The sequence below is a fragment of the Ancylobacter sp. VNQ12 genome (assembly GCF_049445835.1).
Classification (GTDB): domain Bacteria; phylum Pseudomonadota; class Alphaproteobacteria; order Rhizobiales; family Xanthobacteraceae; genus Ancylobacter.
This window is the reverse complement of sequence record NZ_JBMSDU010000017.1, coordinates 1-109,503: the sequence shown is the minus strand read 5'-3', so window position 1 is coordinate 109,503 and position 109,503 is coordinate 1. Positions and strand designations below refer to the sequence as shown.

The 109,503-nt window shown below is 67.4% G+C and carries 113 protein-coding genes, 1 tRNA gene and 1 pseudogene (1 of these 115 only partly in view); 36 read left to right on the top strand and 79 right to left on the bottom strand.

What is annotated here, in order from left to right; genetic code table 11:
• Nucleotides 1–447 carry the 3' end of an ABC transporter ATP-binding protein gene (locus tag ACO2RV_RS19655; protein ID WP_423295935.1) on the top strand. Its footprint begins 1,422 nt before the window's first position, so the window shows 447 of its 1,869 coding nt (coding positions 1,423–1,869); the start codon falls outside the window, past its left edge; its stop codon occupies nt 445–447.
• A 6-nt stretch (nt 448–453) separates the two neighbouring features.
• Here ACO2RV_RS19655 and ACO2RV_RS19650 read toward each other — a convergent pair whose 3' ends face one another.
• Nucleotides 454–918 carry a tRNA (cytidine(34)-2'-O)-methyltransferase gene (locus tag ACO2RV_RS19650; protein ID WP_423295955.1) on the bottom strand — a complete coding sequence of 155 codons (465 nt, stop codon included), beginning with the start codon at nt 916–918 and terminating at the stop codon, nt 454–456.
• A gap of 293 nt (nt 919–1,211) precedes the next feature.
• Here ACO2RV_RS19650 and petA point away from each other — a divergent pair, with 293 nt between their 5' ends.
• The 3 genes and pseudogenes from petA to ACO2RV_RS19635 all read left to right on the top strand — a co-directional run.
• Complete coding sequence (gene petA, locus ACO2RV_RS19645) at nt 1,212–1,778, top strand: ubiquinol-cytochrome c reductase iron-sulfur subunit (RefSeq protein ID WP_423295934.1); 567 nt, start codon at nt 1,212–1,214, stop codon at nt 1,776–1,778.
• A 23-nt stretch (nt 1,779–1,801) separates the two neighbouring features.
• Nucleotides 1,802–3,076 carry a cytochrome b gene (locus ACO2RV_RS19640; RefSeq protein ID WP_423295933.1) on the top strand — a complete coding sequence of 425 codons (1,275 nt, stop codon included), beginning with the start codon at nt 1,802–1,804 and terminating at the stop codon, nt 3,074–3,076.
• Nucleotides 3,077–3,131: 55 nt separating this feature from the next.
• Nucleotides 3,132–3,941: pseudogene (locus ACO2RV_RS19635) on the top strand (cytochrome c1); the annotation flags it as partial.
• Between the two features lie 106 nt (nt 3,942–4,047).
• Here ACO2RV_RS19635 and ACO2RV_RS19630 read toward each other — a convergent pair.
• The 12 genes from ACO2RV_RS19630 to lgt form a co-directional block, all read right to left on the bottom strand.
• Nucleotides 4,048–4,524 carry a MaoC/PaaZ C-terminal domain-containing protein gene (locus ACO2RV_RS19630; RefSeq protein WP_423295932.1) on the bottom strand — a complete coding sequence of 159 codons (477 nt, stop codon included), beginning with the start codon at nt 4,522–4,524 and terminating at the stop codon, nt 4,048–4,050.
• Between the two features lie 12 nt (nt 4,525–4,536).
• Nucleotides 4,537–4,995 (bottom strand): MaoC family dehydratase, encoded by a 459-nt coding sequence (locus ACO2RV_RS19625; protein ID WP_423295931.1) that lies wholly within the window; start codon nt 4,993–4,995, stop codon nt 4,537–4,539.
• 122 nt (nt 4,996–5,117) lie between these two features.
• Nucleotides 5,118–6,215 carry a redox-regulated ATPase YchF gene (gene ychF, locus ACO2RV_RS19620; RefSeq protein WP_423295930.1) on the bottom strand — a complete coding sequence of 366 codons (1,098 nt, stop codon included), beginning with the start codon at nt 6,213–6,215 and terminating at the stop codon, nt 5,118–5,120.
• A gap of 93 nt (nt 6,216–6,308) precedes the next feature.
• A complete protein-coding gene (pth, locus tag ACO2RV_RS19615; protein WP_423295929.1) occupies nt 6,309–6,920 on the bottom strand; it encodes an aminoacyl-tRNA hydrolase in 612 nt (203 codons plus the stop codon).
• A gap of 178 nt (nt 6,921–7,098) precedes the next feature.
• Nucleotides 7,099–7,722, bottom strand: a complete 624-nt coding sequence (locus ACO2RV_RS19610; RefSeq protein WP_423295928.1) for a 50S ribosomal protein L25/general stress protein Ctc — start codon at nt 7,720–7,722, stop codon at nt 7,099–7,101.
• A 189-nt stretch (nt 7,723–7,911) separates the two neighbouring features.
• Nucleotides 7,912–8,778 carry a hypothetical protein gene (locus ACO2RV_RS19605; protein WP_423295927.1) on the bottom strand — a complete coding sequence of 289 codons (867 nt, stop codon included), beginning with the start codon at nt 8,776–8,778 and terminating at the stop codon, nt 7,912–7,914.
• A 148-nt stretch (nt 8,779–8,926) separates the two neighbouring features.
• Complete coding sequence (locus ACO2RV_RS19600) at nt 8,927–9,880, bottom strand: ribose-phosphate pyrophosphokinase (protein ID WP_423295926.1); 954 nt, start codon at nt 9,878–9,880, stop codon at nt 8,927–8,929.
• A gap of 144 nt (nt 9,881–10,024) precedes the next feature.
• A complete protein-coding gene (locus tag ACO2RV_RS19595; RefSeq protein WP_423295925.1) occupies nt 10,025–10,693 on the bottom strand; it encodes a hypothetical protein in 669 nt (222 codons plus the stop codon).
• 89 nt (nt 10,694–10,782) lie between these two features.
• Entirely contained in the window at nt 10,783–11,934 is a 1,152-nt protein-coding gene (locus tag ACO2RV_RS19590; protein ID WP_423295924.1) for a M24 family metallopeptidase, read from the bottom strand.
• 10 nt (nt 11,935–11,944) lie between these two features.
• Nucleotides 11,945–12,706 (bottom strand): peptidoglycan editing factor PgeF, encoded by a 762-nt coding sequence (gene pgeF, locus ACO2RV_RS19585; RefSeq protein WP_423295923.1) that lies wholly within the window; start codon nt 12,704–12,706, stop codon nt 11,945–11,947.
• Nucleotides 12,703–13,812, bottom strand: coding sequence for a class I SAM-dependent methyltransferase (locus ACO2RV_RS19580; RefSeq protein ID WP_423295922.1), 1,110 nt, complete (start codon nt 13,810–13,812; stop codon nt 12,703–12,705). The genes pgeF and ACO2RV_RS19580 overlap by 4 nt, the downstream gene beginning before the upstream one ends.
• Nucleotides 13,809–14,660: a prolipoprotein diacylglyceryl transferase gene (gene lgt / locus ACO2RV_RS19575; protein ID WP_423295921.1), complete on the bottom strand. Its 852-nt coding sequence runs from the start codon at nt 14,658–14,660 to the stop codon at nt 13,809–13,811. The genes ACO2RV_RS19580 and lgt overlap by 4 nt, the downstream gene beginning before the upstream one ends.
• A gap of 291 nt (nt 14,661–14,951) precedes the next feature.
• Between lgt and ACO2RV_RS19570 the strand changes: the two genes are divergently transcribed.
• The 5 genes from ACO2RV_RS19570 to ACO2RV_RS19550 all read left to right on the top strand — a co-directional run bounded on the left by ACO2RV_RS19570 (nt 14,952) and on the right by ACO2RV_RS19550 (nt 18,182).
• Nucleotides 14,952–15,218: an accessory factor UbiK family protein gene (locus tag ACO2RV_RS19570; RefSeq protein ID WP_423295920.1), complete on the top strand. Its 267-nt coding sequence runs from the start codon at nt 14,952–14,954 to the stop codon at nt 15,216–15,218.
• 240 nt (nt 15,219–15,458) lie between these two features.
• Nucleotides 15,459–15,956 carry a YbjN domain-containing protein gene (locus ACO2RV_RS19565; RefSeq protein ID WP_423295919.1) on the top strand — a complete coding sequence of 166 codons (498 nt, stop codon included), beginning with the start codon at nt 15,459–15,461 and terminating at the stop codon, nt 15,954–15,956.
• Nucleotides 15,957–16,123: 167 nt separating this feature from the next.
• A complete protein-coding gene (proC, locus tag ACO2RV_RS19560) occupies nt 16,124–16,948 on the top strand; it encodes a pyrroline-5-carboxylate reductase (protein WP_423295918.1) in 825 nt (274 codons plus the stop codon).
• Between the two features lie 111 nt (nt 16,949–17,059).
• Nucleotides 17,060–17,800, top strand: a complete 741-nt coding sequence (locus ACO2RV_RS19555) for a TetR/AcrR family transcriptional regulator (RefSeq protein WP_423295917.1) — start codon at nt 17,060–17,062, stop codon at nt 17,798–17,800.
• A gap of 28 nt (nt 17,801–17,828) precedes the next feature.
• Nucleotides 17,829–18,182, top strand: coding sequence for a tRNA-binding protein (locus ACO2RV_RS19550; RefSeq protein WP_423295916.1), 354 nt, complete (start codon nt 17,829–17,831; stop codon nt 18,180–18,182).
• Nucleotides 18,183–18,189: 7 nt separating this feature from the next.
• Here the strand turns inward: ACO2RV_RS19550 and ACO2RV_RS19545 are convergent, their stop codons facing one another.
• Genes ACO2RV_RS19545 through ACO2RV_RS19535 form a run of 3 tightly spaced genes read right to left on the bottom strand, consistent with a single transcriptional unit; the run spans nt 18,190 to nt 21,004 of the window.
• The gene (locus tag ACO2RV_RS19545) at nt 18,190–19,596 is read right to left on the bottom strand and encodes an ATP-binding protein (protein ID WP_423295915.1); all 1,407 of its coding nucleotides are present in this window, start codon (nt 19,594–19,596) and stop codon (nt 18,190–18,192) included.
• The gene (locus tag ACO2RV_RS19540) at nt 19,593–20,318 is read right to left on the bottom strand and encodes a response regulator (RefSeq protein ID WP_423295914.1); all 726 of its coding nucleotides are present in this window, start codon (nt 20,316–20,318) and stop codon (nt 19,593–19,595) included. The genes ACO2RV_RS19545 and ACO2RV_RS19540 overlap by 4 nt, the downstream gene beginning before the upstream one ends.
• 11 nt (nt 20,319–20,329) lie before the next feature.
• The gene (locus ACO2RV_RS19535; protein ID WP_423295913.1) at nt 20,330–21,004 is read right to left on the bottom strand and encodes a MarR family winged helix-turn-helix transcriptional regulator; all 675 of its coding nucleotides are present in this window, start codon (nt 21,002–21,004) and stop codon (nt 20,330–20,332) included.
• Between the two features lie 249 nt (nt 21,005–21,253).
• Here ACO2RV_RS19535 and ACO2RV_RS19530 point away from each other — a divergent pair, with 249 nt between their 5' ends.
• Nucleotides 21,254–22,141 carry a branched-chain amino acid aminotransferase gene (locus tag ACO2RV_RS19530; protein ID WP_423295912.1) on the top strand — a complete coding sequence of 296 codons (888 nt, stop codon included), beginning with the start codon at nt 21,254–21,256 and terminating at the stop codon, nt 22,139–22,141.
• Between the two features lie 63 nt (nt 22,142–22,204).
• Here ACO2RV_RS19530 and ACO2RV_RS19525 read toward each other — a convergent pair whose 3' ends face one another.
• The 4 genes from ACO2RV_RS19525 to uvrC all read right to left on the bottom strand — a co-directional run bounded on the left by ACO2RV_RS19525 (nt 22,205) and on the right by uvrC (nt 25,923).
• The gene (locus tag ACO2RV_RS19525; protein WP_423295911.1) at nt 22,205–22,663 is read right to left on the bottom strand and encodes a molybdenum cofactor biosynthesis protein MoaE; all 459 of its coding nucleotides are present in this window, start codon (nt 22,661–22,663) and stop codon (nt 22,205–22,207) included.
• A 13-nt stretch (nt 22,664–22,676) separates the two neighbouring features.
• Nucleotides 22,677–22,928 carry a molybdopterin converting factor subunit 1 gene (moaD, locus tag ACO2RV_RS19520; protein ID WP_423295910.1) on the bottom strand — a complete coding sequence of 84 codons (252 nt, stop codon included), beginning with the start codon at nt 22,926–22,928 and terminating at the stop codon, nt 22,677–22,679.
• Nucleotides 22,925–23,518: a CDP-diacylglycerol--glycerol-3-phosphate 3-phosphatidyltransferase gene (gene pgsA / locus ACO2RV_RS19515; protein ID WP_423295909.1), complete on the bottom strand. Its 594-nt coding sequence runs from the start codon at nt 23,516–23,518 to the stop codon at nt 22,925–22,927. Before pgsA ends, moaD begins: the two co-directional genes overlap by 4 nt.
• A gap of 167 nt (nt 23,519–23,685) precedes the next feature.
• Entirely contained in the window at nt 23,686–25,923 is a 2,238-nt protein-coding gene (uvrC, locus tag ACO2RV_RS19510) for an excinuclease ABC subunit UvrC (protein WP_423295908.1), read from the bottom strand.
• 19 nt (nt 25,924–25,942) lie between these two features.
• Here uvrC and ACO2RV_RS19505 point away from each other — a divergent pair, with 19 nt between their 5' ends.
• Both ACO2RV_RS19505 and ACO2RV_RS19500 read left to right on the top strand, forming a co-directional pair.
• Nucleotides 25,943–26,770: an FkbM family methyltransferase gene (locus ACO2RV_RS19505; protein WP_423295907.1), complete on the top strand. Its 828-nt coding sequence runs from the start codon at nt 25,943–25,945 to the stop codon at nt 26,768–26,770.
• Between the two features lie 77 nt (nt 26,771–26,847).
• On the top strand, nt 26,848–27,801 hold the full coding sequence (locus tag ACO2RV_RS19500; RefSeq protein WP_423295906.1) for a DMT family transporter: 954 nt from the start codon (nt 26,848–26,850) through the stop codon (nt 27,799–27,801).
• Nucleotides 27,802–27,818: 17 nt separating this feature from the next.
• On the opposite strand, the gene ACO2RV_RS19495 is transcribed toward ACO2RV_RS19500, so the two are convergent.
• Nucleotides 27,819–28,619: an SDR family oxidoreductase gene (locus tag ACO2RV_RS19495; RefSeq protein ID WP_423295905.1), complete on the bottom strand. Its 801-nt coding sequence runs from the start codon at nt 28,617–28,619 to the stop codon at nt 27,819–27,821.
• Between the two features lie 340 nt (nt 28,620–28,959).
• Between ACO2RV_RS19495 and ACO2RV_RS19490 the strand changes: the two genes are divergently transcribed.
• Nucleotides 28,960–29,571 (top strand): outer membrane protein, encoded by a 612-nt coding sequence (locus ACO2RV_RS19490; RefSeq protein ID WP_423295904.1) that lies wholly within the window; start codon nt 28,960–28,962, stop codon nt 29,569–29,571.
• Between the two features lie 426 nt (nt 29,572–29,997).
• Complete coding sequence (locus ACO2RV_RS19485; protein ID WP_423295903.1) at nt 29,998–30,642, top strand: outer membrane protein; 645 nt, start codon at nt 29,998–30,000, stop codon at nt 30,640–30,642.
• Between the two features lie 114 nt (nt 30,643–30,756).
• On the opposite strand, the gene ACO2RV_RS19480 is transcribed toward ACO2RV_RS19485, so the two are convergent.
• From ACO2RV_RS19480 to ACO2RV_RS19440, 9 genes are all read right to left on the bottom strand, one after another.
• Nucleotides 30,757–31,368 carry a glutathione S-transferase family protein gene (locus ACO2RV_RS19480; RefSeq protein ID WP_423295902.1) on the bottom strand — a complete coding sequence of 204 codons (612 nt, stop codon included), beginning with the start codon at nt 31,366–31,368 and terminating at the stop codon, nt 30,757–30,759.
• Nucleotides 31,369–31,471: 103 nt separating this feature from the next.
• Nucleotides 31,472–31,687: a cold-shock protein gene (locus ACO2RV_RS19475; protein WP_423295901.1), complete on the bottom strand. Its 216-nt coding sequence runs from the start codon at nt 31,685–31,687 to the stop codon at nt 31,472–31,474.
• Nucleotides 31,688–31,783: 96 nt separating this feature from the next.
• Nucleotides 31,784–32,659 carry a 23S rRNA (adenine(2030)-N(6))-methyltransferase RlmJ gene (locus ACO2RV_RS19470; RefSeq protein WP_423295900.1) on the bottom strand — a complete coding sequence of 292 codons (876 nt, stop codon included), beginning with the start codon at nt 32,657–32,659 and terminating at the stop codon, nt 31,784–31,786.
• A gap of 30 nt (nt 32,660–32,689) precedes the next feature.
• On the bottom strand, nt 32,690–33,349 hold the full coding sequence (locus tag ACO2RV_RS19465) for a ribonuclease T2 family protein (protein ID WP_423295899.1): 660 nt from the start codon (nt 33,347–33,349) through the stop codon (nt 32,690–32,692).
• 38 nt (nt 33,350–33,387) lie between these two features.
• Nucleotides 33,388–33,945, bottom strand: coding sequence for a hypothetical protein (locus ACO2RV_RS19460; protein ID WP_423295898.1), 558 nt, complete (start codon nt 33,943–33,945; stop codon nt 33,388–33,390).
• Nucleotides 33,946–34,041: 96 nt separating this feature from the next.
• Nucleotides 34,042–34,368, bottom strand: a complete 327-nt coding sequence (locus tag ACO2RV_RS19455; protein ID WP_423295897.1) for a hypothetical protein — start codon at nt 34,366–34,368, stop codon at nt 34,042–34,044.
• A 39-nt stretch (nt 34,369–34,407) separates the two neighbouring features.
• Entirely contained in the window at nt 34,408–34,770 is a 363-nt protein-coding gene (locus ACO2RV_RS19450; protein WP_423295896.1) for a cupin domain-containing protein, read from the bottom strand.
• Between the two features lie 121 nt (nt 34,771–34,891).
• On the bottom strand, nt 34,892–36,502 hold the full coding sequence (locus ACO2RV_RS19445; protein WP_423295895.1) for a regulator: 1,611 nt from the start codon (nt 36,500–36,502) through the stop codon (nt 34,892–34,894).
• Between the two features lie 80 nt (nt 36,503–36,582).
• The gene (locus ACO2RV_RS19440) at nt 36,583–37,269 is read right to left on the bottom strand and encodes a cysteine hydrolase family protein (protein ID WP_423295894.1); all 687 of its coding nucleotides are present in this window, start codon (nt 37,267–37,269) and stop codon (nt 36,583–36,585) included.
• A gap of 355 nt (nt 37,270–37,624) precedes the next feature.
• On the opposite strand from ACO2RV_RS19440, the gene ACO2RV_RS19435 reads away from it, so the two are divergent.
• From ACO2RV_RS19435 to uvrB, 3 genes are all read left to right on the top strand, one after another.
• The gene (locus tag ACO2RV_RS19435) at nt 37,625–38,311 is read left to right on the top strand and encodes a hypothetical protein (protein WP_423295893.1); all 687 of its coding nucleotides are present in this window, start codon (nt 37,625–37,627) and stop codon (nt 38,309–38,311) included.
• Between the two features lie 98 nt (nt 38,312–38,409).
• A complete protein-coding gene (locus ACO2RV_RS19430; protein WP_423295892.1) occupies nt 38,410–39,207 on the top strand; it encodes a phosphodiesterase in 798 nt (265 codons plus the stop codon).
• Nucleotides 39,208–39,257: 50 nt separating this feature from the next.
• Entirely contained in the window at nt 39,258–41,837 is a 2,580-nt protein-coding gene (gene uvrB / locus ACO2RV_RS19425; protein ID WP_423295891.1) for an excinuclease ABC subunit UvrB, read from the top strand.
• A 34-nt stretch (nt 41,838–41,871) separates the two neighbouring features.
• On the opposite strand, the gene ACO2RV_RS19420 is transcribed toward uvrB, so the two are convergent.
• Nucleotides 41,872–42,309: a GNAT family N-acetyltransferase gene (locus ACO2RV_RS19420; protein ID WP_423295890.1), complete on the bottom strand. Its 438-nt coding sequence runs from the start codon at nt 42,307–42,309 to the stop codon at nt 41,872–41,874.
• Between the two features lie 185 nt (nt 42,310–42,494).
• On the opposite strand from ACO2RV_RS19420, the gene ACO2RV_RS19415 reads away from it, so the two are divergent.
• The gene (locus ACO2RV_RS19415) at nt 42,495–42,899 is read left to right on the top strand and encodes a DUF805 domain-containing protein (RefSeq protein ID WP_423295889.1); all 405 of its coding nucleotides are present in this window, start codon (nt 42,495–42,497) and stop codon (nt 42,897–42,899) included.
• A 45-nt stretch (nt 42,900–42,944) separates the two neighbouring features.
• Here the strand turns inward: ACO2RV_RS19415 and ACO2RV_RS19410 are convergent, their stop codons facing one another.
• From ACO2RV_RS19410 to ACO2RV_RS19400, 3 genes are all read right to left on the bottom strand, one after another.
• The gene (locus tag ACO2RV_RS19410; RefSeq protein WP_423295888.1) at nt 42,945–44,057 is read right to left on the bottom strand and encodes a linear amide C-N hydrolase; all 1,113 of its coding nucleotides are present in this window, start codon (nt 44,055–44,057) and stop codon (nt 42,945–42,947) included.
• A 101-nt stretch (nt 44,058–44,158) separates the two neighbouring features.
• Nucleotides 44,159–45,172 carry a Tim44 domain-containing protein gene (locus ACO2RV_RS19405; protein WP_423295887.1) on the bottom strand — a complete coding sequence of 338 codons (1,014 nt, stop codon included), beginning with the start codon at nt 45,170–45,172 and terminating at the stop codon, nt 44,159–44,161.
• 234 nt (nt 45,173–45,406) lie between these two features.
• Nucleotides 45,407–45,589: a hypothetical protein gene (locus ACO2RV_RS19400; RefSeq protein ID WP_423295886.1), complete on the bottom strand. Its 183-nt coding sequence runs from the start codon at nt 45,587–45,589 to the stop codon at nt 45,407–45,409.
• 370 nt (nt 45,590–45,959) lie between these two features.
• Here ACO2RV_RS19400 and ppc point away from each other — a divergent pair, with 370 nt between their 5' ends.
• Both ppc and ACO2RV_RS19390 read left to right on the top strand, forming a co-directional pair.
• Nucleotides 45,960–48,746, top strand: a complete 2,787-nt coding sequence (ppc, locus tag ACO2RV_RS19395; RefSeq protein ID WP_423295885.1) for a phosphoenolpyruvate carboxylase — start codon at nt 45,960–45,962, stop codon at nt 48,744–48,746.
• A gap of 95 nt (nt 48,747–48,841) precedes the next feature.
• Nucleotides 48,842–49,489 (top strand): FMN-binding negative transcriptional regulator, encoded by a 648-nt coding sequence (locus ACO2RV_RS19390; protein WP_423295884.1) that lies wholly within the window; start codon nt 48,842–48,844, stop codon nt 49,487–49,489.
• Between the two features lie 12 nt (nt 49,490–49,501).
• Here the strand turns inward: ACO2RV_RS19390 and ACO2RV_RS19385 are convergent, their stop codons facing one another.
• The gene (locus ACO2RV_RS19385; protein WP_423295883.1) at nt 49,502–50,245 is read right to left on the bottom strand and encodes a 3-keto-5-aminohexanoate cleavage protein; all 744 of its coding nucleotides are present in this window, start codon (nt 50,243–50,245) and stop codon (nt 49,502–49,504) included.
• 24 nt (nt 50,246–50,269) lie between these two features.
• Entirely contained in the window at nt 50,270–50,743 is a 474-nt protein-coding gene (locus tag ACO2RV_RS19380; RefSeq protein WP_423295882.1) for a YaiI/YqxD family protein, read from the bottom strand.
• A 336-nt stretch (nt 50,744–51,079) separates the two neighbouring features.
• On the opposite strand from ACO2RV_RS19380, the gene ggt reads away from it, so the two are divergent.
• Nucleotides 51,080–52,831: a gamma-glutamyltransferase gene (gene ggt, locus ACO2RV_RS19375; protein WP_423295881.1), complete on the top strand. Its 1,752-nt coding sequence runs from the start codon at nt 51,080–51,082 to the stop codon at nt 52,829–52,831.
• Nucleotides 52,832–52,849: 18 nt separating this feature from the next.
• Here the strand turns inward: ggt and ACO2RV_RS19370 are convergent, their stop codons facing one another.
• The 7 genes from ACO2RV_RS19370 to urtA all read right to left on the bottom strand — a co-directional run bounded on the left by ACO2RV_RS19370 (nt 52,850) and on the right by urtA (nt 59,619).
• Nucleotides 52,850–53,218, bottom strand: a complete 369-nt coding sequence (locus tag ACO2RV_RS19370) for an FmdB family zinc ribbon protein (protein ID WP_423295880.1) — start codon at nt 53,216–53,218, stop codon at nt 52,850–52,852.
• A 121-nt stretch (nt 53,219–53,339) separates the two neighbouring features.
• On the bottom strand, nt 53,340–54,578 hold the full coding sequence (gene fmdA, locus ACO2RV_RS19365; RefSeq protein WP_423295879.1) for a formamidase: 1,239 nt from the start codon (nt 54,576–54,578) through the stop codon (nt 53,340–53,342).
• 75 nt (nt 54,579–54,653) lie between these two features.
• A complete protein-coding gene (urtE, locus tag ACO2RV_RS19360; protein ID WP_423295878.1) occupies nt 54,654–55,343 on the bottom strand; it encodes an urea ABC transporter ATP-binding subunit UrtE in 690 nt (229 codons plus the stop codon).
• Nucleotides 55,344–55,355: 12 nt separating this feature from the next.
• Nucleotides 55,356–56,123 carry an urea ABC transporter ATP-binding protein UrtD gene (gene urtD / locus ACO2RV_RS19355; RefSeq protein WP_423295877.1) on the bottom strand — a complete coding sequence of 256 codons (768 nt, stop codon included), beginning with the start codon at nt 56,121–56,123 and terminating at the stop codon, nt 55,356–55,358.
• Between the two features lie 12 nt (nt 56,124–56,135).
• Nucleotides 56,136–57,245 (bottom strand): urea ABC transporter permease subunit UrtC, encoded by a 1,110-nt coding sequence (urtC, locus tag ACO2RV_RS19350; protein ID WP_423295954.1) that lies wholly within the window; start codon nt 57,243–57,245, stop codon nt 56,136–56,138.
• 67 nt (nt 57,246–57,312) lie between these two features.
• Nucleotides 57,313–58,239 carry an urea ABC transporter permease subunit UrtB gene (gene urtB / locus ACO2RV_RS19345; RefSeq protein ID WP_423295876.1) on the bottom strand — a complete coding sequence of 309 codons (927 nt, stop codon included), beginning with the start codon at nt 58,237–58,239 and terminating at the stop codon, nt 57,313–57,315.
• Between the two features lie 99 nt (nt 58,240–58,338).
• Complete coding sequence (gene urtA / locus ACO2RV_RS19340) at nt 58,339–59,619, bottom strand: urea ABC transporter substrate-binding protein (protein ID WP_423295875.1); 1,281 nt, start codon at nt 59,617–59,619, stop codon at nt 58,339–58,341.
• A gap of 472 nt (nt 59,620–60,091) precedes the next feature.
• On the opposite strand from urtA, the gene ACO2RV_RS19335 reads away from it, so the two are divergent.
• The 3 genes from ACO2RV_RS19335 (at nt 60,092) to ACO2RV_RS19325 (ending at nt 65,087) form a co-directional block, all read left to right on the top strand.
• Entirely contained in the window at nt 60,092–63,475 is a 3,384-nt protein-coding gene (locus ACO2RV_RS19335) for an ATP-binding protein (RefSeq protein WP_423295874.1), read from the top strand.
• Nucleotides 63,465–64,397, top strand: coding sequence for a response regulator (locus ACO2RV_RS19330; RefSeq protein ID WP_423295873.1), 933 nt, complete (start codon nt 63,465–63,467; stop codon nt 64,395–64,397). Before ACO2RV_RS19335 ends, ACO2RV_RS19330 begins: the two co-directional genes overlap by 11 nt.
• A 360-nt stretch (nt 64,398–64,757) precedes the next feature.
• Nucleotides 64,758–65,087 carry a hypothetical protein gene (locus tag ACO2RV_RS19325; protein ID WP_423295872.1) on the top strand — a complete coding sequence of 110 codons (330 nt, stop codon included), beginning with the start codon at nt 64,758–64,760 and terminating at the stop codon, nt 65,085–65,087.
• A gap of 112 nt (nt 65,088–65,199) precedes the next feature.
• Here the strand turns inward: ACO2RV_RS19325 and ACO2RV_RS19320 are convergent, their stop codons facing one another.
• From ACO2RV_RS19320 to adh, 3 genes are all read right to left on the bottom strand, one after another.
• Complete coding sequence (locus ACO2RV_RS19320; RefSeq protein ID WP_423295871.1) at nt 65,200–65,619, bottom strand: DUF779 domain-containing protein; 420 nt, start codon at nt 65,617–65,619, stop codon at nt 65,200–65,202.
• A gap of 113 nt (nt 65,620–65,732) precedes the next feature.
• Nucleotides 65,733–66,761 carry an alcohol dehydrogenase AdhP gene (gene adhP / locus ACO2RV_RS19315; RefSeq protein WP_423295870.1) on the bottom strand — a complete coding sequence of 343 codons (1,029 nt, stop codon included), beginning with the start codon at nt 66,759–66,761 and terminating at the stop codon, nt 65,733–65,735.
• 123 nt (nt 66,762–66,884) lie between these two features.
• Nucleotides 66,885–68,402, bottom strand: a complete 1,518-nt coding sequence (adh, locus tag ACO2RV_RS19310; RefSeq protein WP_423295869.1) for an aldehyde dehydrogenase — start codon at nt 68,400–68,402, stop codon at nt 66,885–66,887.
• A gap of 239 nt (nt 68,403–68,641) precedes the next feature.
• Between adh and ACO2RV_RS19305 the strand changes: the two genes are divergently transcribed.
• On the top strand, nt 68,642–70,495 hold the full coding sequence (locus ACO2RV_RS19305) for a sigma-54-dependent Fis family transcriptional regulator (RefSeq protein WP_423295868.1): 1,854 nt from the start codon (nt 68,642–68,644) through the stop codon (nt 70,493–70,495).
• 74 nt (nt 70,496–70,569) lie between these two features.
• Nucleotides 70,570–70,827 (top strand): hypothetical protein, encoded by a 258-nt coding sequence (locus tag ACO2RV_RS19300; RefSeq protein ID WP_423295867.1) that lies wholly within the window; start codon nt 70,570–70,572, stop codon nt 70,825–70,827.
• 6 nt (nt 70,828–70,833) lie between these two features.
• Here ACO2RV_RS19300 and mnhG read toward each other — a convergent pair whose 3' ends face one another.
• From mnhG to ACO2RV_RS19270, 6 genes are read right to left on the bottom strand one after another with little or no spacing between them, the layout of a single operon-like run.
• Nucleotides 70,834–71,196 (bottom strand): monovalent cation/H(+) antiporter subunit G, encoded by a 363-nt coding sequence (mnhG, locus tag ACO2RV_RS19295; protein WP_423295866.1) that lies wholly within the window; start codon nt 71,194–71,196, stop codon nt 70,834–70,836.
• A complete protein-coding gene (locus ACO2RV_RS19290) occupies nt 71,193–71,474 on the bottom strand; it encodes a K+/H+ antiporter subunit F (RefSeq protein WP_423295865.1) in 282 nt (93 codons plus the stop codon). The genes mnhG and ACO2RV_RS19290 overlap by 4 nt, the downstream gene beginning before the upstream one ends.
• Nucleotides 71,471–71,962: a Na+/H+ antiporter subunit E gene (locus ACO2RV_RS19285; protein WP_423295864.1), complete on the bottom strand. Its 492-nt coding sequence runs from the start codon at nt 71,960–71,962 to the stop codon at nt 71,471–71,473. The genes ACO2RV_RS19290 and ACO2RV_RS19285 overlap by 4 nt, the downstream gene beginning before the upstream one ends.
• On the bottom strand, nt 71,959–73,572 hold the full coding sequence (locus ACO2RV_RS19280) for a monovalent cation/H+ antiporter subunit D (protein ID WP_423295863.1): 1,614 nt from the start codon (nt 73,570–73,572) through the stop codon (nt 71,959–71,961). Before ACO2RV_RS19280 ends, ACO2RV_RS19285 begins: the two co-directional genes overlap by 4 nt.
• A complete protein-coding gene (locus ACO2RV_RS19275; protein WP_423295862.1) occupies nt 73,572–73,913 on the bottom strand; it encodes a Na+/H+ antiporter subunit C in 342 nt (113 codons plus the stop codon). The genes ACO2RV_RS19280 and ACO2RV_RS19275 overlap by 1 nt, the downstream gene beginning before the upstream one ends.
• A gap of 4 nt (nt 73,914–73,917) precedes the next feature.
• Nucleotides 73,918–76,836: a monovalent cation/H+ antiporter subunit A gene (locus ACO2RV_RS19270; RefSeq protein WP_423295861.1), complete on the bottom strand. Its 2,919-nt coding sequence runs from the start codon at nt 76,834–76,836 to the stop codon at nt 73,918–73,920.
• A gap of 95 nt (nt 76,837–76,931) precedes the next feature.
• Between ACO2RV_RS19270 and ACO2RV_RS19265 the strand changes: the two genes are divergently transcribed.
• The gene (locus ACO2RV_RS19265) at nt 76,932–77,159 is read left to right on the top strand and encodes a helix-turn-helix domain-containing protein (RefSeq protein ID WP_423295860.1); all 228 of its coding nucleotides are present in this window, start codon (nt 76,932–76,934) and stop codon (nt 77,157–77,159) included.
• A 16-nt stretch (nt 77,160–77,175) separates the two neighbouring features.
• On the opposite strand, the gene ACO2RV_RS19260 is transcribed toward ACO2RV_RS19265, so the two are convergent.
• The 22 genes from ACO2RV_RS19260 to ACO2RV_RS19155 form a co-directional block, all read right to left on the bottom strand.
• Nucleotides 77,176–79,248, bottom strand: coding sequence for an ATP-dependent helicase (locus ACO2RV_RS19260; RefSeq protein ID WP_423295859.1), 2,073 nt, complete (start codon nt 79,246–79,248; stop codon nt 77,176–77,178).
• Between the two features lie 90 nt (nt 79,249–79,338).
• On the bottom strand, nt 79,339–79,623 hold the full coding sequence (locus ACO2RV_RS19255) for an HdeA/HdeB family chaperone (protein ID WP_423295858.1): 285 nt from the start codon (nt 79,621–79,623) through the stop codon (nt 79,339–79,341).
• Between the two features lie 98 nt (nt 79,624–79,721).
• Nucleotides 79,722–80,027: an alkylphosphonate utilization protein gene (locus ACO2RV_RS19250; protein ID WP_423295857.1), complete on the bottom strand. Its 306-nt coding sequence runs from the start codon at nt 80,025–80,027 to the stop codon at nt 79,722–79,724.
• 75 nt (nt 80,028–80,102) lie between these two features.
• Entirely contained in the window at nt 80,103–81,935 is a 1,833-nt protein-coding gene (gene ilvD / locus ACO2RV_RS19245; RefSeq protein WP_423295856.1) for a dihydroxy-acid dehydratase, read from the bottom strand.
• A 76-nt stretch (nt 81,936–82,011) separates the two neighbouring features.
• Nucleotides 82,012–82,644 (bottom strand): TPM domain-containing protein, encoded by a 633-nt coding sequence (locus ACO2RV_RS19240; RefSeq protein ID WP_423295855.1) that lies wholly within the window; start codon nt 82,642–82,644, stop codon nt 82,012–82,014.
• Nucleotides 82,644–83,453 (bottom strand): TPM domain-containing protein, encoded by an 810-nt coding sequence (locus ACO2RV_RS19235; protein WP_423295854.1) that lies wholly within the window; start codon nt 83,451–83,453, stop codon nt 82,644–82,646. Before ACO2RV_RS19235 ends, ACO2RV_RS19240 begins: the two co-directional genes overlap by 1 nt.
• A gap of 27 nt (nt 83,454–83,480) precedes the next feature.
• The gene (locus tag ACO2RV_RS19230; RefSeq protein ID WP_423295853.1) at nt 83,481–84,101 is read right to left on the bottom strand and encodes a LemA family protein; all 621 of its coding nucleotides are present in this window, start codon (nt 84,099–84,101) and stop codon (nt 83,481–83,483) included.
• 97 nt (nt 84,102–84,198) lie between these two features.
• Nucleotides 84,199–84,762: a cytochrome b gene (locus ACO2RV_RS19225; protein WP_423295852.1), complete on the bottom strand. Its 564-nt coding sequence runs from the start codon at nt 84,760–84,762 to the stop codon at nt 84,199–84,201.
• Nucleotides 84,763–84,770: 8 nt separating this feature from the next.
• The gene (locus ACO2RV_RS19220; RefSeq protein ID WP_423295851.1) at nt 84,771–85,844 is read right to left on the bottom strand and encodes a catalase family peroxidase; all 1,074 of its coding nucleotides are present in this window, start codon (nt 85,842–85,844) and stop codon (nt 84,771–84,773) included.
• Between the two features lie 226 nt (nt 85,845–86,070).
• Complete coding sequence (locus ACO2RV_RS19215; protein ID WP_423295850.1) at nt 86,071–87,072, bottom strand: dihydroxyacetone kinase subunit DhaK; 1,002 nt, start codon at nt 87,070–87,072, stop codon at nt 86,071–86,073.
• Between the two features lie 63 nt (nt 87,073–87,135).
• Nucleotides 87,136–87,546, bottom strand: coding sequence for a hypothetical protein (locus ACO2RV_RS19210; protein WP_423295849.1), 411 nt, complete (start codon nt 87,544–87,546; stop codon nt 87,136–87,138).
• A gap of 3 nt (nt 87,547–87,549) precedes the next feature.
• Nucleotides 87,550–89,181 (bottom strand): putative PEP-binding protein, encoded by a 1,632-nt coding sequence (locus ACO2RV_RS19205; RefSeq protein ID WP_423295848.1) that lies wholly within the window; start codon nt 89,179–89,181, stop codon nt 87,550–87,552.
• On the bottom strand, nt 89,153–89,503 hold the full coding sequence (locus ACO2RV_RS19200) for an HPr family phosphocarrier protein (protein ID WP_423295847.1): 351 nt from the start codon (nt 89,501–89,503) through the stop codon (nt 89,153–89,155). Before ACO2RV_RS19200 ends, ACO2RV_RS19205 begins: the two co-directional genes overlap by 29 nt.
• The gene (dhaM, locus tag ACO2RV_RS19195) at nt 89,503–89,916 is read right to left on the bottom strand and encodes a dihydroxyacetone kinase phosphoryl donor subunit DhaM (RefSeq protein ID WP_423295846.1); all 414 of its coding nucleotides are present in this window, start codon (nt 89,914–89,916) and stop codon (nt 89,503–89,505) included. The genes ACO2RV_RS19200 and dhaM overlap by 1 nt, the downstream gene beginning before the upstream one ends.
• Complete coding sequence (gene dhaL, locus ACO2RV_RS19190; RefSeq protein WP_423295845.1) at nt 89,913–90,527, bottom strand: dihydroxyacetone kinase subunit DhaL; 615 nt, start codon at nt 90,525–90,527, stop codon at nt 89,913–89,915. Before dhaL ends, dhaM begins: the two co-directional genes overlap by 4 nt.
• A 14-nt stretch (nt 90,528–90,541) precedes the next feature.
• Complete coding sequence (locus tag ACO2RV_RS19185) at nt 90,542–92,176, bottom strand: dihydroxyacetone kinase subunit DhaK (protein ID WP_423295844.1); 1,635 nt, start codon at nt 92,174–92,176, stop codon at nt 90,542–90,544.
• 66 nt (nt 92,177–92,242) lie between these two features.
• Nucleotides 92,243–93,250: an ABC transporter ATP-binding protein gene (locus tag ACO2RV_RS19180; RefSeq protein WP_423295843.1), complete on the bottom strand. Its 1,008-nt coding sequence runs from the start codon at nt 93,248–93,250 to the stop codon at nt 92,243–92,245.
• Nucleotides 93,243–94,355, bottom strand: coding sequence for an ABC transporter ATP-binding protein (locus tag ACO2RV_RS19175; protein ID WP_423295842.1), 1,113 nt, complete (start codon nt 94,353–94,355; stop codon nt 93,243–93,245). Before ACO2RV_RS19175 ends, ACO2RV_RS19180 begins: the two co-directional genes overlap by 8 nt.
• Before the next feature lie 3 nt (nt 94,356–94,358).
• On the bottom strand, nt 94,359–94,565 hold the full coding sequence (locus tag ACO2RV_RS19170) for a hypothetical protein (protein ID WP_423295841.1): 207 nt from the start codon (nt 94,563–94,565) through the stop codon (nt 94,359–94,361).
• Nucleotides 94,562–95,506 carry a carbohydrate ABC transporter permease gene (locus ACO2RV_RS19165; RefSeq protein ID WP_423295953.1) on the bottom strand — a complete coding sequence of 315 codons (945 nt, stop codon included), beginning with the start codon at nt 95,504–95,506 and terminating at the stop codon, nt 94,562–94,564. Before ACO2RV_RS19165 ends, ACO2RV_RS19170 begins: the two co-directional genes overlap by 4 nt.
• A 35-nt stretch (nt 95,507–95,541) precedes the next feature.
• On the bottom strand, nt 95,542–96,528 hold the full coding sequence (locus tag ACO2RV_RS19160; protein ID WP_423295840.1) for a carbohydrate ABC transporter permease: 987 nt from the start codon (nt 96,526–96,528) through the stop codon (nt 95,542–95,544).
• A 188-nt stretch (nt 96,529–96,716) separates the two neighbouring features.
• Nucleotides 96,717–98,039, bottom strand: a complete 1,323-nt coding sequence (locus ACO2RV_RS19155; RefSeq protein WP_423295839.1) for an ABC transporter substrate-binding protein — start codon at nt 98,037–98,039, stop codon at nt 96,717–96,719.
• A 348-nt stretch (nt 98,040–98,387) separates the two neighbouring features.
• Between ACO2RV_RS19155 and ACO2RV_RS19150 the strand changes: the two genes are divergently transcribed.
• Together ACO2RV_RS19150 and ACO2RV_RS19145 are read left to right on the top strand one after the other, a co-directional pair.
• A complete protein-coding gene (locus ACO2RV_RS19150) occupies nt 98,388–99,446 on the top strand; it encodes a sugar phosphate isomerase/epimerase family protein (protein ID WP_423295838.1) in 1,059 nt (352 codons plus the stop codon).
• Nucleotides 99,443–100,591: a Gfo/Idh/MocA family protein gene (locus ACO2RV_RS19145; RefSeq protein WP_423295837.1), complete on the top strand. Its 1,149-nt coding sequence runs from the start codon at nt 99,443–99,445 to the stop codon at nt 100,589–100,591. The genes ACO2RV_RS19150 and ACO2RV_RS19145 overlap by 4 nt, the downstream gene beginning before the upstream one ends.
• Before the next feature lie 13 nt (nt 100,592–100,604).
• Here the strand turns inward: ACO2RV_RS19145 and ACO2RV_RS19140 are convergent, their stop codons facing one another.
• Both ACO2RV_RS19140 and ACO2RV_RS19135 read right to left on the bottom strand, forming a co-directional pair.
• On the bottom strand, nt 100,605–100,886 hold the full coding sequence (locus ACO2RV_RS19140; protein ID WP_423295836.1) for an RNA-binding S4 domain-containing protein: 282 nt from the start codon (nt 100,884–100,886) through the stop codon (nt 100,605–100,607).
• Nucleotides 100,887–100,938: 52 nt separating this feature from the next.
• A tRNA-Ile gene (locus ACO2RV_RS19135) sits at nt 100,939–101,014 on the bottom strand.
• 264 nt (nt 101,015–101,278) lie between these two features.
• Between ACO2RV_RS19135 and ACO2RV_RS19130 the strand changes: the two genes are divergently transcribed.
• Complete coding sequence (locus tag ACO2RV_RS19130) at nt 101,279–102,004, top strand: SIMPL domain-containing protein (protein ID WP_423295835.1); 726 nt, start codon at nt 101,279–101,281, stop codon at nt 102,002–102,004.
• A 22-nt stretch (nt 102,005–102,026) separates the two neighbouring features.
• Here ACO2RV_RS19130 and ACO2RV_RS19125 read toward each other — a convergent pair whose 3' ends face one another.
• Nucleotides 102,027–102,926, bottom strand: a complete 900-nt coding sequence (locus ACO2RV_RS19125) for a diacylglycerol/lipid kinase family protein (RefSeq protein WP_423295834.1) — start codon at nt 102,924–102,926, stop codon at nt 102,027–102,029.
• A 175-nt stretch (nt 102,927–103,101) separates the two neighbouring features.
• Between ACO2RV_RS19125 and ACO2RV_RS19120 the strand changes: the two genes are divergently transcribed.
• The gene (locus ACO2RV_RS19120) at nt 103,102–103,494 is read left to right on the top strand and encodes a hypothetical protein (RefSeq protein ID WP_423295833.1); all 393 of its coding nucleotides are present in this window, start codon (nt 103,102–103,104) and stop codon (nt 103,492–103,494) included.
• A gap of 18 nt (nt 103,495–103,512) precedes the next feature.
• On the opposite strand, the gene ACO2RV_RS19115 is transcribed toward ACO2RV_RS19120, so the two are convergent.
• On the bottom strand, nt 103,513–104,478 hold the full coding sequence (locus tag ACO2RV_RS19115; protein ID WP_423295832.1) for a tetratricopeptide repeat protein: 966 nt from the start codon (nt 104,476–104,478) through the stop codon (nt 103,513–103,515).
• A 338-nt stretch (nt 104,479–104,816) separates the two neighbouring features.
• On the opposite strand from ACO2RV_RS19115, the gene ACO2RV_RS19110 reads away from it, so the two are divergent.
• The 5 genes from ACO2RV_RS19110 to ACO2RV_RS19090 all read left to right on the top strand — a co-directional run bounded on the left by ACO2RV_RS19110 (nt 104,817) and on the right by ACO2RV_RS19090 (nt 108,905).
• Nucleotides 104,817–107,048: a TonB-dependent receptor gene (locus ACO2RV_RS19110; RefSeq protein ID WP_423295831.1), complete on the top strand. Its 2,232-nt coding sequence runs from the start codon at nt 104,817–104,819 to the stop codon at nt 107,046–107,048.
• A gap of 86 nt (nt 107,049–107,134) precedes the next feature.
• Nucleotides 107,135–107,818 (top strand): Fe2+-dependent dioxygenase, encoded by a 684-nt coding sequence (locus tag ACO2RV_RS19105; protein WP_423295830.1) that lies wholly within the window; start codon nt 107,135–107,137, stop codon nt 107,816–107,818.
• 79 nt (nt 107,819–107,897) lie between these two features.
• Nucleotides 107,898–108,164, top strand: coding sequence for a SemiSWEET family sugar transporter (locus ACO2RV_RS19100; RefSeq protein ID WP_423295829.1), 267 nt, complete (start codon nt 107,898–107,900; stop codon nt 108,162–108,164).
• A gap of 42 nt (nt 108,165–108,206) precedes the next feature.
• Nucleotides 108,207–108,560 carry a DMT family protein gene (locus ACO2RV_RS19095; RefSeq protein ID WP_423295828.1) on the top strand — a complete coding sequence of 118 codons (354 nt, stop codon included), beginning with the start codon at nt 108,207–108,209 and terminating at the stop codon, nt 108,558–108,560.
• A 33-nt stretch (nt 108,561–108,593) separates the two neighbouring features.
• The gene (locus ACO2RV_RS19090; protein ID WP_423295827.1) at nt 108,594–108,905 is read left to right on the top strand and encodes a hypothetical protein; all 312 of its coding nucleotides are present in this window, start codon (nt 108,594–108,596) and stop codon (nt 108,903–108,905) included.
• 15 nt (nt 108,906–108,920) lie between these two features.
• Here ACO2RV_RS19090 and ACO2RV_RS19085 read toward each other — a convergent pair.
• Nucleotides 108,921–109,503, bottom strand: a 583-nt coding sequence (locus ACO2RV_RS19085; protein ID WP_423295826.1) for a PQQ-dependent sugar dehydrogenase, incomplete at its 5' end; no start/stop codon positions are given.

Here is a 109,503-nt window from a genome sequence, read left to right as displayed (position 1 = left end):
GCGCGGCGCACCCATGCCGACGGCTTCATCGAGACGCTCACCGATCCGCAGGGCCGCACCGCGCTCGACGCCCATGTCGGCGAGCGTGGGGTGAAGCTTTCCGGTGGCCAGCGCCAGCGCATCGCCATCGCCCGCGTGCTGTTGAAGGACGCGCCGATCCTGGTGCTGGATGAGGCGACCTCGGCGCTCGATTCGGAGGTCGAGGCGGCGATCCAGACCAATCTCGACGAGCTGATGGCCGGCAAGACGGTGATCGCCATCGCCCACCGGCTCTCCACCATCGCCCGCATGGACCGGCTGGTGGTGATGGAGCACGGGCGCATCGTCGAGACCGGCACCCATGCCGAGCTGGTGGCGAGGGGAGGGCTCTATGCCCGGCTCTGGCAGCGTCAGTCCGGTGGCTTCCTCGACGCCGACGAGGCCGAGCGCGAAGTGGCGGCGGAGTAGGGAGCGTTACGCTCCAAACCCGCCCGTCTGCCGCAGCGCCTCGCCCAGAATCATCGCGCCGGCCACGGCAACGTTGAGCGAGCGCAGGCCAGGTGCCATCGGCACGATGATTCGTGCCTGCGCCCGCCTGTGCACCTCCTCCGGCACGCCGGCGCTTTCTCGCCCGAGCAGGAGAACGTCCGTCGGGGTGAAGGTGAAATCGGCATAGGGCACCGCGCCGCTCGTCGTGCACAGCACGAGCCGCCGTCCCTCTTCCGTGCGCCATCGCTCGAAGGCATCGAAGCTCGCATGCCGGCGGATGGCGGCGCGGTCGAGATAGTCCATGCCGGCACGGCGGAAGCCGGCGTCGCCGACCGGGAAGCCCGCCGGCTCGATAATGTGCAGCGACAGGCCGAAACAGGCGACGGTGCGCGCCAGAGTACCGGCATTCTGGGCGATGTCGGGCTGGTAGAGGGCGAGGGCGAGCGTCATTGTCGGGAATGTTTCGGTGGAAAGTTGCGGGATGGCGGCGATGGAGGGCTCGCACACCATGCGGGAGCCGCTGCCGCCAACTCTACGGCATGTGACGAAAGGGCGGGGGCAGGACGGACTGCCGCACTGCGTTCATCTGGACAAGCAACGGTTCGGATGCAATTAGAGGCACTCGAAGGTAGGGTCGACCGTGGACCGTGCTTTTGCACCGCCATGTTTGCGCGCGGCAAGATTCGCAGCATCGGTGGCGCGCTCGCGCAGCGGTCAGAGGCATAAGGGGAAAGGGAACCATCGTGGCAGCAACTGAGACGGCGGGAACCACGCGCCGCGACTTTCTCTACATAGCGACCGGCGCCATGGGCGCGGTCGGTGCCGCCGCCCTGGTGTGGCCCTTCATCTCCCAGCTGCAGCCCGATGCCTCGGTCCTGGCGCTGTCGTCGACCGAGGTCGACCTGTCGCAGATCGCCGAGGGCCAGATCGTCACCGTCAAGTGGCGCGGCAAGCCAGTTTTCGTCTGGAACCGCACGGCGAAGGACATTGAGGAAGCGAAGGCGACGCAGCTCTCCGTGCTGATCGACCCGATCGCGCGCAACGCGAATCTCGCCCCCGACGCGCCCGCCACCGACGCGAACCGCGCCGCTGAGGGCGAAGGCCGCGAGAAGTGGCTCGTGGTCATCGGCATCTGCACGCACCTTGGCTGCGTGCCGATCGGCCACATGGGCGAGTATGACGGCTGGTTCTGCCCCTGCCACGGCTCCGAATACGACAGCGCGGGTCGCGTGCGTCGCGGGCCGGCGCCGGAGAACCTGGCGGTTCCGCCCTACAAGTTCGTGTCCGACACGAAGATCTCCATCGGCTGAGCCAGCTTCAGGGATACTGACAGATGAGCGGACACTCCACGTTCGAGCCGAAGAATCCGGCACTCAAGTGGTTCGAGAGCCGGTTGCCACTGGTCGGCCTGATCCATTCCTCCTTCGTCGCCTATCCGACGCCCCGCAACCTGAACTACTGGTGGACCTTCGGCGGCATCCTGTCGCTGATGCTGGTCTGCCAGATTCTGACGGGCGTGGTGCTGGTGATGCACTACACGCCGCATGCGTCGATGGCGTTCGACTCGGTCGAGCACATCATGCGCGACGTCAGCTATGGCTGGCTGCTGCGCTACATGCACGCCAACGGCGCCTCGATGTTCTTCATCGCGGTGTACATCCACATGTTCCGCGGCCTCTATTACGGGTCCTACAAGGCCCCCCGCGAAGTACTGTGGATCCTCGGCTGCATCATCTACCTGCTGATGATGGCGACCGGCTTCATGGGCTACGTGCTCCCCTGGGGGCAGATGAGCTTCTGGGGCGCCACGGTCATCACCAACCTGTTCTCCGCCTTCCCGGTGGTCGGGCCGACCATCGTCGAGTGGCTGTGGGGCGGCTTCTCCGTGGATAACGCCACGCTGAACCGCTTCTTCTCGCTGCACTACCTGCTGCCCTTCATGATCGCCGGCGTCGTCGTGCTGCACGTCTGGGCGCTGCATGTGGTCGGCCAGAACAACCCGACCGGCGTCGAGCCGAAGTCGGAGAAGGACACCGTGCCCTTCACGCCCTACGCGACCATCAAGGACGGGTTCGGCATGGTGTGCTTCCTGATCTTCTTCGCGTGGTTCCTGTTCTACATCCCGAACTATCTCGGCCACGCCGACAACTACATCCCGGCCAACCCGCTGGTGACGCCGGCGCACATCGTGCCGGAATGGTACTACCTGCCGTTCTACGCCATGCTGCGCTCGGTGCCGGACAAGCTCGGCGGCGTGCTCACCATGTTCGGCGCCATCGCCGTGCTGTTCTTCGTGCCGTGGCTCGACACCTCGAAGGTGCGATCCGGCCGCTACCGCCCGCTGTTCAAGCAGTTCTTCTGGATCTGGGTGGCGGTGTGCATCGGGCTCGGCTGGCTCGGCGCCAAGCCGGCGGAAGGCGGCTACGTCATCGCCGGCCGCATCCTCACGGTGTGGTACTTCGCGCACTTCCTGATCATCCTTCCGCTGCTCGGCCTGTTCGAGAAGCCGAAGGCGGTGCCGGCTTCGATCACCGAGGCGGTGTTGGGAAAGAACAAGGGCGGTGCTCCCGCCTCGGCCGGCGTCTCGGCGCCGCAGACGAAGGGTTGAGCGGAACATCATGAGCAACACCATGTCCTTCCGTTCCTCCCTCCTCCGCCCGCTCGCGGCGTGCGCGCTGGTGCTGGGCCTCGGCTTCGCCCCGGCGCTCGCCGCTGAGGGGACGCCTCACCCGCACCGCGAGGACTGGAGCTTCGCCGGCCCGTTCGGCAAGTACGACCGGGCTCAGCTGCAGCGCGGTTTCCAGGTGTTCAAGGAGGTCTGCTCCTCCTGCCACTCCGCGCATCTGTTCGCGTTCCGCAACCTCGCGCAGGAAGGCGGGCCGCAGTTCAGCGAGGCGCAGGCCAAGGCGGTGGCCGAGAGCTACCAGATCCAGGACGGGCCGAACGACGCCGGCGACATGTTCGAGCGTCCCGGCCGCCTGTCGGACCGCTGGCCCTCGCCCTTCCCGAACGAGCAGGCGGCCCGCGCCTCGAATGGCGGCGCCTACCCGCCGGACTTCTCGACGCTGGCCAAGGCGCGCACCTATGAGGTCGGCTTCCCCGGCTTCCTGATCGACATCGTCACCCAGTACCAGGAGCAGGGGCCGGACTACATCCACGCCCTGCTGAACGGCTACAAGGATGCGCCGGAAGGGTTCTCCGTCCCCGAAGGCGCGCACTACAACGAGTACTTCCCCGGCCACGCCATCAAGATGCCGCAGCCGATCTCGGACGACCAGGTGACCTACACCGACGGCACCCCGCAGACGGTCGACCAGTATTCGCGCGATGTGACCGCCTTCATGATGTGGATGGCCGAGCCGCACCTCGAGGCGCGCAAGCGCCTTGGCTTCCAGGTGATGATCTTCCTGATCATCTTCGCCGGCCTGCTCTACTTCACCAAGAAGAAGGTGTGGAAGAGCGTCGAGCACTGAGCGCCGCTGCTTTCCTACGAGATGCGAAGGGCCCCTGACGGGGCCCTTTTCGTTTGGCGGACTAAGTGGGGTGGAACGCGCGGCGTGGACTGCCGCGCCCGAGGCGCTACGCCTCCAGCCGCTCGACGAAGACGCAGTTCGTCACCTCGAAGGCGAGGCGGCCGTGCTGGTCGGTGGCGGTGTCGTGGGTGAAGACGAGGCCCCATTCCGGACGCGACTTGCTCGGCTTCTTCGCCACCACCTCGCTCTCGAAGGAGAGCGTGTCGCCGTCCCGCACGGGACGCAGCCAGTGCAGGTTCTTGAAGCCGGGGGAGGGCCCGACGCGAGGCACCTTGCGGCCCTGGCGGCGCAATATCTCGTGCTCGCGCGCCATCGCCTGCGCCCGCAGCTTCGAGGCGATGGCGGCAGTGTACCAGCCCGACGCCACCAGCCCGCCGAAATGGGTGCGCGCGCCGGCTCCCGCTTCCAGGTGGAAAGCCTGCGGATCCCAGGCGCGGGCGAAGGCGATCATCTCCTCCTCGCGGAAGGTGTGGGCGCCCAGCCGGGTCGTCGCGCCGATCTCGATATCCTCGAAGAAAAGCATCGCGCTCGCCCCTCACGCCGGCCGGAAGCCGGGATTGCGCCGGCCGAGCATGATGGTACCGACGAGATCGGCCATCACGTTCTTCTCGGCGTCGATCAGTTCGAAACGGAATTTGACGAGGCCGAGTTCAGGACGGCTTTTCGAGGAACGTGTCTCCAGCACCTCGCGGCGCAGGCTCAGCACCGTGCCGGGATGGACGGGCTTGAGGAAGCGGGCCTCGTCGATGCCGGGAGAACCGAGGCATTCGGTTTCGTTCAGGAAGCCGTCAGCGGCGAGGCGCATGAAGATGCAGCACAGATGCCAGCCGGAGGCGGACAGTGCGCCCAGCCGCGTCGCCTCGGCGGCAGAATCGTCGAGATGGATGGGGGCGGGGTCGTATTCCCGCGCGAAGGCGATGATCTCCTCGCGCCCGACCACGTAGCGCCCGCAGGTCGCGACGTGGCCCTCATTGAAGTCCTCCCAGAACCGCATGGCACTCCCGCCCGTCGCCGAACACGTGCCGAGCGATGCGGCCGCGTTTTATACCCTGTCGGAACGCGATCACACGGGAGCGCGTTCCCCGGGTCAAGAGGCGTGATGGTGCGGCAGCGCCGTCAGTTGGCGAAGCGGAAGTGCAGCACGTCGCCATCGGCGACGACATATTCCTTGCCTTCCAGCCGCAGCCGGCCGGCATCGCGCGCACCCGCCTCGCCCTTGCCCTTAACGTAGTCGTCAAAGGCAATTGTCTCGGCGCGGATGAAGCCCTTCTCGAAATCGGAGTGGATCACGCCCGCCGCCCCCGGCGCCTTGGTGCCTGATGTGATGGTCCAGGCGCGGGCTTCCTTCGGGCCGACGGTGAAATAGGTGACGAGCTTCAGCAGTTCGTAGCCGGTGCGGATGATGCGGTTGAGGCCCGGCTCCTCAAGGTCGATGGCTTCGAGATAGTCCTTCTGCTCCTCGGCGGGCAGAACGGCGATCTCGCTCTCGATCTTGGCCGAGACGACCACCGCCTTGGCGCCTTCTTCGGCGGCGCGGGCGAAGACCTCGGCGGAAAGGGCGTTGCCGTTCTTGGCCGAGGCTTCCTCGACGTTGCAGACATAGAGCACCGGCTTGGAGGAGAGCAGGCCGAGCATGCGGAAGGCCTTCTCCTCCTCCGGCTTCACCTCGACCAGACGCGCCGGCTTGCCCTCACGCAGCAGCACGAGGGCGCGGTTCATCAGGTCGAGCAGTTCCTTGGCTTCCTTGTCACCGCCCTTGGCCTTCTTCTCCAGCGCGCCGGCGCGTTTCTCAAGGCTCTCAAGGTCGGCGAGCATCAGCTCGGTTTCGATGGTCTCGATGTCGGAAACCGGCGCCAGCTTGCCCTCGACATGGGTGACGTCCGAATCCTCGAAGCAGCGCACCACATGGGCGATGGCGTCGCATTCCCGGATGTTGGCGAGGAACTGGTTGCCGAGGCCCTCGCCCTTGGAGGCGCCGCGCACCAGGCCGGCGATGTCGACGAAGGTCAGCCGGGTCGGGATGATCTGCTGGGAGCCGGCGATCGAGGCCAGCGTCTCAAGGCGCGGATCGGGCACGGCGACGTCGCCGACATTGGGCTCGATGGTGCAGAACGGATAGTTCGCCGCCTGCGCCGCCGCGGTCTGCGTCAGCGCGTTGAAGAGGGTCGACTTGCCAACGTTCGGCAGGCCGACAATGCCGCATTTGAAGCCCATGGTGCGATGCTCTGTCCGATGAGATGTTGGCGCCGTGGTTAGGCAAGAGATGAAGCCGGCGCAAGAGGGGCCGGTGCTTGAGGCGAGGCCGGGCTAGCGCTTGTCGGCGCCGGGCTGGGTGGCGGCGCCGAAGCCGCGCGCCTCCAGCAGGAGGTGGAACCGGCTCTGGAACTCTTCGAGCTTGCGCGCGACGAGCAGGCCCGCCAGCTCGGCACAGCCGTCGCACACCGCTTCGACCCAGCCCTGCTCGGCCTTGGCGAAGTCGCTCAGCACGTAGCTGTGCACCAGCGCCTTGTCGCCGGGATGGCCGATGCCGAGGCGCACGCGCCCGTAATCATTGCCGCACTGGGCGGTGATGGAGCGCAGGCCGTTGTGCCCGGCATTGCCGCCGCCGAGCTTGGCGCGCACCTTGGCGGGCGGCAGGTCGAGCTCGTCATGGAACGCGAAGAGGTCGCGCAGCTCGATCTTGTAGAAGCGCTGCGCCTCGGCGACCGCGCGCCCGGACTCGTTCATATAGGTCTCGGGCAGCAGCGCCAGCACCTTCTGCCCCTCGATCTCGCCCTCGCAGGCCGCGCCCTGGAAGCGGCGGCGCCAGGGCGAGAAGTGATGGCGGCGGGCGATCGCGTCCACTGCCATGAAGCCGATATTGTGCCGGTTGCCGGCATATTTCGGCCCGGGATTGCCGAGCCCGGCGAACAGGAACACCGATCATCTCCCTGGAGCGCGATCCGACCGGCCGGTGGTGCGCGCTCTGCTCGCCGAGGCGACCCGGCATGAGCGGACCGGCTCCGGCAGAAACGACTGGAGCCGGAAGCGGGCTTCCGGCTCCAAGAGCTATGGCAGGCGCGCGGGCCGAGGCGGCCCGCAGATCAGCCCGGCCGGATCAGGACTTGGCAGCGTCCGCAGCAGCGGCGGCGGCATCGTCTGCGTCCGCTTCCTTCAGGCCCGACGGGGCCGTGATGGTCGCCAGCGTGTCGTCGCCATGGCCGGCCCAGGTCACGCCCGCCGGCAGCTTGATCGCCGACAGGTGGATCGAGTCGCCGAAGCCGTACTTGGACACGTCGACCTCGATCGCTTCCGGGATCGCGTCGGCCGGCGCGTGCAGCGAGACGGCGTGCGCGACGATGTTCAGCGTGGCGCCCTGCTTGATGGCGGGAGCGGTGTCGGTGTTGAGGAAGTGCACCGGCACATCGACGGTCAGGTTGGTGCCCGCAGTCACGCGCAGGAAGTCGACATGCAGCGGCAGATCCTTGATCGGATCGAGCTGGTAGTCGCGCGGAATGACGTGGTGCTTTTCGCCATCGACGTCGACGTTGAACAGCGTGGTGAGGAAATGGCCCGCATAGATGGTGCGGGTGATCTCGGTGTAGTCGAGCGTGATGCCGATGGGGGCTTTGCCGGCGCCGTAGATGACGGCGGGCACGCGACCGGCGCGACGTTCTGCGCGAGCGGCCCCCTTGCCCACATTCGCGCGCGCCGACGCCTTCAGTTCCTTGATGGCGGTCATGGCTAATTCCTTACATGGTTGCAAAAGGAGAAGGCCGCTCGCGCGGCCCGTTCCTTCAGGCTTTCGGTTTGCGTCGTGGCACGCCTCCAGGGGTGCGGAAAAGGCCACGGACGGGCGGGCTAATACCAGCAAAAGGCTTGCAGGGCAACGCCGGAGAGCATGCCGCCGGAGCTTCCGGCCGGCCGCGGACTAGAACTTGCCCAGCACGCCGGCCTTGACCACGCCGCTGGCGCTCGAATCCGCGGGGGTGGAGCGCTCCACGGAAATGAAACGCTCATAGGTGCCGAGCGGGGCGCGCAGCTCGACGCCTGTCGTCAATGTGTGCGAATTGTCCACCTCGACGCTGGCGCCGAGCTTCTCCTGCCCCAGGCCAAGCGGGGCCAGCGGGACGCTGTAGGAACTGCCGACGGCGAGGTTGTCGGAGAGCGTGGGCGAGCTGGTGCTGGCCGAGGCGCCGAGCGTGCCGGTCGAATAGATCGACAGATTGTCCTGCTCGAGGCCCACGCGGCCCTTCACTTCGCCCGAGGCTCCGCCTGCGCTGGCGTTCAGCGGACCCGAGCTTGGCGCGGAGCCGCTCGCGGTGGTGGTGATGGCGACACTGGCCGGACCCTGCTTCAGCTCGAGGCTGGTGGGGAAGTCGCTCGTCTTCTTCGCGACCGCAGGCTTGGGCCTGGAAATCAGCTGGTTGGGTGCGGGCTCTTCCTTCGGCGGCTCGGGCGTCTCGCCGCCGAGGCCGAGGGTGAGGATGGTCCACAGAGAGGGCGCGTGATCGTCCGCTTCCGGCTCCTCCGGCGCGGCGGTCGCGGTTTCGGGCTGCGTGGGCTCGGCATCGGCGTCCTGCGCGGCCTCATAGGGGGAGGTGTCGTCAGCGGGCGGGGTTATGACGACGGCGATGCCGTTCCAGGGATCGGCGGCGGAGGTCGCCGGTGTCGCAGCGCCGATCGTCTGCGCGCCAGCCGGCGCCACCAGCGTCAAGGCCAGCAGCGGAGGGGCGGCAAAGCGGAGGGCAAGTGGCCGGCGAGCCGGCAGCGGGCTGCGCGAGAAGGAGCGCATCATGTCGTCGTCCCGATCAATCTAGCGAGCGGGAAAGGTGGCGGCCAAATGTGGGGCGATCATGGCGCGGTGCACAATGATCGCGACTTATTATTAGATTTCCGCGACTTAGGTAATAGAGTGCCGGCTGCCACCGGGCGCGGAACCGCGCTCAGTCGAACAGGCTGGAGACGCTTTCCTCATGCGCGGTGCGCCCGATCGCCTCGGCCAGCAGGCTGGCGATGGAGACCACGCGGATGTTGCGCGCGACCCGCACCGCCTCGGTCGGCTGGATGGAATCGGTGATCACCAGCTCCTTGAGGTTCGAGGCGGTGACGCGTGAGACCGCGCCGCCCGAGAGCACGCCGTGGGTGATGTAGGCGTGCACTTCCGTGGCACCGCGCGCCAGCAGCGCGTCGGCCGCGTTCACCAGCGTGCCGCCGGAATCGATGATGTCGTCGACCAGGATGCAGCGCTTGCCCTGCACGTCGCCGATGACGTTCATCACCTCGCTCTCGCCCGGCCGCTCGCGGCGCTTGTCGACGATGGCGAGCTGGGCGTCGATGCGCTTGGCCAGCGCGCGGGCGCGCACCACGCCGCCGACGTCGGGCGAGACGACCATCAGGTTGGACAGGTCGAAGCGGGACTTGATGTCGGCGACCATCACCGGCGCCGAGAACAGATTGTCGGTCGGGATGTCGAAGAAGCCCTGGATCTGGCCGGCATGCAGGTCGACGGTCAGCACGCGGTCGGCACCCGCATGGGTGATGAGGTTGGCGACCAGCTTGGCGGAGATCGGCGTGCGGCCGGAGGAGCGGCGGTCCTGGCGAGCATAACCAAAATAGGGGATCACGGCGGTGATGCGGCGGGCCGAGGAGCGGCGCAGCGCATCGGTGATGATGAGCAGCTCCATCAGATGGTCATTGGTCGGGAAGGAGGTGGACTGCAGGACGAACACGTCCTTGCCGCGCACGTTCTCCTGAATCTCGACGAAGATCTCCATGTCAGCGAAGCGCCGGACGACCGCCTTGGTCATCGAAGTGCGGAGATAGGCCCCGATCGCCTCCGCCAATGGCCGGTTCGCATTGCCGGCGACGAGTTTGATCGACCCGTTATTGTTCGACATTTCCGGCGCGCTCCAAGCCGTACTCACATCCGCGCGGCCGTCGCACGGCCGTCGCGCAGCCCTGATAGGCGGGCCGGCCCGTGCTGTAAAGCCAAGTCAAGCCCGGCGCGACGGCTTGTCCCGCGCAACGTAAGGTCATGTGGCTCAGGGATGCGCGGCGAAAGTGAGCGCGGTGCCCGGCGCCCCGGCAGCCGCGGGATCGGCCACGGCGGCACCCGGCTCGTCCGGCTGAACGGCGGCGACAGCAGACGTATCACCCGGCTGGACCGGCGGCGCGGCCTCGATTTCTTCCGTGCTCGCCGGGGCGGATGGCCGGGCAGGCGCGGGGCCGGCGGCGAGGCGGGTGGAGATTTCGTCGAGGCTCTTGGCGGCGATGCGGTTCACTGTCTCGTCGTCGAGCTTGTTCCAGACATCCTTGCCGGCGCCGACCTTCTCGGTCCCGGCGACGCGTAGCACGCGCTCGCGGTCGGCGTCGAACACGTCCCATACCCAGTCGACCTCGCCCTGGCCGTTCTGCACCGCGGCGGCGAAATAGCCGCGCACGCGATAGGCGGCGCTTTCGGTCTGGCGGGAGACGACGGCGACCTTCTGCGTCTTGGCCTCGGAGGCGAGGCTAGCCACCAGCCGATCGAACACCGGCTGCGGCGGTCCGTCGATGGATTCGAAGGCGATGGCGTTGCTGCCGGAGATGGCACTGGAAGCGACCGGCTTGCCGGCGCCGTTGGTCTGGCAAGCCCCGAGGGCAAGTGCGGCGAGAAGCGCCGCTGTCGTCGGCAGGCGCCGGCCAAGCTGCCGGCGGAGTCGAGCGATCATGAACCCATCCCCTGAGAGCCGAATGCGGCGCGTATCCCTCCCTGCGGAGAGTCGCGACCGTCGCCGGCGGTCAGGGCAAATGGTTAAAGCTAATTAACGATTAGGTCCAGAGGGGCGTCGGTGAGGCATTCGTTACCGTTAACGCCGACGAGGAAGGTGCGGCCGAGGCACATGGCCGTCTCGCTCTCGCTGTCCATCAGGATCATGTGGGCGAACATGACCATGCCGGGCTCCAGAACCCATTGATTATCCGCATAGAACATCGGCGGGTCCATCCAGGAGGGGGTGAACTTGGCGCCCAGCGAATAGCCGCAGGCGGCGAGCCGGTGCTTTTCCAGCCCATGCCCGTCCATCACATGGGCATGGGCGGCGAAGACTTCGCCGGCGGTCTTGCCGGGCACGATGGCGTGGGCGCAGGCCTCTAGCGCCTGCTTCGCTGCGGCGAAGAGTTCCAGGTGCCGGTCGCGGGGCGGGCCGACAATGACGGTCTCCATCATCGCCGCGTGGTAATGGCGGTAGGCACCGGCCCATTCCAGCGTGATCTGGTCCTCGGAATCCAGCTTGCGGCGCCCGGCCTTGTAGCGGCACAGCAGCGCGTCGCGGCCGGAGCCGATGATGAACTCGTTGGCGGGATAGTCGCCACCGCCCTCGAAGATCGCGCCCTGCATGGAAGCGAGCACGGTTCCCTCGTCGACGCCGGGAGCAATGGCCGCGATCGCCGCGTCGCGGGCGGCCAGAGCGAGCTTGGCCGCCTGCCGGACATAGATGATCTCGGCCGGCGACTTTACCGCGCGCAGATGGTCGACGAGGCGCGAGGCGTCCTCCAGCGTGGCGAAGCCGTCGAAGGCGGCGTCGAGCTTCTTCCCATTGGCGGCGGTGAGGCCGTAGCTCTCATATTCCACGCCGATGTGGCCACCCGTGCCGCCGAGGCTCGCCACCATGTCGCGCAACTGGTCCTGCGGCGTGGCGTCGGCGCGGTCGGTCCAGATGCGCACATCGTCGATGAGCGAGGTGTGCTGCGCCTGCCTGAGGTCCGCCGAGCGGGTGAGCAGCGCCATCCGCCCATCCGCCCCGAGCCAGAGCGACTGGAAGAAGCAGAAGCCGAACGTGTCGTAGCCGGTCAGCCAGTACATGGATTCCTGCTGGAACATCAGCAGGCCGTCCAGCCTGCGCGCGGCGAGTTCCGCGAGCAGGCGCTCCTTGCGGCGGGCGAATTCCGGGGCGGTGAAATGCAGGGCCATGGGGAAACCGTCAGACCAGGGTGATGGCGGCGACGAGCCGGCCGTAATCGGGCTCGCCGCGATGGGTGGCGCGACGATAGCTGTAGAAGCGCGCCTCGTCCGAATAGGTGTCGAGGCCGAGATCGTCGATGGTGCCGACACCGAGTTGCGCCAGCCGCGCGGCAATATAGCCCGGCAGGTCGAACCTGGCGTGGTGCGCGCGCTCGGAGGCGATGAGGAAGCGCTCATTGGTGGTATCGAGCGCGGTGAGCTTCTCGATGAAGTCGGGGCCGACCTCGTAGCTCGGCTGGCGGATCAGCGGGCCGATGGCGGCGACGATGCGCTCGCGGCGGGCGCCGAGTTCCTCCATGCGTGCGAGGGTGGTATCGAGCACGCCGCCGACGGCGCCTTTCCAGCCGGCATGGGCGGCGCCGACGACCCGCGCCGCCGGGTCGGCGAACAGCACCGGCCCGCAATCGGCGATGGAGACGGCGGCGGCGATGCCGGGCGTCGCGGTGGCAACCGCATCGGCCTTGGGCCGCTCGTTCCATGGTGTGTCGACGACGACGCAATCGGGCGAGTGGATCTGCCAGGCGGTGAGCAGGTGCCCGGCCGGCACGCCGAGCGACGCCGCCATGCGGGCGCGGTTCTCCGCGACCCGCTCCTGGTCGTCGCGCGAGCCGGTGCCGCCGTTCAGCCCGGCATAAATGCCCTCGGAAACACCGCCTTCGCGGGTGAAGAAGGCGTGGCGGATGCCCGGCAGGGCCTTGAGCGCGTTGGATTCGACCTTCATGCGGGCGTTTCCCTGTATTCCTCGTCGGGCGCGAATCCGGCGACGAGGTCGAGCGCAGGATGCACCAGAGCGAGCGCCTTGAAGAGGGTCCCCATCTCATTCGCGCCGGTGCCGGCGAGACGGGAGCGGGCGGCGTCGATCGCCGCGCGGGCGGGGGCATCGGCGTCTCGCTTCAGCCGCTCGGCGCGCGCATCGAGGCCGAGCCGCTCCAGCAGCGTGCCCTGAGTGACGGGGCCGAAAGCGCGGGCGCCGACGGCGGTCGCGGTGCGGGCGAGCGCGGCGAAGTCGACATGGGCGGTGACATCCGCCTCGCCGGGATGGGCGAGCACGTCGTCATAGGCATGGGCGCGCAGGGCTTGCAGCGTGTCGCCGAAGCCGCCGGCATGGCCATAATCGATGATGAGCGCGGCCCCGCCTGAGGTGGCGAGGCGGGCGCCGAGCTTTTCCGCAACACCAAGGCCCGTGGGGCAGATCTCCAGTACCGCGCCTTGCGGGGCGTCCCGCAGCCTGTCGTTCGCCCGCTTGTCCAGCCGTGCGCCGGGGCGCAGGCCGAAGGCGAGCGCGCCATCCTCACTGAGGCCGACCATGCGCTCGGCGATGCCGTCGGGCGTGCGCACGAACTGCCGGATCGGCAGCGCGTCGAAGAATTCGTTGGCGAGCAGGATGAGCGGGCCGGCGGGCAGCCCGTCGAGCGAGGCGGCCCAGTCGATCCGGTGGCCTGCCAACGTCGCAGCCTGGATCTCGCGCAGGCGCGTCGATGCCTCGACCAGCACGATCTGCGCGGCGTCGAGAAAGCCCGGCACGACGCGGGCGGCGCGCAGCGCGTCCGCCATCATGGTGCCGCGTCCGGGGCCGAGTTCCGCGAGAATGAAGGGGGCGGGCCTGCCCAGCCGCATCCAGGTGTCGGCCGCCCACAGGCCGATCAGCTCGCCGAACATCTGGCTGATTTCCGGCGCGGTGACGAAATCGCCCGCCGTGCCGAAGGGTTCGCGCGTCGTGTAATAGCCGTGCTTCGGGTGGAACAGGCACAGCTCCATATAGTCGGCGACGGTGATCGGCCCGCCCTGCGCGATGAGGGCGGAAATCTCCTCGCGCAGCGCGCTCATGCTGCGATGCCGGCGTTCAGCGGCGGGCGATGGCGGGCGCGCAGCACGAGCCAGGCGCCGAGGGCCAGCATGGGCAGGGACAGCACCATTCCCATGGTGACGAAGCCCCCGGCGAGATAGCCGAGCTGCGGGTCCGGCTCGCGGAAGAACTCGACGAAAATGCGCGCGCAGCCATAGAGGAACACGAAAGTGCCGGCGATCAGGCCGGGCCGCTTAAGCGCGCCGGCGCGGATGGCAAGCATGAGGACGGTGAAGATGACCAGCCCTTCCAGTCCCGCCTCATAGAGCTGGCTGGGATGGCGCGGCAGCGGGCCGCCATGGGGAAACACCATGGCCCATGGCACGTCGGAGGGCCGGCCCCACAGCTCGCCATTGATAAAATTGGCGAGGCGTCCGAGGAACAGGCCGACCGGCACGACCGTGGCGGCGATATCGAGCATGGAGAGGAAGGAAAGCCCGCGCCGGCGCGAGAACAGGTACATGGCGAGGATGGAGCCTAGGAAGCCGCCGTGGAACGCCATGCCGCCGTGCCAGACGGTGAGCGCCTCCAGCGGATGGGCGGCGTAATAGGGCAGATTGTAGAACAGCACATAGCCGATGCGCCCGCCGAGGATGACGCCGAAGGCGATCCACACCACCGCGTCGTCGAACTCCTCCGGGGCGATCGGCGCCTTGCCGCCCCACAGCTTCGGGCTGGAGCACAGCCGCTTGGCCAGCCACCAGCCGATCAGCAGGCCGGCCACATAGGCAAGCGCATACCAGCGTATCGCGAACGGCCCCAGTTCGATCAGGATCGGATCGATCTGGGGGAAGGGCAGGGCGAAGAGCGGCGGGGCGAGCATCGGCATGGCGGAGCGGACAGACTTTTTATGGGGACATCACGAGGGACGTCACTCGGGGCATGCGGGGGCATGACGGCACGCCGGACAGGGGCGCGTCGGCACGGCGCTGCTCATGCCTGCCGGGCGTGACAGGATCAAGGCAGGCCAGTCCTAGCGCGACATGGTGTACCGACCGTTACCATCGCGCGGGACGCTACCCACATGCGCACCGCAACCTGCCCTTGCGCACCGCAGCACGCCGCCCCATTCTCCCCTCAAAGGCGCGTTACCATTCGAGCCTAGCCGGGAGTGAAGGACATGACCCAGACCACCAGCCGCATCTTCGACGATTTCGCCCGGCTGATGAACGACGCGGCCGGCGTGGCCAGCGGCGTGCGTCGCGAGGCGGAAACCGTGATGCGCGCGCAGGCCGAGCGCATATTGCGCGAGCTCGACGTGGTCACGCGTGAAGAGTTCGAGACGGTGAAAGATCTTGCCGCCGCTGCGCGCGAGGAAAACGAGCGGCTCGAAGCGCGCATCGCCGCGCTGGAAGCCAGGCTCAGCCCGCCGGATTCGCTCGGCTGACCCGACCCCTTTGTGGACGCGGTCCCGCCGGCGGATATCCGCTCTTGCGGCGGCGCACCGAATCTCAACACCATGGCGCAAGGTCCCGCTCCGGGGGCCGAGGCCAACCTTCGCAGCGGGGTACGACTCCAGCGCGATAATGTCGATGGCGGCCGTTCCTCCCCTCGGGCGGGCGTGCCGGATTGGCCTTCAGCGCTGGATGCAACCAACTGCGTTCGTGACATCCTCGCGAGGTCGTGCATGACCTATACCGATTTCGAAGCCGACACCCGCCTCAATCCGCTGGATCTGATCGAGCGCATAGCGGCGCTCAACGAGTGGTCGTTCGAGCGTTCGGCGGAGGACGAGATCACCATCTCCGTCGATGGCCGCTGGACCGACTGCCACGTCTCGTTTCAGTGGATGGACGAGGTGGAGGCGCTGCATGTCGCCTGCGCTTTCGACCTGAAGGTGCCGGAGAAGCGCAAGACCGAGGTGCTGCGCCTGCTCTCGCTGATCAACGAGCAGATGTGGATCGGCCATTTCGACCTGTGGTCGAAGGAGGGCGTGATCATGTTCCGCCATGCGCTCCTGCTGGCCGGCGCCGAGGCGACCGACCGCCAGTGCGAAGTGATGATGGAATGCGCCATCGAGGCGGTGGAGCGCTATTTCCCGGCGTTCCAGTTCGTGGTCTGGGCCGGCAAGTCGGCGCGCGAGGCGATGGACGCGACACTGTTCGAGACCGTCGGCGAGGCGTGAGGGCGGCGGGTGGTCCTTCGGCAGGACACCCGGCCTTCCACCTTTCGAGACGAAACGTCACTGCCAAAATCGTGGATGCCCGGTTGAAGGCCGGGCATGAGGCTGCGGGACGGGGTATGCTGCGCGGAGGGGCGGTTCTCCGCCGGTATCAGGTTCAGAGTTCCGTGATGGTTACACTTTCCGACATTCCCGGTCGCGTGGTGCTCGTCGGCGCCGGCAAGATGGGCGGCGCCATGCTTGAGGGCTGGATCAGCCTCGGGCTGGCTCCTTCGCAGGTCGCGGTGATCGATCCCGGTCCGCCGCCGGAAGTGGTGGAACTGCTTGAGCGTCGCGGCGTGGCGCTCAACCCGCTGAACGGCGGGCCGCCGGTGGTGCTGCTGCTGGCGGTGAAGCCGCAGGTCGCGCCCGAGGTGCTGGCCAAGGTGGCGCCGCTGGCCGGACCGCATACGCTGGTCGTCTCGGTGATGGCGGGACGCACGCTTGCCTTCATCGAGGCCGCCTTCGCCCCCGGCACCGCCGTGGTGCGCTCCATTCCCAACACGCCGGCCGCCATCGGCCGTGGCGTGACCGTGGCGGTGCCGAACGCGGCGGTGACGCCCGACCAGCTGAACATTGCTGACGGCCTGCTGCGCGCCATTGGCGGTGTCGAATGGGTCGAGGACGAGGATCTGATCGACGTGGCGACCGCCGTTTCCGGTTCCGGTCCCGCCTATGTGTTCCTGCTGGCGGAGGCGCTGGCGCAGGCGGGCGCCAAGGCTGGGCTTCCCGCCGACCTTGCCGACCGGCTGGCCCGGCAGACCGTGTCCGGCGCTGGCGAGCTGATCGCCCGTTCCGGCATCGATCCGGCACAGCTGCGCAAGAATGTCACCTCGCCGAACGGCACCACGGCAGCGGCGCTTTCCGTGCTCATGGACGAGACCGCGGGCTTCGGTCCGCTGCTGGTCGAGGCGGTGATGGCGGCGGCGCGGCGCTCGCGCGAGCTGGCGGGCTGAATCGGGCCCGGTTGCGCGCGGTCAATGACGCCTCGCGCGCGCCATGCCCTTCTCCTTTCGGCTCGCGAGTCCTAGATTGAGGACAGGCGACGTTCAGGACAGGAGGTCTTCATGGCACGCTCTCCCGGAACGAAGGCAAGCAAGACAGCAGCGGCGGCCGCAGCGGCCGCCGAAAAGCCGGCACGCGCCGCCAAGCCGGCCACCGCGCCGGCCACTGTGGAGGAATTGCGGGCGAAGGCGCTGAGCGGCTTCCTCGAGCTGCTCGCGGTACGCCCCTTCGAGCGCATCGGGCTCGGCGATGTCGCGGCGCAGGCGGACGTCAGCCTGTCCGAACTGCGTTCGGCCTATGGCTCCACCTTCGACATCCTTGTCGCCTTCATCCGCGACACCGACCGCAAGGTGCTGGCCGCTTCCACCGACGACATGGCGGACGAGCCGCCGCGCGACCGGCTGTTCGACGTGCTGATGCGCCGGCTGGACGCGCTCGGCCCGCACAAGGCGGCGCTGCGCTCGCTGGCGGAATCGGCCCGGCGCAACCCGTTCTTCGCGTTGGCGCTCAACCGGCTTGCCGTGCGCTCGCAGCAATGGATGCTGGCAGCGTCGAAGATCGACACCGCCGGGCTCAAGGGCGCGGTGCGCGCGCAGGGGCTGGCGCTGATCTTCGCCCGCGCCGTGCAGACCTTCCTGCACGACGAAGATCCGGGTCTCGCCCCGACCATGGCCACGCTGGACCGCGAGCTGGCGAAGGGTGAGCGGGCGCTCGGCCTGATCGAGGGCGCGGTCAGCTTCGCTACGGGCGGGCGGCGCCGGCGCGCCAAGGCCCAGGAGCCCGACGCGCCGGCGGCGGCATGATGAGAACATTCAGAGGGAGTAGGGTTCCGTGAGTCTGGCGCCGCTGGAACAGATTTCGATCGCCGATTTCCTCAAGGTCGACGTCCGCGTCGGCACCATCATTCAGGCCGAGCCGTTTCCCGAGGCGCGCAAGCCGGCGATCAAGCTGGTGATCGATTTCGGGCCGCATATAGGCTGCCGGAAGTCCACCGCGCAGATCACCGTGCACTATGCGCCGGAGGATCTCATCGGGCGGCAGGTGGCGGCGGTGGTGAACTTCCCGCCGCGCCAGATCGGCCCGGCGATTTCCGAGGTGTTGACCCTCGGTTTCCCCGACGAAGACGGGGCGGTGGTGCTGTTCGCGCCCGATCGCGAAGTGCCGAACGGCGCGCGGCTGTTCTGAGCCGGGCCTAGACCGGAATCCGCACCGTCGCCCTCAATCCTCCCAGCGGGCTCTCGCCCAGCGTCACGTCGCCGCCATGCGAGCGTGCGGCGTCGCGGGCGATGGTGAGGCCGAGGCCGGAGCCGCCGGCATCCTGGTTGCGGGCATCGTCCAGCCGCACGAAGGGGCGGAACACGTCGTCGCGCCGGTCCGGCGGGATGCCGGGGCCGTCATCGTCGACGGTGATGGTGAGCCAGCGCTCGTCGCGCGTGCCGGTGATGGCGATGCGGGTGCCGTGGCGCCAGGCATTTGCTGCGAGATTGGCGAGGCAGCGGCGGAAAGCGTCGGGGCGCAGCATCACCATCGGGTCGTCGCCGGTGAAGCTGGCGGTGACCCTGGCGCCGTGGCGCTCGGCGTTGAAGCGGGTGTCGTCGATGATCCGCGACACGTCGACGGAGACCGGAGTCTCGCCGGTGTCGTCGCGGGCGAAGGCGAGATAAGCCTCCAGCATGCTCTGCAGCTCGTCGACATCCTTGCGCAGCGCCTCGGTCTCGACCGTGTCGCCGATGAGCGCCAGCTCCAGCTTGAAGCGGGTGAGGATGGTGCGCATGTCGTGGCTGACGCCGGCCAGCATGGTGGTGCGCTGCTCGATCTGCCGCTCGATGCGCCGGCGCATTTCCAGGAAGGCGAGTGCGGCTCCGCGCACCTCGCGCGCCCCGCGTGGGCGGAAGCCGGTGACGTCGCGCCCCTTGCCGAAGGCGATGGCGGCGTCCGCCAGCGCCTCGATCGGCTTGATCTGGTTGCGCAGGAACAGGATGGCGACGGCGAGCAGCACCAGCGAGGTGCCGACCATCCAGACCAGGAAGATGTGCGAGTTGGAGAGATAGGCCTGCGAACGGCGGGCGAAGACGCGCATCACCGTGCCGTCCAGCTGCACGCGCACTTCGAGCAGGTTCGACTTGCCGACCGTGTCGGTCCAGAAGGGCCGGCCGAGCCGCTTGCCGAGCTCGCTGGTGAAGGCGGAATCGAGGATGGAGAAGAACGGCTTCGGGCCGGGGGCGGGCAGGCGCTCTCCGGGCAGGAATTCCACCGTCAGGCCCATCGCGGTCTGGGCGATCTGCCGGATACGCTCCTGATCCTCGGGGGTGGGGAAATTCACCGCCAGGTCGGCCACGGCGGTGATGTCCTGCGACACCGCGGCGGAGAGGCGCCGCGTCACCGTGTTGTAGTGGCGCTCCATGAACACGAAGGCCAGCACCGATTGCAGGATCACCATCGGAGTGACGATGATGATCAGCGAGCGGGCGAACAGGCCCTTGGGCATGACGCGGTTGAACCATGCGCCGAAGCGGGCATTGTTCTCGCGCATGCGTGCCTGCGTATGCCGCAGCCGCGCGCGGGCGGCCCCGACCATATGGGTGTCGAGCAGGCTCAAGGCGCGACGACCAGCCGGTAGCCGACCCCCCGCACGGTCTGCACATAATTCGGGTTGGCCGGGTCCTTCTCGATCTTGCGGCGCAGGCGGTTGACCTGCACGTCGACGGCGCGGTCGCCGGCGGCGGCGCCGGGCGCGACCAGCGCCTGCCGGGGCACGGTGTCGCCCGGACGCTCGCCGAGCACGCGCAGCATGTCGCGCTCTCGGTCGGTGAGGCGCACAGGCTCGCCGTCGCGGGTCAGTTCGCCGCGCTCCAGATGGAAGGCGAACGGGCCGAAGCGCACCACCTCGATCACCTGCGTCGGCGGCGCGGCCGAGCGCTTGATGATGTTGCCGATGCGCAGCAGCAGCTCGCGCGGCTCGAACGGCTTGGCGAGATAGTCGTCCGCCCCGATCTCGAGGCCCTGGATGCGGTCCTCGGCATCCGAGCGCGCCGTCAGCATGAGGATCGGCACGCCCGAATCCACCCGCACCGCGCGGGCGAGTTCGAAACCGTTCTCGCCCGGCATCATCACGTCGAGGATGAGCAGGTCGAAGGTGAGCCCGCCGAGGCGCGCGCGCGCGTCCGCCGCGGATTCGGCGGTGGTCACGCGGTAGCCGTGCTCGGTGAGGAAGCGCGAGAGCAGGTCGCGGATGCGCCGATCGTCGTCGACGATCAGCAGATGCACGGCGTCGTCGGCCAGCATGGCGCGGCCGGTGGCCTCGGCGGTGGCATTGAGCATTGACGTCTCCCTCAACCCGCGGGTCGCGTGAGCGGCGCGTTCCTGGTGCCCACATCCTTGGCACCGGCATCCTTGACGGCCGTCCCCTTGGCGGGAATGCCTCCCTTTGCCGGAACACCCTTGCCGCCGGCCCGCGATTCCGCCGACTGGTCGGCGCGCGCGATCAGCTTCTCGACCGCGCCGCGATCCTCGGGGTCGATCATGGCGACAAGAAAGCGGCGCCCCTGCTCGCGCGAATCCGCACCGCATTCCTCCAGGGCCCGCCGGATGCGCCGCGACTGGATGGCGACGAATTCCTGCGCCAGCGCCTCGCCCTTCGGCGTGAGGTGGAGCAGCCGCTGGCGGCGGTCGGAGGAGCCGGCGCGGCTGTCGATGAAGCCCTGGTCGACCAACTCGCGCAGCACGCGCCCGAGGCTCTGCTTGGTGATGCGCAGGATGTCGAGCAAGTCCGTCACGCGCATACTAGGGTGGCGATAGACGAAGTGCAGCACGCGGTGATGCGCACGACCGAAGCCGATGCCCTGCAGGATCTCGTCCGGATCGGAGACGAAGTTCCTGTAGGCAAAGAAGAAAAGCTCGATCAGATCGACCAGCGGCTCGCCGTCGCCCGCACCGGCGGGACGGCCGGGAACGACGGGTTCGCCCTTGGCAGGGCGCGACGGCAGCGAGACATTTATGTCAGCCATGTTGACTTTTTTCGTTATGATCGTTACCCAGATGTCCCGTTCAACGAAAGGATCGTTCGGCTCGGCCGGGCAATCCTGACGCGAACGGGATAGACTAGCCGCCCCTGCGCGGGGTGGCGAACGATAACGGGACTTCGGCTGCGAGGCAAAGTATTGCGCTCGTGGAACAATGCCGAAGCCGCCACGCTGAAGGAACAGAAGGCCGCGACGTCTCCATGGGCGTCCGTGGCCTGTTTGGGAGATGCAACCATGGCAAGCGAGCCTTTCGACAAACGCAGTGGCTGGATCTGGTATGACGGCGCCTTCGTGCCGTGGCAGGATGCCCAGGTCCATGTTCTGACCCACGGGCTGCATTATGGCAGCTGCGTATTCGAGGGCGAGCGCGCCTATGGCGGCGAGATTTTCAAGCTCGACGAGCACACGCTGCGTCTGAAGGAGAGCGCCCGGCTGCTCGACTTCGAGATTCCCTACAGCGAGGCCGAGATCAACGCCGCCTGCCGCGAACTGCTGGCCAAGCAGAAGCTGAAGGATGCCTATCTGCGCCCCGTCGCCTGGCGCGGCTCGGACATGATGGGCGTCTCGGCGCAGCACAACCAGATCCACCTCGCCATCGCGGCGTGGGAATGGCCGAGCTATTTCGATCCGGCCGAGCGCCTGAAGGGCATCCGCATCGGCCAGGCGAAGTATCGCCGTCCCGATCCGCTGACCGCACCCTCGACCTCGAAGGCGGCGGGTCTGTACATGATCTGCACCATCTCCAAGCATGCTGCGGAACGCGAAGGCTATGCCGACGCGCTGATGCTGGACTGGCGCGGCCGCGTGGCCGAATGCACCGGCGCCAACATCTTCTTCGTCAAGAACGGCGTCATCCACACGCCCGAGGCCGACGCGTTCCTGAACGGCATCACCCGCCAGACGGTGCTCGACCTCGCCAGGCGGCGCGGCTTCGAAGTGCATGAGCGGGCGATCATGCCGGAAGAGCTGGAGAGCTTCGACGAGTGCTTCATCACCGGCACTGCCGCCGAGGTGACGCCGGTGTCGGAGATCGCCGGCCGCCACTATCAGCCGGGTCCCGTCACCAAGACGCTGTTCGACGACTACATGGCCGAGGTGCAGCCCAAGAAGGCGGCGGCGTGAGGCACTCTTCGCGTCGATGAAATGAAAATGCCGGCCTTCGGGCCGGCATTTTTGTTTCCAGGTTCACCCCCACCGCTCCGCGGCCTCGTCGTCCGTGTCCTTGGCGGCGACCCAGCTGTTGGTGGCCTCCCGCTCCTCCAGCTTCCAGAACGGCGCGCGGGTCTTCAGCCAGTCCATCAGGAACTCGGCGGCTTCAAAAGCGGCGGTGCGGTGCGACGAGGTGGTGACGACCAGCACGATGTTGTCGCCCGGCACCATCCGCCCGAAGCGGTGAATGACGGTGGCACCGAGTAGCGGCCAGCGGTCGCGCGCCTCGATGACGAGGCGGCCGATCTCTTCTTCCGCCATGCCGGGATAATGCTCCAGCGTCAGCGCGATGAGCGGGGCGCCGCCTTGCGCGTCGTCCTTGCGGCAGAGGCCGGTGAAGGTGACGACGGCGCCGACATCGTTGCGCCCGCGCGTGAGGGCGGCGGCCTCGGCGGCGGCGTCGAAATCCTCGGACTGGATGCGGACGGTGAACATGCCGCTCTCCTGTTCAGCCGCCCGTCATGGGCGGGAAGAAAGCCACTTCGCTGGCGGAGCCGATCGGCGTGTCGGGCTTGGCGTGCTTGCGGTCCAGCGCGGCGCGCACCACGCGCGGATTCTCGAAGGCATGGGCATAGCCCTCGCCACGGTCCTTCAGATGGGCGGCGAGCTCGGCCACGGTGTGCACGCCGGCCGGCACCTCGATGTCCTCGCCCTCAAGCCCGATGCGCTCGCGCACCCAGGCGAAATAGAGAATCTTCAACGCTCGTCCTCGATCAGATGGCGCGCCCCGGCGCGGAAATAGTCCCAGCCCGTATATAGGGTGAGAACCGCCGCGACCCAGAGCAGCACGATGCCGACCAGGGTGATGCCGGGAACCAGCTTGTCCGCCGCCGGACCGGCGAGCAGCACGCCGACCGCGACCAGCTGCGCCGTGGTCTTCCATTTGGCGAGACGGGTGACGGGAACGCTGACCCGCAGCTCGGCAAGGAATTCGCGCAGGCCCGAGACCAGGATCTCGCGGCACAGGATGACGGTGGCGGCCCAGAGCGACCAGCCGCGAATCGTGCCGTCCGAGGCCAGCATCAGCAGTGAGATCGAGACCAGCAGCTTGTCGGCGATGGGGTCGAGCATGCGGCCGATGGCCGATTGCTGCTGCCAGGCGCGGGCGAGATAGCCGTCGAAGAAATCGGTGATGGCGGCGACGATGTAGAGCGCGAGGGCCAGCCAGCGCAGCCACAGGCCGCCGGCGAGGATGTCGGACCAGAACAGGCAGCCAGCAACCAACGGCACCGCCACGCAGCGGCCATAGGTCAGAAGATTGGGCAGCGAGAAGGCGTGGCCGCGTTTCATATGACCCGGCTCCCGTACCGTCGGCTGGCTGCTCGCGACATCGACCATGGTTTGCTGGTCTCCTGGAGAACGGACGTAGCCATGCGGGTGACATACGTCAATCGCAAGCGCTCATCTTGGCGGCGCGCTGTGACCATCGCGTGGCGGTTCGCGCCGCGCCCGGCCGCCTAGCCGGGTTTGGCGTGGAAGAAATCATACACCGCCCGCGCCGTCGCCGCGTTAACGCCGGGCACGGCTTCGAGATCGGCGAGCGAGGCACGCTCGATCGCCTTCAGCGTTCCGAAATGGCGCAGCAGCGCGCGCTTGCGGGTGGGGCCGATGCCAGGAATCTCCTGCAGGCCGGCCTGGGTGATGTCCTTCTTGCGCCGGGCGCGGTGCGAGCCGATGGCGAAGCGGTGCGCCTCGTCGCGCAGGCGCTGCACGAAATAGAGCACCGGGTCGCGCGGCTCCAGCCGGAAGGGCTCGCGTCCCCGGACGTAGAACGTCTCGCGACCGGCGTCACGATCCGGCCCCTTGGCGACGCCGACGAGGGGCACGTCGTGAATACCGAGCTCCGCCAGGGTTTCCGCCGTTGCCTTGAGCTGGCCCGGCCCGCCATCGATGAGCAGCAGGTCCGGCCAGGCGGTGGAGGCGGCCTCGGCTTCATCTCCCTCTCCCCCCGGGGGAGAGGGTTGGGGTGAGGGGGGAGGAGCGTCGAGCGTGGAGAGCGACACAGCCGGTGGAGCGTCCCCCTCACCCGCCGGCTGCGCCGTCGACCTCTCCCCCTCGGGGAGAGGTGAAATATTGCGCGGATTCTCCCGCAGCAGCCGCGAGAAGCGCCGCGTCAGCACCTCGCGCATCATGCCGTAATCGTCGCCGGGGGTGAGCTCTGTCGAGCGGATGTTGAACTTGCGGTACTGGCTCTTGGCGAATCCTTCCGGCCCGGCGACGATCATGCCGCCGACTGCGTTGGTGCCCATGATGTGGCTGTTGTCGTAGACCTCGATGCGCTTGGGGCTCGCCGGCAGCGAGAAGGCGCGCGCCAGCTCGTCCAGCAGCCGGGCCTGGCTGGCGCTCTCGGCGAGCTTGCGGCCGAGCGCCTCCCGCGCATTCTGCAAGGCGTGCTCGACCAGCTCGCGCTTCTCGCCGCGCTTCGGCGTCGCGATCTCGACGCGGTGGCCGGCGCGGGTGGCGAGCGCTTCCTCCAGCAGTTCGCGCTCGGCAATGTCGTGGCTGAGCAGGATGAGCGCCGGGCAGGGCTTGTCCTCGTAGAACTGGGCGAGGAAAGATTCCAGCACCTCGCCGGGGCCGAGCGAGCGGTCGGCGCGCGGATAGAGCGCGTGGTTGCCCCAGTTCTGCCCGGTGCGGAAGAAGAACACCTGCACGCAGGTCGCCCCGCCCTCCTGATGGATGGCGAACACATCCGCCTCCTCCACCGAGCGCGGGTTGATGCCCTGCGTTCCCTGTACGGCGGAGAGCGCCGCGAGGCGGTCGCGCAGCACGGCGGCGCGCTCGAATTCCAGATCCTCGGCGGCATGCTCCATCTCGCGGGCAAGCTGCTCCTTCACCACCCGGCTCTTGCCGGACAGGAACTCGCGCGCCTCGCGGACATATTCGGCGTAGTCGGCGTGGCTCACCTCGCCGGTGCAGGGGCCGGCACAGCGCTTGATCTGGAACAAGAGGCAGGGGCGGGTGCGCGCCTCGTAGAAACTGTCGGAGCAGGAGCGCACCAGGAACGCCTTTTGCAGCGCGTTGATGGTGCGGTTCACCGCCCAGACCGAGGCGAAGGGGCCGTAATAGTCGCCCGGCCGGTTGCGCGCGCCGCGATGCTTGGTGATCTGCGGCGCGTCGTGGTCGCGGGTGATCAGGATGTAGGGAAACGACTTGTCGTCACGCAGCAGCACGTTGAAGCGCGGGCGCAGCTGCTTGATGAGGTTGGCCTCCAGCAACAGCGCCTCGGTCTCCGTGCCGGTGGAGACGAACTCCATCTCGGCGGTGGCGGCGACCATGCGCATGATGCGGGCGGTGAGGCCGGTCGGGCGCGTATAGGCGACGATGCGGCGCTTGATGCTCTTGGCCTTGCCGACATAGAGCACCGTGCCGTCCGACCCGACCATGCGGTAGACGCCGGGGCCATTCGGCGCGTGCTTGATGGCGCGCTGGATCGCGGCGCGGCCCACCGCCACCGTGCCGGCGGCCGGCTCGGCCTCGTCGGCCTCCTCGGCAAGAAGAAGCAGTTCGTCGTCCGCCTCGGCACCGGCGATGTCGTCGGCGTCTTCGAGGTCGGGGGGCGGCAGATCGTTGGGGAGACGGGCGCTCATCCCGCCTAGATACGAATTCCTGCCCGGCGGGAACAGGGGGGCTTCGCGTAGGGGTGTGCCTTGGCGCGGGAAGCTCCTATCTAGAGAGGGGGGTGTGCACCGCATGGGTCAAGGAGCCGCCGAAATGCTGACCGGTCTGAGGACGGTGGGAGAGCGTTACCTGCCGGGAATCTTCGGTGTGCTCAGCGACGTCGCCGACCGCCACGTGGCACGCGACGGCGCCAGCGAGATTCAGCTGCTGCCGCTGCTGGTGCGACCCGGCGAGCTCGCCTGCGATGTCGGCGCCAATCGGGGATTGTTCAGCTACTGGCTGTTGAAGCTCGGCGCGCGGGTGGCGACCTTCGAGCCGAACCCGCAGATGGCCCGCGTGCTGCGCCGCCGCTTCGCCGCGGCGCTGAAGCAGGGGCGCATGCGGCTGTTCGAGGGCGCGCTGAGCGATCGACCCGGTTCTGCCGAACTGCATGTCCCGCGCGGCTACTCGCCGCTGGCGACGATCGACGGGGCGGCCCTGGACCATGACCTAGCGGTCGACGTTGTGGCGGTGAACTGTCTTCGGCTCGATGATTGCGTGGGCGAGGACGTCGCCTTCATCAAGATCGATGTCGAGGGACACGAACAGCATGTGCTCGACGGGGCGCGGCGCCTGCTGCTCGCCAGCAAGCCCACCCTGCTGATCGAGGCCGAGGAGCGCCATCGCCCCGGCGCCGTGGCCGGGCTGCGGGCCAGCCTCGAACCGCTCGGCTATGAGGGGTTCTTCGTGCTTGCCGACGGCCTGCATCCCCTGTCGGGCTTCGATCCCGCGCGCCATCAGCGGCTCGATGCGCTGAACGAGGCCGGCACGGGCGCGCTGGCGCCGTTCGGCTATATCAACAATTTCGTCTTCGTCGCCCGGCCGGAGGTGCGCGAGCGGCTCGCCGGATGGCGCCCGCACCGCACCTTGCCTTTCGCCTGAGGCCAATCCGCGCTTCTGTCCGATCTGCCATGCGGGCTTGTGGCTGCGCTGGGCGCGAAATGCGGGTAAGGGGAGATATGTCCCGCCCCGCCAGTACCCCCTCGCAGCCAACCGTTTCCGCCGCGCACCTGCCGGTGGCCGGCTACGTCTTCGGCGCGGCCGGCGCCGTGCTGTTCGCCTCCAAGGCCATCATCATTAAGCTCGCCTATGCGGAAGGGATCGATCCCGAGACTCTGCTGGCGCTGCGCCTGGCGTTCTCGCTGCCGTTCTATCTCGTCATCGGTGCCTTCGCCGTGCATGGCCTGCACCGGCGGGGCGAGGCGCTGCCGAGCCTGAAGATCCTCGCGCAGTCGGCCGGTGTCGGCGCGCTGGGCTACTGGTTCTCCAGCTACGTCGACTTCCTCGGGCTGCAATACATCTCCGCCTCGTTCGAGCGGCTGATCCTGTTCACCTATCCGCTGTTCGTGGTGCTGTTCGGCGCGCTGCTGTTCGGCCAGCCGGTTCGCCTGCGGGCGCTGTGGGCCTTCGCCGTGGCCTATTCCGGCCTCGCCATGATCTTCGCGCAGAATTTCTCCGCCGCCGGAAGCGACACCGCGCGCGGCGCCGCGCTGGTCGGCGCGGCGGCGGTGAGCTTCGCGCTGTACCAGCTGATGGCGCGCAAGCTGCTGAATCACATAGGCTCGGCGCTGTTCACCTGCGTGGCGATGATTTCCGCCTGCGTCGTCGCGCTCGGCCAGTTCGCCCTGGTGCGCCCGCTGGAGGCGCTGCTGGTGTCGCCGCACATGTTCACGCTGGCGCTGATGATCGCGATCGGCGCGACGGTGCTGCCGACCTTCCTGATGAACGCCGCGCTGAAGCGCATTTCGGCACAGGCCAATTCGATGATCTCGACGGTCAGCCCGGTGGCGACGATGGCGCTGGCCTTCCTCTTCCTCGGCGAGACCGCGTCGGTGACGGAGCTGGTCGGCGCCGGGCTGGTGGTCGGCGGGATCGGTTGGTTCACCCTCGCCGACAGCCGTCGTCGCCGCTGATCGCCGCACCGCGAGGCTCATTCGGGTGCCAGCGTGTCCGGGGTCTGCCAGGCGAGATGCTGGCCGCCATCGACCGCGAGCATCTGTCCCGTCACGCTCTCGGCGCGGGCGAGAAACAACACCGCCTCGGCGATCTCCCCCGGTAGCGGGCCACGCCCGAGCGGCACCGCAGCCGCCTGCCGGGCGAAATCCTCGGGGCGCTGGCGCTGATTGGCCAGCGTCGGGCCGGGCGCGACCGCATTGACCCGCACGCGCGGCGCGAGCGCCTGCGCCATCAGCCGGGTGGCGTCCCACAGGCCGTTCTTGGTCAGGCTGTAGGAGAGATAGGTCGGCGTCGGCTTCAGCACGCGCTGGTCGATCAGATTGACGACGCAGCCCTTCATGTCCGGCGGCAATTGCGCGGCAAGTGCCTCGGCGAGGAAGGCCGGTGCGCGCAGATTGACGGCGAAGTGCCGGTCCCAGCGGGCGATGTCGAGAACGCCGACCCCGTCCGGGTGGAATTCGGAGGCGTTGTTGACAAGCAGGCTCACCGCGCCCAGCGCGGCATTGGCCTGCGGCAGCAGCGCGGCGACCGCGTCGGCATCGGCAAGCTCCGCCGCCACCACGGCGGCGCGCGCCCCGGCCGCTTCCACGGCGAGGCGGCAGCTTTCCGCCTCGGGGCCGGGCTGCCGGACATGAATGACGATGTCATAGCCCGCGCCCGCCAGCGTCAGGCAGATGGCGCGGCCGATGCGCACCGCGCCGCCGGTCACCAGCGCGACCGGGCGCGTCGCGCCGGCATGCCGTGCGCCGATCGCGGTGTTCAACTTCGAATCCATGCCGTTTCAATGCCTCGCCCTGCCGGCAACGTCCATCAGTCTGCCATGGTTACGCCTCTGCCCGGTTGCCGGATCACACGCGCTCGAGCGGCGGGCAGGGGGGTAGTCTTCCGTTAAACATGAAATCGCGGAAACAAGAGAGCGCTCAGTGGGCCGGTAGCGGCGCTATCCGACTTCGAATGGCAAAGGTAAACACGATAGAAGAAGAGAAAACCAAGCATTAAGCATAATACATCCTTTAGGCGTGGCCTAAGATTCTGCTCATACATTTATGAGAGCGTCACCGTTACCGGAATTATGGACCGGCGCTGAGCGCCGTGACGTGACGCAGGAGACCAATATGAACAGCAAGATCATCGCGGGGCTGGGGCTGGCCGCAGCCCTCATCGCCACGCCGGCTGCCGCCGCGGACCTCAGCTATCCCCAGCAGAGCTACGCCTATGCGCCGGCGCCGGCCTTCACCTGGACCGGCTTCTATCTCGGTGCCAATGTCGGCTACGGTTTCGGCGAGGCCGATTTCTCCGATGATACCGACGGCTTCGTCGGCGGCATCCAGGCCGGTTACAACTGGCAGTTCGCCAACAACTTCGTGCTCGGCATCGAGGCGGATCTGCAGGGCACCAATGTCGGCAGCCCGACCTATGAGCTCGACTATTTCGGCACCATCCGGGCCCGCGCCGGCTTTAGCTTCAACCAGGTCCTGCTCTACGGCACCGCCGGCTTCGCCTATGGAAGCGGCACTTATGAGCTGCTGGGCCTGTCGAACTCCCAGACCAGCACGGGCTGGACGGTCGGCGGCGGCGGCGAATACGCCTTCGACAACAATTGGAGCGTGAAGGCCGAGTACCTCTATGTCGATCTCGGCACCGAGTCCTATGCAACCCTCGCCGGTCCGCTGGAGGTTGGCACGACCACCAACGTCCTGCGTGCGGGTGTGAACTACCGCTTCTGACGCGGGTGCGGCACCCGCCGGTCCGCCGGAACGGTCCAGTCCGGCGGGACCAGGCTCGGTCGCCTTCGTTTCGACGGCCGCTGCCGTTTTCCAGCAGGGAGAATGGGGCGGCCAAAGTGCCTTGAATGCGCGGTCAAGAGGCAGGGATGCCGGAATTTGTGGTGTTCCTGCAACAGGTGGTCGGCATTCGCAGTGTGAATATGGCGGAATTGTTACAGCGAAACCCGCTCTGACAACTGCGCAAATACCTCCGATGAATCAGTCTTCACAAGGTTTCGCGGCTGAAGCTCACGACAGTGTGAAGGCCGATTTTACCGCCAGAATGGCGAATTTTGCCGCAATCTAGCCCTCGACGTGCCTATCTACACGCCTATCTCACCTCTCGAACTTAACTTGAGTTCCGTTTGCAGTTGCTCGGAGAGTACCATGAAGAAGATCATCAGCTCGGGTGTTGTCGCCGCCGCCCTTCTCGCCGCGGCGCCCGCCTTCGCGGCCGACCTCGCTAAGTCTTATCCCGTCAAGGCTCCGGTCGTTGTCGCCGAGCCGGTCTTCTCCTGGACCGGCTTCTACCTCGGCGGTAACGCCGGTGGCGCGTGGGGTTCGGTCGACGGCGACGCCGGCATCCTCGACATGAGCCCGTCGGGGTTCATCGGCGGTGGCCAGATCGGCTATAACTTCCAGTTCGACAACAACGTCGTGCTCGGTATCGAAGCCGACTTCCAGGGTTCGGACGTGTCCGACACCTCGTTCGGCATCCAGTCGAAGCTCGACTATTTCGGCACCGTTCGCGGCCGTATCGGTTACGCCTTCGACCACATCCTGCCGTACTTCACCGGCGGTTTCGCTTGGGGCCACAACAAGGTGACCGACCAGTTCACCGGCTTCGAGACCAGCAACACCCTGACCGGCTGGACCGTCGGCGGCGGCGTCGAGTACGCCCTGACCAACAACTGGACCGTGAAGGGCGAGTACCTCTACATGGATCTCGGCGACGACTACTACGACAGCATCGGCGCCAACAGCGGCCTGACCGCTTCGGTCGTCCGCGCCGGCATCAACTACAAGTTCTGATGCCGCGGCCGGCAACGGCCTGCGATCTCTGCGAAACCCCGGGCGGCAACGCCCGGGGTTTTGTTTTTGCGTCCTGCCCGCGGGGGAGGACGCCACGTCGTTGAGGTTCGTGCCTCAGTCGACCGGATGGGTTGCCTCGAAAGCGGGCACGCGTGCGGCAAAGCTGTCCAGCCACGCGACCAGCGCAGGATGATCCTCGCGCCACGTGCCCTTGAACCTGAAATCGAGATAGCCAAGCGCGCAGGCGAGGGTGATCTCGCCGGCATGGGCGGCGCCCGACAGCCCCTCGGCCGGGCGTGGCGGGGCGGCCTCGAAGGCGCGAAGCGCCCGCGCCACCTTGCTTGCCTGCCTGTCCACCCAGCTCGGGCTGCGCTCGCCCTCGGCGCGGAAGCGCACCTCATAGACCTGCAGCAGCGCCGCATCCATCAGGCCGTCGGCCAGCGCCTGGGTCGTGAGCACTTCGAAACGGGCGGGTCCGGCTGACGGAATGATGCAACCGCCACCGGCCTGCGCGTCGAGATAGTCGAGGATCACCGGCGAATCATAGATCGGCGCACCGTCATCGGGCAGCAGGATCGGGATCTTGCCGAGCGGGTTCTGGACGCGGAGCGAATCCGCCGGGTCGCTGGTGTCGGCAGGCAGAATATCGAGGTGGATGCCGCACAGAATGGCGGCGATCTTGGTCTTGCGGCCAAAGGGCGAGGCCGGCGACGAACGCAGCTTCATCGAACTATCCGCTCAGGACAGGGCGCCGAAGCGCACGCTTCGCGTGCCCGTCCGGCCGCCCATAACGGCCGAGGCGGCATGCCCCGGCATCACGCCTGATCTATCAGTCCGCCTGTTGCAGGTCGATTGCCTTGGGGCCCTTGCCGCGCTTGTCGGGTTCGACCTCGAAGCTGACCCGCTGGCCCTCGGCGAGCGTGCCGAGGCCGGAGCGTGTCACGGCCGATACATGCACGAACACGTCGCGCCCGCCGTCGTCCGGGCGAATGAAGCCGTAACCCTTTTCGGTGTTGAAGAACTTGACGGTTCCCGTCGTCGCCATGCGCCTGCTCTCCTCATCCCCGGACAGGCCGCGTCCCGTCCGCCGGACCTATGTGCCGGAGAGCTAAGCAAAACCGATGCCGGAAACAGCGGAGCGTCAGCGCTCCGGGGTGAGCCAGCTGATGCGCAGGCGCCCGGTACCATCGGTGGCGAGCACGCGGGCAAGCGCGCCGAGCGCAAGACGCAGTTCGTCGACCAGGGTGAAGGGCGGGTTGACGATGACGAGGCCGCAGCCGGTCATCGTGTCCATCTGGCGCACCGCCCGGAGGTCGAACTGGATATTCAGCGTCTTGGGAATGTGGGCATGCTCGATCTCGCGGCGGAAGGCGTCGACCGCGCGCACATCCTTGATCGGGTACCACAGCGCATAGATGCCGGTCGACCAGCGCCGATAGGCGTCCGCGAGGCCCTCGGCCATGCGGTGGAACTCGCCGGGCTGCTCGAAGGGTGGGTCGATGAGCACGAGGCCGCGGCGCTCCTTCGGCGGCAGATAGGCGTTCAGCGCCTGCCAGCCATCGGTCGGCAGCACCTTGGCGCGGGCGTCGCGCCCGACGGATTCGACGAGGGCGTCGCGCACCCCGTCGACGGTCTCGCAGAAGATCAGCCGGTCCTGCGGGCGGGAGAGCGCCTGCGCGATCAGCGGCGAGCCGGGATAGCGCCGCAGCGTGCCGGCGAGGGCCGCATCGTCCGCGGCGGCGACATTGACCGCCCGTACCACGTCGAGCCAGGGCTGCAGCAGCGCCGCGACCTCGGGCGTGAAACTGGCCTGGAGCACGGAGCCGATGCCACCTTCCCACTCGCCGGTGCGCTGGGCCTCCTCTCCCTGAAGGTCGTAGAGGCCGGCACCGGCATGGGTGTCGAGCACGCGGAACGGGGCCTCCTTGCGGCCGAGATAGGCGAGGATGCGCGCCAGCACGACGTGCTTGACGACATCGGCGAAATTGCCGGCATGGAAGGCGTGACGGTAGTTCATCGGCGGTTGTTCATCGCGGGCTTCCGTGGTTCAGCGGCCGCGGGTCGGCGGCATCACGATGCGCTGCCTGCGGCAGGCGCGCCGGTCGACCTCCGGGCAGGAGGAGAAGCCGAGGGCGGGGCTCAGGCAGATGCGCACCTCGCTGAGGCGGCGGCTGTCGCACTGCACCGAGATCATATCCGGCGCAAGGCCGGGATTGGCCTTGAGGAAGGCCGCCTCGACCTCGGCGGGCGTCACGGTGCGGTAATCGTCGAGCTGGCGGAAGGCCTCGGGAATGGTGACTTCCCCATAGGCGCGGCGCACGGCGTCGAAATAGGCGACCGGATCGAGGCCCGAACAGGTGCCGTGGGTGCGCCATTCGTGCAGCACGAGGCGGCGGCTCGGCATGATGTCGAGCATGGAGCGCAGCGTCGCTTCCGGCACGAAGGGCGCCGGCGACTGGCAGGATTCCGGCCAGCCGCGCGCATATTGCGGCCAGAGCCCGTGCACGACGAAGGCGAAGGGACGGGCGCGCTCGCACTGGGCCGGCTCGGCCCGGTCGCCCTGCGCCTCGCAATAGGTCGGCGACCAGGACAGCGACAGCACGTAGTGGTCGAACGTGCCCGGCTCACCGCGATTCTGCGCCAGGGCCGGCGCGGCGGTCAGCGACAGCGTGACGAGGAGCAGCCGGCCGAGGCTGCCAAGATTCATCGCTGACGTCTCATGGCAGACGGCTCACAGCCGCCGGCTCACGGCTGCGCCATGCGGCAGTTCGGGGCGTAGTTCCACGAGCGGTCGAGGCCGTCGACGCACCATTCGACACCCCAGGAGAAGCCAATGAAGCCGCCATCCTCGATCAGCGAGTAGTAGATCCGGTGGCGCTGGCCCTGCACGAACTTGCCGCTGGGCGCCTTGCCGCCGGTGTACTGGGCCGGCGTGGAGGGCGCGGCGCCCACATCGCCGGAGACGACGACATCGGCCGTGCAGTAGCGGCGCGGCTGGTATTCCTCGCCCCAGGGGCGGAAGGCGATCTGGCGGATGTGATCGAAGCTCTCGATCTTCAGCGATGAGTTCCAGAAGCGCGATTCGGTGGTGGCGAAGTGGTCCTGGATGCGCGACAGCGCGGCCGGCAGGTCGCAGGCCGGCACGTCGCCGCTGTAGTTCGGGCCCGAGAGCCAGAAGTTCTTCTCGAGGAAGCTCGCCGCCTGCGCTCCGGAGAGCGAGACCGCGAGGAGGCTGGCGCCCGCCAGCATGCCCGTCAGCCCACGTGCTGCGCCGTCAAAGAAACGGCTCCGATCCCTACTCATCCCAAACCCTCCGACATCTGCCGGGACGATGCATCCCGCCCCGCCACGGGTCAAGGACGGCCGAGCCACACCGGCGGCAAAATCGCCGGGCGCGTCCTAATGAGGCGCCACCGCATGGGCCAGTGCTGGCAGCTGCGCGGGCCGCGCCGATATCCGGCAGGGTGAGCCGTCGAAAAGCCAGCTCGATACATTCTCGTTCATGCCGCAGATCGCCGAGCGCGGGCCGCCCGAGCCCGAGAGACAAACGCGCTCGCCGAGTTGGTAGTCCCGCCCGCCGGCTCGGCAGGTGCAGTCGGCGGAGGCGGTGCCGGCGGTCAGCAGCATCAGCGAGGCGCTGGCTGCGACCCGTCGGAACGAACCGGCGCCGCGTGATGGATGGGCGATTGCAGAAGGCGAGGCGAGGCGTCGGCACATGCGCAGCATCGGAACCTCCCATCATAGGAGCGCACACGGCGCCCCGGATCATATCAGGCGGATAACGTACAGCTTGCGGGTGGTCTCCACCACTTCCCAGACCCCCTTGAAGCCGGGGCGGATGACGAAGCTGTCGCCCGCCCGGAGCGTCACCGGTGCCTTGCCGTCCTCGTGCAGGATGGAGACGCCGGTGAGGAAGGAGCAGAACTCCCACTCCTCATAATCCACCTGCCAGGCGCCGGGCGAGGATTCCCACACGCCGGCAAACAGCGCGCCGTCGGGCAGGGTCTCGAAATTCCAGGTGAGGTGGCGCGGCTCGCCGGCGACGATGCGCTCGGGCAGCGGGACGGTTTCCTCCGGGGCGCCGAGCGCGTCGAGATCGAAGGGAAGCAGCAGCGGCGACGCAGACATGAGGCCTCGTGAGGGAGAAGGTTGGGGGCTGAAACAAGAGCGGCGCGGCCATCCTGTGCGATGTGCCGCGCCGTCTCAAGCCGCTTCGATCCGCCCCCCGGAGGCTCGAAGGCGGAAGCGCCTATTCCGCCGGAGCGGCATGGGCGCTTTCGGGCAGCCTGTCCGTCGCCTCGACGACGGCCAGCTTGGAGCAGGCGAAGAGGAAGCCGGCGACGATGACATAGGCGAGCGCCACGCCGGGGGTGACGGCGATGCCCACCGTCTCGCCATGCATGAAGCCGAAGAAGGTCAGCACCGCGCCGGCCAGGGCGAAGGCCGAGGCCTCGACGAATTTGCGCTCGACCACGAACACGCCGATGGCGCCGAGCACGAGGCCGACGAGGATAGCGCCGCCGCCCATCACCTCGATGCCGTGATAGAGCACGCCGACCGCGCCCATCTTCTCGATGCCGATGGCGGCGGCGGAGGTGCCGGCGAGGCCGAGCGAATTGTCGATCAGGAGTTTGGCCCAGGCCGCGAGGTGCGGGGTGATCGCCAGCACGACGGCAGGCGCGTGCTTGACCGGCGTGGTCTGGAACGCCTGCGCGCCGATGAGCATGCCGATATAAAGCAGGATCGGCGAGATGGCGACGACCGGGATCAGCGCCAGCAGCAGGGCGATGATGCCGAACCAGGACAGCACGATCACCATCAGCCCGGTGGCAGCGGAATAGCCGATGCGCCCGCCCATCGACTTCCAGCCGGGGTGGCCGATGTAGACGGCGTTGATGAAGGGATTGCCCATCAGGCAGCCGATGAGGCTGACTACGCCGTCGGCGGTGAGCACGCGGGTGGTGGGATAGTGGTCGCCCGCGGCCTCGGCGCTCTCCACATTGTCCATCGCTTCGACGAGATCGTAGATGCCGAAGGGGATGGCGGTGACGAGGATGACGCCGAGATAGTTGAAGCCGTGGAAGACGTGGTCGAAGGCCGGCAGCGGCACGGAGAAGCCGAAATTGGAGATGGCCGCGCCGACATTGGCGACGCTCATGCCGCCATAGTTCAGCCCGAGCGCGGTCGAGCCCCAGGCGATGATCATGCCGACAGCGATGGCGACGAGGCCGGCGGGAATGCCCTTGGGATATTTCACCCCGCCGAACCAGCTCACCATGATGATGGCGAAGCAGGTGAGGCCGATGACCGGGGTGGTGAAGATCTCGAAGGCCGGGCGCATGGAGATGAAGGCGATGGACACGCCCGCCAGCGTGCCGAGCAGAGCCGCGCGCGGGGTGATCTTGCGGATGTACGGTGCCACGAAGCCACCGATCATCAGGATGAAGCTCTGGAAGAACACCCAGACGAGGCCCGCCTCCCAGCCCTGGATCGGATCGCCGGTGGCGGCGCCGATCGGCAGCATGATGACGAAGGTGACGACGAACATGTGCGGCACGGAAATGCCGGAGGGCAGGGCGCAGACATCGTCGCGGCCGGTCTTCTTGGCCAGCTGGTAGCCGAGAAAGGCGTAATAGGCGGTGGAGAGGAACATCATCAGCCCGACCGCCGGCAGGATGCGGCCGAACACGATCTCGGGCGGCATCTTCAGCACGAACTGCAGGAGGCCGGTGAGCACCAGCATATTGACGAGAATATTGGTGCCGAAGCCGAACAGGGCATTCCAGTCGCCTTTGGTCCACAGCGTCGGCCGCATGCCGATGCGGGAGGGCGATATCGGGGTCATCTCACTGGCGGACATGGACAAAAATCCCCTTTTGCAACGGTTGGGCGCCGGGCGGCGCGGACGGGCACGCAAGCAATGGTGAGGTCAGGCGGCGGTCAGGCGGCTTGCGCCTTGTTGCCGAGCGCGGCGATGAGCGCCGAGGAGCCGGACACCCAGCCGAAGATGCCGCCCTGCGCCTTGATCATCTCGAGGCCGATGCGGTGGAACTCCGGGAAATAGGAGGCGCAGCAATCGGCCAGCGCCACGCAGCGGTAGCCGCGGTCATTGCCCTCGCGGATGGTGGTGTGGACGCAGACCTCGGTGGTGACGCCGGCCACCAGCAGCGTGTCGATGCCGCGATTCCTGAGGATCAGTTCGAGGTCGGTCTGGTAGAAGGCACCCTTGCCGGGCTTGTCGAGCACCACCTCGCCGGCGGCGGGGTAGAGTTCGGCGATGATGTCGTGACCGGGCTCGCCGCGAATGAGGATGCGGCCCATCGGCCCGGCACAGCCGATGCGCGTGGTCGGCTCGCCGCGCTCCACCTTGGCGGGAGGCGCATCGGCCATGTCCGGGCGGTGGCCCTCGCGGGTGTGGATGACCAGCAGGCCGGCGGCGCGGGCGGCCTTGAGCGCCGCATTGCAGGGGCCGACGGCCGCCTGCAGCAGCGACACGTCGTTGCCCAGCGTCTCGCCGAAGCCGCCGGGTTCGAGAAAGTCGCGCTGCATGTCGATGATGACCAGCGCGGTGCGGGCGGGGTCGAAGGCGAGCGGCGTCGGCTCGGCGGCAAGAAGCGAATCGGGCATGGCGGCTCCGGAGCATGGCGGCCGCGGCCGCCTTGTTGCATACATGAATGCATGCATGAGTTATGCCAATGATGAAATTTTAATCAAAAATTCCGTAAGTGTTTGATTTATAATGCGACGTTTCCGAGCTGCCGTCCGTGGGGCTTCTCTCTCGTCTGGCTGTCATCTGGGCAGATGTCGCTTGAAAGGGCGGTGCTCCCGCGACCCGACGCGGACATTGCGCAACACCGCACATATTCCTCGAGAATTTCCTAGAAGGTTGCATTCGGAAATATTGACAACCTATAGTTTTAAATTAGCGCTAGTGCATCCAACGATGGGGGTGAGGATGCGCTACGCGGTGGGATTCGCTTTCGTGTCGATGCTTGCGCTTGCCGGCTGCAACGGCAGGGCGGGGCCACCCGCTTCCGCGCCGGGAGCGCTGCCTGGAAACTGGATCGAGGCGCGGGCGATCAAGCCACCGCAACAGGATGTGCGGATCGGCTCGCTTTATTATGCCCGCGAGAAGCCGACGGCCGATTTCGGTTCGCCTGTGGCGATCGAGCCGCTCTGTTTCACGACGCTCGATCTGCATGGGGTGCAGCAGCTCGAACCGGTCGGCGTCACCAGCTTCGACGTCACTGACGGGTTTTCGGGCAGCGGCGGCCTTTCCGGCATCAAGACGATGCTGGTCAGCGCCGGCTTGAAGGGCGATCTCACGACCTATTACGACCTCAAGCTCGCCAATGTCACCAAGACCGGCATCACCCACGGCGATGCGCAGACCGTGTTCGACCGGCTGCGCCGGCGCGAGGACTGCCAGCGCTGGTTCGGCAATGTCGATCCGCTGTTCGCGGTCTACCAGGTCGAGTCGATCTACACCGGCGACATCGTGCTCAGCCGCAAGCACGAGTGGGGCGCGGGGGGCGAGTTGGCGCTGACGCTCGAAGCGCTGCAACCCAAGCTCGAAGCCAAGCTTCGGAACGAGACGCGCGACAGCGTCACCGGCAAGACCATGGTGTTCGCCATCGTGCCCCTGCCGCGCAATCTGCGGACGCAATAGGGGTCCGGTAACGGGAGGCGGTGCGGGTGGGGCCCGCGCCGCCTTGCCAGGTCGAAGGTTTCGGGCGGTATATTCCGGTGCCTTTCGCCGGAGCCGACATGCTCATCGCCCATCTCTCCGACCCACATCTGCGTCCGCGCGGCCAGCTCTATCAGGGGGTGGTTGATTCCAACGCCATGTTCGCGGCGGGGCTGGCGCATCTTGCCGCGCTCGACCCGCGCCCGGACCTCGTGCTGATCACCGGCGATGTCGTCGAGGAGGGCACGGCAGAGGAATATGCGGTGGCGGCCGAGATGCTGGCGGGCATCGGGCTGCCGCTGCTGGTCATCCCCGGCAATCACGACGAGCGGGAGGCGTTCCGCGCCTGTTTCGCCGCCCATGCGCATCTGCCGGCCACCGGCCCGCTGCATTTCGTGGTCGGTGACCATGGGCCGGTGCGCATCGTGGCGCTCGATGTGACGGTCCCCGGCGAGCATCATGGCGATTTCGACAATGCCGCGGCCATCTGGCTGGAGGCGACCCTGGCCGCCGAGCCGGAGCGGCCGACGCTGCTGATGATGCACCAGCCGCCTTTCGCCAGCGGTATCCACTACATCGACGAGTACAACTGCCGGGGTGGAGAGCGCCTCGCCGCCGTCGTCGCCCGCCACGCCAATGTCGAGCGCGTGCTGTGCGGCCATATCCACCGCTTCATGCAGCTACGCTTCGGCGGCACGATGCTGCTGACGGCGCCGAGCACCACCACCGCCATCGCGCTGCGTCTCGCTCCCGAGGCCGAGCCGGCCTCCTATGTCGAACCGCCGGCCATGCTGCTGCACCAGTGGCGGCCGGGCACGGGGCTGGTCACGCATTTCGTGCCGATCGGCTGCTTTCCGGGCCCGTTCGATTTCTTTTGAGGCGAGCTGCCACCCTTCCATCGGCGGACGGGACGCCCCATATTCGCGCCATGGCCAAAGCTGCACGTCCCGGCGGATTCGCGGAGCGCTCCCAGCGCGCCTTCGAGCCCGCGCAATCCGCCACCCTTGATCCCGTCCTCGCCGAGAAGCTCGGCGTGGCGCCGACCTCGGGTGCCTCCGCCACCGTCGCCGCACTCACGGCGCTGATCGAGACCGGTCGCCCGGAAGTCGACGGACAAGTGTGGGTGCCCCATCGCCCCGCCCGGCCGGAGAAGTCCGAAGGCGGCGTCGAATTCGTGCTGAAGTCGGACTACACGCCCAATGGCGACCAGCCGCAGGCGATCGAGGAGCTGTGCAAGGCGGCGAAGGAGGGCGAGCGCGACCAGGTGCTGCTCGGCGTCACCGGCTCGGGCAAGACCTTCACCATGGCTAATGTCATCCAGCGCCTGCAACGGCCGGCGCTGGTGCTGGCGCCGAACAAGACGCTGGCGGCGCAGCTCTATGGCGAGTTCAAGAGCTTCTTCCCCGACAATGCGGTGGAGTATTTCGTCTCCTATTACGACTACTACCAGCCGGAAGCCTACGTGCCGCGCACCGACACCTTCATCGAGAAGGAATCGTCGATCAACGAGCAGATCGACCGCATGCGCCACTCGGCCACGCGCTCGCTGCTGGAGCGCGACGACGTCATCATCGTCGCCTCGGTGTCCTGTATCTACGGTATCGGCTCGGTCGAGACCTATGCCTCGATGACCTTCAAGATCGAGGTCGGCGAGCGCCTCGACCAGCGCCAGGTTCTCGCCGACCTGGTGGCGCTGCAATACAAGCGCACCCAGGCCGATTTCGGCCGCGGCACCTTCCGGGTGCGCGGCGACGTGATCGAGATCTTCCCGGCGCATTACGAGGACCGTGCCTGGCGCGTCTCGCTGTTCGGCGACGAGGTGGAGAGCATCCAGGAATTCGATCCTCTCACGGGTCAGAAGTCGCAGGAGCTGAAATTCGTCAAGCTCTACGCCAACTCGCATTATGTGACGCCGCGCCCGACGCTGATCCAGGCGACGCAGGGCATCAAGGCGGAGCTGAAGCACCGGCTTGACGAGCTGAACGGCATGGGCCGCTATCTCGAAGCGCAGCGGCTGGAGCAGCGCTGCACCTTCGACCTGGAGATGATGGAGGCGACTGGTTCTTGCGCCGGCATCGAGAACTATTCGCGCTGGCTCACCGGGCGCCAGCCGGGCGAGCCGCCGCCGACGCTGTTCGAATATGTCCCCGACAATGCGCTGATCTTCTGCGACGAGAGCCATGTGACCATCCCGCAGATCGGTGCCATGTATCGCGGCGACTTCCGTCGCAAGGCGACGCTGGCGGAATATGGCTTCCGCCTGCCGAGCTGCATGGACAACCGGCCGTTGCGCTTCGAGGAATGGGAGGCGATGCGCCCGCAGACCGTGCATGTCTCCGCCACTCCCGGCAAATGGGAGATGGAGCGCACCGGCGGCGTGTTCGTCGAGCAGGTCATCCGCCCGACCGGCCTCGTCGACCCGGAGGTCGAGGTGCGCCCGGCCCGCACGCAGGTCGACGACCTGCTGGGCGAGGTGCGCGCCACGGCGGCCAAGGGCTATCGCACGCTGGTGACGGTGCTGACCAAGCGGATGGCGGAGGACCTGACGGAATATCTGCACGAGAACGGCATCCGCGTGCGCTACATGCATTCGGACATCGACACGATTGAGCGCATCGAGATCCTGCGCGACCTGCGGCTCGGGGCGTTCGACGTGCTGATCGGCATCAACCTGCTGCGCGAGGGCCTCGATATCCCGGAATGCGGGCTGGTGGCGATCCTCGACGCCGACAAGGAAGGCTTCCTGCGCTCGGAGACCTCGCTGATCCAGACCATCGGCCGCGCGGCGCGAAACGTCGACGGGCGGGTGCTGCTCTATGCCGACAACATCACCGGCTCGATGGAGCGGGCGATGGCCGAGACCGAGCGCCGCCGCGCCAAGCAGATCGCGTGGAACGTCGAGCACGGCATCACGCCGGAAAGCGTGAAGAAGGCGATCGGCGACATTCTCAACAGCGTCTATGAGCGTGACCATGTGACGGTCGATGCCGGGCTGGCCGAGGGCGCGGTGACCTATGGCAACAACCTCGCCACGGTCATCGCCGATCTCGAGAAGCGCATGCGCGCGGCCGCCGCCGATCTCGACTTCGAGCAGGCGGCGCGGTTGCGCGACGAGGTCAAGCGGCTGCAGGCGACCGAGCTCGCCGTCTCCGACGATCCGCTGGCGCGGCAGGACAGCGTCGACGACCGCACCGGCGGCTATCGCGGCGAGCGCAAATATGGCCGCTCGGCCAATCTGCCGGAGAAGAAGGGCCGGGGGGGCGGAAAGTCCGGGCCGCGCTCCTCGCCCGGCCATGTGTCGTCCGGCCACGAGGCGCGGGCGGACGAGGCGCAGGCGCGCTATGACGTGGACGGAGCCGGCTCACGCCTCGTGCGGCCCTCGCTGGACGACATGGGGCCGGGCACCGACCGCGTCGAGCCGCTGCGCGTCGAGGACTGGGTCCGCCCGGAGCGGCCCGACCCGATGACCAAGGGCCACCGCAAGGGCGGACGCCGCAAGGGGCGCTAATGTCTTGGGGCGCTAATGTCTTGGGGCGTTAAACTCAGGCCGCCGGCGTCTCCGGGGCCTTGAAGCGCTTCTTCAGCCAGACGCAGGCATGGCCGGGCGGGAAGTCGCCGAGACGGCCGAATTCCTCGTAGCCCTGTCGGACGTAGAATTCCGGCGCCTGGAAGTTGAATGTGTCGACATAGGCGCCGATGCAGCCGCGCCGCAGCGCCTCCTTCTCCGCCGCGGCGACAAGCCCCGCGCCGATGCCCGTGCCGCGACAGGCCGGGGAAACCCACAGCCAGTCGATGAACAGCCAGCCATAATAGGTGCGGCCCTTCAGTCCGCCCTGCACGCTGCCGCCGGTGCCGCGCGCCATCACCCACAGGTCGCGCGCATTGGGCGGGCCGGCCTTGGTGTCGTTGAAGGCGTCGAGGCCCCGGTCGATCATCGCCCGGACCTCGGTGCCCGGACTGTCCTCGATGTTGAACTGCATGCGCGCCTCTCCCTGGGCGTCTCGGTCATTCGCCGGCCGCGGGCCGGCACGCCTTCTAACCCGTCCGGGCGGGATTTCCCAATCGGGCGAGTTTCACGGCTCCGAAGAAGGGCCTATGATACCGCGTCCGCGTCCGGCACGGCGTGGCGATCAGGGGTTGGGCGACCAGGCGTCGGGGGAACATCATGAATTTCGGTCAGGCGGTATCCAGCGTTCTGAACAACTACGCCACCTTTTCCGGCCGCGCGCCGCGCTCGGAATATTGGTGGTGGGTGCTGTTCTCGATCGTCCTGAACTGGATAACGGCATTTCTCGACACCGCCCTGTTCGGTACCTTCGCCCTCGTCCATTTCGGCGATGCGAGCTATGTCGGCGCCGTCGACGTCTTTACCCCGATCAGCACCATCGTCGGTCTGTTGCTGATCCTGCCCTCGCTCGCGGTCGGCGCCCGGCGCTTCCACGACATGGACCGCACCGGCTGGTGGCTGCTGATCGGCCTGACCGGCATCGGCGCGCTGGTGATCTTCTTCTGGTTCATGATCAAGGGCACGCCCGGCACGAACCACTACGGCCGCGACCCGCTGGAGTGAGCCGGGCGGCGGAGGCACGCGGGGCCGCGCTCCGCCGCACCGCCGTCACTTGCCGGAAAGGTCGATGTAGTCCGGCTTCTGGTCGAAGGGGATCAGCTTGATCGCCTTGGCGTCGAAGTCGAGCTTGTCGAGATCGAGATAGCGCGGCGTCTGGTTGGCATAATCCCATATCGCGTAGGTGCGTGCCTTGAGGTCGGCCACGGCGGTCCATTCCGTGGTCTCGAAGCCGGCGACGCCGCCACCCGTCGCCGAGCCGGCCTGTGTGGCGATGGCGCCGGGCGGGATGTCGAAATTGTTCAGTATGTGCCGCGCCGCGTTCATCGCCGCGAGGCCGTCCGGCAGTTCCGGCAGGCTGTCGACCAGCATGAAGGCGCGCACGAAGCGTGACGGCGAGAGGAAATCGCCGGGGATGCCGTGCATGCCCGCGCCGGTCGAGGGCGACGCCAGCGCCAGCCCGTTCACCTGCCGCGTCGCTGGCTCATTGGCCGACAGGTTGCCGTAGAGCCCGAGATGGGCGACGTGCCACGGGAAGGCGGGGGCGTTGGTCAGTACGCCCGTGGGATTGTCGTGCAGGGTGAGCTGGCCGCCGACATATTCGATGACGAGGCTGGCGCCCGAGGCGTCGTGCAGCGTGACATGCAGCGGCACCGGCCCCTTGAAGGCCGCCTGCGGGGCGCGGCTGACCTTGATCCTGGGCAAGCCGGCCTTCACCTCCTCGACGGTGGCGAAGCTGGAGAGGATGAAGGTCAGCATCTCGAAGGAGGCGATGGAATTGCCGGCTTCGCCCGGTGCGACCTCCTCGAACTGGGCGAGACCGGGGAAGAACAGCATGCCTCCGGCCAGCCCCTTCTCGTTCAGTCCGTCGATGACCACCGGAAGGCCGAGACCGTTGGCGCCGGCCACGCCGTATTTGCCGGTCCAGCCGAGGCCGGTGCCTGCCGTACCGTCTGGGCCGGTGCCCTTATAGGCATGGCTGCGCGGCAGCACGATGAGCTGCGATTGCAACGGCAGGCTGAACTCCATCGTGCGGCCATAGATGACGGAGCCGTCCCTGGCCTTCACGATGAAGGATGTGCAGGCATTGGCGGCGATCGGCGCGCCGGTTATCGCGAACGCAGCGGCGAGCGCGAGAACTTTCCGGGCGATTGTCCTGATCATAAAAAATCCTCCCTGCGCCAGAGGGCCGGCGCAGGGAGGATGATGGAGCGGAATCGCCTAACGTTCGATGATGTCGATCAGCCGATGATCCGTCGGCCGTATCACACCCGGCCCTGCTGGATGGCGCTGAGCTTCCAGTCGCCGCCGCGCTCGCGCGTGAAGGTCCAGAACTCGATCGCCTGAACCGGACGATCCGCGTCGCCCTGCACGAGGCGGCCGGTGGCGCGCTCGAAGATCGCGTCCTTCAGCTCGTAGCGCATGGCGACGGTGGCATAGTCGCGGTTCTCCTCGGACCAGGCTTCCGACAGGTCGCCCTGCAGCAGCTTCACGTCGGTGAGGCGGTTCTCAAGCCCGTCGCGGGCAAGCTCGTCCAGTTCCTCGCCGAGATAGCCGAGCATTTCCGGCGTGGTGAGCCGGGCCAGCGTCGCGCGGTCGTTGCGGCCATAGGACTCCTGCACCTCGGTGAGCGTGCGCTCGAAGGTGTCGAAATCGCCGGCCGCAAGCTGCAATGGCTTGCCGCGCAGGCCGCCGCCGAAGCCGAAGCGGCCGGGAGCGCCGCCGGCGCCGGTTGCCGGCGAAGGCGTATCATCGAGCGCGCTGCGCTGCATCGGGCCGGGGCCGCCGACACCCGGATTCGGGCCGCCGGCATAGGACGGCTGGTTGCGGCTGCGCAGCCAACCCATGACGAACCGGACGACGAGGAATATCAGGCCGACCTGCAGCAGCAGGCCGAGAATGCCGGAGAGGCTGCCGAGGCCGGAGAAGAAGCCGGAACCCATCAGCAGGCCGAAAATGCCGGCACCGAGCAGGCCGCCCATCAGCCCGCCCATGAAGCCGCCGCGATTGAAGAAGCCGCCCGGCTGGGTGCCCGGCGCACGCGCCGCGGTCTGGCCCATCTGACTCTGCGGGGTGGCCGAGCGCTGCATCGGCGTGGCGGTCGGGGCGGTGGGCGTGGGGGCCGGCGTCGACCAGGTGCGGGTGCCGCGGCTGCCGAAGCTCATGCTGCGGCCGGCGCGCGCCTCCGCGAAGTCGGTGGCGACGAGCACCCCGGCGGCGATGAACAGAGCCGCCAGCGCGGCGCGCACGGCGGCGGAACGGAAGCGAAGGGTCGTCAAGGGGCAGGCCTCTCTCGGTCCATGATCGAAACGGCGGCAGGTACCGCTACGTCACCATATGGAGGCGCCCGCGCCGTTTGTCATCGGGCGAGAACACAGAGACAACTGCGAGGTCGTTGCCAAAGCCGGGCGATCCCTTGTCGCCCAAGGTCGGGCACCGGCACACATTCACGTGAGGCGCGGCCCTGCGCGCCTCCGCCTGACGCGGCTTCACCAAAACGGCGAGGCGCGAAATCAGAAGCCGAGCGCGGATTCGATGGCGGCGATCGAGCCGACCGGGGCCGCGACGGGCGCTACCTTCTTGTCGCCGGCGACGGCGGCGGGCTGGCCGGCAAGATGCTGGCCGGCAAGAAGCTGCTTGGGTTGGCGGATATTGGCGAGGGTCTGAACCTCAGCATGGTTCACGACGGGGGGCATGACGGCGTCCTTCCTGATACGCATACGCGGCGGCTACAATTCGTCCGGCAGTGCCGGTTCCTCATTCATCTGGTGGCGCCGCTGCCGACGTCACCCATTGTACGGCTCTGAATATGAACGATTCTCCGTGAACCATTCCTGAGCCGCACATTCATATTCGCGGCCATTTGGTTCACAATCGGGGCGGAACCACGGCAAACCGAAACAATCCGAAAGCTGTTGCGCATCTGCCGCAGCGACACCCGGCTACCGCCCCGCTTTTTCCCACAGGAACGCGCGCCGATGCCTGCGACATCCGCGTCCGTGCTCTAGGCTGTCATGGCCGGCATGCTAATTGCTAAGTTCGTTGTACGCCTAAAGGAGCATCGCCATGTCCGTCGCACTCACCATCGCCCTTTCCGATGCCGAACATGATGTCGATGCCGATCTCGACCTGTCGCTGCGCGAGGACATCCGCATGCTCGGCCGCGTGCTGGGCGATACGCTGCGCGACCAGGAAGGCGAGCCGATCTACGAGCTGGTCGAGCGCATCCGCCGCGTGTCGACGCGCTTCCACCGCGAGGAGGACGAGGGCGCGCGCCATGAACTCGAGGCGATGCTGAGCGATCTCGGCGCCGACCAGACGATCTCGATCGTGCGCGCCTTCAGCTATTTCTCGCATCTCGCCAACATCGCCGAGGACCAGAACGTCATCCGCCGCATGCGCTCGGCCGCCGCGAGCGGGCGCCCGCCCGGTCCCGGCACGGTGGCGAATGCGCTGGAGCGCGCCCGCGCGGCGGGCATTTCCATTGCCGATCTGCGCAAGTTCTTCGCCACCGCGCATGCGAGCCCGGTGCTGACCGCGCACCCGACCGAGGTGCGACGCCGCTCGACTTTGACCCATGAGATGCGCATCGCCGAGCTGCTGGCCGACCGCGCCCGGCTCGACCCGACGCCCGAGGAGCAGGAACAGGCCGCCGAGGAACTGCGCCGGCGCGTGCTGACGCTGTGGCAGACCAATCTGCTGCGCAAGACCAAGCTGACCGTGCTGGACGAGGTGGCAAACGGCCTCGCCTATTACGACTACACCTTCCTGCGGCAGCTGCCGAAGCTCTATGCGGCGCTGGAGGATCGCCTCGCCGCCATCGAGGGGGAAGCCTCGGGAGAGCTTGCCTCCTTCCTGCGCATCGGCAGCTGGATCGGCGGCGACCGTGACGGCAACCCCTTCGTCACCGCCGACGTCACCCGCGAGACGATGCGCATGCAAAGCGCACTGGCGATCAAATTCTATCTCGACGAACTGGACGCGCTCGGCGGGGAGCTGTCGATCAGCACCATCCGCGTGAAGGTGTCGGACGAATTGCTGTCGCTGGTCGATTCCTCGCCCGACCTGTCGCCGCACCGGCGCAACGAGCCCTATCGCCTCGCCGCCACCGCCATTGCCGACCGGCTGCGTGCCACCGCCTTCCGGCTGGAGGTTGCCGAGCTGGTCGGCCTCACTGTGAAGCCGGCCGCCAGGGCCTATGGCTCGGCGGCCGAGCTGCGCGCGGATCTCGACGTGATCGACGCCTCGCTGAAGGCGCACAAGTCCGCCGCCATCGCGCGGGGCAAGCTGCGCGACCTGCGCCGGGCGGTGGATGCCTTCGGCTTCCATCTCGCCATTCTCGATTCGCGGCAGAATTCGGATGTGCATGAGCGCTGCGTCGCCGAGCTGTTCGAGGTCGCCGCGCCCGGCACCAACTACAAGGCGCTGCCCGAAGGCACCCGCGTCGCGCTGCTGCTGCGCGAGCTGACCACGGCGCGCCCGCTGACCTCGCCCTTCGCCGCCTATTCCGACGAGACGGTCGGCGAGATGAACATGCTGCGCACCTGCGCGCGCATCCATCAGATCTACGGCCCGGAGGCGATCCAGACCTGCATCATCTCCAAGGCCGAGGGCGTCTCGGACATGCTGGAGCTGGCGCTGCTGTTGAAGGAGGTCGGTCTCGTCGACCCGGCGGGCTCGGCTGCCGTGAACATCGTGCCGCTGTTCGAGACCATCGAGGATCTGCGCAACGCCGCCAAGGTGATGGAGCAGATGTTCCGTCTGCCGGAATACCGCAAGCTGGTCGACAGCCGCGGCGGCATGCAGGAGGTGATGCTCGGCTATTCCGACAGCAACAAGGATGGCGGCTTCGTCACTTCGGGCTGGGAGCTCTACAAGGCCGAGATCGAACTGATCGAGGTGTTCAAGCGCCATGGCGTGCGGCTGCGGCTGTTCCACGGCCGGGGCGGTTCGGTCGGTCGCGGCGGCGGGCCGAGCTACGACGCCATCCTCGCCCAGCCGGGCGGGGCGGTGCAGGGCGCCATCCGCATCACCGAGCAGGGCGAGATCATCTCGTCCAAGTACTCCAACCCGGCGGTGGGGCGCGGCAACCTCGAAATCCTCGCCGCCGCGACCATGGAGGCGACGCTGCTCTCCGGCGATGCCAAGGCGCCGCGCGAGCAGTACCTCACCGTGATGGAGGAACTCTCCGACGCGGCCTTCAACGCCTATCGCGCGCTGGTCTACGAGACCCCGCGCTTCGAGGATTATTTCTGGGAATCCACCGTCATCAACGAGATCGCGACGCTGAACATCGGCTCGCGCCCGGCCTCGCGCAAGAAGACGCGGCGGATCGAGGATCTGCGCGCCATCCCCTGGGTGTTCTCCTGGGCGCAGTGCCGGCTGATGCTGCCGGGCTGGTACGGCTTCGGCACGGCGGTGAAGTCCTGGCTGGCGCGCAACCCGGATGGCCTGCCGCTCTTGCAGGAGATGTACCGGGAGTGGCCGTTCTTCCGCACCCAGCTCTCCAATATGGACATGGTGCTGTCCAAGAGCTCCATCGCCATCGCCTCGCGCTATGCGAAGCTGGTGGAGGATGTGGAACTGCGCGAGGCCATCTTCGGGCGCATCCGCGCCGAGCATCAGGAGGCGATCGACGCGCTGCTGGCGATTTCCCAGCAGCCCAAGCTGCTCGGCTCCAACCCGCTGCTCGACCGCTCGATCCGCGCGCGCTTCCCCTACATCGACCCGCTCAACCATGTGCAGGTCGGACTGCTGCGCGCCTATCGCAGCAACGACACCGACGAGAAGGTGCTGCAAGGCATCCAGCTCACCATCAACGGTATCTCGGCGGGGCTGAGGAATTCGGGGTGAGGATCAAAGATGGGCGGTTCGCGGCGCCCGGGATGACGAGGCTCGGCTGGCGGTGACATAATGGTTCTCCGTCACGCCAGACCCGGTGCCGACCCATGTACACGCCGCCCGCTTTCCGTGAAGACGATCCGGCCACCTTGCGGCTGATCATGCGCGCCGCCCGGCTGTCGACGCTCGTCACCGCTACAGTCGACGGTCTGATCGCGACACCATTGCCGCTGTTCCTCGACGAAACCGAAGGCACGCATGGCACGCTCTACGGACATATGGCGAAGGCCAATCCGCAATGGCAGGCGCCGCCGCTCGCCGAGGCGCTTGTCATTTTTTCCGGGCCCGATGCCTATGTGACGCCGTCCTGGTACGTCTCGAAGCAGGAGCACGGCAAGGTCGTGCCAACCTGGAACTATGTCGCCGTCCATGCCTACGGGCCGGTCGAGTTCTTCGACGATCCCGCGCGGTTGCTGGAGCAGGTCACGCGCCTGACCGAACTCCACGAACAGCCGCTCGCCGAGCCGTGGTCCGTTTCCGACGCGCCGGAGCCGTTCATCCAGTCCCAGCTGAAGGGGATCGTCGGCGTCCGCTTGCCGATCTCCCGAGTCGAGGGAAAGCAGAAGATGAGCCAGAATCGCCCGGAGGGCGATCGCGCGGGCGTAGCGGCTGGCTTGCAGGGCAGCGAGCGCGAAAGTGACCGGCATGTCTCGGCACTGATCCCGACCGCGCCGCGTAACGAGCCGGTGCGCTGAACCCCCGATAGGTCAGCGCGCAACGGCCGGATCGGGCGGCACCCGCGCCAGCAGGAACGCCGCCTTGATCAGCGCGGCATTGTCTGCCGCCTCTTCGCCCGAGGGAAGAAGCTTGCCGTCCTCCAGACCGATGCGGGCATCGAGGCCGCGCAGCAGGGCGTCGCGGTAGAGCGGCCATTTGCTGGCATCGTACCCGTGTTGCAGCACAGGAACATCGAGGCTGGCGCGGGCCAGCACCTTGCGGATGGCGGCGGCCGCTTCCAGCCCTTCCGCCTCGTCTTGCTCGTTGATCTCGATGAGGATGCGCAGCGCCTCGCGCGCTTGCGGCAGAGCGACAAAGCGCTCGGCATCGGTGGCCGACCACAGCCCGGCCTCGATGCCGATGCCGCGCGACAGCGCGAGGCGGATCATCTCGGGTGCATCCGGCTCGACGAGATTGACCGAGACGTAGTCCGGCAGCACGGTCCATGCCTCCACCGCCGCCAGGCGCCCGGCCGCGCCGACCGCGATGCCGGCATGGGTGGAGATGCCGACCGGCACGCCGGGAACGCGGGTACGGATGGCCTCCAGCGCCGCGGCGACCGGAGCTGCCTCCAGCGTCTCGATGCCGTCGCCATTGCGCGGATGGACATGCAGTTCGCTCGCACCAGCCGCGACGACGGCGGCGGCATCGGTCGCCAGTTCCGCCGGGCTGAGTGGGGTGAAGGCGTAGAATTCCTTGCTCCGCGAACCGTTCAGGCAGGCTTGCAGCATCATGGGCGTCTCCTTCGGGCTGAACCTTCAACCCGCGAGGAAGCCTTTCCGTTTCAGCCGCATCACCGCTCTTTCCAGCGCCTGCAGGAATTCCGAGCGGTCGCGGGGCGAAAAGGGGCGGGGGCCGCGGGTAATCTCGCCGGCCTCGCGCAGGTCCTGCATCAGGTTGCGGGTGGCGAGCTGCATGCCGATGGAGGAGGCGGTGAAGGGCTTTCCGGTCGGCCCGATGGCTTCGGCGCCCTTGGCGACGACACGCGCGGCGAGCGGCACGTCGGCGGTGATGACGAGGTCGCCTTCCTCCGCGCGTTCGGCGATCCAGTCGTCGGCGATATCGAGCCCCGAAGGCACAATGACGCGCTCCACCTCGACGTCGCGCGGGACGGCGATGAAGGAATTGGCGACGAGGAACACCTTGAGCCGATGGCGGGCGGCGACCCGGTAGGTCTCGTCCTTCACCGGGCAGGCATCGGCGTCGATATAGATGATGATGGGCTTCGGCAAAGTATTACCGATATGTTCGACATAGATGACAAGAAAGAAGGGCTGCTCTCGCGAGCAGCCCTTCCCATGTCAGACCGCGGTCCGGTCCGGTAACCGCCGGGTAGGCGGCGCAAAGTGTCGCGTCACGCGGCACGGACCTCGCAAGAGGCGAGTGTCCAGGTCACGGATACCGACAACCGCGGATCAAGACGATCAGACACTGGATCACCTCCTTTCAATTGTTGACGACGACTTCAGATTAAACCGATTCGCGGATTCGTCATCCCCCTGCGGACGCGGCGTGTTCACATCCGGTTACGATGTGACATCTTCGGTGTTGGCGAAGGAGGACGATCGATGCGCAGGACGCTGACGACCATTGCCGTGCTTGCCGTGCTGGCGCTGCCGGCGACAGCGCAGCAGGCCGCCGACAGCCAGGCGCCGGAGGCGGCGGGCGCCGTCACGGCCGGGGCGAAGTCCGCTACGGGCAAACACTGGATGGTGACGGCCGCCAATCCGCTGGCCGCGCAGGCCGGCGCGGCGGCGCTCCGGGCCGGCGGCAGCGCCATCGACGCCATGGTGGCGACGCAGCTCGTGCTCGGGCTGGTGGAGCCGCAGTCCTCCGGCCTCGGCGGCGGCGCCTTCCTGGTCTATTGGGACGCCGCGAAGAGGGAGCTCACCACCTTCGATGCGCGCGAGACTGCGCCGCGCGCGGCGACGCCGACCCTGTTCCAGAACGAGAAGGGCGAGCCGCTGTCCTTCATGGCGGCGGTGGTCGGCGGTCGGTCGGTCGGCACGCCCGGCACGCCCCGCCTGCTGGAAACCGTGCACCGGCGCTACGGCAAGATCGCCTGGGCGCAGCTGTTCCGGCCGGCGATCGGGCTGGCGGAGGCGGGTTTCACGGTGTCGCCGCGCCTTGCCGGGCTGATTGCCGACGATGTCGAGACGCTGAAGCGCAACCCGGCGGCACGGGCCTATTTCCTCGACGCCGACGGCGCGCCATTGAAGGCCGGGACGCTGTTGAAGAACCCCGCCTATGCGGCGACGCTGCGCCATCTCTCGCAATATGGCACCGATGCCTTCTATGGCGGCGCGCTGGCGGCCGACATCGTGCGCACGGTGCGCGAGGGGGACAATCCCGGCGTGCTGGCGCTGGGCGACCTGCGGGAATATCGGGTGAAGGAGCGGGCACCGGTCTGCGCCGCCTATCGCGGGCTGGAGGCTTGCGGCATGGGCCCACCGAGCTCGGGCGCGCTCACGCTCGGGCAGATCCTCGGCCTGCTGGAGCCCTACGATCTCGGGGCACTCGGCCCGCAATCGCCGGAAGCGTGGCGGCTGGTCGCCGATGCCTCGCGCCTCGCCTTCGCCGACCGCGAGCGCTACATGGCCGATAGCGACTTCGTGCCGATGCCGACCAAGGGACTGTTGGCGCGGGACTATCTCGCCGCACGCGCGAAGCTGCTGGCCGGCGACGATGCGCTGCCCGAGGTCGCGCCTGGCAACCCGACCTGGGACCACGCCATGGCCGAGCCGCGCGCCGATGACGAGGCGCTGGAACTGCCCTCGACGACGCAGATCACGATCGTCGACGCGGACGGCAATATCGTCTCGATGACCTCCACCATCGAGGCCGGCTTCGGTTCGCGGCTGATGGTGCATGGCTTCCTGCTCAACAATGAGCTGACCGATTTCTCCTTCCGCTCGCAGAAGGACGGCGTGCCGATCGCCAACCGGGTGGAGCCGGGCAAGCGGCCGCGCTCCTCCATGACGCCGACGATCGTCATGAGGGACGGCAAGCCGGTGCTGGCGCTGGGCTCGCCCGGCGGCAGCCAGATCATCGGCTATGTCGCGAAGACGCTGATCGCCCATCTGGACTGGGGCATGCCGCTCGATCAGGCCATTGCCGCGCCGAACGTGCTGGCGCGCTTCGGGGCGGTGGAGATCGAGGCAGGCACGAGTGCCGAGGCGCTGGCGCCGGAACTTAGGAAGTTCGGCTTCGAGGTGAAGACCGCGCCGATGACGTCGGGCGTGCAGGCGGTGGCGATCACGCTGGATGGGCTGGTCGGCGCGGCAGACCCGCGCCGGGAGGGCGTGGCGATCGGCGAGTGAGGTGGGCCGGTCCTCAGCTCAATGGCTGATCATCCACGGGCGCCCCGAGGGGAAGCTCTTGGCGCCGGAGGCGGAGGTCGCGGTGCGGTTCTTCTTGGTCCGGCTCTTCATGCCGCCCGAGCAGCAGGAGCAGCCGGCGGCATGCTTGGCGCGCTCCTGCTTCTCGCGGTAGCCGTCGACGCTCATCGGCGCGTGGCGCGCCTGCTCGTTGGTGGAATGGGCGATGCGGCTCTCGCGGGAAAGCCCCGAGAAATGCGGCGCCGTCAGCAGGACACGCGGCGCGAGCGTGCCGCAGTCCGGGCAGGGTTGCGGGGCCTGGTATTCGCTCATCGGCCGCAGCGCGGTGAAGTCGCCGCAGTCGTCGCAAAGATATTCATAGACGGGCATGGGTGTCCCCTCGGTCTGGATGCTTCAGGCCGCCGTTTCGGCGTGCCGCTTCCCTGGGCGTTTCCTCGGATGGAGGCGGGGCGATGCAGGCATCGCCCCGCAGGCCGGACTTAAGCGGGGGTCAAAGGTCCGGCGAGAGCGGCATCTGGATCGAACCGTCGATGAACTTGGTCGGTCCGGCTGCCGAGGGCTTGATGTCGAAGTCGAAGATCTCGGTCGGCAGCCACAGCGTGGCGCAGGAGTTCGGGATGTCGACCACGCCCGAGAAATGGCCCTGCACCGGGGCGACGCCGAGGATCGAGTGCGCCTGTGCGCCGGAATAGCCGAACTTCTTCATGTATTCGATGGCGTTGAGGCAGGCCTGGCGGTAGGCGACATTGGCGTCGAGATAGTGCTGGGTGCCGCTCTCGTCGACCGAGATGCCCTCGAAGATCAGGTAATCCTTGTAGTTCGGCGTGATCGGCGACGGCTTGAAGATCGGGTTCTTAATCCCGTACATCTCCATGCCGTTCTTGATCAGGTCGACCTTGATGTGCAGCCAGGCGCCGAACATCTCGATGGCGCCGCAGAAGGTGATCTCGCCGTCGCCCTGGGAGAAGTGCATGTCGCCCATGGAGAGGCCGGCGCCGTCGACATAGACGGGGAAGTAGATCTTCGAGCCGCGCGACAGGTCCTTGATGTCGCAATTGCCGCCATGCTCGCGCGGCGGCACGGTGCGGGCGCCTTCCGCGGCCACCTTGTCGAAGGCGTCGGTGCCCTTGGCGAGCTTGCCGAGATGCGCGGTCTTCGGCGCGGGCGGGTTGGCGAGCGGGGGCACGCGGGTCGGGTTGGTGTCGATCAGCGCCTGCTCGCGCGCATTCCAGGTGTCGAGCAGCTTCTGCGAGGGCAGGGTGCCGATGAGGCCAGGATGGATGAGGCCGGCGAAGCCCACGCCCGGCACGTGGCGGGAACGGGTGAACATGCCCTCATAGTGCCAGATCGACTTCTGCGCGAGCGGGAAGTGGTCGGTCAGGAAGCCGCCGCCATTCTTCTTGGAGAAGAAGCCGTTGAAGCCCCATTCGTGACCTTTGAGCGTGCCGGCGTCGAGAATGTCGACCACCAGGAGGTCGCCGGGCTTGGCGCCCTTCACGCCGATCGGGCCGGAGAGATAGTGCACCGTCGACAGGTCGACATCGCGGATGTCGTCGGCTGAATCGTTATTGGCGATGGCGCCGCCGGTCCAGTCCACCGTCTCGACCAGGAAGTCGGCGCCGGGCTCGACCCAGGTGGCGATCGGAATGTCCGGGTGCCAGCGATTGTGCAGAAACTCGTTTTCCGTGGCGGGCTTGGAAAGATCGACCGAAATCAGTGTCTCAGGCATGGCGCACTCCGTTCCCCTTGGGCTCAATGCGATAGTTCGGAGGGGACGCTCCCGAGGGAGCCTTCCCCTCGGGTCTCAGACGGACAGGAATCGTGCGACCTTCGCCTCGTCGACGTTGGCGCGCAGATCCTCGTGGACGATCTCGCCATTCTCGATGACGAGCACGCGGTCGGCGATGTCGAGGGCGAAGGAGAGCACCTGCTCGGAGACCACGATGGATAGCCCGCGCTCGTCGCGGATGCGCTTCAGCGTGCGGGCCATTTCACGGATGATGGAGGGCTGGATGCCCTCGGTCGGCTCGTCGAGCAGCAGCACCTTGGGCGCAGTGGCGAGCGCGCGGGCGATGGCGAGCTGCTGCTGCTGGCCGCCGGAGAGGTTGCCGCCGCGCCGGCCCTTCATCTCCAAGAGCACCGGGAACAGCTCGTAGATGTCCGGCGGCACCTTGCTCTCGCCGCGCGGGATGAGGCCGGTCTCGATGTTCTCCTGCACCGTCATGGTGGAGAAGATCATGCGGCCCTGCGGCACATAGGCGACGCCGTTGTGCACGCGCTCATAGCTCTTGAGCCTGGTGATGTCGGTGGCGCCGACGGAGACGCTGCCGCTTTTGGTCGGCACGATGCCCATGAGCGACTTCATGAGCGTGGTCTTGCCCATGCCGTTGCGGCCCATGATGGCGATGATCTCGTTGGGCGCGACGTTGAAGTTCAACCCGTGCAGGACTTCGCTCTCGCCATAGGAGACGTGGAGGTCGGAGACGTTCAGCATGATCCGTGCTCCTCAATGGCCGAGATAGACTTCGATGACCTTGGGGTCCGCCTGGACCTTGGCCATGGAGCCTTCCGAGAGGATCTTGCCCTGGTGCAGCACCGTGACCTTGTGAGCGATGTCCTCGACGAACTTCATGTCGTGCTCGATCACGATCACCGAGCGGTTCTTGATGATGGTGTTGAGCAGTTCGGCGGTCTTCTTGCGCTCGGACACGCTCATGCCGGCCACCGGCTCGTCGAGCATCAGGAGTTCGGGGTCCTGGATCAGCAGCATGCCGATCTCCAGCCACTGCTTCTGGCCGTGCGAGAGATATTCGGCGCGCTGGTCGAGCTGGTCGGCGAGGAAGATGGTCTCGGCGATCTCCTGCACCCGCTCCTTCACCGCCGCGTCGCGGCGGAAGGCGAGGGCCCCCAGCACCGAACGGCCCTTGGGGTAGGAGATTTCCAGGTTCTCGAAGACGGTGAGGTCCTCGTAGATCGAGGGGTTCTGGAACTTGCGGCCGACGCCGGCGCGCACGATCTCGTGCTCCTTCATCCGGGTCAGTTCGCGGTCCTTGAAGCGGATCGAGCCGGTGGTCGCCTTGGTGCGCCCGCAGATCAGGTCGAGCACGGTGGTCTTGCCGGCGCCGTTGGGGCCGATGATCACGCGGATCTCGTTCTCGTCGACATAGAAGGACAGGTCGTTGACTGCCTTGAAGCCGTCGAAGGAGACGGTGAGCCCTTCGACCGCGAGGACGAAGTCCTTGTTCATGGTGTCGGTGATGACGCTGGTGTTCATGGGCTTCGCTCCTCACTCGGCTGCGGCGGGGGCGACCGGCCCGGAGGCCGGCGGGGTGGCGCGGGGCTTCACACTGGCGCTGAACAGCGGCCCGAGGCGCGGGGCGACATAGCTCTGCCAGAGGCCGGCGATGCCGTTCGGGAAAATCAGCACCACGGCGATGAACAGGCCGCCGAGGCCGAACAGCCAGAGTTCCGGAAAACTCTCGGAGAAGGAGGTCTTCGCCCAGTTCACCAGCAGCGTGCCGTAGATCGCGCCGAGGATGGACAGGCGCCCGCCGACCGCGGTGTAGATGACCATCTCGATCGAAGGCACGATGCCCACGAAGGAGGGCGACATGAACCCGACCTGAAGCGTGAACATCGCCCCGCCAATGGCCGAGAGCGAGGCAGCCAGGCAGAACACGAAAATCTTGAACGAGGAGACGTCGTAGCCGGAGAAGCGCACGCGGTCCTCCTTGTCGCGCATGGCGACGAGGATGCGGCCGAGCTTGGACGATTTCACGTAATAGGCGAGCAGGATGCAGGTGAGCAGCAGGCCGACGCAGACGAAATAGAGGATGGTCTTGGCGCTGTCGGTGCGGATGTCCCAGCCGTGCAGCGTGCGCAGGTCGGTGATGCCGTTGATGCCGCCGGTATATCCCTGCTGGCCGATGATGAGGATGGTGAGGATCGCCGCCAGCGCCTGGGTGATGATGGCGAAGTACACGCCGCCGACGCGCCGCTTGAACATGGCGAAGCCGACGATAAGGGCGAACAGCGCCGGCACCACGATGACGGCGATGGTGGTGAAGCCGAAGCTGCGGAACGGTTCCCAGAACCAGGGCAGGGCGGTGATCTGGTTCCAGTCCATGAAGTCCGGGATGCCCGGCGTCGACTGGATCTTGGTGTTCTCGACGCTGGAGGCTTCCAGCTTGAGATACATCGCCATGCAGTAGCCGCCGAGGCCGAAGAACACGCCCTGGCCGAGCGAGAGAATGCCGGCATAGCCCCAGCACAGCACCAGGCCGAGCGCGACGAAGGCATAGGTCAGGTACTTGCCGACGAATTGCAGGCGGAAATTATCCAGCGCCAGCGGCAGCACGACGACGAGGAGGAGGGCGAGCAGCGCGATCCCGATCATGTCCTGCGGGCGCAGGAAGAAGGTGCGGCCGGATTTGGGGGCAGTTGCGGTCATATCGGGCGCCTCCTCAGCGACGGACCTTGATGACGAACAGGCCCTGGGGCCGCAGCATCAGGATGATGACCACGCCGAGCAGCGTGAGGACCTTGGCCATCGAGCCGGAGAGGAAGAACTCCATGGTCGACTGGGCCTGCGAGATGGTGAAGGCGGAGGCGATGGTGCCGAGCAGGCTCTGTGCGCCGCCGAAGACGACGACCAGGAAGGTGTCGACGATGTAGAGCTGGCCGGAGGTCGGGCCGGTCGAGCCGATCATGGTGAAGGCTGAGCCGGCGACGCCAGCGATGCCGCAGCCGAGGCCGAACGTGTAGCGGTCGACCTTTTCCGTATCGATGCCGACGGCGCCGGCCATGACGCGGTTCTGCACCACGGCGCGCACCTGCTTGCCCCAGTTCGACTTGTACATGAGCAAAGCGACGGCAACCGTGATGGCGATGGTCAGGCCCATGACGAACAGGCCGTTGATCTGCACTTCCACCACCTCGGTGACAGGAAGCGAGCCCATCATCCAGCTCGGCAGCTCGACGCCGACCTCGCGCGGGCCGAAGACGGAGCGGTAGAGCTGCTGAAGAATGAGGCTGAGGCCCCAGGTGGCGAGCAGCGTGTCGAGCGGGCGCTTGTAGAGCCGGCGGATCATCAGCCATTCCACCGCCATGCCGAGCGCGCCGGTGACGAAGAAGGCCAGTATCATCGCGATGAAGAAATAGATGCCGAACAGGCCGGGAACGAAATTCAGGAAGAACTGCGAGGTGAAATAGGTGACGTAGGCGCCGAGGATCATGAACTCGCCATGCGCCATGTTGATGACGCCCATCTGGCCGAAGATGATGGCCAGCCCCAGCGCCATGAGCAGGAAGACCGAGAACAGGATCAGCCCGGCGAAGCCCTGCATCAGGAAGATGGAGCTGAGTTCGGTGAGCGAATATTCGGAAAACATCAGGAATCCCCCGGCGTGCGCGCGAGCGGCGCGGTCTCCGTCAACGGAAAGAGCCCCGGAGAGGACGTGACGCCCTCTCCGGGTGGGAGCTTCAGGCGATCACTGGTAGCCTTTCGGGAACGGATCGGGCTCGATCAGCTCGGGGGTCTCGAACACCACCTTGAACTGGCCGTCGAGCTGCGCCTGGCCGACGCGGGTCTTCGACCACAGATGGTGGTTCGGGTGGATCTTGACGTAGCCTTCCGGCGCCTTGGGGAACTCGATACCGGCCGAGGCCGCGGCGATCTTGTCGATGTCGAAGGAGCCGGCCTTCTCCACGGTGAGCTTCCACAGCCAGGGGCCGAGATAGGCGGCCTGGGTGACGTCGCCGATCACGGTCTTCTCGCCCCACATCTTCTTGAAGGCGGCGACGAAGTCCTTGTTGTTCGGGTTGTCGAGCGACTGGAAGTACTTCATGCAGCTATAGGCGCCGGCGAAATTCTCGCCGCCGATGCCGTCGATCTCGTCCTCGGTGACCGAGATGGTGAGCAGCGTCTGCTTGTTGAGGTCGATGCCGGCCGCCTTGAGCTGCTTGTAGAAGGCGACGTTCGAGCCGCCCACCACGGCGGCGTAGATCACGTCCGGCTTGGTCAGCTTGATCTTGTTGATGACTGAGTTGAACTGGGTGTGGCCGAGCGGGAAATATTCCTCGCCGGAGACCTTGCCGCCAAGATGCGCCTCGATGTGCTTGCGGGCGATCTTCATCGAGGTGCGCGGCCAGATGTAGTCCGAGCCGATGAGGTAGAAGCTCTTGGCGTTCTTGGTCTTGTTGACCCAGTCGAGGCCGGCGAGGATCTGCTGCGTGGCTTCCTGGCCGGTGTAGATGACGTTCTTGGACTGCTCGAGACCTTCATAGAAGGTCGGGTAGTACAGCATGCCGTTATACTGCTCGAACACCGGCAGCACCGCCTTGCGCGAGGCCGAGGTCCAGCAGCCCATGACGGCGGCGACCTTGTCGTTGACGAGGAGCTTCTTGGCCTTCTCGGCGAAGGTCGGCCAATCGGACGCGCCGTCTTCCTGGATGTACTTGATCTTGCGGCCGAGCACGCCGCCCATGGCGTTGATCTGCTCGATAGCGAGTTTCTCGGCCTGCACCGAGCCGGTTTCCGAGATCGCCATGGTGCCGGTGACGGAATGCAGGATGCCGACCGTGACTTCCGTGTCGGTCACGGCAAGACCAGTGGTGTTGACAGCCGCCGTCGCCGGCGCCTGGGCGCGGGCCGGCGTTGAAAACAAGCCGGAAGAGCCAAGAATAGAGATGGCCGGAATTGCCGACATGCCCATGAGAAGCTTGCGGCGCGTGCTGGAAAATTTGGACGAATTATCGTTATTCGAAGACATACGATCCCCTCCACGGGTTTGACGTGGCCTCAACAAGCTTGCCGATGTGCTTGCATTGTCTGGATCGTGGCGGCCGATCCCGCGGCGCAGCAATACGTCGATTGACGTATAGGGGTTTCGGCGGCGCGCCCTCACAGTCTGTTCCAGGATCGGGGTCGTGTGCAGCGCGGCGCGGGCGTGTTTTCGCGCGCGCGCGAAGATGGTCAATATTTAGAAGATGCTTGAATTGGCGCTCTAAATACATACGAGAGCGAATCCGTCCGGTGGCATATGTTGTCTCCGGCGCGGACTCGTCGTTCCGATTTGCCTCGCCGGTGGAGGTTTTTTCGATCTCCGGCTGAGGTGGAACGGTTTGTGCTTGTTGTGGTGCGGTGGGCTGAAAGACCAGCCCATTCGGTGGTGCAAGAAAAGAACGGTGCCGGGAGGGCAAGCGCGGAGGATGTCAGGCGTCGAGGCGGCGAGGCGGAACCCTATGGCGGCGGAACAGAAAATCGTTCGCGTTCGGCGCCGGTATAACCAGTGGGTCGTCAACGAGACGCTGGAGGACTATGCACTGCGTTTCACCGCCAAGAGCGCGCGGCGCTGGTCGGCGATGCATGTCGCCAACACCGCGCTCGGCGCGGTGTCCTTCCTGGCGCTGGAAGCCATTGGCGGCGCCATCACGCTGACCTATGGTTTTCCCAACGCGGTCGCGGCCATTCTTGTAGTCAGCCTGGTCATTTTCGCTGCCGGCTTGCCGATCAGCTATTACGCCGCCAAGTTCGGCGTCGACATCGACCTGCTCACGCGCGGTGCCGGCTTCGGCTATATCGGCTCGACCTTCACCTCTCTGATCTACGCCTCCTTCACCTACCTGTTCTTCGCCATCGAGGCGGCGATCATGGCGCTGGCGCTGGAGATGTGTTTCGGCGTGCCGCTGATGGTGGGCTATTTCATCAGCGCGCTGGTGGTCATCCCGCTGGTGACGCACGGCATCACCTTCATCAGCCGGTTCCAGCTGTGGACTCAGCCGTTTTGGCTGCTGCTGAACCTCATCCCGTTCGGCTTCATCGTCGCCTATCACGGCGGCTCCTTCAGCGATTGGACATCCTATACCGGCCGGCTCGGGGCGCGGGACGGCTCGTTCGATCCGCTGATGTTCGGGGCGGCGACGACGGTGGTGTTCGCGCTGGTGGCGCAGATCGGCGAGCAGGTGGATTTCCTGCGCTTCCTGCCGCGCCGCGCGCCGGGGCGCAGCGAGGCGGTGCGCAACGCGGTCTGGTGGGTGGCGCTGCTGTCGGCGGGACCGGGATGGATCGTGCCCGGAGCACTGAAGATGCTCGCCGGCTCCTTTCTTGCCTATTTCGCGCTCACACAGGGGATTCCCTTCATCCACGCCGCCGAGCCGACCCAGATGTATCTGGTGGCGTTCAAGACGGTATTCTCGCCCGAGGTCGCGCTGGCCTTCACCGGCGTCTTCGTCATCCTCGCCCAGCTCAAGATCAATGTGACGAACTCCTATGCCGGCTCGATCGCCTGGTCGAACTTCTTCTCCCGGCTGACGCACAGCCATCCCGGCCGCGTGGTCTGGCTGGTGTTCAACGTCACCATCGCGCTGCTGCTGATGGCGCTCGGCATCTACAAGGTGCTGGAGCAGATCCTCGGGCTCTATGCCGTGGTGGCGGTGGCGTGGGTGGCGGCGCTGGTCGCCGACCTCGTGGTGAACAAGCCGATGGGCTGGAGCCCGCCGGGCATCGAGTTCAAGCGGGCGCATCTCTACGACATCAACCCGGTCGGCGTCGGCGCGGTGATCGCCGGCACGCTGGTGGGGGCGCTGGCCTTTGCCGGGCTGCTCGGGCCGGTGGCGCAGGCGTTCGCGCCCTTCCTGGCGATGCTGGTGTCCTTCGTCACTGCGCCGGCCATCGCCTTCGCCACCGGCGGGCGCTATTACATCGCGCGCCGCACCGCGCGGAACTGGGACGCCCGCCACACGCTCAAATGCTGTATCTGCGAGCACAAGTTCGAGCCCGAGGACATGGCGCATTGCCCCGTCTATGCCGGGCCGATCTGCTCGCTGTGCTGCTCGCTCGACGCCCGCTGCCACGACCGCTGCAAGGAGGATGCGCGGTTTCCCGACCAGATCCTCGCTCTGCTGCGTGCCACGCTGCCGGGCTGGATGGTGGCGCAGCTCAATTCCCGCATCGGTCACTATATCGGCGTGCTGTCGCTGCTTGCCGTGGTCATCGGCGCGATACTGGCGGTGATCTATTTCCAGGCCACCTTCGCGCCCGTCGCCGAGCGCGAGGCGGTGGGCAGCGTGCTGTTCACGCTCTACTTCATCCTCTTGATCATCGCCGGTGTCGCCGCCTGGCTGTTCGTGCTGGCGCAGGAGAGCCGGCGCGTCGCGCAGGAGGAGAGCAACCGCCAGACCGCGCTGCTGATGCGCGAGATCGAGGCGCACAAGCGCACCGACGCCAAGCTGCAGAAGGCGAAGGAAGTGGCCGAGGCGGCCAACCTCGCCAAAAGCCGCTATGTCGTGGGCATCAGCCATGAACTGCGCACGCCGCTGAACGCCATTCTCGGCTACGCCCAGCTGCTGGAGCGCGACGCCTCGATTCCCGCGCACCGGCGCGACGCCATCCGCGTGGTGCGGCGCTCGGCCGAGCATCTGTCCGGTCTTATCGACGGGCTGCTCGACATTTCGAAGATCGAAGCCGGCCGGCTGCACCTGACCCGCGACGAGGTGCGCATCGGCGAGTTCCTCGACCAGCTGGTCGATATGTTCCGGTTGCAGGCGACCGCCAAGGGCATCGACTTCGTCTATGTGCGCCCCGACCGCCTGCCGGACGTCGTCTACACCGACGAGAAGCGGCTGCGGCAGATCCTCATCAACCTGTTGTCCAACGCCATCAAGTTCACCGCCGACGGACGGGTGGCGCTGCGCGTCTCCTACCGCAACCAGGTGGCGGAGTTCGAGGTCGAGGATACCGGCATCGGCATTCCCAAGGCCGACCACAAGCGCATCTTCGAGCCCTTCGAGCGCGGCGAGCGGGCCGGCACCTATTCGACCAGCGGCATCGGCCTCGGCCTCACCATCACCAAGCTGCTGACCGAGATAATGGGCGGGGAGATCTCGCTGGTCTCGGCGCCGGGCGAGGGCAGCCTGTTCCGGGTCAAGATGATGCTCTCCGAGGTGACGAACCCTTCCCGCGGCGGGCCGATCCAGCATCGCCGCATCGCCGGCTATGTCGGGCCGCGCCGCACCGTACTGGTGGCTGACGACGATCCTGCCCATCGCGACCTCATGCACGAGCTGCTGGTGCCGCTCGGCTTCACCGTGCTGTCCGCCGCCGACGGCGTCGCCGCGCTCGACATGGTGCGCGAGTGGAGCCCCGACGTGATCCTGCTCGACATCTCCATGCCGGGGCTGAACGGCTGGGAAGTGGTGCGGCTGCTGCGCGACGAGGGGTTCGCGCGGCTGAAGATCATCATGATCTCGGCCAATGTCGGCGAGATACGCGGCGATGGCATGGAGGCGCACCAGCACGACGACCATGTGGTCAAGCCGGTGCATCTGCGCGGCCTGCTGGAGAAGATGGAAAAGCTGCTCGACCTGCAATGGATCGGCGAGGGCGAGGCGGTCGCTGATGCCCCGGCCGCCGTTGCACTGCGCGCGCCCGCCGGGGTGCATATCGACGATCTCGTGAAGCTGGGCGAGATCGGCTATGTCCGCGGCATCCAGGCCAAGCTGAGGGAGATCGAGAGCGTCTCACCCGAGAACGGCGCCTTCGTCTCCCATATGCGGGACCTGATGGAAACCTTCGACCTCAAGCAATACATGGCCGTCCTGGAGGCGTTGCGCAGCGATGATGCATAGCGTGGAGCGCCGCGACATCGTCCTCGTGGTGGACGATTCCCCGGAGACGCTGAGCCTCCTGACGGACGCGCTGGAAGCGTCCGGCGCCACCGTGCTCGTCGCCACGGAGGGAGCGAACGCGCTCGCGCTGGTCGAGCGCATCACGCCGGACGTCATCCTGCTCGATGCGGTGATGCCGGGCATGGACGGTTTCGAGACCTGCCGCCGCCTCAAGCGCAACAAGGCGGTGGCGCATGTGCCGGTGATCTTCATGACCGGCCTGTCGGAAACCGAGCAGATCGTGAAGGGGCTTGAGGCGGGCGGCGTGGACTACGTCACCAAGCCGATTTCGCCCGACGAACTGATCGCCCGCATCCGCGTTCATCTCGCCAATGCGCGCCAGACCCACAGTGCCCGTGCCGCGCTCGATGCGGCGGGCCGGTTCCTGCTCTCGGCGACGCGCGAGGGGCGGGTGCTGTGGTCGACGCCGCAGGCGACCGCGCTGCTCTCCGCCGTTACCGCCTCGCCGCCGGGCGACAGCCTCACGCTGCCGGAAGCGGTGTGCCGCTGGCTCGCCTCGCGCCGCAGCGACCCGGCCGGGATCGAGCCCGCTCCGCTCGACCTCCGGGTGGAGGGCTCGCCGCGCCGCCTGCGCCTGTCCTTTGTCGGGCAGATCGGTCCGGAGGAGCTGCTGCTGCGCATCGTGGAGGACGAGGGGCTGCTGCCCGAGCAGGTGCTGCGCTCCAAGCTGAACCTGACCGTCCGCGAGGCGGAAGTGCTGATGTGGCTGGCGCGCGGCAAGGCGAACCGGGACATTGGCGAGATTCTCGGCCTGTCGCCGCGCACGGTGAACAAGCACCTGGAACAGGTCTACGCCAAGATCGGCGTGGAGAACCGCGCCGCGGCGGTCGCGCTCGCCGTCACCGCGCTCACGCCGAAATAGCGGCCGGCGGGCGTCTCGCGCCCGCGCCGTGCTCGCCGCAGCGTGGGCTTTCACGCGGAGCTCCCATCCTCGCGCCCGGACGACGTCGCGCCCCGGCGCGTGAGCATCAACGCCTTATGCCCGTACGAACCCCGGCCGGACGCCGCGGCTCCGGCTTCGGGACACCGCGCTCCCCGAGACAGTTGTGCATTGTCAGTTATGCCATTATCGCATGGCAGCCATGCGTTTAATCAAATAATTTTCGTCAGAATAAACTTTGAAATTTTAATCAAAATCAGAGCTAAACGGCGGCAAATTTGTTGCAAGTTGGATAATCGGGAGTAAATTGCCGCTCAAATTCGAGACGCCCGGGAGGGAGCCTTGACTCGCATATCTGGAATTGCAGGGGTCGCCGCCCTGATGATGATCGGCGCAATCGGCAGCGGTGCCATGGCGCAACCGCGTACGCCCGGACAGGCGTTGCAGGACGCCGTCGAACGGACCTGCGTGATCGAGATCCGCTCGGGCAGCAATGGCGAGCGAATCCAGTTGCAGAACATCTGCTTCAATCCGCGCGCGGTACGCATCAGCTGGGGCGACGGCCGTCTGGTCGACTATTGCCTCAACAGCGGTGGCGACGTGCGCTATGTCGTCAAGCTGAACGAGAGCTACCGGATGACGCGCGAGCAGGACATCCTGCTCTGCCAGTAAGGCGGCCTTTCGGCTCAGGCACGGAATTTCCAGAGGGCGGGGCACGCGGAAACGCGGCGCCCCGCTTTGCTTTTCGCTGCTATGCCGCCGGACTTGTATCGCCGGCCGGCGATCAGGCCGGCGCACCCTGCGCGAGCGGCGTGAGGCGGTCGATCTCATCATCGGCGAACAGACGCGAGCGGGTGAGGAAACGGACGTCGCGGCCATTTTCCAGGCTGAACATGCCGCCACGCCCCGGCACCACATCGATGATCAGCTGCGTGTGCTTCCAGTAGTCGAACTGCGAGGGGCTCATATAGAACGGCGTGCCGCCGATTTCGCCCAGACGCACGTCGCGGTCGCCGACAATGTAGTCGCCCTGGCCATAGCACATGGGCGAGGAGCCGTCGCAGCAGCCGCCCGACTGGTGGAACAGCAGCGGGCCGTGCTGTTCCCGCAAGGTCGCGATCAGCTCCAGCGCGGCCGGCGTGGCCAGCACGCGCGGCACGAGGTCTGCAGTGGCGCGGCGGTCGGCAATCAAGGCATCTGTCATGGTTTCCTCCCGGAGCCTCTTGTTCCGTTCGACACGGGCGGGCTCGTTCCGACGACGCCTTCAACATGTGCCCCGCCGGCCTCGCGGACAAGGCCGGCGGGGCAGAGGCCCGCTCAACCGGCTATGTCGAGCACGATGCGGCCGTCGATCTTGCCCTTGTGCATGCGGTCGAACACCTCGTTGATGTCGTCGAGCTTCGCGGTCTCGACCGTCGCCTTCACCTTGCCGTCGGCGGCGAAATCGAGCGATTCCTGCAAGTCGAGCCGCGTGCCGACGATGGAGCCCCGCACCGTGGTGCCGCTCAGCACCATGTCGAAGATCGGCAGGTCGAAGGAGCCCGGCGGCAGGCCGTTGGCCACCAGCGTGCCACCCCGGCGCAGCATGCCCAGCGCCTGGCTGAACGCCTTGGGCGAGACGGCGGTCACCAGCGCGCCATGCACGCCGCCGACCTCTTTTTTCAGATAGGCGACCGGATCGGTCTCCAGCGCATTGACGGTGACGGTGGCGCCGAGCTCGCGGGCAAGCGTCAGCTTGTCCTCGGCGATGTCGACCGCCGCCACGTTGAGCCCCATCGCCTTGGCATATTGCACCGCCATGTGGCCAAGCCCGCCAATACCGGAGATCACCACCCAGTCACCCGGCTTGGTGTCGGTCATCTTCAGGCCCTTGTAGACCGTCACGCCGGCGCACAGCACTGGGGCGATCTCCACAAAGCCGATATTCTTCGGCAGGTGGCCGACATAGTTCGGGTCGGCCACCACATAGTCGGCAAAGCCGCCATTCACGGAATAGCCGGTGTTCTTCTGCTCCTCACACAGCGTTTCCCAACCGCCGAGGCAGTGCGCGCAGTGGCCGCAGGCGGTGTAGAGCCATGGCACGCCGACACGGTCGCCCTCCTTCACATGCTTCACGCCGCGGCCGACGCCGGAGACGAAGCCGACGCCCTCATGGCCGGGAATGAACGGGGGATTGGGCTTTACCGGCCAGTCGCCCTCGGCGGCGTGGAGATCGGTGTGGCAGACGCCGGAAGCCTGTATGCGGACCTGAATCTCGCCCGGACCGGGCTCGGGGATGGAAACTTCCTCGATGACGAGGGGCTTGCCGAATTCGCGGACCACTGCGGCCTTCATGGTCTTCGTCATATGCACATTCGCCTCTCGATGCGGCCGGCGCCGGCTGCGTCGGCCCGAATTGCCACCCGGCGGGACGGAACCACGTTCCGTCCCGCCGGGCATTGATCTGACCCCCTGCGGGGCAACGCGGGATCAGAAGAAGCCGAGCTTCTTCGGGGAGTAGCTGACCAGCATGTTCTTGGTCTGCTGGTAGTGGTCGAGCATCATCTTGTGGGTCTCGCGACCGATGCCGGACTGCTTGTAGCCGCCGAAGGCCGCGTGGGCCGGATAGGCGTGGTAGCAATTGGTCCACACCCGGCCGGCCTGGATGGAGCGGCCGAAGCGATAGGCGCGGTTGCCGTCGCGGGTCCACACGCCGGCGCCGAGGCCGTAGAGCGTGTCGTTGGCGATCGCGAGCGCCTCGTCGTCATCCTTGAAGGTGGTCACGGACACTACCGGCCCGAAGATCTCCTCCTGGAAGATGCGCATCTTGTTGTGGCCCTTGAACACGGTCGGCTTCACGTAATAGCCGCCGGCGAGGTCACCGCCGAGATTGTTGCGCTCGCCGCCGGTGAGCACCTGCGCTCCCTCCTGCTTGCCGATGTCGATATAGGACAGAATCTTGTCGAGCTGCTCGGAGGACGCCTGGGCGCCGAGCATGGTCGCCGGATCGAGCGGCGAGCCCTGCACGATCGCCTCGACGCGCTTCAGCGCCTTTTCCATGAAGCGGTCATAGACGCTCTCCTGGATCAGCGCGCGGCTCGGGCAGGTGCAGACCTCGCCCTGGTTGAGCGCGAACATGACGAAGCCTTCGATGGCCTTGTCGAAGAAGTCGTCATCCTCGGCCACCACGTCCTTGAAGAAGATGTTCGGCGACTTGCCGCCCAGCTCCAGCGTGACGGGGATGAGGTTCTGGCTGGCATACTGCATGATCAGCCGGCCCGTCGTCGTCTCGCCGGTGAAGGCGATCTTGGCGATACGGTTGGAGCTGGCCAGCGGCTTGCCCGCTTCGAGGCCGAAGCCGTTGACGATGTTGAGCACGCCCGGCGGCAGCAGATCGGCGACCATCTCGGCGAGCAGCAGGATGCTCGACGGCGTCTGCTCGGCGGGCTTGAGCACCACGCAGTTGCCGGCGGCGAGCGCGGGGGCGAGCTTCCACACCGCCATCAGGATCGGGAAGTTCCACGGAATGATCTGGCCGACCACGCCGAGCGGCTCATGGAAGTGATAGGCGATGGTGTCGTGGTCGATCTCGGAGAGGTTGCCTTCCTGCGCCCGCACACAGGCGGCGAAATAGCGGAAATGATCGATGGCGAGCGGAATGTCGGCTGCCGTCGTCTCGCGGATCGGCTTGCCGTTGTCCCATGTTTCGGCAAGGGCGAGGAGGTCGAGATTCTCCTCCATCCGGTCGGCGATCTTGTTGAGGATCAGCGCGCGCTCGGCGGCCGACGTCTTGCCCCAGGCGTCCTTGGCGGCGTGCGCGGCGTCGAGCGCCTTCTCGATGTCGTCCTTGTCGGAGCGGGCGACCTCGCAGATCTTGCCGCCGGTGATCGGCGACGTGTTGTCGAAATAGCGGCCGTTCACCGGCTCGACGAACTTGCCGCCGATGAAGTTGCCGTAACGGGCCTTGAAGGGGGACTGCTTGGTAATGGCGATTTCTGGTTTGTTCATATGATCCTCCCGGGACTGGGAGTCTCAAGATTGCAGCGCCTGTGCCAGCATGCTGCCGCAACGCACAAAATCGTTACTGCATGACGGCAAAATATTGAAAACGCTTACGCAACGCCGACACTTGCGAAGGCTTGAAAACACCGGCACTGGACGAGCCGCGAAAACTTGGTAGAAACTGTCGGAAAGAACAACAAGACCTGCGACACGTGTGGCAATTTGCAACACACCGGGAGGATCGCATGCCGACGGAGGTCTCGCCCCGCGCTGTTCTCGCGGCGCGCAAGCAGTTCTTCCTGCAAGGAAGAGCCGAGGGACCGCTCGTCGCCTCGGCACTGTCCGAGCCGATCCTCAATTCATGGCGGCGCTGTGCCGCACGCGGGCTGGACAGCGCGGCGCTGCCGCGGCTGGAGCCGCTGACCACCTACGAATTGCGCGCGGTGGCCGAGCGGCACGAGAAATTGCGCCGCCTGTGCCGGCCGGAGGTCGAGAGCCTCTATGCCGATGCGATGCAGACCGGCTGCGTCGTCATCCTTACCGACGCCGACGGGCTGATCCTCGATACCCTCGGTAATGCCGATTTCGCCGCTCGCGCGGCGCAGGTGGCGCTGCGCCCCGGCGTGCTGTGGGGTGAGAGCACCACCGGTACCAATGCGGTCGGCACCGCGCTCGTCGAGGGCCGGCCGATCACCGTGCATGGCGGCGAGCATTATTACGACCCGCACGGCATTCTCAGCTGCTCGGCGGCGCCGATCCTCGATCCCTATGGCCACACTGTCGGGGCGCTGGACCTGTCGGGTCCCGCTGCGGTCGATCACCGCCACGCGCTGGGCCTGGTGCGGATGGCGGTGGAGCAGATCGAACATCGCTTCTTCGACGAGGATTTCAGTGGCCGCCGCGTGGTGCGCGTGCAGACGGACCGCGCGCTGCTCGGCACCGCGAGGGAGGGTGTGCTGGTATTCGAGGACGACCGGCTGGTGGCGGCGAACCGCACCGGCCTTGCCTTGATCGGCGCAGACTGGTCGCAGCTCGGCGCCAAGCGGGCGGACGAGCTGTTCGGGGCCTTGCCGCGTGCGGACGGCGCGGCCCATGCGCTGCGCGACATGGCGGGGCGCGAGCTTTTCGTCCGGCTTGACGGTTCCGGCCGGGATGAGATGGTACGGGCCCGCCCGGCGGTTCCGGCGCCCCGCGATCAGGGGCCGCTGCTGCGCCCCGGCGATCGCGAGGCGATTTCCCGCGCCGTGCGCATGGTCGAGGCGGACGTGCCCGTGCTGGTGCGCGGCGAGACCGGAACCGGCAAGGAGATGGTGGCGCATGAGATTCATCGGTGCAGCAGCCGTGCCGCCGGTCCCTTCGTCGCCGTCAATTGCGCGGCGATCCCGGAGACGCTGATCGAGGCGGAACTGTTCGGCTATGAGGAGGGCGCGTTCACCGGCGCCCGCCGGCACGGCCGCAAGGGCCTGCTGCGCGAGGCGCAGGGCGGCGTGCTGTTCCTCGACGAGATCGGCGACATGCCGCTCGCCTTGCAGTCGCGCCTGCTGCGGGTGCTGCAGGAACGGGAGGTCGCCCCGCTCGGTGGCGGCAAGCCGGTGAAGGTGGATTTCGCGCTGCTCTGCGCCACCCATCGCGATCTGCGTGCGCTGGTGGAGGCCGGGGGCTTCCGCTCGGACCTGTATTTCCGCATCGCCCATTATATTGTGGAGCTGCCGCCGCTGCGCGCCTTCGACGACCGGCATGCCACCATCCGTGCGCTGTGGGCGCGCCTGGTCGACGACCCGCGCCTGACGCTGTCGGACGCCTGCGAGGACCGGCTTGCCGCCTATGGCTGGCCGGGCAATTTCCGCCAGCTGGCGGGAATGCTGCGCGCGCTGGCGGCGCTGGCCGAGCCGTTCAAGCCGATCGAGGTGGACATGCTGCCGCCGGACATTCGCGAGGCGTCGCCGGCACTTGCCGCAGCGGGAGTGATGTCGCTGGACGCACTCACGGTCGAGGCGATGCGGCGCACGCTCGATGCCTGCGGCGGCAACGTCTCGCAGGCGGCCAAGCGGCTCGGCGTCAACCGCTCGACGCTCTATCGCCGCCTGCTCAACGGCTGACGTTGAGCCCCGTTTGGGGAACCTGCCGGTATTCCGCCCGTTGCCTCTTCGACATCAGCGAAAGAGGAATGGACATGGTGCGCGACCCACGCCTGCTCGACCAGAACCCCGTCGTCATCGACCCGGCCAATGTGAAGGCGGTGCTGGAGGATCGTCCGACCGCCGTGTCCGATCCGCGCCGGCCGCCGCTCGGCGAGGTCCGCAACGACAATCATCCCAAGGACGGCAAGCCGGAGAAGCGCTCCGGCGGGCGCTTTGCGCGCGACGCGGTGCAGACTGTCGACGGCTCGCGCGAGGGTACACCACAGGCGCCCGACGATCCCCGCCGCTGACGCCGGTCAGAGTTCGGTCGGCTCGGGGTCGCGCTCCGGCGCGGCGGGATTGCCCTCGACCCGGTCGCGATAAAGCGAGGCGCGGGCGAGAAGCATCATCGTCACCGGCGTGGTGATGGTGACGAAGAGGGCGATCAACACCTCATGCACCATGAAGCGCGTCTGCAACACGCTGAAGCAGATGATCGAGCCGATGAGGATGCTGCCGGTGCCAAGCGTGGCGCCGAGCGAGGGGGCGTGCAGGCGGGAGTAGAAGTCGGGGAGGCGGTGCAGGCCGATGGAGCCGGTGAGGGCGATCAGAGCACCCGCGATCAGGAAGAACGAGACGGTCAGGGAGGCCCAGAGCGGAAGTTCCGGCGCGGCGCTCATTCGATCACCTCGCCGCGCATGAGGAACTTGGCCATCGCGACCGTACCGACGAAGCCGAGCAGGGCGATGATGAGCGCCGCCTCGAAATACAGCGTGGCGCCGCTGCGTATGCCGACGGTGATCAGCATGAGCATCGCGTTCACATAGAAGGTGTCGAGCCCGATGATACGGTCCTGCGCGCGGGGCCCGCGAATGAAGCGGAGCGCCGCGAAGCCCATGGCGATGGCGAGGATGACCTGCGCCGCGGTCAGCGACCAGCCGAGGATCAGCGCGCTCATTCGAAGATCTCCCTCAGCAGGGCCTCGTAGCGCCGCTTGATCAGCGTCGCCCATTCGCGCTCGTCCACGAGGTCGAGCACATGCAGCAGCAGCGTGCCGTGCGCGGGGTCGTAATGCACCCATTGGGTGCCCGGCGTGCAGGTCATGATGATGGCCAGCACGGCGAGGCCGTAGCGGTCCCTCAGGTCGAGCTTCAGCACCATGAAGCCGGAATGGGTGCGCCGCTCGGCGCCGCCCAGGATGATCCGGCCGACGGCGATGTTCGAGCGGAACACATCAATGAGAACCCGCCCCGCCAGTCGTGCCGCCGCCTTGAAGCTGCGGATCCGTACCGGCGGCGGATCGAGCGCCACCATCGCCCAGGAGGCGCCGAACGCCACCAGCGCGCCGAAGACGATCGTGCCGGGCGCGATGCTCTGCTTCAGCAGCAGCCACATGACGAGGAGGGCGAGGAACAGATAGGGATGGGGCAGCACGCGCCGGATCATCGCGGGCCTCCCGCTGCCGGGCCGAGCACGTCGTTGGCGTAGACGGCCGGCCAGTACAGTACCTGCGCGGTTGCCTCCATGTAGCGCATGGCCGGTCCACCCAGCACCGTCATCGCCACGCAGAGCAGCAGCAGCCCCCCCACAGGCAGCGCCTCTATGGCGCGCACGCGCGGAATCGCCGTTTCCGCCGGCACCCACAGATTGCGGATGCCGGTGCGGGTCATGGCGATGAGCGTGGCAAAGCCGGAGGCGATGAGCAGGCCGACTAGCGCCCAATGCTCCGCCGGGATGCGGCCGCCCTCGTTGATCAGCGCCGAGAGCATGGCGAATTTGGCGATGAAGCCGGAGAGCGGCGGCATGCCAGCCAGCAGCGCCGTGCAGGCAAGGAAAGCGCCGCCGAGCACGGCGATGGTGGCGGGGATGGCGACGCCGACCTCGTCCTCCTCCTCCTCGATGTCCTCCTCCGGGTCGCCGAACACTTCGAGCGTCACGGCGAGCACGTCGGCGCCCGCTTCCTGCCCGCGCTCGATGAGCTCGACGAGCAGGAAATAGGCCCCCAGCGCCAGGGTGGACACGACGAGGTAATAGAGTGCGCCGGAGATCACCGCGCTGTTGCCGGTGCCGATGGCCGCCAGCAGCGTGCCGGACGAGACCAGCACGGCATAGCCGCCCATGCGCTGCATGGACGGCGCCGCCAGCACGCCGATGGCACCGAAGGCGATCGTGGCCATGCCGCCATAATAGAGCCAGAGCGCGCCGAAATCCTCCGACGCGCCGGCCTCGTCGCCGAAGGACAGCAGGAACAGCCGCAGGATCACGTAGACGCCGACCTTGGTCATGATGGCGAACATGGCGGCGACCGGCGCGCAGGCGGCGGCGTAGGTGGTCGGCAGCCAGAAGCTGAGCGGCCACATGCCGGCCTTCACCAGGAAGGCGATGCCGAGAACCGCCGCGCCCGCCTCGTACAGCACGCGCAGATCGCCCGGCAGCGTCGGCGCGATGCGGCCGATGTCGGCCATGTTCAGTGTGCCGGTGACGCCGTAGATCAGGCTGACGCCGACCAGGAAGAGCGAGGAGGCGACGAGGTTGATCGGGATGTAGTGCAGCCCCGCCTTGACCCGCGCCGTGCCGGAGCCGTGCAGCACCAGCCCGTAGGAGGCGGCGAGCAGGATCTCGAAGAACACGAACAGGTTGAACAGGTCGCCGGTGAGGAAGGCGCCGTTGAGCCCCGCGAGCAGGAACAGGAACAGCGTGTAGAAGCGCGGCCCGGCCTTGTGCCAGCGCGCCATGGCGAAGACCAGCGTGGCGCAGCCGAGCAGGGCGGTCACCAGCAGCATGAGCGCGGAGAGCCGGTCCGCCACCAGCACGATGCCGAAGGGCGGCGGCCAGTTGCCGAGCGGATAGACGATCATCGAGGACCAGCGGTCGTCATGTGGCGTGCTGGCGACCGCGACCAGCGCAACCGCGACGGCCAGCAGCGCGAAGACGGTGGCGAGGCTGAGCGTCATCTTCAACGCCCGCCGTCGTTCGCTGAACAGCAGCATGAACGCGCCGACGGCGAGCGGCAGCAGGATCGGGACGATGACGAGATGGTGGATATGGGCGCCCATCAGTCCTGCTCCCGCCCGTCGACGTGGTCGGTGCCGGTGCGTCCGCGCGCGGCGAGCAGCAGCACGAGGAACAGCGCGGTCATGGCGAAGCCGATGACGATGGCGGTGAGCACCAGTGCCTGCGGCATGGGGTCCGCGAGCCTCGCGGGGTCTCCCGCCGTGCCGGGCTTCAGGATCGGCGGCACGTCGATGCGCACCCGGCCCATGCTGAAGATGAACAGGTTTACCGCATAGGAGATCAGCGAGAGGCCGATGATGACCTGATAGGTGCGCGGGCGCAGCAGCAGCCACACGCCCGAGGCGGCGAAGACGCCGATGCCGATGGCGAGGATCATCTCCATCCCGTCACCTCCACCCCTCGCCGCCATCGGCGGCGTGCGAGGCGCGCGACGAGCGCAGCGACTGGTGCGCCAGGGCGATGAGGATCAGCACGGTGGCGCCGACCACCAGCGCGAACACGCCGAGGTCGAACAGCAAGGCGCTGGCGAGCGGGATCTTGCCGAAGACAGGCAACTCCAGATAGCGGAAATGCGAGGTGAGGAACGGGTAGCCGAACGCCCAGGAGCCGGTGCCGGTGGCAAGGGCGGTGAGCAGGCCGAGCCCCATCCAGCGCAGCGGCAAGACGCGCAGGTGATCCTCCACCCAGCGCGCGCCGCTGGCGATGTACTGCACCACGAAGGCGATGGAGAGCGTGATGCCGGCCGCGAAGCCGCCGCCCGGCAGGTCGTGCCCGCGCATGAACAGATAGACCGCCAGTACGGCGATGACCGGGAACAGCCAGTTCATCACCAGCCGCGGGATCAGCATGTAGTCGGCGACAGTGTCGCCGGGGCTGCGGCTCGGCTCGGCATCGTCATAGGCATCCTGGATGCGCTGCTGCTCGGGCGTGCCGGCGCTCTCCGGCGCGGGCCGGAAGCGGCGCAGCAGGGCGAAGACGGTGAGCGCGGCAAGGCACAGCACCACGATTTCGCCCATGGTGTCGAAGCCGCGGAAGTCCACCAGGATGACGTTGACGATGTTGGTGCCGCCGCCCTCCGTGTAGGCGCGCTCGACGAAGAAGCGCGAGACGCTTTCCGGTAGCGGCCGCGTCATCAGGCTGTAGGACAGGAAGGCCAGCAGGCCGCCGAACGCGCAGGCGATGCTGAGATCGGTGTAGCGGCGCAGCAGCGTCGAGGGCGGCGGGCGCGTGGGATAGACGTCCTCGATCCGCTTCGGCAGCCAGCGCAGGCCGAGCAGCAGCAGGACGGTGGTGACGATCTCGACCAGCAGCTGGGTCACGGCGAGGTCGGGCGCCGACAGCCAGACGAAGGTGATGCAGGTGACCAGGCCGGCGCCGCCCATCAGCACCAGCGCGGCGAAGCGATGATATTTCGCCTGGTTGGCGGTGGCGAGCGCGCAGACGATGCCGATGGCCCAGAGCAGGGCGAAGCCGGGTTCCACCGGCGTTCCCGCCAGCGTTCCCGTGCCCGCGGCGCCGCGGATCGCGATCGGCGTCAGCGCGGCGAGCACGGCCACCAGGACGACGATGCGCATCTGCGGCTGAAGATGGCGGGTGCCGAGCTTGGCTTCCGCCTGTCGGGCCCATTGCAGCGACAGGGTGGTGAGGATCTTCTCGAAGATGCGCTGGCCCTTGAGCTCGCGCATCAGGGGAGGGCCCTCTATGCCGCTCGCGAGATAGCGGCGCAGCGCGTAATAGAGCACGACGCCGCCCGCCAGCGCGATCAGGCTCATGAACAGCGGCAGGGTGAAGCCGTGCCACAGGGCGAGATCGTAATGGGGCATGTCGGCGCCCAGCACCGAGCTCATTGCCGTGGCGAGCAGCGGGCCGACGGTGAAGCTCGGCACGATGCCGATCATCAGGCAGATCAGCACCAGGAGCTCGATGGGAAAGCGCATCCAGTGCGCCGGCTCGTGCGGCCTGCGCGGCAGGTCGACCGGCGGCGGGCCGAAGAACACACCGAGGATGAAGCGCAGCGAATAGGTGACGCTGAACACGCCGGCCAGCGTCGCCCAATAGGGCAGGCTGTCGTCGAGCAGCGAGCCGGTATGGTCGGCCACGGCTTCGGCGAAGAACATCTCCTTCGAGATGAAGCCGTTGAGCAGCGGCACGCCGGCCATGGCGGCGGCGGCGACCATGGCGAGCGTGGCGGTGAACGGCATGTAGCGGTAGAGGCCGCTGAGCCGTCTTATGTCGCGCGTGCCGGTCTCGTGGTCGATGATGCCGGCGGCCATGAACAGCGACGCCTTGAAGATGGCGTGGTTCACCGTGTGGAACACGGCGGCGACCGCCGCCAGCGGCGAGCCGAGGCCGAGCAGCAGCGTGATCAGCCCGAGATGGCTGATGGTGGAATAGGCGAGCAGGCCCTTGAGGTCCTGCTGGAAGATCGCGGCATAGGCGCCGAGCAGCAGCGTGACGAGGCCGGCCGGCACGACGAGGTAGAACCAGGTGTCGGTGCCGGCAAAAGCCGGCCAGATGCGGATGAGCAGGAAGATGCCCAGCTTCACCATGGTCGCCGAGTGCAGATAGGCCGAGACCGGCGTCGGCGCCGCCATGGCGTGCGGCAGCCAGAAATGGAACGGGAACTGCGCGCTCTTGGTGAAGGCGCCGAGCAGCAGCAGCACGAGCGCGAGCGTGTAGAGGCTGCTGTCGCGGATCAGTTCGGCCTCCGCCAGCACCTGGTCGATCTCGTAGCTGCCGACGATGCGCCCGATGATGAGCACGCCGACGAACAGGCACAGCCCGCCGCCTGCGGTGACGGTGAGCGCCATGCGCGCACCGTCGCGCGCCTGCGCGGAATGATGCCAATAGCCGATCAGCAGGAAGGAGAAGAGGCTGGTCAGCTCCCAGAAGAAGACGAGCTGGATCAGGTTGCCCGAGACCACCACGCCGACCATCGAGCCCATGAAGGCGAGAAGGAAGGAGAAGAAGCGCGGCACGGGATCTTCGGCCGACATGTAGTAGCGCGCATAGAGCACGATCAGCGCGCCGATGCCGAAGATCAGCAGCGCGAACAGCCAGGACAGCCCGTCCATCCGCAGCGTGAAGTCGAGGCCCAGCATGGGCAGCCAGTCGATGCGCAGGCGCACCGGCACGCCGGCTGAGATGCCGGGATAAAGCCAGATGGTGATGGCCACGCCCGCGACGGCGATGCTCCCGGCCAGCGTCGCGGCGGTGTTGCGCGCGTGCGTCGGCAAGAACCCCGCCAGCAGGCTACCTGCGAAGGGCAGGGCAAGCGCGACGAGGAGGAGCAGGCCATTCGACATAGGTAACAGGTTCCTCCCGAATGGGGTTTGGGACCAGCCTTGCAGGATTTCGCCCATTATGGTTGATTTGGGCGTCTTGAGGCAAGGCTGAAGCCATGGAATTGGCTCCCGAACAATGCCGCGCTGCACGCGGCCTGCTAGATTGGACGCAAGAGAACCTGGCGGCTCGCGCCGGGGTATCCCGCAGCACTGTTCGTGATTTCGAGCGGCACCGCCACGTGCTGCACCGCGGCACCGAATCCCAGCTCATCCGCACCTTCCAGGAAGCCGGCATCATGCTGTTGCCGCCGGGCGAGCACGGGCCGGGCGTGCGCATCCGCTGAAGCTGGCTCCGGTTCGTTACCGCCACATGGCGCGCATCCGCGCGCCGATATCGATACGCGCCGTCTCCGCCGGGCGGACGGCCGGCTCCGCGGCGGTCACCGGCGGCCAGGCGGTCGCGCTGAAATGACCGAGGATGCGCGGGGGAATGAAGCGGGTGCGCGCGGCATAGACATGCCGATCACCGCGCGCGGACTGGCCATGGGTGAAGAAGCGCTGCGGCAGCATCAGGTGCAGGCTGTCCTTCGCCCGCGTCATCGCGACATAGAGCAGGCGCCGCTCTTCCTCGATCTCATCCCGCGTGCCGACGCCGAGGTCGATGGGAATGCAGCCATCGACCGCATTGAGCACGAAGACCGACTTCCATTCCTGCCCCTTGGCGGAATGGATGGTGGAGAGGATGAGATAGTCCTCGTCGAGATGCGGCGGGCCGGCATGGTCGCTGGTGGCGTCCGGCGGATCGAGCGTCAGCTCGGTGAGGAAGCGCTCGCGCGAGGGATAGGTCGCGGCGATCTGGGAAAGCTGGACGAGATCCGACTGCCGGCTCTGTGCGTCCTCGTGGACGCGCTCCAGCACCGGCTCGTACCAGTGCCGCACAAGGTCGAGTTCGCCCGGCCAGCCGGCGGACTTGCCCTTCAGCTCGCGGGCCATGGCGAGAAAGCCGGGCCATTCCTCCGCCGCTCGGGGAGGCGGCGTCACCGTTTCCAGCACCGGGAGCAGCGCGTCCGCGCCGGCCACTGCGTCGAGAATGCGCGCGGCAGTGGCCGGGCCGAGGCCGTTGAGCAGCTTCAGCACGCGGAAGCCGGCGACGCGATCGCGCGGATTCTCGACGAAGCGCAGCACCGCCAGAACGTCCTTCACATGGGCGGAATCGAGGAATTTCAGCCCGCCGAACTTCACGAACGGGATGTTGCGGCGGGTGAGCTCCACCTCCAGCGGCCCGCTGTGATGGGCGGCGCGGAACAGCACGGCCTGCTGCTTCAGGGCGATGCCGTCCTCGCGGTTTTCCAGCACGCGGGTGGCGACATAGTTCGCCTGTTCGATCTCGTCGCGCACGCTCACCAGCAGCGGACGTTCGCTGGAGGTGCGCTCGGACCACAGGTTCTTGGCGTAGCGCTCGGCGGCGAAATCGATGACCGCATTGGCGGCGCCGAGAATGGCCTGCGTGGAGCGGTAGTTCTGCTCCAGCATGATGGTGTCCGCGCGGGGCGAGAAGTGGCCGGGAAAATCGAGGATGTTGCGCACCGTCGCGGCGCGGAAGGAATAGATCGACTGCGCGTCGTCGCCGACCACGGTAAGCCCGCGCCCGTCCGGCTTCAGCCCGAGCAGGATGGAGGATTGCAGCCGGTTGGTGTCCTGATATTCGTCGATCAGCACATGGTCGAAACGGCCGGCGATGTCGGCGGCGATGGCCGGCTCCGTCACCATCTGCGCCCAGTAGAGCAGCAGGTCGTCGTAATCGAGCACGCCCTGCGCCTGCTTGGCCTCGACATAGGCGGCGAACAGCGCCTTCAGCTCGCCACTCCAGCCTGCCACCCACGGGAAGGCGCGGCCGATCACCTCTTCCAGCGGCTGCTGCGCGTTGACTGCGCGCGAATAGATGGCGATCAGCGTGCCCTTGGTCGGAAAGCGCTTCTCGGTCCTGGAGAAACCCAGCTCGTGGCGGACCAGGTTCATCAGGTCGGCGCTGTCTTCCCGGTCATGGATGGTGAAGCTGGGGTCGAGCCCGATCTGCGGCGCGTAATCCCGCAACAGCCGCGCGCCGATGCCGTGGAAGGTACCGGCCCAGCTCAGCCCCTCGGTGAGGATGGCGGCATTGGCGCCGAGCACATGGGCAGCGATGCGCGCGACGCGCCGCGTCATCTCCGCCGCCGCACGGCGCGAGAAGGTGAGCAGCAGGATGCGGCGCGGATCGGCGCCGTTGACGATGAGATGGGCGACGCGGTGGGCCAGCGTGTTGGTCTTGCCCGAGCCCGCGCCGGCGATGACCAGAAGCGGCCCGGCGTCGATCGCGCCGGGTCCCTTCACGCCATGCTCGACCGCCTGCCGCTGCTGCGGGTTGAGCTTGTCGAGATAGGCGGCTGGCTGCATCGGCAAACGAATCTCTGGCGACCGGACGGGACGCCAGTGAGCACGTTTCCTGTTTTGTTCGCAATGGCGGCCGGGTTTCGTCCACCCGGCCTAGTCGTCGAACAGTTCGTCCGTCGCGGTGATGAGGCCGATCGACGGATTGGCCGCGCAATAGGCGCCGAGCTTCTCGGCATTGGCGACGAACTTGTCGGTGTCGATCACCGGCGGGGCGTCGACGTCCTTGTAATAGGCGTCGAGCCAGGCGAGCGTGAGCATCATCTCGGTCTTGTCGCTCTCGAGGAACTGCCCGCAGGTGGTGGTCGAGAGATCGATCTTGTCGGCCATGACGGTGAACGGCACGATCGCGAAGGCAGCGGCCAAAACGAGCTTCTTCATCGCTCAATCCCTGGAAAATGGGTGCCGGCGCGGCACGTCACCTCGTTACCACGCGCCGGCGTCATCTTCCATGCCGCCGCAACCGGCCCGACGGTGAGCTAGCCGCGCTTGCGCACGAATTCGGTGCGCAGCACCAGTCCCTTGATGGCCTCGTGGCGGCAGTCGATCTCTTCGGGATTGTCGGTCAGGCGGATCGTCTTGATCACCGTGCCCTGCTTCAGGGTCTGGCCGGCACCCTTGACCTTCAGGTCCTTGACGAGGACGACCGAGTCCCCGTCGGCCAGCACATTGCCGGAGGCGTCGCGCACTTCCGGCTTGGCGGTCTGCGCGGCCGCGAGTTCGGAGGCCGGGCGCCATTCGCCGGTGGCTTCGTCATAGACATAGGCGTCGTCTTCGTCGGCCATTTTCGCCTCCGTCGGGTTAAGGCTTTTCAGCCGATCAATGAGCCGGGCAGGGCCTGCGGCCCCGCCCGCGAAATATCAGGGCAGTTTGCGCACCGCGCCCTTGTCGGCGGAGGTGGCGAAGGCGGCATAGGCCTTGAGCGCAGTGGTCACGTTGCGCTTGCGCGGCGCAGCCGGCTGCCAGCCCGCCGCTTCCTGCTGCTCGCGGCGGGCGGCGAGGACGGCGTCGTCGACCGCGAGATGGATGCGCCGGTTGGGGATGTCGATTTCGATGGTGTCGCCCTCATGCACCAGTCCGATCGTGCCGCCTTCGGCCGCTTCCGGCGAGACATGGCCGATGGACAGGCCCGAGGAGCCGCCGGAGAAGCGCCCGTCGGTGATGAGGGCGCACTGCTTGCCGAGGCCCTTCGACTTCAGGTAGCTCGTCGGATAGAGCATTTCCTGCATGCCGGGCCCGCCGCGCGGTCCTTCATAGCGGATGAGCACGATCTGCCCCGGCTTCACCCGGTTGCCGAGGATGGCGGACACCGCGTCGTCCTGGCTCTCGAACACCGTCGCGGTGCCGGTGAACTTCAGGATGCTCTCGTCGACGCCCGCCGTCTTCACGATGCAGCCATTCTCCGCGAGGTTGCCGTAGAGCACGGCGAGGCCGCCATCCCTGGAGAAGGCGTGCGCGGCGTCGCGGATCACGCCGGTCTCGCGGTTGGTGTCGACGTCGTCATAACGGGCCGACTGGCTGAACGCGACCTGCGTCGGCACGCCGCCCGGGGCCGCCTTGAAGAACGCGTGCACCGCCTCGCTGGAGGTGCGCTTGACGTCCCAGTGGTCGAGCGCGGCGGCAAGGCTCGGTGCGTGCACCGAGCCGACCGAGGTATCGATGAGGCCGGCGCGGTCGAGCTCGCCGAGAATGCCCATGATGCCGCCGGCATGGTGGACGTCTTCCATGTGCACGTCGGCAATGGCGGGCGCGACCTTGCACAGCACCGGCACGCGGCGCGACAGCCGGTCGATGTCGGCCATGGTGAAGGGCACCTCGCCCTCATGCGCGGCGGCGAGCAAATGCAGCACGGTGTTGGTCGAGCCGCCCATGGCGATGTCGAGCGTCATCGCGTTCTCGAAGGCTTTGAGGCTGGCGATGGTGCGCGGCAGCACGCCGGCATCGTCCTGCTCGTAATAGCGGCGGGCGAGATCGACGATGAGATGGCCGGCCTCGACGAAGAGGCGCTTGCGGTCGCCATGGGTCGCCAGCGTCGAGCCGTTGCCGGGCAGCGACAGGCCGAGCGCCTCGGTGAGGCAGTTCATCGAATTGGCGGTGAACATGCCCGAGCAGGAGCCGCAGGTCGGGCAGGCCGAGCGCTCGATCGCCTGCACGTCCTCGTCGGCGATGCGGTCGTCGGCGGCGGCGACCATCGCGTCGACCAGGTCGAGCGCCTTGGTCTTGCCGCCCAGCACCACCTTGCCGGCTTCCATCGGGCCGCCCGAGACGAAGACGGTCGGGATGTTGAGGCGCAGCGAGGCCATCAGCATGCCGGGGGTGATCTTGTCGCAATTGGAGATGCAGACCATGGCGTCGGCGCAATGCGCGTTGACCATGTACTCCACGCTGTCGGCGATCAGCTCGCGCGAGGGCAGCGAATAGAGCATGCCGTCATGGCCCATGGCGATGCCGTCATCGACCGCGATGGTGTTGAATTCCTTGGCGACGCCGCCTGCCGCCTCGATCTCGCGCGCCACCAGCTGGCCGAGGTCCTTCAGGTGCACATGACCGGGCACGAACTGGGTGAACGAGTTCACCACGGCGATGATCGGCTTGCCGAAATCGCCATCCTTCATGCCGGTGGCGCGCCAGAGGCCGCGCGCACCCGCCATGTTGCGGCCGTGGGTGGTTGTGCGGGAGCGATAGGCCGGCATGGAATTCCTCCAGATCTTTGCCGCGCTTATGCTCCGAGCGACCTGCCGGCGCAACCCTCTACCCCCGGAAGGGACATCACAGCAGCACGATGTGGTTGGGCAGTTCGTCGATGTCGCCGTCCGCGCGCGGGGCATGCTGGGCGAGCAGGCGGCCCGCCTCGGCGATGCCGGCCTCCAGCCCGTCGACGAGGTGTCCCTCGCGCGTGCCGGCGAGAACGCGGGTGCAGATGTCGGTCCACGCCTCGTGCCCGACGCTGGCGTGGATCGCCTCGTCCGCCACCACCTCGACCCGGTGCTCGGGCAGGGCGACGAAGATGAGCACGCCGGTGCGCCCGCGCGTCTGGTGGATGCCGAAGCCGAGGAAATGGTCGAGCGCCGCCCCGCGCGCCGCCGCATGCAGGACGGCGCGCGGGACCGAGCGGGCGCCGAGTGGGGTGAAGGCGAGCAGGGAGCCGAGCAGGACGAAGCTGCCCGCCTGCAGCGCCAGCACGTCGCGCACGCTGATCGGCACGAGGAAGGCCACGGGCCAGGGCAAAGCGAGGGCGACGATCGCCGCCCAGATCAGCGCGTAGGGCCAATGGGGAACCAGCGGGCGCGTCGAGATGACCACGCGGATCTCGCCCGAGGTTTCCGCTTCGGCGCGATGGATGGCCTCGGCGAGGCGGGCCTCGTCGGCGGCGGAAAGGACGGTGCCGGGTTCGCGTGCCATCACCAGCTCCCCGAAGCCCCGCCGCCGCCGGACGAGCCGCCGCCGCCCGACCAGCCTCCGCCACCGCCGCTGGACCAGCCCCCGCCGGAGGAGCCGCTGCCCCATTCCCAGCTCGACACGCCGCCGGCCGCCGCCGCGCCCTTGCCGCGCCGCGCGGTGCGCGAGCGGCCATAACGGACCTGCCGGTAGAAGACATAGATGAAGAACACGAACATCGCCGCGAAGAACAGCAGCGCGATCCAGTCCTCGGCGGTCAGCGGCGGATCAGCGGCCCGCCGGGCACGCGCCTCCGCCTCGACCGGGTCGAGGTTGAGGATCTCGATGATCGCGTCCGCGCCCTTGTCGATGCCGGCGGGATAGTCGCCGGCACGGAAGGCGGGGAGGATGGCGGTCTGGACGATGGTGCTGGCCACCGCGTCGGGCAGCACGCCCTCCAGCCCGTAGCCGACCTCGATGCGCACCTTGCGCTCGTTCGGCGCGACCAGCAGCAGGACGCCGTTGTCCTTGTCCTTCTGGCCGATCTGCCAGTGGCGGAACAGCCGGTTCGCGTAGTCCTCGACCGAGGTGCCGTCCAGCGAGGGCACGGTGGCGACGACGAACTGGTCGGTGACGCTCGCCTCCTGCGCCGCAAGCTTGGTGTCGAGCGCCGCGCGCTGGGCGGCGTCGAGGATGCCGGCGGCGTCGACCACGCGGCCGGTCAGTTCGGGGAAATCGAGCTCCGCTCGCGCGGCCCCGGCCAGCGCGCCGACGAGGAACAGCAGGATGAGCCCGGCGCGAAAGCCAGCCTGGCGGAGCGGGAGGAGACGCATGGCGCGTGCCCGGTGCGGTTCAGGGCGTCAGTTGAACTTCACCTGCGGCACCTGCATCTGCTGTTCGGAGATGGTGAAGGTCTCCAGCGGGCGGTTGCCGCGATAGAGCGTCGAGGCCCAGATCACGCCGGGAAAGGTGCGCAACTCGGTATTGTAGACCCGCACCGCCTCGATGTAGTCGCGCCGGGCCACCGCGATGCGGTTCTCCGTCCCCTCGATCTGCGCCTGCAGGGCGAGGAAGTTCTGGTTGGATTTCAGGTCCGGATAGGCTTCCGCCACCGCGATGAGCCGGCCGAGCGCGCCGGAGAGCTGGGCCTGCGCGTTCTGGAACTTCTGGAACGCCTCGGGGTCGGTGATGGTGGAGGCGTCGACCTTGATCGAGGTGGCGTTGGCGCGCGCCTGCGTCACCTGGGTCAGCACGTCCTTCTCCTGCTGCGCGTAGCCCTTCACCGTCTCGACGAGGTTGGGAATGAGCTCGGAACGGCGCTGGTACTGGTTCAGCACCTCGCTCCAGGCCGCCTTGGCCTGCTCCTCCTGCGTCGGGATGTTGTTCACGCCGCAGCCGGCGAGCCCGAGCGCACCGATCGAGAGGAAAAGGATGGCGATGAGGCGGCGGGCGCCGCCGGACAGGGAGAGAAGCTTGGACATGCGGGGCCCCGATTGCGCGGGCGCCACCTGGCGTGGCGCACGCCCCCTTATACGGCCTCGCGCTGCCGCCTTCCATCCGTGCCGGCGGTCCGGACGCTCATTCCGCCGGAGTGGCGTCCGGGCGTGCAGGAACCGGCGCCATGCTCTCGAACACGCCGTCACGCCGGATCAGCCCGTGGAACAGCGCCGCCGCGAGGTGCATCAGGATCACCGCGAAGAAGGCGAAGGCGAGATAGTAATGCGCGGCCCACAGCAACGCGTGCAACTGGTCGCTCCGCGGCAGGATCGGTGGCAGCGTGATGCCGCCATACAGCACGATCGGGTAGGCGCCGGCCGACAGCATCGCCCAGCCGATCAGCGGCATGCCGATCATCAGCGCGTAGAGCGCGTAATGCGAGAGATGCGCGGCGAGCTTCATCGGCTCGGGCATCTCCGCCGGCAGCGGAGGTGCGCCATAAATGAAGCGCACGGCCAGCCGGATCAGCGCCAGCACCAGGATGGCGATGCCGAGCGTCTTGTGCGTCGCCAGCAGCGGCACGTATTTCGGCATGACCGTGGAGATCATGCCGACGCCGATGAACAGCATGGCGAGGATACAGACGGCCATGACCCAGTGCAGCGTGCGCTGGAGGACCGTGAAGTGCTTGATGTCTGCGCTCATGGCGGGCCTCACGGATTGGTGCTGGTCGTCGCGGCGGGGGCGGCGGGGGCCTGGTAGGGGTAGTCCTTCCATTCGGCCGTGCGCAGATTGTACGAGCGCGCATAGGCGGCCGACCGCGCGGCGGGGAACGGATCGTCCGAGACGCGGATGCCTTCCGGCAGGATGGTCGGGTCGAAATTGATGTCGCGGCAGGGGCCGTCGCGCTCGGGCTCGATCTTCTGCACAATGAGCGTGCCGGCCTCGATGGTGCGCCGCCCCTCCGGCCAGGCCTTGCTCGGGTCATTCGTCGGGTCGCCCGGATCGGCGAGGGTGAGTACCAGCGTCCAGCGCTGCGGTGCGCTGGCGACGCGCGCGGTGATCTCCTGTTCGAGATGGTTGGGTCCGAGCTTTTCGAGGTCCGCCTGCGTGGTCGGCACGACGGGCGCTTCGGGCAGGTAGGACCAGCGCACCGGCTGCTGCTTGCCTGCGGCATCGACGAAGATGAAGGCGTTGAGGCTGTGGAACGGGTCCTCGGCATAGCTCGAGGTCCAGGGGGCGCTGCCGGCCCAGCCGGCGAAGGTGCCGAATTCCGGATTGGCGGCGATGAAGTCCTTCATCGCGTCCGGCGCCTTGCTGTGCGAAGCCTCCAGCAGACCGTAAAAGGCCTGCGGCGTCGACACTGGGAAGAAGGGCGGGTCGATCATCGCCGCGCGCCATACCGAGGGGCCAGCGGTGATCTCGAGGCCCAGCCCGCGCACGCGCACGGTAGCATCCGGCGCATTGGGGTCGGGCGTGCCGAGGTTGAACCGTCCCATTGCCGGGAACTGCCCGCTCGCCAGCATCGGCGCGGTGGAAATCGCCGCGCCCTTTCCGTTGGAGTCGAAAACGCCAGTGAAGCAGATGCCCTTGGCATGGTTGCGGCGGTGGCCGAGCGCGGGTCCGCCGGGTGGGGCGAGGGCGGCGACGAGCTTGGTCGGCGTCAGGCGGTCGGGCGTCAGGAAGCCGCCGGTATAGGCGAAAGCCCCGGCACCGACCGCGAGAACGCCGCCGATGAGAATGAGCGAGCCGATAACGGCTCCTGTCGTCGGTGCAGGCTTGGCCATGAGATCCTTCCGATGTTCGCTCCCGCGCCGCCGCCGTCGCGGCGCGTGTTCCCTGGCATTGGAGGAATGTAAACATCCCGCCGGGTCCGGCTTCCGGCAGATACGCATTTTAACCTATTCGCACGTCGGACGCTGCCCGCCGCTGTTCCAGGCGCACGGCTCGTTCCGACTTTCGGCGAATGAGGGCCGTGCGTCGCGCGTCGGCAAATTCAGCGCGTCGGCCGGCTCACCAGCTGAGGCAGGGCGTGGCCACGGGCGCGCACCACAGCTCGAATTGGTCGGTGTTGAGCAGGGCGAGCGTCAGCGACAGCCCCGCCATGTCGAGCGAGGTGACGAAGGTCCCGGTCAGCGCACGCGCCGGCACGATGCCGTGCTGCTCGAAGAAGCGGTGCGCGATGCCCTGCGCCAGGTAGAGTTCGATCGGGGGGGTGCCGCCGAAGCCGTTCACCAGCAGCAGCGGCCATTGCCGTGTGACGTCTTCCACGGTGGCGGGAAGCTCGGCGAGAATGCGCTCGCCGAGCAGGCGGACGATCTCGTCGGCGCCCGCCAGCGGTGTCCGGTGCAGCCCTGGCTCGCCATGGATGCCGACGCCGATCTCCATCTCGTCCGGGCCGAGCGAGAAGGTTTCGCGCGTGTTATTCGGCACCGTCACGCCGCGCAACGCCACCCCCATGGAGCGGACGCGGCCATTCAGGTCGTCCCCGAGCGCCTTCAGCGCGGCGAGGTCCGCGCCGCGCTCGGCGGCGGCGCCGATGAGCTTCTCGAACACGACGGTCCCGGCGACGCCCCGTCTGCCGCGGCCGCGCACCGATGGGCCGGTGGCGGCGTCGTCCTCGACGATCACGGTCTCGACGGCATGGCGCGCGGCCGCCATCTCCGCCGCCATCTCGAAATTCATCACGTCGCCGTCGTAATTCTTCACCACCAGCAGGCAGCCGGCGCCGGTGTCGGTCTCGTCCATCGCCGCGACGATCTGGTCGGGGGTGGGCGAGGAGAAGACATGGCCCGTGCAGGCGGCATCCAGCATGCCGCGCCCGATGAAGCCGGAATGCAGCGGCTCATGGCCGGCGCCGCCGCCGGAGATGATCGCGACCTTGCCCGGCACAAGATCGCGCCGGCGGATGAATTTGCGCCCGCCGCCGAACATCACCGTCGCCTCATGCGCGCGCACGAATCCCTCGAGGCTTTCGGCCACGAAGCTGTCGGGCGCGTTCATGATCTTCTTCATCCGCCGGCGCTCCGCGCGGACAGGTCGGCGGTGCGGCGCGGCACGAGGCCCGGCATGTTCACGTCACTCCCCCCCGTTCACCAGCGTGGCCATCTTCTGCACCAGCTCGGCGATGGCGTCGTCGAACTGGCGGTTTTTCTTCTCGTCGCAGAAATCCGGCGCCATCAGCGTCAGCGGACGCAGTTTCTCGCCCCCGCCCACATCCGGCAACCTTCCGGGATGCGCGGCCTGATAGGCGACGAGGAAGCGCTCCTGCTCGGCCGGGCTGAAATGGCAGACCCGGAAGATGGTCGGCAGATGTCGGGCGGGCAGCGGCGTCTCATAGGTCGGGCTCGTCACCTGGGTGACGAAGCTGCGGTGCTTGCCGAGCGCCGTCGCCAGCCGCTGGCGCGTGCCGGAGGGGCGGTTGTCGAGAATGCTGGCAAGGATGGTCTTGTAGGCGATCACCGCCTCGTCGCCGGGTTCGCGCGCCATCGCTCAGCCTTCCGTCCGTGCGGGCGGGAGGGCGCCGGAATGCAGCTGCGCGCGAACGGCGGCGAGGTGTCGGGGGGCCACCGAGAAGTCGCGAAAGCCGGCGGCCAGCAGTCGGGCGAGGCCCTGCGGGGTGCTGGCGAGGTCGCCGCAGACCGACAGGGGCGTGCCGAGCGCGCGGGCGGCGGCGCAGACTTGGTCCAGCAGACGGAACAAGGCGGGCTCCGATTGGGCGTTGAGAGGGGCCGTGGCGGGGTTGTCGCGCGCCGCCGCCGACAGATACTGCATCAGGTCGTTGGTCCCCACCGAAAAGAACGCCGCTGCGCCGAACTGATCGAGCGTCAGCGCCGCGGCCGGCACCTCCACCATGATGCCGATCGGCGGCAGGCGTGCGGGTATCCCGAGGCGGGCGAGGCGCGCCGCTTCTTCCTCGAACAGACTGTTCATCGCGCCGAGTTCGGCGGGAACCGTGACCATCGGCAGCAGCACGCTGACGGGCCCCAGCGCGGCGGCCCGCATCAAAGCCCGCGCCTGGATGCGGGCCAGTTCGGGGTGCGCCAGCAGGAGGCGGATGCCGCGCTCGCCGAGCAGCGAGGCCGGCCCGCCCTCGGCAATGCCCGGCAGCGTCTTGTCGCCGCCGAAATCCAGCATGCGCAATGTGACCGGCCGTCCCGCCAGGCGATGGACGATCTGCCGGTAGCAGGCGAAATGGCGTTCCTCGAACAACACCTCGGCAGCGGAGGCGAACAGGAATTCGGTGCGCACCAGACCGACCCCGTCCACGCTCGCCGGATCGAGATTGTCAAGGTCTGATAAGGTGTTGATGTTCACGCACAGTCGCGCCGGGGCCGCGTCGCCGGTCCTGCCCTCGCCCCACGCGGCAGGGGGCATGGTCATGGAGATGAGCGGGGGCGTCGGCGGCGGCATGGCCAGAGCGTCGGCGGGGTCGAGCCGAACGAGGCCCGCATCGCCGTCGACCAGGACGAGCTGCCCCGCGCGCGCCTCGACGGCCCCGAGGCCGATCACCATCGGCACGCCGTACGCGCGGGCCAGCAGGGCGACATGGCCGATGGCGCTGCCGGCCGACAAGGCGATGGCGCCGCCCTGCGACCAGTCATGCGCGAGGAACAGGCTCGGCGCCATGTCGTCGCCGACATAGACCGCGCCTTCGGGAAAGTCGGCGCGCGCGCGGCCGGCCAGCGCGTCAAGCACGCGGTGCTGCAAATCCGACAGGTCCGCCACCCGTGCCGCGAAGGCATCGTCACCGGGGCCGCTGGCAGTGAAGGCGTCGATATAGGCGCCCATGGCGCCGGCCCAGGCGAGCGCCGCGCCGTCCCCCTTGCTGATGCGCTCCAATGCGGGCACGAGGATTTCCTCGTCCAGCAGCATCTCGATCTGGAAATCCAGCACGCCGGCGCTCTGCGGATCCGCGCCGGCGGACAGGGCGCGCAATTCGGCGGCGGCCAGCGCGACCGCCGCCCTCAGGCAGGCTGCCGCGTCGCCGGTGGCCGGATCGACCACGGCGGCGGCACGATCGCGCGCGCGGAAGGCCGGCCCCAGCGCGCGGCCCGGCGAGGCGGGCGTGCCGCGACGATCGCGCGGGCGCGCGCTAAACGGGCCGGCCATCGGCCCGGCCATGCTTGCGGTCGTCGTCGAAATTGCGCCGCACCAGCTCGCTGAGCGCGACGACCGCCTCCTCGGCGCGGGCGCCTTCCGCCCGGATGCGCAGGCGCGTGCCCCGGCGGATGCGGGCGCCCATGATCTTCACGATGCTCTTGCCGTTCAGCCACTCGCCGGCTCCATCGACCGCGACCTCGATGGAGCAGGGGAAGCTCTTGGCGAGGCGGGTGAAGGTGACGGAGGGGCGCGCATGCAGGCCGGTGCCGTGGGTGACCTCGACCTCGGTCTGCCAGCTCTTGCCGGAGCGCTCGCGCGGGAGCAGGGAATTGAGCTCGCTCATCAGGGTGACAGTTCCTCGGCCGTCGCCACCACCTTGGCGAGGCTGGAGCCGCAGGAGGCTTCCGCCGCCGCCACCACGGCGCCTTCCACCAGCGGCGCGTTGCACACGACGATCCGTGCCGCGCGCGCGGTGCCCAGCAGCTCGGCCGCCATCTCGCTATTGGTCTCGGCGCCGCCGAGATCGACGAAGATGGCGACGCCCGCGTCCGACCAGGCGGCCTCGATGGCGGCCTGAATGCCCGCGACGTGAGTGCCGAGCCCGCCCTCGGCATTGCCACCGGTCCAGGCGAGCGGCACGCAGTCGCCGACCATCTGGCGCACCATGTCGGCCGCGCCCCGCGCCACCAGCGGGGAATGCGACACGATGACGATGCCGACATTGGCCGTGCGTTCTCCGGCGACACCCGCACTCATGACACGCGATGCTCCGCGAAATAGCCGCAGATGGCGGCGGCCAGCAGCGCGCAGCTCGACGCGCCGGGATCTTCATGGCCGATGGAGCGGGCCCCGAGAAAGGCCGCGCGTCCCCGGCGCGCCTGCATCGGCCCGGTCGAGCGGGCGGCGGAGCGGGCACAGGCGGCGATGGCCTCCGGCGCCGAACGCTTCCGCATTGCGGCCTGAACGGGGTAGAGCACGTCGAGCAGGGTCTTGTCGCCGGGACCCGAACGCCCGCGACGGGCGACGGCGGCGATGGCCGCTTCCAGCGTCGCCGCGAAGCCGGCGGCATCAGCATCGGGGGCGAGGCCGCGCCCGAGCTCCATCAGCAGCGTGCCATAGAGCGGGCCCGCCGCGCCGCCGATATTCATCACCAGCACGAGGCCGATCCGCTCCAGCGCCGCCGGCAGCGGCAGGGCGGCGATGGCCTCGCGCTCGGCGAACACCGCCTCCAGTCCCCGGCGCATATTGGCGCCGTGGTCGCCGTCGCCGATGGCGCTGTCGAGCACCGACAGGCGGTCGCAATTGCGGTTGATCTCGGCGCGGCAGAGCGCGATCAGCTGGGAAATGTGCCCCGCATCGAGATGCATCCGTCGTGCTCCCCCTAGGCCAGCCGGGCCATCGCCTCGAACACCCGCGCCACTGCGACGGCGCCGGGATCGGCCGAGCCTTCGAGGTCGCGTGCCCCGACATAGGTGGCCCGGCCGGCGCGTGCCCGCGTCATCGCCTTGGTGGCTTCCGCACCCTCCTGCGCGGCGGCCGCGGCAGCAGCGATGCCGCCCTGCGACAGCGCCTTCAGCGCGGGATCGAGCGAATCCACCAGCGTGCGTGCTCCCAATGTTGCACCGCCATAGAAGGTCATGCGGTCGAGCCCGGCAAGCAAGGCGGCGGCGACATCCCCGCTCTCGCGCATCGCCTTGCCGCTCGCGGTGAAGAAGATCGACATCAGCACACCGCTCGACCCGCCCATGGCCTGACTGAGCGTGTCGCCGATGGCGTGCAGCGTGGCGGCGGTGTCGGCCAGCGGCAGTGCCGCGAGCCGCGTCTCCACCGCGCGGGCGCCGGTGGCGACGGTGGAGCCGGTATCGCCGTCGCCGGCCCGCGCATCGAGCCGGTTCAGCTCCTCCTCCAGCCCGGCGAGCGTGGCGCAGGCGGCGAGGATCAGCGCCTCGGTCGCCTTGTCGGCGCTGGCCGGTGGTGCGGTGTCGCGCGCCGTCGCCGGAGCCGGCAGCACGCGGAGCGGGGCGGTTTCGACCACCGGCCGCCAAGCCAGCGGCTCGACGGGCGAAGCGAGCGCGACCTCGCGTGCCGCGTCGAGCCGCAGCAGCGAGAGCGAGAAGCCGTTCATGTTGAGCGCGGTCATCAGCGCCGCCGGGCCGATGACCAGCTTGACCTGCGTACCGAGCCGCGAGCGCAGCACCGTGTCGGCGATCAGGCCCATCTGCAGCGGCGGCACCGCGCCGAGATTGTTGATGAGGAGGGCATAGAAGGCGGCGGGGGCCAGCTTTTCGCCGAGGCGCTCGGCCATCAGGCCGACAATGGCCTCCGCCGGCTGAAGCGCGATGCGCTCGACGCCGGGTTCGCCATGGATACCGAGGCCGAGCTCGCCTTCATCGGCGCCAAGCCTGTCTTCATGCGGCTGGCCGGGGATCGACACGGAGGATAGCGCAACGCCGAGCGAGGCGATGTCGGCGCTAGCGGCGCGGGCGGCGGTGGCGACGGTGGCGAGGTCGGCGCCCGCCTCGGCGTGATGGCCGGCGATCTTGTGCACGAACAGAGTGCCGGCGACGCCGCGCGGCTGGTCGATCTCCGGCAGGGCGATGTCGTCGGCGACGATGATCATCTCGACATCATAGCCCTCGGCGCGGGCACGCTCGGCGGCGAGGCCGAAATTCAGCCGGTCGCCGGTGTAGTTCTTGACGATGAGCAGGCAACCCGGCGCGCCGGTGACCGCGCGGATGGCGGTGAGCACGGCCTCGACGCTCGGCGAGGCGAAGATCTCGCCCGATACCGCGGCGGTGAGCAGGCCGCGCCCGACGAAGCCGGCATGGGAGGGCTCGTGCCCCGCGCCGCCGCCGGAGATGACGGCGACCTTCGACTTGTCCCAGTCGGCGCGCAGCACGACCTTGATGTCGGGATAGGTGTCGAGCCGGGCCAGCTTGCCCGGCGGCGAGGTGCGCAGCAGACCGTCCAGCGCCTCGGTGACGATGCTTTCGCGGCGGTTGAAGAAATGTTTCATCGCTGCCTTCCACTTCCTGTCGGCACGTTGCGAAATCCAGCCGCGCGTCCCGGCGCGGCTGTCATGTCACGCGAGGCGTTGCCCGTTCTGTCCGAAATAGAGCGGGCGCCTGAGCGACAGGCGGATGCTGTCGCCCGCTTCGACCGGCAGGTCGGGGTCGGCCAGCGTGGTGAGCTTGTGGCCGCCGACCCTGATGTGCAGGTGGTTCTGGTCGCCGAGATGCTCGACCCAGTCGACCTGGGCGTTGCCGTGGGCGGTGCGGGCGATCTCCAGATGCTCGGTGCGCGCGCCGATAGTGCGGGTGCCGGCCGGCGGGGTGGGGCCGGGCAGCAGGTCGGCCGGCAAGAGGTTGATGTGCGGCTGGCCGAGGCGGGCGGCGACGTGGAGATTGGCGGGGTCGGTGTAGATCTCGCGCGGCGTGCCGATCTGTATCAGCTTGCCCTCACTGAGGATGCCGATGCGGTCGGCCATGGTCATCGCCTCGATCTGGTCATGGGTGACGTAGAGCAGCGTCGAGCCCATTTCCTTCTGGATGCGCTTGAGTTCAAGGCGCAATTCGCCGCGCAGCTTGGCGTCGAGCGAGGAGAGCGGCTCATCCATGAGATAGATGGCAGGCCGGCGCACCAGAGCGCGGCCGATGGCGACGCGCTGCATCTCGCCGCCGGAAAGCCGGGTGGAGCGGTTCTCCAGCTTGTGGTCGATGCGCACCATCTTCGCGACGTGCCGCACGCGAGCGTCGAGGCTGGCCGGGTCCATGCGGCGGGCCGGCGAGCGCAAGGGGAAGGCGAGGTTCTCGTAGACGGTGAGATGCGGGTAGAGCGAATATTGCTGGAACACGAAGGCGACATCCCGGCTGGCCGGGGCCTGGCCGTTCATCATCCGTCCGCCAATGGCGACGGTGCCGGCATCGGGCCTCTCCAGCCCGGCGATGAGGCGCAGCGTGGTGGTCTTGCCCGCCCCCGTGGGGCCGAGCAGCACGACGAACTCGCCATCGCTTATGTGGAGGTCGAGGCCGTCGATGGCGCGCTTGTCGCCGAAGCTCTTCGAGATGCCCTTGAGGGTGACGTCAGCCATGATGGGTCTCCCGGAGCAAGGCGCCGTCGTTCAGGGCGGAGGGAACGGCGCGGCCGCTGCCGCATTCGAACAGCGACAGCCGCTCGCTGGCGAAGGTGAGGCCGACGCGGTCGCCGACATGATAGGCGCGGTCGGCCGGCAGACGGGCGCGCACCAGGCCGTTCGCGGTCTCCACCGTGACGATCTGGTTGGTGCCGAGATATTCGCTGCCATAGATCGCCCCGCGCAAAGGCGAGGCGTCGGAGAAGCGGACATGCTCGGGGCGCACGCCGAGCGCCAGCTCGCCGGGGGCGACCTCGCTGCGGATCTCCGGCATGGCGATTTCCGCCTCGCCGATGCGCGCGGCTTTCGCGCCCTTGGGCAGGCCGGCGGTGAAGCGGATGAAGTTCATCGGCGGTGAGCCGATGAAATCAGCGACATACATCGAGGCGGGGCGGTTGTAGATCTCGCGCGGCGTGCCGAACTGCTCGATGACGCCGTGGTTCATCACCGCGATCTTGTCGGCCATCGCCATCGCCTCGATCTGGTCGTGAGTGACGTAGACCGTGGTAGCGTGGATGCGGTTGTGCAATTCGCGCAGCTCCCGCACCATCACGTCGCGGAACTCAGCGTCGAGCGTGCCGAGCGGCTCGTCCATCAGGAAGCATTTCGGCCGGCGCACGATGGCGCGCCCGAGCGCCACGCGCTGGCGGTCGCCACCGGCGAGGCCGGAGACCGACTTGTCGAGGATGTGGTCGATTTGCAGGAGCTTCGCCGTCTCCTCCACCCGGCGCTTGATCTCCGCCTTCGGCACGCCCTGGCTGAGCAGCGGGAAGCCGATGTTCTTGCGCACATTCATGTGCGGGTAGAGCGCGAAGAGCTGGAACACGAAGGCGATGTCGCGCGCGCTCGCCCGATTGTAGGTGACATCCTCGCCGGCGAGGCGGATGGTGCCGCCGGTCGGCAGCTCAAGCCCGGCGATCATGCGCAGCGTGGTGGTCTTGCCGCAGCCCGAGGGGCCGAGCAGCGCGAGGAACTCGCCATCCTCCACGGTGAAGCTGGAATCCTGCACGGCGACGAAGTCACCGAACGCCTTGCGCAGGTTCTCGACCCTGATCTCGGCCATGGTTCACTCCGGGAACTTCGACACGATCATGAACATGAGCGTGCCGGCGAGGAGGGTGACGAAGGAATAGGTGTAGAGCTCCAGCACGAAGGGCTGGAACAGCATGAGGAAGCCGAGGCCGATCACCGTGGTGGCGATGTTCTCCATCGGCCCGCGGCGCAGCAGGAACGGACGGCGGCGCCGGGTTGGTGCAACGCTCTGATCGCTCATTTGCGCACCGCCCCGAAGGTGATCCCGCGCAGCAGCTGTTTGCGCAGCAGGATGGTGAAGACCAGGATCGGCACCAGGAAGATGGTGGTGCCGGCGGCCACCGCCGGCCAGTCCTGCCCGCCCTCGCCGATAATGGTGGGGATGAAGGGCGGGGCAGTCTGCGCCGTGCCGGAGGTCAGCAGCGAGGCAAAGGCGTATTCGTTCCAGGCGAAGATCAGGCAGAAGATCGCGGTTGCGGCGATGCCTGTGGTCGCCTGCGGCAGCACCACCTTGCGGAAGGCCTGTAGCCGCGTGTAGCCGTCGATCATCGCGGCTTCCTCATATTCGCGCGGGATCTCGTCGATGAAGCCCTTGAGCAGCCACACCGCAAGCGAGACGTTCACCGCGGTGTAGAGCAGCATCATGCCGATCGCCGTGTCGGACAGGCCGAGCTGGCGGTACATGAGGTAGATCGGGATGGCGACGGCGATGGGCGGCATCATCCGGGTCGACAGGATGAAGAACAGCAGGTCGTCGGCCAGCGGCACCTTGAAGCGCGAGAAGCCATAGGCCGCCAGCGTGCCGAGCGAGACGGCGAGGAATGTCGAGCCGAAGGCGATGATCAGCGAATTGGCGAAGCGCGGCATGAAGTTGGATGCGCCGGCGATCACCATGTTGCGCTTGCGGGTGACGGCGTCGCACACGCCGTCCGGCTCGGGCAGGGCGGCGATGTATTCCGGCGTCTGCCGCGTGCGGGTGGTGAAGAGGTTGCAGTAGCCCTCCAGCGAGGGGGTGAACAGGATCTTCGGGGGATAGGAGATCGAGTCCGGCGGCGACTTGATGCTGGTGAGGAAGATCCACACCAGCGGCACCAGCGTGATCAGCGCGTAGACGATCACGATGGTCCCGGCGATGCGCTTGGAGGTCGCGCTCGGCTCGACGACCGAATGGGCGGCGGTCATGGGCGGGGTTTTGGCGGAGGATGCAGACGACTGGCTCATCTCTGCTTCACCTTGTTGAGCGCCTTCACATAGATGTTGGCGAGGCCGAACACCGCGACGAACAGAACGATGGCGAAGGCCGAGGAACGCCCGGTCGCCCAGGCCTCGAAGGCCTCGCGCTTGAGCGCGATGGAGGCGACCTCGGTGGTCGAGCCGGGCCCGCCGCCGGTGAGCAGGTTCACCATGTCGAACATCTTGAAGTTCTCAATGCCGCGGAACAGCACCGCCAGCATGATGAAGGGCAGCGCCATCGGCACGGTGATCGACCAGAACTGGCGCCAGTTGGAGGCGCGGTCGACCTCGGCCGCCTCGTAGATGTAGTCGGGGATCGAGCGCAGCCCGGCTAGGCAGATCAGCATCACATAGGGCGTCCACATCCAGGTATCGACGATGATGATGGCCCAGGGCGCCAGCGTCACGCTGCCGAGCATCTGGATCTCGGAGGTCGGGATGCCCGAGACGAAGGACACCGCATAGGCGAACAGCCCGATCTGCGGCTCGTAGAGGAAGCGCCAGAAATTGCCGACCACGGCCGGTGACAGCATCATCGGAATGAGGATGAGCGTGGTCCAGAAGGCGTGGGCGCGGAACTTGCGGTCGATGAGATAGGCGAGGCCGAAACCGATCAGCGTTTGCAGCACGATGGTCCAGAACACGAAATGCGCCGTGGTCTGCATGGCGATCCAGGTGTCGGCATCGCCCAGCACGCGGGAATAGTTGCTCAGGCCCACATTCTGCACCACCGCATTGGGTCGGTTGGCGCGGTAATTGGTGAAGGACAGATAGATCGCCCAGATGAGCGGGAAGATGTTGATCGCCAGCAGGAGGACGATGGTCGGGGCGATGAAAAGCCAGGCGATGGCGCGGTCCGACAGGCCGCGCACCCGGACCGCCAGCGGCTCCGGGGTTGCCCGCACCACGGCATCCGCCGCGCGCTGGGCCGCCTTGTGGGCAATGGTGTCGTTGGAAGCTGTCACAGGCATACCCGATGGGATCAGCGTTTGAGCGACGTCGTGTCCCGACAGTGCCGGGCGTCCGCAAAAGGCGACCCGGTCCGGCAGGCGGGCCGGGTCGCAGGTGGAGGCATGCCCCGATCGGAGGGGGCCGGTTGGAACCGGCCGGTCGCGGGGTGATCGGAGGCTCCTCAGGAAGGATCGTCAGCCATCTGCCGTCAGATCTTGCCTTCGTCCTTGAAGACTTCGGTCCAGTCTTTCACCAGCCCGTCGAGCGCGCCCTTCGCGGTGCCCTTGCCGGCGATGACATAGTCGTGGACGCGCTTCTGCATGGCCTGCAGCAACTCGGCGTAGCTCGGCTCCGCCCAGAAGTCCTTCACGATGGCCATGGATTCGAGGAAGGCGGGCGCATAGGGCTGGCTGGTCTTGAAGTCGGGGGCGTCGACCACCGCCTTCAGGCAGGAATAGCCGCCGAGCTTCCACCACTTGGCCTGCACGTCGGGCTGGGCGAACCACTTGATGTACTGGAGCGCGGCATCGCGCTTGTCCGAATAGGACACCACCGAGATGCCCTGGCCGCCGAGCTGGGCGAAGTGGAACTTCTCCGCCGGGTTGGGGAAGAAGCCGATGCGGTTGCCGCCGACCTTCTCGTCCTTGTACAGGCCGGGCCAGGTGAAGGCGAAGTTCATCTGCATCGCCACCTGGCCGGATTTGAAAGCGTCGGCGGATTCGACCATGTAGACGTTGGACGAACCGGGCGGGGTGCAGCAATCATAGAGCGCCTTGTAGAATTCAAGGCCCTTCACCGCTTCGGGCGAATTGACGAAGCCTTCCATGTCGTAGGGCTTCTTGGGGTTTTCGTACTGGAAGCCCCAGTCATAGAGGACGTTGGTCACGCCCATGGTGATGCCTTCGGAGCCGCGCTCGGTGTAGAGCGAGGCGCCATAGACCGTCTTGCCGTCGATCTGCCGCTTCTGGAAGAACTCGGCGATCTGCTTGAGCTGGTCATAGGTCTTCGGCGCGGCGAGGTCCCAGCCATACTTGGCCTTGAATTCCTTCTGGATTTCGGGCCGCTCGAACCAGTCCTTGCGGTAGGTCCAGCCCACCACGTCGCCCATCGCCGGCAGCGCCCAGTAATTCGGCGTGTTCTTCGGCCATTCGGAATAGCCGACCACCGTCGCCGGCACGAAGTCATCCATCTTGATGCCTTCCTTGGCGAAGAAGTCGTTCAGCTTCACGTAATGGCCGTTCTCCGCCGAGCCACCGACCCACTGGCTGTCGCCGATGATCAGGTCGCACAGCTTGCCGTGGGAATTCAGCTCGTTGAGGAAGCGGTCGGCATAGGCGGTCCACGGCACGAATTCGAACTTCATGTCGACGCCGGACTTGGCGGTGAAGTCCTTCGACAGTTCCACCAGGGCGTTGGCCGGATCCCACGCCGCCCAGCACAGGGTCAGCTGTTCCGCCTTGGCGGCCTGCGGCATGGACAGCGAGGCGCAGACCGCCGCCGTCCCGAAGAGGGATATCCACTTCTTCTGCATGCTCTCCTCCCAGAGAACGAGGTGGGTCTCATGCCCCCTCGATTGGCATTCGCGTTCCCGAACATTGCCCGGTCGCGTTTAGTATTGTGTTTAGTTATGTTGACAACGCTCAACATTGCAAGCGCAATTTCATGCTGCGGCGCAGCGACGTTCGGATGAAATTGGAAGAAATTATTCAATATATTAGGTGCCAAACCGTAGGCTCGCGACCAAGCCGGCGGGCATGCCATCCGCTAAACGCGAATTTGGCGTGTGCCCCTTGCCGGCACTTGCGCGCCGCCGTTACGCTGGGCGCAACCGACCGCGAAAAACAACGGATGGCCGGCACGATCCGGCCGGGAGGAAGACATGCGGACCATCAAGGGGCCGGGCCTGTTCCTGGCCCAGTTCATCGGTGCCGATGCGCCCTTCAATGGCTGGGAGCCGATCACCCGCTGGGCGGCGGAGTGCGGTTATGCCGGCGTGCAGGTGCCGACCAACGACCCGCGCATCCTCGATCTCGACCAGGCCGCCGCCTCGCGCGGCTGGTGCGAGGACTGGGCCGGACGGGGCGCCGCCAACGGCGTCGCCGTCACCGAGCTCTCCACCCATTTGCAGGGCCAGCTGGTAGCGGTGCATCCGGCGTACGACGCGATGTTCGACGCCTTCGCTCCGGCGGCGGTGCACGGCAGCCCTGCCGCCCGGCAGGCATGGGCGGTCGACCAGATGAAGAAGGCGCTGACCGCCTCCCGCCATCTCGGCCTCACCGCCATGGTCAGTTTCTCCGGCGCGCTGGCCTGGCCCTATGTCTATCCCTGGCCGCAGCGCCCGGCCGGGCTGGTGGAAGAAGCCTTCGACGAACTGGCGCGCCGCTGGCGGCCGCTGCTCGACCATGCCGATGCCTGCGGCGTCGACATCTGCTTCGAGATCCATCCGGGCGAGGATCTGCATGACGGCGACACGTTCGAGATGTTCCTGGCGCGGGTCGGGCATCATCCGCGCGCGAAGATGCTCTACGACCCCTCGCACTACGTGCTGCAACAGCTCGACTATCTCGATCACCTCGACATCTATGCCGAGCGCATCGGCATGTTCCATGTGAAGGACGCCGAGTTCAATCCGACCGGCCGCAAGGGCGTCTATGGCGGCTACCAGCCCTGGCTGAAGCGCGCCGGGCGCTTTCGCAGTCCCGGTGACGGGCAGGTCGATTTCGGCGCCATCTTCTCCAAGCTGGCCGCGATGGATTTCGATGGCTGGGCGGTGGTCGAGTGGGAGTGCTGCCTCAAGCATCCCGAGGACGGCGCGCGCGAGGGGGCAGCTTTCGTGAAGCACCACATCATCCGCGTCACCGAGAAGGCGTTCGACGATTTCGCTGCCGCCGGCACTGGCCATGCCGCCAATCGCCGCCTGCTGGGCCTGGACCGATGAGCGCCCCGATCCGCGAGCCAATCCGTCTCGGCATGGTGGGCGGGGGCGCCGGCGCCTTCATCGGCGCGGTGCACCGCATCGCCGCGCGGCTCGACGGGCAGTTCCAGCTGGTCGCCGGCGCATTGTCCGCGACGCCGGAGAAGGCCCGCGCCTCGGCGGCCGAACTCGGCCTTCCCCGCGCCTATGACGACTACACCGCCATGGCGAAAAGCGAGGCGCGGCGCAGGGACGGTATCGAGGCGGTGGCGATCGTCACGCCGAACCACATGCATGCGGGCCCCGCCATCGAATTCCTCAAGCGCGGCATCCATGTCATCTGCGACAAGCCGCTGACCGCGACCATTGCGGAGGCGAAGAAGCTCGCCCGCGTTGCGGAACGCTCAAATGCGCTGTTCATCCTCACCCACAACTACACCGGCTACTCCCTGGTGCGCCAAGCCCGCGCCATGGTGGAGGCCGGCGAGCTCGGCCGCATCCGTCTGGTACAGGTGGAATATGTGCAGGACTGGCTGACCGAGGCGGCCGAGAAGCACGGCTCCAAGCAGGCGGAGTGGCGCACCGACCCCGCGCGCTCCGGCGCGGGCGGCGCCACCGGCGACATCGGCACCCATGCCTACAACCTCGCCTGCTTCGTTTCCGGCCTCACCCCGGAAGCGCTCGCCGCCGAGCTTTCCACCTTCGTGCCGGGCCGGCCGCTCGACGACAACGCCCATGTGCTGCTGCGCTTTGCCGGCGGGGCGCGCGGCATGCTGTGGGCGAGCCAGGTGGCGCCGGGCAATGAGAACGGCCTGCGCCTGCGCGTCTATGGCGAGAAGGGCGGGCTGGAATGGGCGCAGGAGAATCCCAACCAGCTGTGGTTCACCCCCTTCGGCCAGCCCAGGCGCCTGCTCACGCGCGGCGGCGCGGGCGTCGGTGAGGCGGCAGCTCGCGTCACCCGCACGCCGCCGGGCCACCCGGAAGGCTATCTGGAAGGCTTCGCCAACATCTATGCCGAGGCGGCGCGGGCTATCCGCGCCCGGCAGGCCGGCGAGGCGCTCCCCGAGGGCGTCATCTACCCGACGCTGGCGGACGGGCTTGCCGGCATGCGCTTCATCGAGGCCTGCGTGCAGTCCTCCCGCCGCAACGCCGCCTGGGTGACGCTGTGAGCGGGCGCGCGCCTCACGCGATGAGGCTGTAGAGCCCGCGCGCCTCGACGGCAGGCCCCCGCCTGTCGCCCAGCGCCTCGATGCGCAGCACGACGACGCGCTCATGCAGCACGACGGTCAGCACATCGCCCGGCCGCACCGAGCGGCTGGATTTGTCGAGCCGGGTCTGCTGCCCGTTACGGGTGAGCCGCACTACCCCGTTCTCGATGAGCTCGGTCGCCAGAGTGCGCGTCTTCACGAAGCGCGCCCGCCAGAGCCAGATGTCGATGCGGCAGTCGTCCCGGCTTTCAACCATGCGTACCCACACGCTTGACGTCGATCGCTTCCACAGGGCTTTCCGGAGGTCTTGGTGGGCCCGGTAGGACTCGAACCTACAACCAGACCGTTATGAGCGGTCGGCTCTAACCATTGAGCTACAGGCCCGGCCGGCGGTGCCGGGTGCGCGTGACGCGGGCGGAAACTAGCAAATGCCTGGCGCCGCGCCAACAGCACGTCGGCGTCCGTCCACCGCCGCTCCTTCGGCACGGTCGTACCGGCGTTCCGGGCCGGGCGTAGCGTATCTCCGCGGCCGGGCGGCCGTCCCCGCTTCTCGCGCGGTGCTGCCGTATTGCCGCCGCCTTCGGCGGGTGGTCTGCGCGCGTGCCGCTTCGTCACCCGACGGGCGGCCGGTATCGAGGATTGCCAGACATGACTTTCATCCGTGTTTCCCTGTGCGCCGCCGCGCTGCTGGCGAGCCTGTCGCCGCTGGCCGCGCAGGACATGCCCGCCCCCGCGCGCCGGCCGACGCTGACCGTCACCGGCGAGGGAGTGGCGCGGGCGACCCCCGACATGGCGAGCTTCTCGACCGGCGTGGTGAGCGAGGCCAAGACCGCGCGCGAGGCGCTCGACGCCAATACGACGTCGGTGGGCGCGATGGTCGAGGCCATCAAGGCCGCCGGAATCGAGCCACGCGACATCGCCACCTCCGGCTTCAGCGTGCAGCCGCAATATGCCCCGCCCAAGAAGGACGGCAGCGAGGCCCCGCGCATCACCGGGTATCAGGTGCACAATGCCGTCACCGTCCGGGTGCGCGACCTCGCCAAGCTCGGGGACCTCCTGGACCGCGTGGTGACGACCGGCGCCAACCAGATCGGCGGCATCGCCTTCGACATTGCTGAGCCGGCAAAGCTGCAGGAGGCCGCGCGCGTCGAGGCGGTGAAGGATGCCCGTCGCCAGGCCGAGCTCATCGCCGGGGCCGGCGGCGTGCGCCTGGTACGCGTGCTGTCGATCACCGGCGAGGGGGCGACGCCCATGCCGCGTTTCGCTGCGGCACCGATGATGATGAAGGCGCAGGCCGATTCGGTGCCGGTGGAGGCTGGCGAGAGCGAGATCCGCGCCAACGTGACCGTCACCTACGAGATCGAGCCGCGCTGACGGGCGCGCCGCGGCGACCGGCTCATTCCGGGGGCCGCGGCGGCATCAGCACGGTGAGCGCCTTCGGCACGATGGCATAGTTGAGCGGCAGCCTCTGCCGGTCGAGCTCGCCATCGGTGGAGACCCAGGAGCGGGCGCGGTTGGGGCGCGTCAGGGTGATCGAGCGGCCGGTGAGGCTGACGATCCCCGGATTGCCGCGCCAGTTGTCCGTCACCATGTCGGCGCCCGCCTTCAGCATGGAGAGCGCCCCGCGCTCCTCGGCGATGTGGATTTCCATGAGGTTCTCGTCGAGCCGGGCCCGCCGCCAGCCGGGGCCGGTGAAGCGGTTGACCGAGACCAGCGCGGCGAAGGCGTGGAAGCTGTGCGGTTTGCCGTCTATGGTGAGGTCGAGATGCATGCGGCCGCTGCGCCGCAGCGCCAGCACGGCGGCGATCGCCACGGCGAGGAAGCGCCACAGCTTCCAGCGCCGCGCCGTCTCGCGCGCCCGCGCCATCTGGCTGAAGAAGCCGAGCCCGGAAATCGTGTGGAACAGCTCGCCGTTGAGGGTGGCGAGGTCGATCGCGTGCGGGTGTGCGTCTCCGAGCGCGGCGAGCGCCGCCTCCAGCTCCATCGGCATGCCGATGTCGTGGGCGAGCAGGTTCAGCGTGCCGAGCGGCAGGATGCCGAGCGTCTTGCCGGAACCATCGAGGCTGCGAACGGCGAGGTTCACGCTGCCGTCGCCGCCGCCGACGATGACGGTGTCGTGCGGTCCCCGCCCGGACTGGCGGATGGCGCGGACGAGGTTCTGCCCGCTCAGCAGATGCACCTCGACCTGCCGGCCGCTGCCGCCGAGCTCCCGCGCGACCAGCGCGCGGACCTGTTCGGCGTCGCGGTCGAGCAGGGTCCCGGCACGGGCGTTGAGAAGGACGAGGATGTTGCGCATGGCGATCCGGAGGTGTGGCGGGTGAACGCCTGGAGTGTGTCACGCGTTCCGCAGCGTTGGATATCGAGTCTTTCGCCGTCTGCGCCCGGAGCATGGCAGGAAATCGGCGGATTGCGGAGCGGGCGGGATCCGTGCACTGATTTGGCTTCGACACGGCACGGCGGGCGAGGCGAGAGTGGGCCAGGCAAGCACGACATCCATATTGCGCCTGCGGGCGGGCTTCCTCGTTCTGGCGGCGCTGGCCTTCGTCTCGGTCAGCGCCGGGCGCTGGACCGCGACGCTGTTCTCGCTCGGCTGGGGCTGGGCGGCGCTGATCGGCGTGGTCATCGCCTTGCTGGTCGCGCTGATCGTGACCCGGCTCGACCGGCTCGCCTATTTCGGCATCGCCGCCATCATCACGCTGTTCGGCGCCTACACCGCCTATGATTTCGCGCGCGGCCCGGTGGACTGGTCGCAAGGCTGGGCATTCGCGCTCGCGCTGGTGCCCGGCGTGCTGCTGGCGCTTGCCTTCTGGGATTTCCGCCACATCGTCCGCGAAGTGCGGCTCTGGCTGAACAGCCGTAGCTGAACAAGGCCGTCCCGAGCCTCAGCGCAAGGCGGTCGCCGCGAGATAGCGGAGCCGGCGGGCGAGGCGCTGCCGCAGGGGAGGCCGGCGCGGCGGGGCAGGGGCCTCGGGGACGGCAGCCTCGATTTCCCGCGCGCGGGCAAACAGGGCGCTGGCGGCTTCTGCATCGGGCTCGGCACCCAGTCCTTCGGCGAGAGCGGTGGCGTAGGCTCTGAGGTCGCTCGCCTCGCCCGTGGCCACGGCGCGCTCCAGCGCGCGGCGCGCCAGAAGCCGTAAGGCCGGCGGATCGGCCTCGCGCAGACCCGCGCCGATGTTGCGGCAGAAAGCGGGGACGCCGTTCTCGATGGCGCGCGCGAACCAGGGCAGGGCGGCCTCCAGCCGGCCGGTGCGCTCCAGCAGCAGCCGCGCATAGTCGAACTGGCCGCGATAATCCTCGCCCATGGCGCCGCGGCGATACCAGCGCAGCGCCGCCGCCGGGCGCGGGGGCCGCTCCCAGCCAAGCTCGCAATAGCGGCCGATCATCGTCATCGCCTTGGCGTTGCCGCCGCGCGCCGCCCGCACATACCAGCGCAGAGCCTCGCCGCGGTCGGCAGGCACGCCCTTGCCGTCGAGCAGCAGGGTGGCGAGGTTGAACTGCGCCCAGGCGTGGCCCTTCTGCGCGGATGCGCGGTAGTGCCGGGCCGCCTCCGTCAGGTCGACCGGCACGCCCCAGCCCAGTTCATGGCAGCGCCCGACCATGTTGGTGCCGTCCGCGCTGCCGGCGGTCGCCGCCACGGTGAACCAGCGCAGGCCCGCCTGCGGGTCGCGCGGCACGCCATGGCCCTCGATCAGCATCCGCCCCCAGGCGATCTGGGCGTGAATCAGCCCGTTGAGCGCTCCCGCCTCGACCCAGCGCGCCGCCTGAGCGGGACTTTCACTGATGCGCGCGCGCAACACATCCGGCCCCATTTTTTCGAGGGCCGAGTAGGAAATCCATTCCCCGCGCATGTCCCGCTGTCGCCGATCGCTGTCTGTTGTCGCCGGTGTCAACGGCTGCACGAGCCGCGCCGCCGCCATCTTTCCGAATGTTTCCATAAGGTCTCGGCTCGCATTTCTGCAAGCGTGAGCCATTTGTTTTAGTTTGTAATAATTAGAAACTATAGTTTCGAGTCATTCTCGTATGACAAAGTTGGAACAGATAAAAAACATAATGTTTGAAAGCCCTTGGAATCAAATATATGAGACCGGAAACACGCTAAGTACAGGGTTGGGGTGACATGAAGACCTTGAAGACGCTTCGTTCAACTGCGCCAAGCGCTGCTCTTGCTGCCGGCGTTGCGGCGACCATGAGCGCGGTTCCGATGTTCGGCGCAGCCGCCCAGCAAGCCGCGACGACGTCGGCCGCCGGCGAGGAACTGCCCACCGTTACCGTCGAGGGCGAGAATTCTCCGGCCAACACGCTGGAAGCGTCCACGGGCCTTTCGCGCTTTCCCGGCACCATTCAGGACACGCCGCAGACGGTCCAGGTCATCACCCAGCAGACCATGCAGCAGCAGGGCGTTACGACGCTGGAGCAGGCGTTGCGCAACGTGCCGGGCGTCACCTCGGGCATCGGCGAGGGCGGCGGCGGCATGAATGGCGACCAGTTCCGCATTCGCGGCTTCCAGGCCAAGGGCGACATCTTCATCAACGGCCTGCGCGATTTCGGTGTCTATACCCGCGACAGCTTCGCCTATGAGAGCGTCGAGGTGTTCAAGGGCTCGACCTCGGAAGGCTTCGGCCTCGGCACCACCGGCGGCGCCATCAACTCGACGCTGAAGGCGGCGCATCTCGGCGACAAATATGATGTCGAGGGTCAGTTCGGCACCGGCCCGCTCTATCGCGGCGTGTTCGACGTCAACAAGCAGTTCAACGACACCTCGGCGATCCGCATCGTCGGCATGGTGAACGAGCAGGATGTTGCCGACCGCGACAATGTCGAGGCGAACCGCTACGGCATCATGGCCGATCTCGGCTTCGGCCTCGGCACCGACCAGACGCTGCACGTCAACTACCTGTACCAGCATGGCGATCGCACGCCGGACTACGGCGTGCCGGTGGTGACGCCCGGCTTTGCCGACGTGGCGCGCTTCGGCGCGCTCGGCCAGCCGGTGACCGAGTTCGGCGTGCCGCGGGAGACCTTCTACGGCAAGGTGACCGACCAGGACGTCACCGACGTCAACATGCTGACGGTCAACTTCAAGCGCGAAGTCAACGATTGGCTGACCGTCACCAATGACACCCGCTTCGGCTATTACACCCGCGACTTCGCCACCACCGTGCCGGGCTGCGGCAGCAGCACGGCGTCCGCCACCGCCTATGCCGCGAGCTGCACCGGCCAGTTCTTCGCTGGCGGCAACCCGGCCATCTCCTTCGGCGGCGGCAATCCGGGCTATTATCAGGAAAGCTACAGCGCGCAGAACGTCGCCACCGCCGTTGCCAAGTTCGAGACTGGCTGGCTGCGCCACGAGGTCGTCGCCGGCATCGACCTGAACACGGTCACCAGTGATCGCACGCTGGTTTCGGTCAGCGGTTCGAAGGGCACCTCGACGATCTACGACCCGATCTTCGAGAACACCACCGGCTACTATCTCTACTCGAATCCGTTCGGCAATAACGGCCAGCGCAATTCGGGCGCGACCGATGTCGGCCTGTTCGTCAGCGACCGCGTGTGGTTCACCGATGCGATCTCGCTGCTCGCCGGCGCCCGTTACGACAATTACTCCGCCGATTACAGCTATTGGGCCGTGACCGGCGGCAAGGGCGCCTGGGTCGACACCGACTCCCGCACCGACTTCTGGAGCCCGAAGATCAGCCTCATCTGGGAGCCGACGCAGTTCCAGACCTATTACGTGTCATGGGCCAAGTCGTTCACCCCGCAGGGGGCCTTCCCGACCAACGACATCACCGTCGTCAACCCGGTGCAGAACGACCTGGAGCCGGAGGACAACGAAACCTATGAAGCCGGCTTCAAGATTTCCGTCCTCAACGGCAAGCTTGGCTTCACCGGCGCAGTGTTCCAGACCGACAAGAGCAACGCCTTCTACACCGACCCGGTGACGGGCGACTCGGTCGAGACCGGCGAGAACCAGCGCGTGCGCGGCGTCGAGCTCGGCATGACCGGCAACATCACCGAAGCGTGGACGATCCAGGCCTCCTACGCCTACTACAACAGCGAGATCCAGACCTCGACCACGGCGTCCTATGTCGGCAACGAGATTCCCTTCGTCTCGCCCAACAACTTCACGCTGTGGACGACCTACAATCTCAGCAAGAACTTCACCCAGATCCCGGGCGAACTGCTGGTCGGCGCGGGCGTGACCTATGCGGACGAGTACTACACCAACTCCGCCAACACCGCGATCATCCCCGACACCTTCTCCCTCGATGCCCTGGTCTCCTACAAGCAGGGCAACTACCGCATGGCGCTCAATGCCTACAACCTGACCGACGAGCTGAATTACGCCGCCGGCTGGGGCAACCGCGCCATTCCCGCTTCCGGCCGTACCTTCACCCTCACGGTCGGCGCCACCTTCTGACGGGCGTGTCCCGCCAGCCTTGACCGTCTCATCTCGGGGGGAAGGCCGGCACAACCGGCTTTCCCCCTCTTTTCCGTTTGAAGAACATGCTCATTCAGATTCCAGACATTCTGACCCCGGAAGAGGTCGCCCATTGCCGCCGCGTGCTCGAAGCCTCGCAATGGGTGGACGGGCGTGTGACCGCCGGCGCACAGGCGGCGAAAGCCAAGCTCAACTTGCAGATCCCGGTGGACTCGCGCGAGGCGCACGAGCTCGGCGACCTCATCCTGCGCGCGCTCGGCCGCAACCCGATCTTCAACGCCGCCGCCCAGCCGCTGCGCGTGCTACCGCCGATGTTCAACCGCTACGATGTCGGCATGAAGTTCGGCGCCCATGTCGACGGCTCGATCCGTACCATTCCGCAGACCGGCCAGCGCATGCGCGCGGATGTGTCGACGACGATCTTCCTCACCGATCCGGAGGAGTATGACGGCGGCGAACTGGTGATCGAGGACGCCTATGGCGCGCATGAGGTGAAGCTGCCGGCGGGCCATGCCGTGGTCTATCCGGCCTCCAGCCTGCACAGCGTCAACGAGATCACCCGTGGCAGCCGCTGGGGCTCGTTCTTCTGGTCGCAGTCGATGATCAAGGACGACCAGAAGCGTGCCATGCTCTACGATCTCGATATGGCCATCGTCGGCACGCGGATGAAGCTGCCGGACGACGACCCGTCCGTGCTGTCGCTGGCGAACGTCTATCACAACCTGTTGCGCCACTGGGCCGAACTGTGAGCAAGGGCGCCCGGCTGGCCGATTGACAGGGAAGGGGCCGCATGGGAGGCGTCGTGCTCGCGCGCGAGGTCGGGAGTCCATGGTCGGTTCGTCGCTTTCCACCGAGCTCATCGGCAGCGTAGCTGCGGTGCTCACCACGCTGTGCTGGCTGCCGCAGGCCTTCAAGATCCTGCAAAGCCGCGAAACCCGCGACCTCTCGCTCGTCGCCTATCTCGCCTTCGCGGCGGGCGTGGCGCTCTGGCTGGTCTATGGCGTGCTGATCGGTTCGATTCCGGTCATTATGGCGAATGCCGTGACCCTCGTCCTGCTCCTCGGCATCCTGTCGCTCAAGCTGCGCTATGGCTGAGACGGGACGCGGATCCACACGCACGCACTCGACGGAGAACCGATGTTCGGCTTCATCCCCCCGGCGCTGACGCCGATCCTCATGCTGTTCGCCTCGAACGTGTTCATGACCTTCGCCTGGTACGGTCATCTCAAGCACAAGTCGACGCCGCTGCTCATTGCCATCCTGGTGAGCTGGGGGATCGCGCTGTTCGAGTACTGCCTTGCCGTGCCGGCCAACCGGCTCGGTTCGGCGGTCTATTCGACGGCGGAGCTGAAGACCATGCAGGAGGTCATCACCCTCCTGGTCTTCGCCGGCTTCTCGGTGCTCTGGCTGAAGGAGCCGCTGGGGTGGAACCACCTCGTCGGCTTCGCCTTCATCGCGCTCGGCGCCTGGTTCATCTTCCAGAAGTGGTGATGCGAGAAGGCTCGCTCATTTAAAAGATCGTGTGTGCAGTTCTACGCTTTGGCATCAACTAACGTCGAACGGGAGAGCCTTATGCCATCGAAGAAAGAGCCTCGCCGCCCATTGGAGTATGCAGTTGCACACTACTTATTTCTCTTATCAAAAGATGTGCCGGATGATGAGTCTGGTTTGTATCGAGCTACCGCGTTAGCGCTTATCGGTGAGCCAGTTTCGCCAGATTTCCTAGCGCTGGCTGCGAAACACAAATCGAATGACGATCCACTTTATGATCGTTCAGACATTCGATTAGGCCCAGATCTGGAAGAGGTATGGGGTCTCGAAGAAATCAATCCGTAACCGCAATCAATATAATCAATCCGCCGGGGCGAGGCGCAGCAACCGCCCGTCCGGGCTGTCGGTAAGCAGCCACAGCGCGCCGTCCGGTCCCTGGCGCACGTCGCGGATGCGCTCGCGCAGCTCGGTCAGCAGCACCTCCTCCTCGACGACGCGCTCGCCGGCCGGGTCGAGCCGCAGCCGGATCAGCCGTTGCCCGGACAGCGCGCCGGTGAACAGGCTGCCCTTCCAGCCCGGCAGCAGGCTGCCGGTGTAGAAGGCGAGGCCCGAGGGCGAGACCGACGGGTCCCAGTATCTGACCGGCTGCTCCATGCCGGGCCTTGCCGTGCCCTCGCCGATGCGCCCGCCGCCATATTCGCGGCCATAGGCGATGATCGGCCAGCCATAGTTCCTGCCGGCCTGCGGGTGGTTCAGCTCGTCGCCGCCGCGTGCGCCGTGCTCGACGGTCCACAGGCGGCCGGTGGCGGGGTCTATCAGCCCGTTGACGAAGTCGCATTCGCCTGATTCCGTCTGAACATCGCGATTCGGACGGGGGCGTGTGAGATGGCGATGCGGCGGGAGACCGGGTCTCAGGGTGATCTGGTCGTGACATGGGCTGAGA

Bases quoted from the DNA above. Each gene is read 5' to 3' on its own strand.
- ACO2RV_RS19650 (WP_423295955.1), bottom strand. From the start codon at position 918: ATGACGCTCGCCCTCGCCCTCTACCAGCCCGACATCGCCCAGAATGCC.
- ACO2RV_RS19640 (WP_423295933.1), top strand. From the start codon at position 1,802: ATGAGCGGACACTCCACGTTCGAGCCGAAGAATCCGGCACTCAAGTGG.
- ACO2RV_RS19630 (WP_423295932.1), bottom strand. From the start codon at position 4,524: ATGCTTTTCTTCGAGGATATCGAGATCGGCGCGACGACCCGGCTGGGC.
- ACO2RV_RS19625 (WP_423295931.1), bottom strand. From the start codon at position 4,995: ATGCGGTTCTGGGAGGACTTCAATGAGGGCCACGTCGCGACCTGCGGG.
- ychF (WP_423295930.1), bottom strand. From the start codon at position 6,215: ATGGGCTTCAAATGCGGCATTGTCGGCCTGCCGAACGTTGGCAAGTCG.
- ACO2RV_RS19610 (WP_423295928.1), bottom strand. From the start codon at position 7,722: ATGACCGCCATCAAGGAACTGAAGGCGTCGGCGCGCGCGAATGTGGGC.
- ACO2RV_RS19605 (WP_423295927.1), bottom strand. From the start codon at position 8,778: ATGATGCGCTCCTTCTCGCGCAGCCCGCTGCCGGCTCGCCGGCCACTT.
- ACO2RV_RS19600 (WP_423295926.1), bottom strand. From the start codon at position 9,880: ATGTCGAACAATAACGGGTCGATCAAACTCGTCGCCGGCAATGCGAAC.
- ACO2RV_RS19595 (WP_423295925.1), bottom strand. From the start codon at position 10,693: ATGATCGCTCGACTCCGCCGGCAGCTTGGCCGGCGCCTGCCGACGACA.
- ACO2RV_RS19590 (WP_423295924.1), bottom strand. From the start codon at position 11,934: ATGGCCCTGCATTTCACCGCCCCGGAATTCGCCCGCCGCAAGGAGCGC.
- pgeF (WP_423295923.1), bottom strand. From the start codon at position 12,706: ATGAAGGTCGAATCCAACGCGCTCAAGGCCCTGCCGGGCATCCGCCAC.
- ACO2RV_RS19580 (WP_423295922.1), bottom strand. From the start codon at position 13,812: ATGAGCGCGCTGCGCGAGGAGATTTCCGCCCTCATCGCGCAGGGCGGG.
- lgt (WP_423295921.1), bottom strand. From the start codon at position 14,660: ATGCCGATGCTCGCCCCGCCGCTCTTCGCCCTGCCCTTCCCCCAGATC.
- ACO2RV_RS19570 (WP_423295920.1), top strand. From the start codon at position 14,952: ATGACCCAGACCACCAGCCGCATCTTCGACGATTTCGCCCGGCTGATG.
- ACO2RV_RS19565 (WP_423295919.1), top strand. From the start codon at position 15,459: ATGACCTATACCGATTTCGAAGCCGACACCCGCCTCAATCCGCTGGAT.
- proC (WP_423295918.1), top strand. From the start codon at position 16,124: ATGGTTACACTTTCCGACATTCCCGGTCGCGTGGTGCTCGTCGGCGCC.
- ACO2RV_RS19555 (WP_423295917.1), top strand. From the start codon at position 17,060: ATGGCACGCTCTCCCGGAACGAAGGCAAGCAAGACAGCAGCGGCGGCC.
- ACO2RV_RS19540 (WP_423295914.1), bottom strand. From the start codon at position 20,318: ATGCTCAATGCCACCGCCGAGGCCACCGGCCGCGCCATGCTGGCCGAC.
- ACO2RV_RS19535 (WP_423295913.1), bottom strand. From the start codon at position 21,004: ATGGCTGACATAAATGTCTCGCTGCCGTCGCGCCCTGCCAAGGGCGAA.
- ACO2RV_RS19530 (WP_423295912.1), top strand. From the start codon at position 21,254: ATGGCAAGCGAGCCTTTCGACAAACGCAGTGGCTGGATCTGGTATGAC.
- ACO2RV_RS19525 (WP_423295911.1), bottom strand. From the start codon at position 22,663: ATGTTCACCGTCCGCATCCAGTCCGAGGATTTCGACGCCGCCGCCGAG.
- pgsA (WP_423295909.1), bottom strand. From the start codon at position 23,518: ATGAAACGCGGCCACGCCTTCTCGCTGCCCAATCTTCTGACCTATGGC.
- uvrC (WP_423295908.1), bottom strand. From the start codon at position 25,923: ATGCGGTGCACACCCCCCTCTCTAGATAGGAGCTTCCCGCGCCAAGGC.
- ACO2RV_RS19505 (WP_423295907.1), top strand. From the start codon at position 25,943: ATGCTGACCGGTCTGAGGACGGTGGGAGAGCGTTACCTGCCGGGAATC.
- ACO2RV_RS19500 (WP_423295906.1), top strand. From the start codon at position 26,848: ATGTCCCGCCCCGCCAGTACCCCCTCGCAGCCAACCGTTTCCGCCGCG.
- ACO2RV_RS19495 (WP_423295905.1), bottom strand. From the start codon at position 28,619: ATGGATTCGAAGTTGAACACCGCGATCGGCGCACGGCATGCCGGCGCG.
- ACO2RV_RS19490 (WP_423295904.1), top strand. From the start codon at position 28,960: ATGAACAGCAAGATCATCGCGGGGCTGGGGCTGGCCGCAGCCCTCATC.
- ACO2RV_RS19485 (WP_423295903.1), top strand. From the start codon at position 29,998: ATGAAGAAGATCATCAGCTCGGGTGTTGTCGCCGCCGCCCTTCTCGCC.
- ACO2RV_RS19480 (WP_423295902.1), bottom strand. From the start codon at position 31,368: ATGAAGCTGCGTTCGTCGCCGGCCTCGCCCTTTGGCCGCAAGACCAAG.
- ACO2RV_RS19475 (WP_423295901.1), bottom strand. From the start codon at position 31,687: ATGGCGACGACGGGAACCGTCAAGTTCTTCAACACCGAAAAGGGTTAC.
- ACO2RV_RS19470 (WP_423295900.1), bottom strand. From the start codon at position 32,659: ATGAACTACCGTCACGCCTTCCATGCCGGCAATTTCGCCGATGTCGTC.
- ACO2RV_RS19465 (WP_423295899.1), bottom strand. From the start codon at position 33,349: ATGAATCTTGGCAGCCTCGGCCGGCTGCTCCTCGTCACGCTGTCGCTG.
- ACO2RV_RS19460 (WP_423295898.1), bottom strand. From the start codon at position 33,945: ATGAGTAGGGATCGGAGCCGTTTCTTTGACGGCGCAGCACGTGGGCTG.
- ACO2RV_RS19455 (WP_423295897.1), bottom strand. From the start codon at position 34,368: ATGCTGCGCATGTGCCGACGCCTCGCCTCGCCTTCTGCAATCGCCCAT.
- ACO2RV_RS19450 (WP_423295896.1), bottom strand. From the start codon at position 34,770: ATGTCTGCGTCGCCGCTGCTGCTTCCCTTCGATCTCGACGCGCTCGGC.
- ACO2RV_RS19445 (WP_423295895.1), bottom strand. From the start codon at position 36,502: ATGTCCGCCAGTGAGATGACCCCGATATCGCCCTCCCGCATCGGCATG.
- ACO2RV_RS19440 (WP_423295894.1), bottom strand. From the start codon at position 37,269: ATGCCCGATTCGCTTCTTGCCGCCGAGCCGACGCCGCTCGCCTTCGAC.
- ACO2RV_RS19430 (WP_423295892.1), top strand. From the start codon at position 38,410: ATGCTCATCGCCCATCTCTCCGACCCACATCTGCGTCCGCGCGGCCAG.
- uvrB (WP_423295891.1), top strand. From the start codon at position 39,258: ATGGCCAAAGCTGCACGTCCCGGCGGATTCGCGGAGCGCTCCCAGCGC.
- ACO2RV_RS19420 (WP_423295890.1), bottom strand. From the start codon at position 42,309: ATGCAGTTCAACATCGAGGACAGTCCGGGCACCGAGGTCCGGGCGATG.
- ACO2RV_RS19415 (WP_423295889.1), top strand. From the start codon at position 42,495: ATGAATTTCGGTCAGGCGGTATCCAGCGTTCTGAACAACTACGCCACC.
- ACO2RV_RS19410 (WP_423295888.1), bottom strand. From the start codon at position 44,057: ATGATCAGGACAATCGCCCGGAAAGTTCTCGCGCTCGCCGCTGCGTTC.
- ACO2RV_RS19400 (WP_423295886.1), bottom strand. From the start codon at position 45,589: ATGCCCCCCGTCGTGAACCATGCTGAGGTTCAGACCCTCGCCAATATC.
- ppc (WP_423295885.1), top strand. From the start codon at position 45,960: ATGTCCGTCGCACTCACCATCGCCCTTTCCGATGCCGAACATGATGTC.
- ACO2RV_RS19390 (WP_423295884.1), top strand. From the start codon at position 48,842: ATGTACACGCCGCCCGCTTTCCGTGAAGACGATCCGGCCACCTTGCGG.
- ACO2RV_RS19385 (WP_423295883.1), bottom strand. From the start codon at position 50,245: ATGATGCTGCAAGCCTGCCTGAACGGTTCGCGGAGCAAGGAATTCTAC.
- ggt (WP_423295881.1), top strand. From the start codon at position 51,080: ATGCGCAGGACGCTGACGACCATTGCCGTGCTTGCCGTGCTGGCGCTG.
- ACO2RV_RS19370 (WP_423295880.1), bottom strand. From the start codon at position 53,218: ATGCCCGTCTATGAATATCTTTGCGACGACTGCGGCGACTTCACCGCG.
- fmdA (WP_423295879.1), bottom strand. From the start codon at position 54,578: ATGCCTGAGACACTGATTTCGGTCGATCTTTCCAAGCCCGCCACGGAA.
- urtE (WP_423295878.1), bottom strand. From the start codon at position 55,343: ATGCTGAACGTCTCCGACCTCCACGTCTCCTATGGCGAGAGCGAAGTC.
- urtD (WP_423295877.1), bottom strand. From the start codon at position 56,123: ATGAACACCAGCGTCATCACCGACACCATGAACAAGGACTTCGTCCTC.
- urtC (WP_423295954.1), bottom strand. From the start codon at position 57,245: ATGATCGGGATCGCGCTGCTCGCCCTCCTCCTCGTCGTCGTGCTGCCG.
- urtB (WP_423295876.1), bottom strand. From the start codon at position 58,239: ATGTTTTCCGAATATTCGCTCACCGAACTCAGCTCCATCTTCCTGATG.
- urtA (WP_423295875.1), bottom strand. From the start codon at position 59,619: ATGTCTTCGAATAACGATAATTCGTCCAAATTTTCCAGCACGCGCCGC.
- ACO2RV_RS19335 (WP_423295874.1), top strand. From the start codon at position 60,092: ATGGCGGCGGAACAGAAAATCGTTCGCGTTCGGCGCCGGTATAACCAG.
- ACO2RV_RS19330 (WP_423295873.1), top strand. From the start codon at position 63,465: ATGATGCATAGCGTGGAGCGCCGCGACATCGTCCTCGTGGTGGACGAT.
- ACO2RV_RS19320 (WP_423295871.1), bottom strand. From the start codon at position 65,619: ATGACAGATGCCTTGATTGCCGACCGCCGCGCCACTGCAGACCTCGTG.
- adhP (WP_423295870.1), bottom strand. From the start codon at position 66,761: ATGACGAAGACCATGAAGGCCGCAGTGGTCCGCGAATTCGGCAAGCCC.
- adh (WP_423295869.1), bottom strand. From the start codon at position 68,402: ATGAACAAACCAGAAATCGCCATTACCAAGCAGTCCCCCTTCAAGGCC.
- ACO2RV_RS19305 (WP_423295868.1), top strand. From the start codon at position 68,642: ATGCCGACGGAGGTCTCGCCCCGCGCTGTTCTCGCGGCGCGCAAGCAG.
- ACO2RV_RS19300 (WP_423295867.1), top strand. From the start codon at position 70,570: ATGGTGCGCGACCCACGCCTGCTCGACCAGAACCCCGTCGTCATCGAC.
- mnhG (WP_423295866.1), bottom strand. From the start codon at position 71,196: ATGAGCGCCGCGCCGGAACTTCCGCTCTGGGCCTCCCTGACCGTCTCG.
- ACO2RV_RS19290 (WP_423295865.1), bottom strand. From the start codon at position 71,474: ATGAGCGCGCTGATCCTCGGCTGGTCGCTGACCGCGGCGCAGGTCATC.
- ACO2RV_RS19285 (WP_423295864.1), bottom strand. From the start codon at position 71,962: ATGATCCGGCGCGTGCTGCCCCATCCCTATCTGTTCCTCGCCCTCCTC.
- ACO2RV_RS19280 (WP_423295863.1), bottom strand. From the start codon at position 73,572: ATGGGCGCCCATATCCACCATCTCGTCATCGTCCCGATCCTGCTGCCG.
- ACO2RV_RS19275 (WP_423295862.1), bottom strand. From the start codon at position 73,913: ATGGAGATGATCCTCGCCATCGGCATCGGCGTCTTCGCCGCCTCGGGC.
- ACO2RV_RS19270 (WP_423295861.1), bottom strand. From the start codon at position 76,836: ATGTCGAATGGCCTGCTCCTCCTCGTCGCGCTTGCCCTGCCCTTCGCA.
- ACO2RV_RS19265 (WP_423295860.1), top strand. From the start codon at position 76,932: ATGGAATTGGCTCCCGAACAATGCCGCGCTGCACGCGGCCTGCTAGAT.
- ACO2RV_RS19260 (WP_423295859.1), bottom strand. From the start codon at position 79,248: ATGCAGCCAGCCGCCTATCTCGACAAGCTCAACCCGCAGCAGCGGCAG.
- ACO2RV_RS19255 (WP_423295858.1), bottom strand. From the start codon at position 79,623: ATGAAGAAGCTCGTTTTGGCCGCTGCCTTCGCGATCGTGCCGTTCACC.
- ACO2RV_RS19250 (WP_423295857.1), bottom strand. From the start codon at position 80,027: ATGGCCGACGAAGACGACGCCTATGTCTATGACGAAGCCACCGGCGAA.
- ilvD (WP_423295856.1), bottom strand. From the start codon at position 81,935: ATGCCGGCCTATCGCTCCCGCACAACCACCCACGGCCGCAACATGGCG.
- ACO2RV_RS19240 (WP_423295855.1), bottom strand. From the start codon at position 82,644: ATGGCACGCGAACCCGGCACCGTCCTTTCCGCCGCCGACGAGGCCCGC.
- ACO2RV_RS19235 (WP_423295854.1), bottom strand. From the start codon at position 83,453: ATGCGTCTCCTCCCGCTCCGCCAGGCTGGCTTTCGCGCCGGGCTCATC.
- ACO2RV_RS19230 (WP_423295853.1), bottom strand. From the start codon at position 84,101: ATGTCCAAGCTTCTCTCCCTGTCCGGCGGCGCCCGCCGCCTCATCGCC.
- ACO2RV_RS19225 (WP_423295852.1), bottom strand. From the start codon at position 84,762: ATGAGCGCAGACATCAAGCACTTCACGGTCCTCCAGCGCACGCTGCAC.
- ACO2RV_RS19220 (WP_423295851.1), bottom strand. From the start codon at position 85,844: ATGGCCAAGCCTGCACCGACGACAGGAGCCGTTATCGGCTCGCTCATT.
- ACO2RV_RS19215 (WP_423295850.1), bottom strand. From the start codon at position 87,072: ATGAAGAAGATCATGAACGCGCCCGACAGCTTCGTGGCCGAAAGCCTC.
- ACO2RV_RS19210 (WP_423295849.1), bottom strand. From the start codon at position 87,546: ATGGCGCGCGAACCCGGCGACGAGGCGGTGATCGCCTACAAGACCATC.
- ACO2RV_RS19205 (WP_423295848.1), bottom strand. From the start codon at position 89,181: ATGGCCGGGCCGATGGCCGGCCCGTTTAGCGCGCGCCCGCGCGATCGT.
- ACO2RV_RS19200 (WP_423295847.1), bottom strand. From the start codon at position 89,503: ATGAGCGAGCTCAATTCCCTGCTCCCGCGCGAGCGCTCCGGCAAGAGC.
- dhaM (WP_423295846.1), bottom strand. From the start codon at position 89,916: ATGAGTGCGGGTGTCGCCGGAGAACGCACGGCCAATGTCGGCATCGTC.
- dhaL (WP_423295845.1), bottom strand. From the start codon at position 90,527: ATGCATCTCGATGCGGGGCACATTTCCCAGCTGATCGCGCTCTGCCGC.
- ACO2RV_RS19185 (WP_423295844.1), bottom strand. From the start codon at position 92,176: ATGAAACATTTCTTCAACCGCCGCGAAAGCATCGTCACCGAGGCGCTG.
- ACO2RV_RS19180 (WP_423295843.1), bottom strand. From the start codon at position 93,250: ATGGCTGACGTCACCCTCAAGGGCATCTCGAAGAGCTTCGGCGACAAG.
- ACO2RV_RS19175 (WP_423295842.1), bottom strand. From the start codon at position 94,355: ATGGCCGAGATCAGGGTCGAGAACCTGCGCAAGGCGTTCGGTGACTTC.
- ACO2RV_RS19170 (WP_423295841.1), bottom strand. From the start codon at position 94,565: ATGAGCGATCAGAGCGTTGCACCAACCCGGCGCCGCCGTCCGTTCCTG.
- ACO2RV_RS19165 (WP_423295953.1), bottom strand. From the start codon at position 95,506: ATGACCGCCGCCCATTCGGTCGTCGAGCCGAGCGCGACCTCCAAGCGC.
- ACO2RV_RS19160 (WP_423295840.1), bottom strand. From the start codon at position 96,528: ATGCCTGTGACAGCTTCCAACGACACCATTGCCCACAAGGCGGCCCAG.
- ACO2RV_RS19155 (WP_423295839.1), bottom strand. From the start codon at position 98,039: ATGCAGAAGAAGTGGATATCCCTCTTCGGGACGGCGGCGGTCTGCGCC.
- ACO2RV_RS19150 (WP_423295838.1), top strand. From the start codon at position 98,388: ATGCGGACCATCAAGGGGCCGGGCCTGTTCCTGGCCCAGTTCATCGGT.
- ACO2RV_RS19145 (WP_423295837.1), top strand. From the start codon at position 99,443: ATGAGCGCCCCGATCCGCGAGCCAATCCGTCTCGGCATGGTGGGCGGG.
- ACO2RV_RS19140 (WP_423295836.1), bottom strand. From the start codon at position 100,886: ATGGTTGAAAGCCGGGACGACTGCCGCATCGACATCTGGCTCTGGCGG.
- ACO2RV_RS19130 (WP_423295835.1), top strand. From the start codon at position 101,279: ATGACTTTCATCCGTGTTTCCCTGTGCGCCGCCGCGCTGCTGGCGAGC.
- ACO2RV_RS19125 (WP_423295834.1), bottom strand. From the start codon at position 102,926: ATGCGCAACATCCTCGTCCTTCTCAACGCCCGTGCCGGGACCCTGCTC.
- ACO2RV_RS19115 (WP_423295832.1), bottom strand. From the start codon at position 104,478: ATGCGCGGGGAATGGATTTCCTACTCGGCCCTCGAAAAAATGGGGCCG.
- ACO2RV_RS19110 (WP_423295831.1), top strand. From the start codon at position 104,817: ATGAGCGCGGTTCCGATGTTCGGCGCAGCCGCCCAGCAAGCCGCGACG.
- ACO2RV_RS19105 (WP_423295830.1), top strand. From the start codon at position 107,135: ATGCTCATTCAGATTCCAGACATTCTGACCCCGGAAGAGGTCGCCCAT.
- ACO2RV_RS19100 (WP_423295829.1), top strand. From the start codon at position 107,898: ATGGTCGGTTCGTCGCTTTCCACCGAGCTCATCGGCAGCGTAGCTGCG.
- ACO2RV_RS19095 (WP_423295828.1), top strand. From the start codon at position 108,207: ATGTTCGGCTTCATCCCCCCGGCGCTGACGCCGATCCTCATGCTGTTC.